The organism is Chitinasiproducens palmae (assembly GCF_900095735.1).
Classification (GTDB): domain Bacteria; phylum Pseudomonadota; class Gammaproteobacteria; order Burkholderiales; family Burkholderiaceae; genus Chitinasiproducens; species Chitinasiproducens palmae.
This window is the reverse complement of the sequence record NZ_FNLO01000011.1, coordinates 112411-226907: the sequence shown is the minus strand read 5'-3', so window position 1 is coordinate 226907 and position 114497 is coordinate 112411. Positions and strand designations below refer to the sequence as shown.

Genomic DNA, 114497 nt, shown 5'->3' with positions numbered 1-114497 from the left:
CAAAACCCGCTCACTCACCGGAAGCTCGTCACTCACTCTCCCGTCCCTGCCGCTTGCACTCGTTGAAGTCCGTGCAGCAGAGGAACGAGATATTAGGACGAGAACCGCGTCTTGGCAAGTCCTTTCGACGAATTTATTTCAGGCGTGTGACGACGTCCGTTATTCCGTCCGTCATTCACCGAGCAAACGGCAGCCGCTTACGACTTTGCAACGCAGGCCGGGACCGAGCGTTCAGCGATGCTTGAACGCGGGTTTGCGCTTCTCCACGAAGGCCGCCATGCCCTCCTTCTGGTCCTCGGTGCCGAACAGCGAATGGAACAGGCGGCGCTCGAAGCGCACGCCCTCGGCCAGAGGCGTTTCATATGCGGCGTTGACGGACTCCTTGACCATCAGGACCGATGGCAGCGAGAAGTTGGCGATGGTCTCGGCGGCTTCGATGGCACGCGGCAACAATTCCGCCGCAGGCACCACCCGCGCGACCAGCCCCGAGCGCTCCGCTTCGTCGGCGTCCATCATGCGCCCCGTCAGACACAGGTCCATTGCCTTCGCCTTGCCGACCGCCCGCGTCAGGCGCTGCGTGCCGCCGGCGCCCGGCATCACGCCCAGCTTGATCTCGGGCTGGCCGAAGCGCGCGTTGTCCGCGGCAATGATCAAGTCGCACATCATCGCAAGCTCGCAACCGCCACCGAGCGCGAAACCGGCCACCGCCGCAATGACCGGCTTGCGGATCGTCGTGACGACCTCCCAGTTGCGGCCGATGTAATTGCCCAGATAGGCGTCCATATGCGAGAAGTTGGCCATCGCGCCGATGTCGGCTCCCGCGGCAAACGCCTTCTCGCTGCCCGTGATCACGATTGCACCGATCTCGCTGTCGGCGTCGAAGCCTCGCAGGGCGTCGCCCAATTCGTCGACCAATGCGTCGTTGAGCGCGTTGAGCGCCTTCGGCCGATGCAACGTGACGATCGCCACGCGCCCACGTGTTTCGGTGAGGATATTTTGATATTCCATTGCCCTTGTCTCCTGCCGCTGAAGGATCGAACGCCTAACCGCAAAACCTTACCCCAGCCACGCATTCAATGCTAGTATTAGCAGACCAACCGGTCGGTCAATTAATAACGAAAAGCCGCCCGCCCTGCTGCCCCTGGAGGACGACGCTGCCATGACGCATCCCCTTTTCGCGCAACATGCCGAGACGCTGAATCGAGCCCTTGCCGCCATCGAAGACCGCGGCTACTGGACACCTTTCAATGAATCGCCGAGTCCGCGCGTCTATGGCGAGACCGCGAACGCCGACGGCGAGTCGGCCTTCAAATCGTATCTGAATAAGCCGTTCGAACTCGACCAGCCAGGCACCGGCCAAGTCGGTCACGAGCGTTCGCCGTTCGGCTTCGACCTCGGCATCCGCTACCCGAGCGCCGATCCGGACACCCTGTTTCCCGCCGTCGCAGCCGCCCAGGAAGGCTGGCGCCGTGCCGGCCCGGAAGCCTGGGTCGGCGTCTCGCTCGAAATCCTTGCGCGACTGAACCGCGCCAGCTTCGAGATTGCCTACAGTGTGATGCATACCACTGGCCAGGCGTTCATGATGGCCTTCCAGGCGGGCGGTCCGCATGCGCAGGACCGCGGCCTCGAAGCGGTTGCCTATGCGTGGGATCAGATGCGCCGCGTGCCGGGTTCGGCCTATTGGGAAAAGCCGCAAGGCAAGCATCCGTCGCTGGCGATGGAGAAGCGTTTCACGGTCGTGCCGCGCGGCATCGGCCTAGTGCTCGGCTGCTGCACGTTCCCGACCTGGAACGGCTATCCCGGCCTGTTCGCCGATCTGGCCACCGGCAATGCCGTCGTGGTCAAGCCGCACCCGGGTGCGATCCTGCCGCTGGCCATCACCGTGCGCATCGCGCGCGAGGTGCTGCGCGAAGCAGGCTTCGATCCGAACGTGGTGACGCTGTTCGCCACCGACCCCAACGACGGTTCGATCGTGCAGTCGCTGGCGCAGCGCCCCGACGTCAAGCTGATCGACTTCACCGGCAGCACCGCGAATGGCGAATGGCTGGAAAGCCACGCGCTGCAGGCTCAGGTCTACACGGAAAAGGCCGGCGTCAACCAGATCGTCATCGATTCGGTCGACGACCTGAAGGGCGCGTCCCGCAACATCGCGTTCTCGCTCGGCCTCTATTCGGGCCAGATGTGTACCGCGCCGCAGAACATCTATGTGCCGCGCGACGGCATCGCCACGCCTGACGGGCGACTGAGTTTCGACGAGGTCGCGCAGGCAATCGCCGAGGGCGTGCGCAAACTGTGTGGCGATCCCGCGAAGGCAGTGGAACTGCTGGGCGCCATTCAGAACGATGGTGTCGCGGACCGCATCGACCGGGCGCGGGCGCTCGGCAAGGTATTGGTCGACAGCCAGTCGCTTACCCACCCGGCTTTCGAGAACGCGCGCGTGCTGACGCCGCTGCTCGTGCAACTCGACGCGCGCACCGATGCGTCGAAGTTTTCCGACGAATGGTTCGGCCCGATCGCTTTCGTGATTGCCACGGATTCGACCCAGCAGTCGCTCGATCTGGCCGGCCGGCTGGCGGCCACGCGCGGCGCCCTGACGATGTCCGTGTACAGCACCGACGAAGCCGTGCTGGCAGCGGCCGAGGAAGCGTCGCTGCGCGGTGGCGTGGCCCTGTCGATCAATCTGACCGGCGGTGTGTTCGTGAACCAGAGCGCCGCGTTCTCCGACTTCCACGGCACCGGCGCCAATCCCGCGGCCAATGCCGCGCTGGCCGATGCGGCATTCGTTGCCAACCGGTTTCGCGTCGTGCAAAGCCGGCGGCACGTGCCGCCGCGCGAGACCACGGCCGCCTGAGCTCGATCGCGCCGCGCGCCTCGGGGCGCGAAACCGCCGCCGCGGCACGCGCCGTGCCGGCGGTTTCGCGCGGTCGGGCCGGCGCAGCCCGGTCGCAACGATGACGACCGCACCGTCACGCTTTCAAAACGAAGATCCGATATGAACGAAGCTTTCATCTGCGATGCGATCCGCACGCCGTTTGGCCGCTACGGCGGCGGCCTGAAGGATGTTCGCGCCGACGACCTCGGCGCCGTGCCGATCGCCGCGCTCAAGGCGCGCAACGGCGCCGTGGACTGGCAGGCGGTGGACGACGTGCTTTATGGCTGCGCGAACCAGGCTGGCGAGGACAACCGCAACGTCGCGCGCATGTCCGCGCTGCTGGCCGGCCTGCCCGATGCCGTGCCCGGCACCACGCTGAACCGGCTGTGCGGCTCCGGCATGGATGCGATCGGCACGGCTGCACGGGCCATCAAGGCAGGCGAAGCGTCGCTGTTGATCGCCGGCGGCGTCGAAAGCATGACGCGCGCACCGTTCGTGATGGGCAAGGCCACCAGCGCGTTCGCGCGCAGCGCCGAGGTCTACGACACGACGATCGGCTGGCGTTTCGTCAATCCGCTGATGAAAAAGCAGTACGGCATCGACTCGATGCCGGAAACCGCCGAGAACGTCGCGACCGACTTCGGCATCAGCCGCGAAGACCAGGACGCATTCGCGCTGCGCAGCCAGCAAAAAGCGGCCCGCGCCATCCGTGAAGGCTGGTTCGCCCGCGAGATCGTGCCTGTCACCATCGCGCAAAGGAAAGGCGATCCGCTCGTCTTCTCGGTCGACGAGCATCCGCGCGAAACCAGCCTCGAAGCGCTGGCCAAGCTGCGCGGCGTGGTGCGCCCGGACGGCACGGTGACCGCCGGCAATGCATCGGGTGTCAATGACGGCGCCTGCGCGCTGCTGCTGGCGAGCGAGGCCGCTGCGCGCCAGCACGGCCTGACCCCGCGCGCCCGTGTGCTGGGCATGGCGACGGCCGGCGTGGCGCCGCGCATCATGGGCATCGGCCCAGCGCCTGCCACCCGGAAACTGCTCGCCCAACTGAACATGTCGCTCGATCAGTTCGACGTGATCGAACTGAACGAAGCGTTCGCGGCACAGGGTCTGGCCGTGCTGCGTCAGCTCGGCATCGCCGACGACGATGCGCGCGTCAACCCCTACGGCGGCGCGATCGCGCTCGGCCATCCGCTCGGGGCTTCCGGCGCTCGGCTGGTAACCACCGCGTTGAACCAGCTCGAAGCCGGCTCCGGCCGCTTCGCGCTGGCAACCATGTGCATCGGCGTCGGCCAGGGCATTGCGATCGCGATCGAACGCGTGTGAGCGGCCGCGTATGAGGTATCGAGCCACGGCGCGTTCGTCGACGCGCCGCGGCGTATTGCTTCGATGACGGGAAACCTGCGAGGAGACCATGACCGACAACACGATCCTTTATGGCATCGATGAAAACAAGGTCTGCACCATCACGCTGCATCGCCCCGACAAGCTGAACAGCTTCACGCGTGCCATGCATGCCGAGCTGGCCGATGCCGTCGAGCGCGCCACGCAGGACGGCGCGCGCGCGCTGCTGATCCGAGGCAGCGGCAGGGCCTTCTGCGCCGGCCAGGACCTGGCCGACCTCGACTTCACGCCGGGCCAGGCGACCGATCTGGGCGACGTGATCGAATGGGGTTTCAACCCGCTGGTACGTCGCCTGCACGCGGCGCCCTTCCCGGTGATCGCCGTCGTGCACGGCACGGCCGCGGGCGCCGGCGCGAATCTCGCCTTTGCCTGCGACATGGTGTTGGCCGGCAGGTCGGCAAGCTTCATCCAGGCTTTCGTGAAGATCGGCCTGTTGCCCGACACCGGCGGCACCTGGTTCCTGCCGCGCGCCGTCGGCCTGCAGCGCGCATTGGGACTGGCAATGACCGGCGACCGCCTGTCCGCCGCCGATGCGCATGCCTGGGGACTGGTCTGGCAGGTCTTCGAGGACGATGCACTCGATGAAGGCGTGGCGCGACTGGCCGCGCAACTCGCCAGCCAGCCGACGGGCGCCATCGTCGCGATCCGTCACGCGATGCGCGCGGCCGGCACGCAAGGGCTTGACGCACAGCTCGATCTCGAACGGGACGCGCAGCGCCGGCTGGGTAACAGCGCCGATTACGCCGAGGGCGTGAACGCATTTCTCGAAAAGCGCGCGCCACGCTTCACTGGCCGTTGATCGCCGCCAGGCGGTCCAGGCGCGGTGCCGCCGCTGTGCCGGTCAGCGCAAGCGCCTGGCCGCCGACCATGCGTCGACCAGCCGCCGGCTGCCGGACGGGCAGATTCGCAGTGCGGTGGCTCGACGGCTGCCGCGCTCCGCAATACAGGAGAGATATTTTGACGACGCCCCATACACATGGCGACCCGCAGGGCGATAAGCCGGCAGACCCGTCCGCGCAGGCGTTGGCCGAACTCACCGCGCACACGATGTTCGAGCGCGACGGCTGCACGCACGCGCTCGGTATCCAGCTCGACGAAATCGCGCCGGACTTCGCACGCATGTCGATGCGCGTGACAGCCGCCTTCCTCAACGGTCATAAAACCTGCCACGGCGGCATGATCTTCGCGCTGGCCGACTCGGCTTTCGCTTTTGCGTGCAATACCGCAAACCGCGTGACGGTCGCCGCTGGCTGCTCGATCGAATTCCTCAAACCCGCCTACGAGGGGGACGTGCTGCACGCCGAAGCACGGGGCCAGACCCGCGTTGGGCGGCACGGCATTTACGACGTGGCGGTGCGTAACGACCACGGCGAAGTCGTCGCCATGTTTCGCGGCAAATCGGCCGAGCTGAAGGGCGAAGTCGTCCCGACCGCCGAATGACGTGACGACTGTGTAACGCGACGGCGACCGGCGCCTGCCATCCAACGAAGGTTGCCCATCGCCAGCCCGCAGCAGCGCTTGGACCGCTCAAATCATACATAACCAAGGCATGACCCAGGAGATAACATGAACGCCGCCTTGCCTCTTGATCCGATCGAAACGGCGAGCCCGGAAGAACTGCGCGCGCTGCAACTTGAGCGCCTGCGCTGGAGCGTCAGGCACGCCTATGAGAATTCGCCGGTCTATCGCCGCAAGTTCGACGAAGCCGGCGTGCACCCGGACGACATCAAGACGCTGGCCGATCTGGGACGTTTTCCGTTCACCACCAAGAAGGACCTGCGCGACAATTACCCGTTCGGCATGTTCGCGGTGCCCGGCGACCAGATCTCGCGTATCCATGCGTCGTCGGGCACCACCGGCAAGCCGACGGTGGTCGGCTACACCGCGCGCGACATCAGCAACTGGGCCGATCTGGTGGCACGCTCGATCCGCGCGGCCGGCGCCCGGCGCGGCGACAAGATCCATATCAGCTACGGCTATGGCCTGTTCACCGGCGGTCTGGGCGCGCACTACGGCGCGGAGCGCGCCGGCCTGACCGTGATCCCGTTCGGTGGCGGGCAGACCGAGAAGCAGGTCCAGTTGATCCAGGACTTCAAGCCGGACATCATCATGGTGACGCCGAGCTACATGCTGTCGATCGCGGACGAATTCGAGAAACAGGGCCTCGACCCGGCTGCCTCGTCGCTGCGCATCGGCATCTTCGGCGCCGAGCCGTGGACCGACGACATGCGCGCGGCAATCGAGAAGCGCATGGGCATCACGGCGGTGGACATCTACGGCCTGTCCGAAGTGATGGGGCCGGGTGTCGCGAGCGAGTGCGCGGAAACCAAGGACGGTCCGACGATCTGGGAAGACCACTTCTACCCCGAAATCATCAACCCCGAGACCGGCGAAGTGCTGCCCGACGGCGAGTTCGGCGAGCTGGTGTTCACCTCGCTGAGCAAGGAAGCGCTGCCGATCATCCGCTATCGCACGCGCGACCTGACACGCCTGCTGCCGGGCACCGCGCGCCCGATGCGGCGCATGGAGAAGATCACCGGCCGCTCGGACGACATGATGATCGTCCGCGGCGTCAACGTCTTCCCGTCCCAGATCGAGGAGTTGCTGCTCAAGCAGCCGGCCCTCGCGCCGCACTATCAGATCCTGCTGAGCAAGGACGGTCCGCTGGACTGCCTGACCGTGCGCGTCGAACCGAACCCGACGGTGCGCGCCGATCCGGTCGCGCTGGAAGCGGCGCGCACCGCACTGGGCTACGACATCAAGGCGCTGATCGGTGTCACCGCGAAAATCGATCTGCTCGGCGTGAACGGCATCGAGCGCTCGGTCGGCAAGGCACGCCGGGTGATCGACGAACGCGCTCGCGGCTGATCCATCGCGCCGGGGCCGGCATCATGCCGGTCCCGACCCCAGTCGTCAGACCGCTCTTTTGGGCCCGGCAGCTCAGGACGCGATCCCGAATCGCCGGGCTTCATCCTGAATGTGGTTGCGCCGGACTTGCGGCGCGCGAAGCGCGGCGTTGCCGCCCCCGGCAGGCGACGCCGCGGCCAGCGCGCCGCCGCAGCCCATGCACTTATGCCCCACGCGTTTATGCCCCACGCGTTTATGCATTAGGCAGCAACACCCACATGCGGCCCGATTGTTTCATGCGGCCCGCCAGGTCGCCCGCCGTATCACCCAACCCCCAGAAGAAGTCCGCCCGTACCACGCCGCGGATCGCCGAGCCGGTATCCTGCGCAAACATCAGCCGGTTCAGCGGGGCCGACGTCAGCGGACGTGTCGTCGCCAGAAACACCGGCAGACCGAGCTGGATCGCGCTGGGGTCGACCGCGATCGAGCGTTCCGGCGTGAGCGGCACGCCGAGCGCGCCGACCGGTCCGTCGGCACCGGCATCGCCGGCACCCTCGCCGTTCGACGGCATTTCCTTGAAGAACACGAAGCGCGGATTCACGTCGAGCAGCGCGTCGACGCGCGATGGGTTCGCACGCGCCCAGGCCTTGATGCCCTGCATCGTCGCCTGCGACGGCGTCAGCTCGCCGCGGTCGATCAACCATTTGCCGATCGAACGATACGGCCGGTTGTTCGTGCCGCCGAAGCCGACCCGCATCACTTCACCGCTGTCGAGCACGATCCGACCCGACCCCTGCACCTGCAGGAAGAAGGCCTCGATCGGATCGTCGACGTAGACCAGTTCCTGGCCCCGCAGTTGGCCGGAGCGCACCAGCCGTTCGCGGTCGGGCAGCGCACCGGCGCGGCGCAGCGACGGCGGCATGCGATACAGCGGATAGAGGTACGGCGGATGGGGCGTGCGCGAACCATGCAGCAGCGGCTCGTAGTAGCCGGTCACCAGCCCATCCTGGCTGCCGTCCGCGTTGGCAAGCTGGAACGGCGTGAAATTCTCCTCGAAATAGCGCCGCACGGCCGCGGTATCGAGTTCGTCGAGTGTGCGCATCGCGTCGCAGGCGCGCCGCCAGTCGCGTCGCGACCCGAGTCGCACGCAGCTTTGCCGCAGCGCGGCCACCGCACCGATCAGCGAGTCGTCCTGCCAGCCGGCCACGTCGCTCCACGTCGCGGGTGCCAACCGCTCGGTGCGCAACACGCCTGGGCTGCCGGCGGTGGTCGGCGTCGGGCTGGGGCGATGGGACGCGCAAGACGCAAGGAAAACGGCGAGGAGAGCAACTGCCAGGAACTTCAGTGATCGCATGCGCGTGGCGTTCTTAGGGAAAATCGGGACGGACGCCCGGGAGCACGGGCAGCGGTGAATCGGCGTGCCGGACCAGGTCCGTTTCGCCGGATCCATCGCGTCAATGCAGGGTACGAGGCATCGACAGCGCGAATGGCGCGACCGGCGCCTCGAAGCGCGTGCCGTCTTCCGCGACGCAAAAGAAATCGCCGCGCATGCTGCCCACCGGTGTCGCGATGACGGCCCAGCTGGTGTATTCGAACCGTTCCCCAGGCGCGAGCAGCGGCTGGTTGCCGACCACCCCGAGCCCTTTCACTTCCTGCACGGTGTTCTCGCTGTCGGAGATGACCCAATGCCGCGCAATCAATTGGGTCGGCACGGAACCGGTGTTGCGGATGGTAATCGTGTAAGCGAACGCGAACTGCCGGCGCGCCGGGTCGGACTGCTCGGGCATGTAGCGGGGCGCTACCGTCACGCTCATCTCGTATTGGCTCATCGCGGTTTTGGAAACGGCATAGCGCTGCTCGCGCTGAAGTCGGGAACCCGCGCGGCGGATGCCGCGCGCACCAGTAAACTCAAGTGACAGATTCTCTGTCATGGCCGCGTCTGCCGCAACCGCAGGCCTCTCGCAACGCGCTCGCACGATGGTCCCACGCGACAACCCGCCAGGGCGGCGGCGCATGCGCGGGTCGGCGACTCACGTCCGGCCTGCTTTCCGCCTGCTTTCCGCCCTGCCGGCCGGCGGCCGGCTTGCGGGCCACGCCGCTCGGCAGGACGCCAGCGCGGCTAGAATGATGCTTTATTTCCTGCCCGCCCGCTCGGCGCCCCGTCATGACGCAATACCGCATCGCCCCCAGCATCCTTTCCGCCGACTTCTCCCGCCTGGGCGACGAGGTGCGGCAGGTCGTAGCGGCCGGCGCGGACTGGATTCATTTCGACGTGATGGACAACCATTACGTGCCGAACCTGACCATCGGCCCGATGGTCTGCGAGGCGCTGCGTCCCCATACCGAAGCGCCCATCGACGTTCACCTGATGGTCAAGCCGGTCGACGCGCTCGTACCCGCCTTCGCCAAGGCAGGCGCCAACATCATCAGCTTCCACCCGGAAGCCTCCGAGCACATCGACCGCACGCTGTCGCTGATTCGCGAGCACGGATGCAAGGCCGGCCTGGTCTTCAATCCGGCGACCTCGCTCAGCCACCTCGACTACGTGATGGACCGGCTCGACCTGATCCTGATCATGTCCGTCAACCCGGGGTTCGGCGGCCAGTCCTTCATCCCGGAAGCACTGGTCAAGGTGCGCGAGGCACGGCGCCGCATCGATGAATATCGCGAGCGCACCGGGCGCGAGATCCATCTGGAGGTCGACGGTGGCGTGAAGCCGGACAATATCGCCGCCATTGCCGAAGCCGGCGCGGACACCTTCGTGGCGGGCTCGGCGGTGTTCGGCAAGCCCGACTATCGCGCCGTTATCGAGCAGATGCGCGCGGCGCTCGCCGGCGTCTCGCAAACTGCTGGCCGCGAGCAGGCCTGATGGGCGCGCTCGATTCGTACACGATCCGGGCAGCCATCATCGATCTCGACGGCACGCTGTTCGATACGGCCGGCGACTTCACCGCGGCGCTGAACGGCATGCTGAGCGGCCTCGGGGCGCGTCCGATCGATCTCAGCGAGACCATCGAATACATCGGCAAGGGCACCGAGCACCTGATCGCGTCGGTGCTCGGCGCGCGCTATGACGCCGATGCGGCCAGCGCGCTGTTCGACCGGGCGTATGCCGATTACCAGACCGAATACCAGCGTATCAACGGTCATCACGCGACGCTCTATCCCGGCGCGGCCGAAGGCGTCGCGGCGCTGCGCGAGGGCGGCATCCGGCTCGCCTGCGTGACGAACAAGCCGCTGCGCTTTGCCGCCGGCCTGCTGGCGCAATTCGGTCTGGCAGGCGATTTCGACCATGTGTTCGGCGGCGACAGCTTCGCCCGCAAGAAGCCCGACCCGTTGCCGATGCGCGAGGCATGCCGCGCGCTGGGCGTGACGCCGGCCGAAACAGTCGCGCTCGGCGACTCGGAGAACGACGCACTGGCCGCGCGCGCGGCCGGCATCGCGTCGCTGATCGTCCCGTACGGCTACAATCATGGGCGTCCTGTACAGGATCTCGACTGCAATGCTATAGTCGGAACGCTGCTCGAAGCGGCAGCGCTCATCCTGAAACGGTAATCCACGATTTCCATGTTCTTCAATCGCAAGAAACGCGTTCGCGGCAGCGACCGGGGGGCTTGGCCCTGGCGGCGCTGATCGCGTCCCGGTAGCCAGCTGCTGCCCGCCGTCGAAGGCGCCGATCCGCTTGATCGCGCCCCGCAACGCCCGGCAAGCCAGCATGAGGCCGACGTTTCTTTTTGCGCGATGCACTCGCGCAGTTTCTTGCGATTCCGCCATGCGCCAAGACCCGACGGGTCTGGCCGTGAGGCGTCCGACACGCCCGCGGCGTCCACCAGAATGACGCCCAGCGGATGGAGAACACCATGACCGAACTCGAATTCAGTTCGCTGGCCAAGGCCGGCTACAACCGTATCCCGCTGATCGCCGAGGCGCTGGCCGACCTCGATACGCCGCTCTCGCTTTATCTGAAGCTCGCGCAGGTGGAACGCAACGGCGTCCATTCCTTCCTGCTCGAATCCGTCGTCGGCGGCGAACGTTTCGGGCGCTATTCGTTCATCGGCCTGCCCGCCAGCACGGTGCTGAGAGCGACCGGCGACAGCATCGAGGTGCTGCGCCACGGCGACGTCGTCGAGCGCGCGAACGGCGATCCGCTCGCCTTCATCGAATCCTTCCAGTCCCGCTTCAAGGTCGCCCCGCGCGCCGGCCTGCCACGTTTCGCTGGCGGCCTGGCTGGCTATTTCGGCTATGACGCGGTGCGCTACGTCGAACCCTCGCTGGCGCACAGCATGCCGGCGTCCGACCCGCTCGGCATGCCGGACATCCAGTTGCTGCTCGCCGACGAAGTGGCGGTGATCGACAACCTGGCCGGCAAGCTGTATCTGATCGTCTACGCGGATCCGACGCAGCCCGAGGCGTACGCGCGGGCCCGCCAGCGCCTGCGCGAACTGCGCCTGCGTCTGCGGCAGGCGGTGACACCGCCGGTCACCAGCGAATCGGTGCGCACCGAGGTATTCCGCGAGTTTCCGCAGGCCGACTACCTCAAGGCGGTGGCGCGCGCCAAGGAATACATTGCGGCGGGCGAGTTGATGCAGGTGCAGGTGGGCCAGCGCCTGGTCAAGCCATTCCGCGATTCGCCGCTATCGCTGTATCGCGCGCTGCGCTCGTTGAACCCGTCGCCGTACATGTACTACTACAACTTCGGCGACTGCCACGTGGTCGGCGCGTCGCCGGAAATCCTGGTGCGCCGCGAGCGCCGTGACGACGGCGAGACGGTGACGATCCGCCCGCTGGCCGGAACGCGCGCCCGGGGCGCCACGCCCGACGAAGACGACGCTCTCGCGCGCGACCTGCTGGCCGATCCGAAGGAAGTCGCCGAGCATGTGATGCTGATCGACCTGGCGCGCAACGACATTGGCCGCATCGCCGAGACCGGCTCGGTGCGCGTCGTCGACAAGCTTCAGATCGAGAAGTACTCGCATGTGCAGCACATCGTCAGCGCGGTCGAGGGGCGGTTGCGCGAAGGCGTCAGCAATCTCGACGTGCTGCGCGCCACCTTCCCGGCCGGGACATTGAGCGGTGCGCCGAAGGTTCGCGCGATGCAGTTGATCGACGAGCTGGAACCGGTCAAGCGCGGTCTGTACGGCGGCGCGGTCGGCTATCTGTCGTTCGCTGGCGAGATGGATCTCGCGATCGCGATCCGCACCGGCATCGTGAAGAACGGCAACCTGTACGTGCAGGCCGCTGCGGGCGTGGTTGCGGACTCGGTACCGCAAGCCGAATGGCAGGAAACCGAGAACAAGGCGCGCGCGCTGATCCGCGCGGCCGAGCATGTGCAGGAAGGCTTCGACGCCGCGGCGCTGTGAGGACAGCCGCGATGCGTGCCGAGCCGCACCTGCTCCTACCTGCCGCCGACGCCTGGGCATGGCGTCGGCCCCGCCGGCACTGACGTCGCCAGCGACGTCGTGCTGCGTCCGCCGCCCGGCTGGACGCGATCGGCGGGGCCGTCCCCAGGGCATCCGAGGCGTTGAGCACGTCGCACCACGCCATCCGCGAATGCACTGCCGACCAGGCAGGAGAGGTTTCCATGCTGTTGATGATCGACAACTACGATTCGTTTACCTACAACATCGTCCAATACTTCGGCGAACTGGGCGAAGACGTCCGCACTTTCCGCAACGACGAGATTACCCTGGCGGAGATCGCCGAGCTCGCGCCCGCGCGCATCTGCCTGTCGCCCGGTCCGAGCCATCCGGGCAATGCGGGCGTCACGCTCGACGTGCTGCGCGAATTCTCCGGCAAGCTGCCGATTCTCGGCGTCTGTCTCGGTCATCAGGCGATCGGCGAGGCATTCGGTGGCCGAGTCGTGCGTGCCCGCACGGTCATGCACGGCAAGGTCAGCGAAATCGAGACGGATCAGCGCGGCGTGTTCGCCGGTCTGCCGTCGCGTTTTTCCGTGACGCGCTATCACTCGCTGGCGATCGAACGCGCGTCGCTGCCCGACTGCCTTGAAGTCACGGCAAGCAGCGATGACGGCGAGATCATGGGTGTGCGCCACCGCAGCCTGCCGGTCGAGGGCGTGCAGTTCCATCCCGAATCGATTCTGAGCGAGCACGGCCACGCGCTGCTGCGCAACTTCCTGCAGCGTTGAACGGAGCACCACACATGGCCACGATTTCCCTGCGCGAAGCCCTCGAACGCGTGATCGATCACCGCGAGATCTTTCACGACGAAATGCTGCACCTGATGCGGCTGATCATGCGCGGCGAGATGCCGCCGGCGACCGCGGCCGCGTTGCTGCTGGGGCTGCGCGTGAAGAAGGAGACGATCGGCGAGATCGCCGCCGCCGCGACCGTGATGCGTGAATTCGCGTTGCCGGTCGAAGGCATCACCGACCCGCGTTTCGTCGATGTCGTCGGCACCGGCGGCGACGGCACCAACACGTTCAACATCTCGACCAGCGCGATCTTCGTGGTCGCGGCGGCCGGCGGCCGGGTTGCAAAGCATGGCAACCGCAGCGTGTCGAGTACGTCCGGCAGCGCCGACGTACTGGAAGCGCTCGGCGTGAACATCGATCTGACGCCGGCGCAGGTGGCGGAGTCGATCAACGAGACCGGCATCGGTTTCATGTACGCGCCGAACCACCATCCGGCGATGAAGCACATCGCAGCGGTGCGGCGGGAGCTCGGCGTACGAACCATGTTCAACATTCTGGGGCCGCTGACCAACCCGGCGTCGGCACCGAATCAATTGATGGGCGTGTTCCACGCCGATCTGGTCGGCATCCAGGTAAGGGTGATGCAGCGCCTCGGCGCGCAACACGTGTTGACGGTGCACAGCCGCGACGGCATGGACGAGCTGTCGCTGGGCGCGCCGACGATGGTCGGCGAGCTGCACAACGGCCAGATCCGCGAATATGAAGTCCATCCGGAGGACTTCGGCCTGACGATGTCGTCCAGCCGCGCGCTGCAGGTACAGAGCGCTGATCAGTCGCGCGGCATGCTGCTCGCGGCGCTGGAGAATTCGCCCGGTCCGGTGCGCGATATCGTGCTTCTCAACGCAGGCGCCGCCCTCTTCGCCGCCAACGTGGTCGACTCGATCGCGCTCGGCGTCGACCTCGCGCGCGAGACGATACGGTCGGGCGCGGCCCGGGCCAAGGTCGACGAACTGGTACGATTCACGCGCCGCTTCAGCCGCTGAGCGAACGCCGCCCGCTCTCACGATGCACGGTCGCGGCGCGTCCGCCGCAGGCCGCACCGATGCCATGGCCGCACTGGCGGCCACTTCTGGAGTTTCCACATGTCCGACATTCTCGACCGGATCGTCGCGGTCAAGCGCGAGGAAGTCGCGGCCGCCCGGGCGCACACGCCCCAGGCGACGCTCGAGCGCAACTGCGCGAGCGCCGCGGCGACGCGCGATTTCGTCGGCGCGCTGCGCGGCGCCCGGTCCGCCGATCGCGCGGCGGTGATCGCTGAAATCAAGAAGGCGAGTCCGTCCAAGGGCGTGATCCGGCCGGACTTCGATCCCCCGGCAATCGCGCGCAGCTATGAGGCGCACGGCGCGAGCTGCCTGTCCGTGCTGACCGACGTGTCGTTTTTCCAGGGCAGCCCCGACTATCTGCGTGCCGCGCGCGCGGCGACCGCCCTCCCCGTCCTGCGCAAGGACTTCATCATCGATCCGTACCAGGTGTTCGAGGCGCGCGCGATGGGGGCGGACTGCATCCTGCTGATCGCCGCGATCCTGGCGCCGACGCAGATGCGCGAGCTGGAACACATCGCCCACGACCTTGGCATGGCGGCACTCGTCGAAATCCACGGACGGGACGAACTCGACGCCGCGCTGACCCTCGACACGCCGCTGCTCGGCATCAACAACCGCAACCTTCGCACCTTCGAGGTGTCGCTCGACACCACGCTGGGACTGCTCGACACGCTGCCCGACGATCGCTTCGTCATCGCGGAATCCGGTATTCTGGCCGCACGCGATGTCGAGCGCCTGCGCGCCGCCGGGGTTCCCGGCTTCCTGGTGGGCGAGGCCTTCATGCGTGCGCCCGAACCGGGTGTCGAACTCGACGCGCTGTTCTTCCAACGTCGCCCGACGCGCGGCACACCGACCCACTGAGGCAAGCGCTTAACCGATGGCCATCGAAAAGGAAATCAAGCTGGCATTGCCAGGCGATCCCCGCGACGCCGTGGCCTTCTTCGAACGGACGTCCGGCCAGCCCGGTGTCGCGAAAACGGTGTCGAATGCCTATTTCGATACGCCGGACTGCCTGCTCGCCGCGCGCCGCATGGCGCTGCGGCTGCGGCAGATCGGCGGCGCCTGGCGCCAGACATTGAAGACCAGCGGCGACGCCCATGACGGTCTCCATGTGCGCCACGAATGGGAACTGCCGGTGCAGGGCCCGGCACTGGAGATCGAATCGCTTCTCGCCGAATGCGACGACGCCGCGGCCCGCGCCGCGCTGACCGAGGCCGCGCCGCGCCTGGAACGCTTGTTCAGCACCGACTTCGTGCGCACCGCCTGGCTGCTGGAAGCAGACGACAGTCGCTTCGAGGCAGTGGTCGACGTCGGCGAGATCCATGCAGCCCGCACCTCCGGCGGCGAAGCGCATCCGCAACGCGCACCCATCTGCGAGATCGAAGTCGAATTGCTGGAAGGCAACGACGACGCGCTACGCGCGTTCGCGGAGCGCGTCGTGGCTGCGCTGCCGGGCGCCAGTCGCGCCGACGTATCGAAGGCCGAACGCGGTTACCTGCTCGTGCGGGGCCACCGATGAGCGCGCGCGATCTGTTCCCCGAGGACACGGCTGCGTCGGCCGTCGGCGCAGGCCCGGCGAAGGCGCCACTGGCCGATGCCTTCGCCGGTCTGTCCGGCACCTGGCGCGACTGTCTTGCCGACTTCATCGGTGGGCCGCGCTATGCCGCGCTGTGTGCGTTCGTCGATGGCGAGCGCGCAGCCGGCCGCGTCGTCTATCCGGAGGATGTGTTCCGCGCGCTCGAACTGACCGAATGCGAGGCAGTCAAGGTCGTCATCCTGGGCCAGGACCCCTACCATGGCGACGATCGCGGCACGCCGCAAGCCCATGGCCTGGCGTTCTCCGTGCCGCCAGGCGTGCGCCCGCCGCCCTCGCTGCGCAACATCTTCAAGGAATTGCAGGCCGAATTCGGCATGACGCCGCCGAACTCAGGCTGTCTCGACGGCTGGGCCCGCCAGGGGGTGCTGCTGCTGAACACGGTGTTGACCGTCGAGCAGGGTCGCGCCGCCAGCCATGCGAAACACGGCTGGGAAGACTGCACCGACCGGCTGATCCGCCAGCTCGGGCAACGCGCCCAGCCGACGGTGTTCATGCTGTGGGGCGCACACGCGCAAGCCAAGCGCGCACTGCTTGCCGAGATGCCGCAACATCTCGTTCTGGAAGCGCCACACCCGTCGCCGCTCGCGGCGCACCGCGGGTTCTTCGGCTGCGGTCACTTCGCCGAAGCAAACCGCTTCCTGTCGGCAAACGGCGCGACGCCGATCGACTGGCGGATCGACGTCTGAGCGGGCCGACGGCCGTCGCCGAAACGGCGTCCGGCTTCGGTTCCCGCTTCGCCGCGATGACCGTTCAGAGCGCGGCGATCGCGGCGCGAGCGCCGTCCAGCGCGGCCTGGGCTGCCTCGGGGCCCATCGCGAAACCCTCCGCATGGATGAACGTCACGTCCGTCATCCCGAGGAAGCCGAGGAAAGTCTGCAGATACGGCGTCTGCGTATCGAGCGGCGTGCCGACATACTTGCCGCCACGCGCCACCACGATGTAAACCTTCTTGCCGACCACCAGGCCCTCTGGCTTGCCCTCGGGCGTGTACCGGAAGGTTCGGCCCGCGCGGGCGACCCAGTCGAAATAGCCTTTCAGTTGGGTCGAATCGCCGAAGTTGTACATCGGCGCCCCGATCACGACCACATCCGCCGCCTGCAATTCCTCGATCAGCGCATCGCTGCGCGCGACGATCGCGCGCTGGGCTTCGTCGCGTTGCGGTTCGGGCGTGAAGAAGGCGCCCAGCACGGTATCGCTGAGCGGCGGCAGCGCGGTCTGATGAAGATCGCGCACCACCACCTTCGCGTCGCCGAACTTGTCCTTCAGATGCGCAGTGGTTTCGTTGGCCAACAGGGTCGAGTTCGCGCCTTGTGAGCGCGCCGCGCCGTTGATTTGCAGAATCGTCGTCATGGTCCTGATCCGTTCTCTGGTCGATGTGCCGCGTTGCGCGGACAAGCGGTGAAACACACTATGCCGGCGCCAAAGCAGCGATGACCCGATTCTAGGCTCCGCAAGCCTTTGCGCGAAGCGCTTAAAATGAGATTCAGTATCTCGAATACGGGACAATCGCCGGAGCGGAGCCGATGCGCCAGGAATTGGACGACATGCTGTTGTTCGCGGAGGTGGCGCGCCTGCGCAGCGTCAGCCGCGCAGGCGAGGCGCTGGGCACGCCAAAGGCGACCGTCAGCCGTCGGCTCGCGGCGTTCGAGCAGTCGCTGGGCGTGCGCCTGTTCGACCGCTCGACGCGACGCATCGAACTGACCGAGGCCGGCCAGGCCTACTTCGAGCGTTGCCAGCCGCTGCTCGAAGAAGTCGAGGCGGTACGGGACTTCGGTGCGGAGTTGTCGGCGGAACCGCGCGGCCGTCTGCGCGTGACGGCGCCGGCGGACTTTGCGGAACATTACCTCGCCGTGCCGATCGCGCGCTACTGCGCGGATTTCCCGGACGTCACCGTGGAACTCGACCTCAGCGCGCGGCGCGTGGACCTGATCGCCGAGCGCGTGGACGTCGCGGTGCGGGCGGGCATGCTGACCGATTCGAATCTGGTCGCGCGCCGCTTTGGCGAAATCCGCCGCTCGCTCTATGCAAGCCCGGCCTATCTGGCCGAGGCCGGTCTGCCGACCAGCCCAAGCGGGTTGCATGCGCACCGCTTCGTGCTGCTGCGCGGGGCGCGCCGCCTGATGAATACCGAAACGCTGACGCAGCGTCGGCGTCAGGTGACCCTCGACCTCGAACGCCAGGCCGTGCAGGTCAACTCGGTCGTGATGCAGCGCGCGCTCGCGATCGAGGGCGCGGGAATCGCCGTATTGCCGGACGCACTGTGCGAAAGCAACGTACGCGCCGGCCAACTGCAGCGGGTGCTGGCCGACTGGAGCTTACGCACCGAGACGGTTCACCTGGTAATGCCGTCGCGACGCTTCACGCCGCGCAAGACGCGCGCGTTCGTCGATTACCTGCTCGCGCACGGCATGTAGCAACGTGGTTCAGCGCAGCCAGGCGTTGCGCAATGCACGGCCGGCGCGCGTGTCGCTGGCCAGCAGACGGAAATGCGAGACATCCGCCGGCGCCAGTGTCAGGCGGAAGCTGCGCAGGACATCGCGACGGAATGCATGGATTTCGATCTGTTGGCGCGGCGCGTAGCGCGTCAGCAGTTTTTCAAGATTGCCGCCGGTCACTCGCAGACCATCGACTGCCACCAGGGTATCGGAGGCCGACAGTCCGGCCGCCTGGGCCGGGCCGTTGTCGTACACGGCAGCCAGCACACCGTCCGGGCGTACCTTCGCGCCGAGCGAGACGCGGCTGCCTGCGACAGGCACCGCTTCCAGGCTCAGCCCGAACGGTGCGAACAAGGCCTCGAACGGCAGGTCGCGCGTCGAATCGACGGCCTGTGCGAACAGATCGCTCAGGTCGACGCCGGTCGACTCCTCGATCAGCGCCAGCACGTCGGCCGCGTCGACGCCGCGTTTCCTGCCCCGGTAGAAGTCGCGTCCGAAGCGCTGCCACAGCAGCCGCATGAAATCGTCGAGCGAGCGGCGCGACTCGCTTCGCGCGCGGATCGCGAGGTCGAATGCGAGCGCGACCAGCGATCCCTTCGTGTAGTAGCTGACAATTGCGTTGCTAGCGTTCTCGTCCTGCCGGTAATACTTGGTCCATGCATCGAACGAACTTTCGGCGACCGTTTGCTTGAGCCGACCGCTGCCGCGCTCGACATTGGCGATGGTCTTGCCGAGCAGGCCGAAATAAGCGTTTGCATCGATCAGGCCGCTGCGAACCAGCGTCAGATCGTCGTAATACGAGGTGAAGCCCTCGAACAGCCAGAGCAGCGTCGTGTAGTTCTCGCGGCTCAGATCGTAATCGACGAAGCTGTCCGGCTTGATCCGCTTGACGTTCCAGGTGTGGAAGTACTCGTGACTGCACAGTCCCAAATAGGTGCGATAGCCTTCCCCCACCTCCGCGACGCCGCGCAACGGCAGGTCGTCGCGGTTGGCAATCAGCGCGGTGGAGGCGCGATGCTCGAGACCGCCGTAGCCGTCGCCCACCGCCATCGTCATGAACACGTAGCGCGTCATCGGCGCGCGCCGCGTACGCGGCTCGAACATCGCGATCTGACGCTCACAGATGCGCTGCAGGTCGGCAGCCAAGCGCGGCAGGTCGAGGCCGGGCACCGCACCGCTGATCACGATGTCGTGCGGCACGCCATGCGCCTCGAAGGTCGTGGACTGAAACAGGCCCAGCGTGACCGGATGGTCGATCAGCTCGTCGTAGTCGTCGGCCAGATAGTCGCCGAAGCCATAGCGGCGCGTGCCGCGCGCCTCGCGCAGGCAGGTCGCCACGCGCCAGCCGGACACGCCGGCCGGGGCCTCGATCGTCACGCTGCACGGCGCCGTCTCCTGGCCCACCACCGCGAGGAACACGCTGGTGCCATTGAAGAAGCCGATGGTGTCGTCCAGATAGGCGGAACGGACCGACAGGTCCCAGGCGTACACCTCATAGCGCAGCGTCAGCGGTCCCTTGCAAGGCGCGGCCTGCCACGTGTGCTTGTCGAGCTTGGTCAGCGCCACGCGCCGACCGCTCGCGGCGCGCGCGCCGATCGTCACGATGTTGCGCGAGAACTCGCGCACCATGTAGCTGCCCGGAATCCAGACCGGCAGAAAGAAGCGCTGCCCGTCCGCCGCCGGTTCCGCGACCGTCAGCGTGACTTCAAATACGTGGGCTGCCGGACGGGACGGGCGGATCGTGTAGCGGATCGGATTCATCGTTGGCAAGGCCGGTAATCGCAAGGGGTACGGCGCGCGGCGCGTTTTCAGCGCTGGCGCGCCAGCGCTTTCTCCAGTTCCGCGGCGGGCACCGCGCCGGGGAGACGGCTGCCGTCGGCCAGCACGACGGTCGGCGTGCCGGTCACGCCATAGCTTTCGCCGAGCGCGCGATTACGCGTCAGTGCCGTGGTGTCGCACGTCGCGTTGCCCGGGTCCTTCTTGTCGAGCATCCAGTCGCGCCAAGCCTGCGTACGGTCCTTCGCGCACCAGATCGACTTGGCCTTGTCGACCGACTCGGGACCGAGCACCGGGTACAGGAAGGTGTAGATCGTCAGGTCCTTCATGTCCTTGAGCGTCTCCTCGAGCCGATGGCAGTACGGGCAGCGCGGGTCGGAGAACACATAGAGCTTGCGCCGGCCGTTGCCCTTCACCGTCTTGATCGCGTCGTTGAGCGGCAGCTTCGAGACATCGATCCGGTTGACCTGCGAGAAGCGGGTCTGCGTCAGGTTCTCGCCGCTGGCGGTGTCGATCATGTTGCCGATCAGCACGTGCTCACCCTTTGCATCGCTATAGATCAGTTGCGAACCGACATTGACCTCGTAGACGCCCGGCATCGCCGAGCGCTCGACGCCGCGGATCGTCGCCTCGGGCCCGAGGCGCTTCTGCAGCGCCGCCTTGAGGGCATCGGTGGTCGCATCGGCGCGGGCAGCAGGCGCGGCGAGAATGGCCAGCACAGATGCTATCGAGACAAGAACGCGTTTCATAAGGAACTCGGTGCAAGGAAAAGCAGGGAATGGAAAGGCGCGACGCCGGCGGGCACGGAGCAGCCGGTCCGCAAGAGAGGTCAGCCCAGCGCCTGAGCAACCAGCCACCGTTTCAGGAACGGCTGGGCCCCGACGATCGACATGCCGGCATTGCGCACCGCGCGCAGGAACGGCAGACGTTCCGAGAAAAGGCGATGCAGGCCGTCGGTGGCCAGCGTCATCGCGCCGATGTCCTCGCGTCGCGACCGCTCGTAGCGGCGCAGCAGGACTGGATCGCCGTGGTCGCGGAACGGCTCCTTGGCTGCCAGCGCATCGGCCAGCGCGGCCACGTCGCGCAAGCCGAGATTCACGCCCTGGCCCGCCAACGGATGAATCAGGTGCGCCGCATCGCCGACCAGCGCGACGCGCGGTGCGATCAGGCGGTCGACCTTTTGCAGCGCCAGCGGGAAGCCACGCGGCGGCGTCACGCAGCGCAAGGTCCCGGTGAAACCGCGCGCGACGCGCTCGATCTCGGCGCCGAGCCGCTCGCCACCGCCCTGGATCAGCTTCTCCGCGTGCTCGGTACGGGCGGACCACACCAGCGACAGGTAGTCACCGGCCATCGGCAGCAGCGCAAGGATCTCGCCGCCGTCGAGGAACCACTGACGGGCGGTTTCACGATGCGGCTCGGACGTATGGAAATTCGCCACCACGCCGGTCTGCTCGTACTCACGCCGCTTGACGGTGCCGCCGGTCTGCGCACGCACCCAGGAATGCGCGCCGTCCGCGCCGACGACCAGCTCGGCCGACAGCGTCGTACCGTCGTCCAGCGTCAGGCGAGCCGGACCGTCGGACAGATTGTCGAGCGCCACCGCCCGCTGCTCGCGCCAGAACAACTGCGGCAGGAAACCCAGGGCCATGTCGAGCGCGGCTTCGATCCGGGCCGACTCGGCGATCCAGGCAAGCTGCGCGACCGCCGACTGGAACGCCGAGAAGCGTAGTTCGCCGAATGCGTCGCCCCGCACCTGCATGTCCAGCACCGGGCCCAGCCGCTGTCCGTCGATGGCCGGCCAGACACGCAGGCGTTCGAGCAAGGCCTGTGCGCTCGGCGCGAGCGCATAGACCCGGGAGTCGAACTGTTCCGCGCCGGCGGGCGGCGGCGCGCCGCGCGGCGCCAGCAACGCGACACGCAGACCGGCTTGCGAAAGGGCGAGCGCGGTGGTCTTGCCGACGAGGCCACCGCCGACGACGACCGCGTGAAAGGAGGGAGGCGACGAAGTCATCCGGGCATTATAGCCGCGTCCTCCCCGCGCCCAGGGCGGCGCCCGGCTGCGGCGAAACGGCGCCGGGCCGGCAATGTCGGGAGGCCTTCGACCCGCATGGCGGGGCGGCCCCGAGCCCTCCCCGCCTGTCTCCTGGATCTCGCGGCCGGCTTCGATGGGCGGTGGCGTGCGCCGTGGCATGTGCCGTGGTCGACACCGCCACCTTGCCGGCTTGCATGCTTTTGCGCCGTGCGCGACGGTACTCGGCCGCGCCCGGCCTATACTTACGCGGTGCGCCGCACGCCGGGAAATCATGCGCCGGCGTCCGCTCGGATCGGAGGCGGCACCGGTGCACGCCGCAATCGGGGCCGTTGGTCGCCTGGACGCGATGCCCCGCCTGGTGGCTTGGGCGGGTCGCCCGGATCCGCCGCCTTCATCTGTCGCGGCCACCAGTCGCCTTTGCCCGTCGCCCTTGCCTGTCGCCTTCACTCATCGCCCTGATCCATCACCCTGATCCATCACCCTGATCCATCACCCTCACCCATCGCCTGCTACGCCTGATCGATCACCCGATGGCTGACCGCGCCCCCTCCCGACCCACCGACGGCCTGATGGACGGCCTGACCTTCAGCCGCCATTACACCCGCAAGGACTTCAGCGCCTTGCGGGCCTACGTCGAGCGCGTCGATCCGGCGATCATCGCGCGCACCTTCTACGATCCGGACGAGGACCCGCAGGCGGCGACCCCGGCCGCGATGGCGCGCTTTCTGCGCGAACGCCTCGACGAGCTGGTCGGACTGGCCATCGCGCACGGCGCCGCGCCGCTGGCCGCCCACCTGCGTGAATCGATCCGCCAGCATGGCTCGGCGCGGCTCAGCAGCGGCGTGTACCGGATGGTCGAGGAGGCCGCACAGCTGGCGCTGGCCGAGCCGCATGCGAGCCATGCATTGGGCATGTGGTTCCGGCCACTGGTCGCGCGGCGGCTGCGCGCCGAAGGCATCGAAACCATCGGCGCACTGGTCGCGTTCTGCAACCGACGCGGCGGCACTTGGTGGCGAAGCGTGCCGCGCATCGGCGCGGGCCGGGCGCAACGCATCGTGGCCTGGTTGCGCCGCCACGAAGCGACGATCGGTGCACGCGTCGACGCGGACGTCGACGCACCGCAGCCCGTCCATGCGATCGACCCGGTCGAACTTGCACCGGCCGCCGCCCATCCCGCCCCGGCAGCGCTGGCCCCGCTCGAACGCATCCGTTTGCCGCACGCGCTGTCGGGCGCCGCCGGCACCAACCGGTCCGCCTTGTTCTGCTACGTCGACGCCGCCGACGACCTGTCGGCCGTCCAGTTGTACCTGCATCGCCATCAGGCGGAAGCGGCCACCCTGCGCGCTTACACGCGCGAAATCGAGCGCTTCATGTTGTGGGCGGTCGTCCTGCGCGCCAAGCCGCTCAGTTCGCTGGACGTTGCCGACTGCCTCGCCTATCGAAGCTTCCTGCAGTCGCCCGACCTGCGCTTCACTGGGGAGCGCGCCACACGCCGCTCGCCACGCTGGCGGCCGTTCACGGCGCAGCCACTGTCGCCACCGTCGCAACGGCAGGCCATCACGATTCTGCACGGTTTGTTCGCGTGGCTCGTCGACGTTCGCTATCTCGCCGGCAATCCCTGGGCACTGGCCGGAAAACCGGCGCCGCCCCAGCGCGATCACGCATTGCAGGTCGAGCGCGCACTGCCGGCCGCGCTTTGGGCGCGTGTTCGCGCGGAGCTGGATCGGCGCTGCACGCGCGCCGATGCCGCGCCGTGGCGGACCGCGCGCGCCGCGCTGCTGTTGCTCGGCGATTCCGGCCTGCGCCGCGACGAAGCGGCGAAAGCGCGCCGCGACGACCTGCACCGCGCAACGCAGCAGGCCGACGGCCGAACACTGTGGGCACTGACGGTGACGGGCCGGCGCGCGCAACGACGCGTGGTGCCGGTCAGCCCCGCCACGATCGAGGCGCTGCGCGCCCATTGGCGCGACCGGAACGAGGATTTCGACATGGCACTCGGCGGCCCGCTGGTCGCCCCGCTGCGCATTCCGTCCACCCCGTCCGCCCAGGCCAAGCATCGCGACGGCGAGCGCCAGCCTTATTCGGCCGATCGCTACAACACATTGGTCACGCGCACGCTTCGCGAACTGGCGACGACCATGCGCGGCCTCGACCCGGCCAGCCGCGAACTGCTCGCCAATACCAGCGCCCACGCGCTGCGCCACACCTTCGGGGCCGGCTCCGTCGCGGCCGCCGTGCCGCTCGACGTCGTGCAGAAGGTGCTTGGCCACGTGTCGATGCAAACCACCGCCGCCTACGTACAGCGCGAGCAGGAGCGCACCTTCGACGAGGTCGCCCGCTTCTTCGCGGCGCGCGACGGCCAGGAGTAGGTGCAAGGGCGGCGCGCGCCCGACACCGCGGCGCGCGCCCGACACCGCGGCGCCCGCAGCGACGCCGCATGTCGTCCTTGCGTCCTTGCGTCCTTGCGTCCTTGCGTCCTTGCGTCCTTGCGTCCTTGCGTCCTGCCGTCCTGGTGCCCCGGCGAGCGTCGGATGGTCCGACGAAAGCGTTACAATCGCCCTTTTCCCTGCTTCCCGGTCCCGCTTCGCGTGCGATCGGGCCTTCGCGCAGCACCTTCGCGGCCCGGCCCCGCCGGCCCGTACGCTGCGCCTGCCGGACGGCGCGCTGCGCCACCGATTCTGACGATACAGCTATGAGCCTCAAATGCGGCATCGTCGGCCTGCCCAACGTCGGCAAGTCGACCCTCTTCAACGCGCTGACCAAGGCGGGCATCGCCGCGGAAAACTACCCGTTCTGCACGATCGAACCGAACGTCGGCATCGTCGAGGTGCCCGATGCCCGTCTCGACGCGCTGTCCGAGATCGTCAAGCCGGAGCGCGTCGTGCCGGCCGTGGTGGAGTTCGTCGACATCGCCGGACTGGTCGCTGGCGCGTCCAAGGGCGAGGGCCTGGGCAATCAGTTCCTCGCCAACATCCGCGAAACCGACGCCATCACGCACGTCGTGCGCTGCTTCGAGGACGAGAACGTCATCCACGTCGCCGGCAAGGTCGATCCGATCTCCGACATCGAGGTGATCAACACCGAGCTCGCACTGGCCGACCTGGGCACCATCGAGAAAGCGCACGCGCGCTACGCGAAGGCCGCCAAGTCCGGCAACGACAAGGAAGCCGCCAAGCTGCTCGCGGTGCTGGACAAGGTCCGCGCGCAACTCGACCAGGCCAAGCCGGTGCGCGGCCTCTCGCTCGACGACGAAGAACGCGCCTTGCTCAAGCCGTTCTGCCTGATCACCGCCAAGCCGGCGATGTACGTCGCCAACGTCCGTGACGACGGCTTCCAGGACAACCCCCTGCTCGACGCCGTCGTGCGCTACGCCGAAGGCGAGAACGCACCGGTCGTCGCAGTCTGCGCGGCCATCGAAGCCGAAATCGGCGACATGGAAGACGAGGACAAGCGCGTGTTCCTCGCCGACATGGGCATGGACGAGCCGGGCCTGAACCGCGTGATCCGCGCCGGCTTCAAGCTGCTCGGCCTGCAGACCTACTTCACCGCCGGCGTGAAGGAAGTGCGCGCCTGGACGATCCGCATCGGCGACACCGCACCGCAAGCGGCCGGCGTGATCCACACCGACTTCGAACGCGGCTTCATCCGCGCCCAGACCATCGCCTTCGACGACTTCATCACCTACAAGGGCGAATCGGGCGCGAAGGAAGCCGGCAAGATGCGCGCCGAAGGCAAGGAATATGTCGTGAAGGATGGCGACGTGTTGAACTTCTTGTTCAACGTCTGATCAACGTCTGACACTGCATCACCGGTCGCACGCGTGCCGCGCGGCACAAGCGGCCGCCGGTGGCAAACATCTCGGCGCGGGCGTCGTTCCGTGCCGCTCCCGGCGCTTCCGTTATATCGCCTCTACGCGGGCGCCGCGGTCGGACCGGCGGCCCGCACTCGGCGCTTCAGCGCGGCAGAGATGCATCCCCGCGTCCACGCCCCCCGCTTCAAAGGCCCATCAAAGTGCCTCGGCCAGCAACAGTTCGACTGTCGACGGTGGCATCGCGCGTTCCAGCCGCTGTCCGGGAGCAACGTCTATCGTTTCCACTCGTTCGAGGCGCCGTTGCTCGTCGATGCGGTGACGGCTCACGCGGGCGCCGCGCGGCCAGCGCAGGCCGTCGAGTGACAGGCGGTAGCCGGCGTTGTTGCGATAGGTGATGGTGCGGCGGTCCGGTACGGTCAGCACGACATCGGGCAGCACTTCGATGTCGTTGCCGTTGGGCAGCGGCCCCAGGTGGTCGGCATCGATCTCGTAATTGGCGATGAGCACCCGGGCGCGTCGCGCGTCGGGGCTGAGGCCGCCGAGCACGGCGAAGCCCTCGTCGTCGCCCCCGCTCATCGACAGCCGGTGCATGCCGTCGAAGCCGGCGAGCGCGACGAACACCTGCCCTGCGGCGGTGAGCTCGCCATCGTCATGGATCAGCGGCATGGTGCGGGCATACATTGCGGCGCGGTCGACCGGCGCGTCCTGCAACAGCATCAGCGAGACCGCGACAAAGGCGGCGTGGCGGGCCTCGGTGGTGTGCGAGCGCAGCGCGTAGTTCCATTCGTTCAGATGCAGTTCGGTCGCACCGAAGCCATGCTGATCGAGGAGCGTACGGAACTTCCTGGCGATCCGGACCAGATCGAACGGGTCGTCGAACACCGGATACCAGTGCATCGAATAGAAGTCGAGCGGCAGCCGTTCGCGGCGGACGAAGTCGAGGAAATCGCGCTCCAAGCCAAATGCGTTGCTGTTGACGACGCTCGACGGTCCACCGATGCGCAGCGTCGGGTCGACTCGCTGCAACGAGCGGGCGACTTTCGCATAGAGCTGGAAATACTGGTCGGTGTCGCCAGTCCAGAACCACGGGCGGATATCGGGTTCGTTCCAGATTTCCCAATAGCGCACGTCGTCGCGACGGCCATTCGCCCAGCCCTGGTTGTAGTGCCTGACGACGTACGCGGCGGCCTCGGCGAAACGGTCCATGTCCGCTGGCGGCCCGCCATTGCCGATCTGCGCGATCATCGAACGGTCGCTGCGTCCCAACCGGAAAAAAGGCGTTGCACCGCAATCGGCGACGCCGGCCATGACGCGATCCATCGCCTGGAAGCGATAGCTCGCCGGGTCCGTGGGATCGGCGCCGAGCTCGGGAAACATGCGGTTCGGCGCCGAGCCGTCGAGATCGCCCGTGCCGAACGCGTCGACATCGTGCGTGCGCACGAAGTCGATGCCCATTTTGCGATAGGCATCGCGCAGATCGAGGCAGCGCGGATTGAAGATAGGCTTGACCGCGGTGGTACCCGACGGGATGTGGCCGCTGGCCTGGACGCCGGGCAGCGGTGGCCCATTGACGCCCCGCAGCGAGCGGATCGGCGCGCCCGGCGCGCTGGCGTCGATGCTGACGTCGCGATAGCCGCGTGCGACACCGGTGTCCCCGCCGCATCCAGGCAGGCATGCGGGGAGCAACGGCAACGCCGCGAAGCCCGCGAGACGACGCAGCGTCCGACGTCGTGGCGCATCGATCGTATCGTCGACGAATGCTGAAAGGTCGCGGTCGCTCATCAGCGGTCTCCCTGTGAATCGGCCAGATGCGCCGCGCGATTGGCGCGTGCGGTCCATGCGGACAGACGCATGCGTATCGGTTCATCCCAGAATCGATGGAACAGCCAGGCGAGCAGCAGCAGTGCGGCGACCACCGCGGCATCGAGAACATGCAGGACGGGCCCGTCGATGCCGAGCGACCGCACGTACGCGCCATAGACGTAGACGAACGGCATGTGCGTCGCGTACAGCGGGAACGACAGCGCGCCGACGAAGCGGCAGCACGCGTTGGTCGCGGCATTCGATGGCGAGGCAATGCCGGCGAACACCATCAGCGGAAAGAGCACCGCAATGCACAACGCATCGAACAGACCGTTCAACGAGATGCCGTCGATCGACGGCAGCACCGGCGCGGCAATCACGCCGGTCAACAGCAGCGCGAGCCAGGTGAAACCGATCCGGCACGCCGGCAGCCGGCGCCACACGCGCGCGACCAACAGCCCCATCAGAAATGGCGGCAGCAGTCGGAACGGCGCGACCCAAAGGGTCTGCCAGCCGAAGCCTCCGACGAATTTTCCGGTGGTGCTCGCCATCCAGATCAATGCAAGGTTGGCCAACAACGCGCTCACTGCAAGCATTCGTGTGGTCCAACGGTGCAATAGCAACGCGTAGAGCGCGTTGCCGATGTATTCGAGCCAAAGCGACCAGAGCGGCGAGTTCAGCGAGAACAGCCAGTCCTCACGTCCGGGAAGCGCTGGCGATGGTACGAGAAGCAGGCCAAGCAAAAACGTCACGATGAGCATCGCCAGCGGCCAGCCCACCGCCGTGGGTGCCGAAGGATCGAGCAGATAACCGATCAGGCCTAGCAGGCCGGCCAACACGACCAGCGGATGCAGCCTGACCAAACGCCGCTCGAAGAACTGTACGACGCTCATCCGTGACCATCGGCCGTCGTAGGTGTAGGCAATGACGAAGCCGGACAAGAGAAAGAAGAAGTCGACGGCGAGATAGGCATGGCCGACGAACAGGCGGTTGAAATCAAAGCCGCGGCTGATGCCGGTCACGTGGAACACGACAATCAGAACCGCTGCCACGCCCCGCATTCCATTCAGTACTTCGAATTGTATTTTTTGCATAGAGATTCCGGTTATGCGGTCGCATTGGCGTCTGTGCGCGCGCACCCGTTGGAATCGCTTCGTTCCACGACAATCTGGACGGACGCCGCACCCACACGCACCCGGACAAACTTATTGAAAGCGTTTCACTCGGTCAACGTCGAAACCGGCCATTTCATCCCATTAAATTCGCCGGGAGCGCGTGCTTAAGTGCCATTTGGAAAGGAATCGATCGCCGCCGTGACAGGCGATGTCGCGCGGTTGACGCCCTTGGCGCAGCGACGCTGCCGGCTTGGCGCTCGACGGCGGCGAGGTGCGGCGGCGGGAAAACAGGATGAGGATGCGGGAGACGGGCGGAACGTGTGAATTTCGGCATTGACGACATCTGCGGCGCACCCTCGATGCACGCTGCGAGATACACGGGGCAAGATGTGCGATGTGCGATGTGCGATGTGCGCGCAAGCAACGGTGAGACAGCCGATGCAGCGCTAGATGGCGCCCAGACATGCGCTGGCGTCTTGGCGCCCCGCCCTGGCATCGCCGACCAAGATGCGACCGGCCGGCTCGGCAGCCTACGAGCGCGCCAACTTGCGGCGGGCTTGGGCTGTCAGCGCACGCGTCGGAACGCGCGGCCGTTCCACTGTGCCAATGCCACGCCGGCGATCGCGACGCCGCCGCCGGTCAGGTGGTACAGGTGCAACTGTTCGCCAAGCAGTGCGGCCGCGATCAGCGCAGTGCCGATCGGCACCAGATTGAGGAACAGACTGGTCCGGTCGGCGCCCAGGCGACGCAGGCTCTCCATCCACATATACGGCGCGAGCAGTGACGGCAGCAGCGCGGCGTACAGCACCAGCGGCACATTGCGCGCCGTCAGCGGCGACGGCTCCGTCGCCAGGAAGGTGGGCAGTTGCAGCAGCACGCCGATCAGAATCTGCACGTACAGCGAATGCCAGGGATCGATCGGCATCGCCCACTTCCGGATCAAGACGGTATAGAGCGCGTAGGCCAGCGATGCGATCATCATCAGTCCATCGCCCGTGCCGATGCCGATCTCCAGCAGGTTGCGCGGGTCGCCATGGCCCAGCAGCACGGCAAGCCCGAACAGGGACAGCAGCCCGCCGACCACTGCCGTTGCGCGCGGCAACGTGCGCGTGAGGACGACATTGACGCCGATCGTCATTGCGGGAACCAGCGAGGTGATGATGCCGAGGTTCGTCGCCGTGGTGCTGCGCGCCGCGACGTAGGCCATTCCCTGGTACAGCGCCATGCCCAGGCCGCCGAGCACGGCCAGCCGCCAGAACTGCGCGGCGATCGCGCGGCGGGCGCGCCAGACGCCTCGCGCGACGAACGGCGTCAACAGCACGGCGGCAAGCACCCAACGGTAGAACGCGATCGACGAAGGCGAGATGACCGAGACGGACATCTTCGTCACCACCATATTGACCGCCCAGATCATCGCTGCGGCCAGCGGCAGGCAGAAAGCCGTCCATGTCGTTGTACGGCGGGGGTCAGTCATCGACGGAGACCTGAAACGCAAAGTGCGGATGATACCGTGCCCTGGCGGGTCGGCTGCGCCGAAACGGCCCCGGCACGGGCGAGGATGGGCGCTAAACAGGCGCTAAACAGGCGCGAAACGGACACAAGACGGGCGCGAGACGGACGCAGTTCCAGTGAAACGCGGCAGATACGCCGGGCGCCGGTCCCGAATGTGCCGCGTCCGCTCGCCGGCTCGCGAGTCGATGCCGTAGAATCGTCGTTTGAACCTCTCCAGCGCTTTGCACGATGGCACAGTACGTTTTCACGATGAACCGGGTCGGCAAGGTCGTGCCGCCCAAGCGGCAGATCCTCAAGGACATCTCGCTGTCCTTCTTCCCGGGCGCGAAGATCGGCGTACTCGGCCTGAACGGCTCGGGCAAGTCGACCCTGCTGAAGATCATGGCGGGCATCGACCGGGACATCGAGGGTGAAGCGACGCCGATGCCGAATCTGTCGATCGGTTACCTGTCGCAGGAGCCGGCGCTGGATCCGGAGCAGACCGTGCGCCAGGCAGTCGAGTCCGGCCTGGGCGAGATCTTCCAGGCGCAAGCCAAGCTCGATGCAATCTACGCCGCGTATGCGGAGCCGGACGCCGATTTCGATGCGCTGGCAGCCGAGCAGGCGAAATACGAAGCGATCATCTCCGCCGCCGACGGCGCGAATCCCGAACAGCAGCTCGAAGTGGCGGCCGATGCGCTGCGGCTGCCGGCTTGGGACGCCAAGATCGGACACCTGTCCGGCGGCGAGAAGCGCCGCGTGGCGCTATGCCGCCTGCTGCTGTCCAAGCCCGACATGCTGCTGCTCGACGAACCGACCAACCACCTGGACGCGGAATCCGTCGATTGGCTCGAACAGTTCCTGCTGCGCTTCCCGGGCACCGTGGTGGCCGTCACCCACGACCGCTATTTTCTTGATAACGCGGCCGAGTGGATTCTGGAACTCGACCGGGGCCACGGCATCCCGTGGAAGGGCAACTACAGCAGTTGGCTCGATCAGAAAGAGAACCGGCTCAAGCAGGAAGAGTCGACCGAGTCGGCCCGTCAGCGCGCGATCAAGCAGGAACTCGAGTGGGTCCGCCAGAATCCGAAGGGACGGCAGGCGAAGTCGAAGGCCCGTCTGGCCCGCTTCGACGAACTGAACAGCCAGGAATACCAGAAGCGCAACGAGACGCAGGAGATCTACATCCCGATCGCCGAGCGTCTCGGCAACGAAGTGATCACCTTCGACAACGTCAGCAAGGCGTTCGGCGACCGGCTGCTCGTCGACAAACTCAGTTTCACGATTCCGCCGGGCGCGATCGTCGGCGTGATCGGGCCGAACGGCGCCGGCAAATCGACGCTGTTCAAGATGATCACCGGTGCGGAACAGCCGGACAGCGGCAGCGTGAGTGTCGGCTCGACGGTGCGGCTGGCGCACGTCGACCAGAGCCGCGCTTCGCTGCCCGACGACAAGACGGTGTTCGAGGCGATTGCAGACGGCGCCGACATGTTGACCGTCGGCCGTTACGAGACGCCTGCGCGAGCCTATCTCGGCCGTTTCAACTTCAAGGGTGGCGACCAGCAGAAGCAGGTCGGCCAACTGTCCGGCGGCGAACGCGGCCGCCTGCACCTGGCGAAGACGCTGTCGTCGGGCGGCAATGTGCTGCTGCTCGACGAACCGTCGAACGACCTCGACGTGGAAACGCTGCGCGCGCTGGAAGATGCGTTGCTGGAATTCGCCGGCTGCGTGCTGGTGATTTCGCACGATCGCTGGTTCCTCGACCGGATCGCCACTCATATCCTGGCGTTCGAAGGCGACTCGCAGGCGGTCTTCTTCAACGGCAACTACCAGGAATACGAGGCCGACAAACGCAAGCGTCTCGGCGAGGAAGCCGCCCGTCCCAAGCGCATCCGTTATCGTCCGATCACGCGCTAATGCCACCGGCGCGCCACCCGCGGGCGCCCACATCGCTAGGAGGCCGGTGATGGATCGAGGTACCCGCAAGTGGCTCCGCGTCGGCGCGATCGCCATTGTGCTGTTGGCGCTCGCCGCGGCGCTGGCGGCACATCTGGCCACGCGTGCGGTCGAGAAGCGCATCGTCACGCTGCTCGGCCCGCTTGGACATGCCGGGGCGATCCATGTCGGGCTCCATCAGGTGGTGCTGGAAGACGTGGTGATCGGCGCGCCCGCCGGCTGGCCAGCGCGCGAAACGCTGCGTGCCCGTCGCCTCGTGTTCGAACCGTCCTGGCGCGAATTGCTGGCTCATCGCACGGTGATTCGACGTGTCGTCGGCACCGACGTCTATCTGTCGGTGCGTCGCAACCGCAATGGTCGTCTCGAAGTGCTGCCGACGCTGCGGCGCACGGCGGCCGCAGCAGGCGCGCAGGGCGCCGACGCCACCGCCGTTGCCACGCGTGCCAACGGCGCCAGCGCAGCCAGTGCCGCCATTGATTCAGAGCGGCGCGACGCGTCGGCCGTCTCCGGCGCCAGCGGCGAGGCCGCGGCGCGGCCGCGACGGCCCACCGACATCGGGCAGATCATCGTCGAAAGTGGCCAGCTTGATTATTACGACGCGGTGGTCGCCACGCCGCCCTACCGGTTGCGCATCGACGACTTCAAGCTGCGCATCGACGACCTGCACTTTCCGCCGACGAACGCCCACACGGCATTCGACCTGCAAGGCCGTCTGCACCAGCGCGGCAGCGGCGGCACCCTTCACACCCATGGCTGGATTGCGCTGGCGAGCAGCGACGTCGATATCGAGACGCGCTTGCGTCAAGCCGACGTGACGCTGCTTGCGCCCTATCTGATGCGCCGCTCACCCGGGTTGCTCGCGGGCGGCACCGCCGATCTGACGATGCGGACCCGCGTCAGGCATCCTCGCCTGGATGCGAACGGACGCCTGGACCTGCACGATCTTCGCCTGGGCGAGCAAGGCACGCTGGCCGCCCTGCCGCGCGAGGTAGTGCTGGCGGCACTCGAAGATCACAAGGGTGTCATTTCGCTGGACTTCACCTTGAGCGGCGACTTGAAAGACCCGAAGTTCTCGCTCGACGAGGGCATCGCGACGCGTTTCGCCGCTGGCTTCGCGCGTGCGCTCGGCGTCAGTTCCGAAGGCGTCGCAAAAGGACTTGGCGAAACCGCCAAGGGACTGGGCGGCGCGTTGCTGAACCTGATCGGCCAGTGATGTGCCGTAGCGGGGCGGACGCCAGCCGCCACGCCTGACGCCCCGCTCGGTCCGCTCCTTCTCTCGCGTCGCGCGTCGCTGACACGGGCCCGGTTCCGTCGCGCCGACCGGCGCGCTCAGACCGGCTCGGTGCGTGCGATCAGCCAGTCGTGCGCGGCACCGTGCACCGCATCGCCGAGACGGCTGCGCACCGTCGCATGGTAGTCGTTCAACCAGCGCCGTTCGCCATCGTCGAGCAGCGTGAGGTCGATGCAACGCGTGTCGATCGGACACAGGGTGAGCGTCTCGAACGCGAGAAACTCGCCGAATTCGGTAGCCGGGCCCCGCACCGCGGCCACGAGATTCTCGATGCGCACGCCCCAGCCGCCCTCTCGATAAAGCCCCGGCTCGACCGAAGTGATCATGCCTTCGCGCATTGCCGTGTGCGGCTCGGCGGGCGAGTAGCACGAGATTGATTGCGGGCCTTCGTGGACGTTCAGGAAGAAACCCACGCCGTGGCCGGTGCCATGACCGTAGTTCAAGCCTTCGGCCCACAGCGGCGCGCGAGCCAGCGCATCGAGCATCGCGGCGCGCAGGCCGTCGGGAAAGACCGCGCGCGACAGCCCGATCATGCCTTTCAGGACAAGCGCGCAGTCGCGTTTCTGCGCCGCGCTGGGCGTGCCGATCGGCACCATCCGGGTGATGTCCGTCGTGCCATCACGATATTGACCGCCCGAGTCGATCAGCAGCAGGCCGTCTCCCGCAATGGACGCGTGCGCTTCCGTGGTTGCACGGTAATGCGGCATCGCGCCATTGGCGTTGAAGCCGGCGATCGTCGCGAAACTCGCGCAGACGTAACCCGGCTTTGCGGCACGGCATGCGCCGAGCCGTTCGTCCACGGTCAGTTCGGTGAGCGGCTCGCCGGCGGCCAGCGCCGCGTCGAACCACGCGAAGAACTCGCACAGCGCCGCGCCGTCGGCAACCATCGTGCGCCGCACGCGCGCCAGCTCATCGGAGGTCTTGCGAGACTTCAGGAGCGTCGACGGATTGATCGCGTCGACGATGCCCAGTCGCGGCGCGGCAAGGTTGCCGACCGCCGCCTCGATCATCGCGACGACGACGCGGCGCGCATCGAACAGCAGACGGCTGCCGTCGGGCAGCGCCGCCAGGCGGGCACGCACCTGCTCGTAGTCCGCCAGCGCAATGCCATCGTCGGCCAATGCCTGGCGCAGCGTGTCGGATACCGTGCCCGGCGCGACGAACAGCGTCCCGCGTCCCGCGTCGTCGAGCAACGCGTGCGCCAGGAACACCGGGTTGTAGTCCACGTCCTGCCCGCGCAGATCGAAGATCCAGGCGATATCGTCCAGGCTGGACAGGAAGTGCCACTGCGCCCCGGTCGCTCGCGTGCGCGCCGCCACTTCGGCAAGGCGTGCGCCGCGCACCGACGTATCGGCGGTGAGGTCGGCCGGGCCGATCGGACGGGCAGGCAGACCCGCGCGGTCCGGCCAGATCGCCGCCAGCGGGTCGATGTCGGTGCGCAGCGCCACGCCCCGCGCCGCGAGGCTGCGCTGCATCTGGTCGGCAGCCACCAGGCTGCAGGTCTCGCCATCGACGGCCAGCACGTCGCCCTCGCGCAAGCGGGTCGCCAACCAATCGACCAGATTCTCGCCGCCCGGTTCGAGCCGCATCAATGCGATGCCGCTGCCGGCCAGTTGCGCTTCGGCCTGCACCCAATACCGGCTGTCGACCCACACACCCGCTTCGTCGTGCGTGGCCGCGAACGTCCCCACCGAGCCGGTGAAACCGGACAGCCAGGCCCTGCCCTGCCAGCGCTCCGGCAAATATTCGGACAGATGGGGGTCGGCCGACGGGATGACCACCGCTGCCAACCCCTGCGCTTGCATCGTTGCGCGTAGTGCGGCGAGCCGTGCCGCCGCGGTCGTGCCGCGTACCTCTTGCATGGTCATACCCGCTCCGAAGTGGACTGCCGTGCGCGCTTGCCTTCCAGCCCCACCGCCATGCGAACGGCGAAGGCCGCCACGCCAGCCGCCAGGACCACGGTCAGCCACTCGGCAATCTGCCCATCCGAGAAGAGCCCGAGCAGGTTGCCGCCGAACTTCACCGCCAGCGCGAGCACGACGCTGGCCAACAGCGTAAGCGCAACACCCCGCGCATCGCTGCGCGCGGACACGGCGCCGCAGACGCCGACGAGTGCCGCGATGAAACAAGTGCCCAACCAGTCCATACCAAAACCTTCCTCAATCTAAGACGTTTCCTATTCGCTCTGCTGCGCAGCTGTCCTAGCATAACGACTTGTTCAGAGTCGCAAAGGTATCTCAAAAGCAGCGGAAGCGTCGTATTTCTTCCACTGCGTAGAAGACGTCAGGTCGGTCGACGAGACAGGCAAGCCGCGACACCCGCCGGCCATCGGCGGGGTCGTCACAGAAAGCACGCCAAGCCTGCGCGCTCGCCCGACGGTTCGGGCTCCCGCCCAGCGCCGACCTGTTCACCCGCCATGCGTGACGGCAACGCCGTGGTCTCACTATCGGAATTTGCTATGAGGATCGCTCTCCTAGAAGCAGATGTACATTTGAGTCAGACAGTCCGACAAATCTTCTGTAATGCAGAGCATCACTGTCATATTTTTCGTCGCAGCGACGCATTGCTGCTGAAACTGCAGCGCGACACCTTCGACCTGGTCGTGATCGCGGCGGCCAGTTCGCAGGCAGCGCTGCCCGCGCTCAGCCGGCTCAAGCGAAAGCACTCCGCGATGCCGATGATGGTCGTCTCGCATGCGCAGACGGAAAGCGCGCTGCTCACGGCGCTCGACGGCGCGGCCGACGACTACATCGCGATCGGCAGCGACCGCGTGCTGCTGGCACGTGCCCAGGCACTGACCCGTCTCGCGCAGAGCGCGGGCAACGAGACTGCGCTGTCGACCGAGTTCGACGACTATTCGTTCGAACCCGCCGGATTCCTGGTGCGCATGCCGAGCGGCACGGTCACGTTGACGCCGAAGGAATTCGCGCTCGCGCTGCTGATGTTCCGCAACATGTCACGCGAACTGTCGCGCGACTACCTGATCGAGACGGTATGGGGCCGACGCGCCGAAGTCGCCTCCAGGACGCTCGACACCCATGCCTCGCGGCTCCGCAGCAAATTGCGCCTGTCGCCGGAGCATGGCTATCTGTTGTCGGCCGTCTACAGTCAGGGGTATCGGCTCGATCGTCTGCCCGAGGATCACGCGCTCGCGATCCAGGCACCGCCCGTCGCGCTGACATTGCCGGGTTGCAGCGGACCGGCTAACAAGTTCGCGGCCACCGCGGCGGGCTAACCGCGACGGGGATCGGCGTGGCGCAGCGCGGCCCGCCGTGGCCCGGCCTCAGCCGACCGAAGCGAAAGACGGCGCTTCGGTCCGCAGGCGGCGACGCCGCTGGCAATGGTCCCCGTGCGGGACCGTGTAGGCGCACCCACGCGCTGTTGCCGATCCCACGCAGCGGTCATCGCAGTCCGCTGCATCTTCACCGTCAAGCGCTTTTATCGCCAGAAGCCTCAAACATCTGGCGGCCGCGAGAGCGCGTGTCGCTGCGGACAAGCGCGCCGAGCCTCTGAATTTGCTCGGCGTCGTGGCATTCCCGATCTGGATACGCCGCTGAATCAGCGGCGTTGGCAGCCTACGCGCTGTCGTACCGCAGTCGCCCTCGGTAAAAACAACCGTTTTGCAAAGCCGAAGCTACGCCGAGACTCGTCGACGGCTGGCGCGCCTCATGCTTCTCGGTACGCGGTGGGTGTTGGAATGCCCGGACTTACGAAGACGAAAGATGGACGTCAAAGTCGGTGGTTTCCGGGAACGGTTTCCGAGATGCTTTTCACGATTCCAGCCACACGGTGTGCCCTCCGCGACCGTCTCAAATAAAACCCGTGGCTTGTCGAACCGGAGACGTTTCAGTCACTTAGCAGCACCGCGACCGGACGTCGCAGGGCATGCCGGAGAAAATTGTTCTTTGCGCTGCATCAAAACTGGGCAACGCAAAAAGTCTATAATACATAGTTCCCCACCCGATAAACCATGCAGCTGCTCGCTCTCGGAATCAATCATCACACCGCGCCGGTCGCTTTACGCGAACGCGTGGCGTTTCCGCTCGAGAAGATCAAGCCTGCACTGGCCACGCTCCGTTCGATCTGGACTTCCGGCTCGCCCGAAGCGGCAATTCTTTCCACATGCAACCGGACGGAATTGTATTGCGCGGTGGAAGGCAAGGCGAGCCATGAGACGGCATTGGAGTGGCTGTCGGATTTCCATGGCGTGGATGTATCTCATCTGGCGCCGCACGTCTATGCGCTGCCGCAGTCCGACGCAGTCCGGCACGCGTTCCGCGTCGCCAGCGGTCTCGACTCGATGGTTCTCGGCGAGACCCAGATTCTCGGGCAGTTGAAGGATGCGGTGCGCACGGCGTCGGAAGCCGGCGCACTCGGCACTTACCTCCATCAGTTGTTCCAGCGGACCTTTGCCGTCGCGAAGGAAGTCCGGGGCCAGACCGAGATCGGCGCCCATTCCGTGTCGATGGCGGCCGCCGCGGTCCGTCTCGCTGAACGCCTGTTCGAGGATATCGCCCGGCAGAAAGTGCTGTTCATCGGCGCCGGGGAGATGATCGAGCTGTGTGCGACCCACTTCGCCGCGCGTCGTCCCGCTGAACTGGTCGTCGCCAACCGGTCCGCCGAGCGCGGTACGCGGCTGGCAGAGCGGTTCGGAGGACGGGCGATCGCGCTCTCGGAGCTGCCGAATCGGCTGCACGAGTTCGATATCGTGGTGTCGTGTACCGCAAGCACGCTGCCGATCATCGGCCTGGGCGCGGTCGAGCGCGCGCTGCGCGCGCGCCGGCGCCGCCCGGTCTTCATGGTCGACCTGGCCGTACCGCGCGACATCGAACCCGAAGTCTCGGCGCTCGAGGACATCTACCTCTACACCGTCGACGATCTGGGCGCGGTGGTGCGCGAAGGCAATGCCGCGCGCCAGGCAGCGGTCACGCAGGCCGAAGCGATCATCGAGAACCGCGTCGATCACTTCATGCAATGGCTCGATGCGCGCAATGTCGTGCCGGTGATCCGTTCGCTGCATACCCAGGCCGATGAGATTCGCCGCACGGAACTGGATCGCGCCAGCAAGATGCTGGCGCGCGGCGACGATCCGCAGGTCGTGCTCGCGGCGCTGTCGCAGGCGTTGACCAACAAGTTCATGCACGGTCCGACGCATGCGCTGAATCACGCGCGCGGCGAGACCCGCGACCAGCTGCTCAGTCTGGTACCGACCCTGCTGCGCCAACCTGAGCGTTAGCGCCGCATGACCCGCGCGGCTGCGCGGGTTCAGCCTCCTTCCGAATCCGGGCCGAACGGCGCGCCGACGGCGAGCAACCGGCCCCGCAGATGAACGCCGCGACGCGGCGCGACCGACGATCCGATCTATGAAAGCAAGCATGCAGGGCAAGCTCGATCAATTGCGCGGGCGCCTCGACACGCTCAATGGCCTGCTGGCGAGCGAGTCGGCCACGCACGACATGGATCAGTTCCGTAAGCTGACCCGCGAACATGCCGAGCTCGCGCCGCTGATCGAACGCTATGAAGCCTGGCGCAGCGCCGCGCGCGATGAGGTCGAAGCGCAGGACATGTTGGCCGACGTCGGCATGAAGGCGTTCGCCGAAGAAGAGATCGGCGCCGCGCGCGAGCGCATGGCGGCACTCGAAAAGGAGCTGCAGACGATGCTGCTGCCCAAGGACGCCGACGACGAGCGCAACATTTTTCTCGAAATCCGGGCCGGTACGGGCGGCGACGAGAGCGCGCTGTTCGCGGGCGACCTGCTGCGCATGTACCTGCGCTATGCGGAACGCCAGCGCTGGCAGGTCGAGACCATCTCGGAAAGCCCGTCGGACCTGGGCGGCTACAAGGAAGTGATCGTCCGGATCGTCGGACAGGGTGCCTATTCCCAGCTGAAGTTCGAGTCCGGTGGCCATCGGGTGCAGCGTGTGCCTGCCACCGAAACGCAGGGGCGCATCCACACGTCCGCTTGCACCGTCGCGGTGATGCCCGAGGCCGACGAGATCGGCGAGGTGGAGCTCAATCCGGCCGACCTGCGCATCGACACGTTCCGCGCATCCGGCGCTGGCGGTCAGCACATCAACAAGACCGATTCCGCCGTCCGCGTCACCCACCTGCCGACCGGCATCGTGGTCGAGTGCCAGGACGACCGCTCCCAGCACAAGAACAAGGATCGCGCGCTGAAAGTGCTGGCTGCGCGAATCAAGGACAAGCAGGCGCACGAACAGCATTCGAAGGAAGCCGCCGAACGGCGCAGCCTGATCGGTTCCGGCGACCGGTCGGAGCGCATCCGGACCTACAATTTCCCGCAGGGGCGCATGACCGACCACCGGATCAACCTGACCCTGTATCGGCTCGAAGCGCTGCTCGAAGGCGACCTCGACGAACTGATCGCCACGCTGCGCAGCGAACATCAGGCCGATCAACTGCGCGCGCTGGGCGAGGACGCGTGACTCGACCGTCCGACGCCCTCCCCGCTGGCGCGCCGGCCGACGACGCAGCCATGCGTTCGGGGTCCGACCCGGCCGCCACGGTCGCAGGGGCCGGCGCCACCGTTGCCAGCGCCGGCAGCGGCACCGCGGGGCGCGCTTGTCACGGAACGTCGGCCATCACGGCTGCCGACCTGCTCGCCCGCGCGCGACCGCGGATTGGCGCGCGCGAGGCGGCATTGCTGTTGGCGGAAGTGCTGGGCTGGCGGCGCACGGAACTGCTGACGCGCGACCACGAAGTCTTGCCGCCCGCCAGCGTCGCGGAATTCGACGCATGGGTCGCACGCCGCGCGGCCGGCGAGCCGATCGCCCATCTGCTGGGTCATCGGGAATTCTTCGGCCTGCGCCTGCGCGTCAATGCGCATGTGCTGATCCCCCGTCCGGAGACGGAACTGCTGGTCGAGGCAGCGCTCGCCTGGCTGGCGGAGCCGCAGCAATCGGCGCGGCCCGAGGCGCCTGCCGTGCTCGACCTTGGCACCGGCAGCGGCGCGATCGCGATCGCCATCGCGGCGCAGGCGCCGACGGTCCGCGTCGTTGCCACCGACCACTCGGCGGAAGCCCTGGCCGTGGCTCGCGACAACGCACAGACGCACCTGCCGGCGCGGCCAGGCGGCCCGATCGAGTTCCGCCAGGGCGACTGGTATGCGGCACTGACCCGCGAACCGTCGGCCACCGTCGCGGGCGGCGCGCCGACGCCGCAGCGATTCGACATGATCGTCAGCAATCCGCCGTACATCGCCGATGGCGATCCGCATCTAGAGCAAGGCGATCTGCGCTACGAGCCGCAGGGCGCGCTGACCGACGGCGCCGACGGCCTGCGCGCGCTCGCCGCCATCATCGCGGGCGCGTCGGACTGGCTGCGCGACGGCGGCGTCCTGTGGCTGGAGCACGGCTACGACCAGGCGGCGGCCGTGCGAGCCCTGCTGGATGCGCAGGGATTCCAGGCGGTGGCGAGCCACCGCGACCTGGCCGGCATCGAACGGATCAGCGGCGGGCGGTGGCACCGCGCGGCCGCGTCATCAAGCACATCCGGGGCGCCCCCTGTGACGCGCTAGCGTTTCAGTTATGATGGCGGCGCGTGTCTATGGACCAACAGGCTTTTGCGATGAACACTCAGGAAAGGATCAAGCAAATCGTCGACGACCATCCGGTCGTCCTCTTCATGAAGGGCACGGCGCAGTTTCCGATGTGCGGCTTCTCGGGTCGCGCGATCCAGATTCTGCAGGCGTGCGGCGTCACCAAGCCGTTCACGGTGAATGTGCTCGAAGAACCGGAAATCCGCCAGGGCATCAAGGAATTCTCGAACTGGCCGACGATCCCGCAGCTGTACGTCAACGGTGAGTTCATCGGTGGCTCGGACATCATGATGGAGATGTATCAGTCCGGCGAACTGCAAGGCGTGTTTGCCGACTGAGCACCGAACGAGCGCCGGTTGAGCGCAAACCGAGCGCTGACCGAGCAACGTCTCGGCTCGTCTGCGCTGCATGACCGCGAACGGACGTTCGCTAGCAGCACCGCAATGCAAAGGGGCCCGTCATTGACGGGCCCCTTTGCATTCATGCCCCAGCGTTCGCATGCCCGCCGGGGCGAAGACGTTTCAGTGATGCGGCACCGGCGCCAGGCCGGCGTCGTCGCTATCCTCGCCCCGCGTGTGCTCGTCGAGGTACTCGGTGTGACGGCCGGTGCCGACGCCCCAGTAATAAAAGCCGAGGGCCAATACTGCGACGACGACCATGTCCCAGCCGAACGGAAGGTAACCGCGGCCACCGAAGCTGGTGCTGCCGCTCCACGAAACCACGGCCATGGCCGGCAGGTAGCAGATCAGCCACCAGGCGCTGCGCAGGTCGGCACCCCAGTGCTGCCAGCCGCTGCGCGCGAGGTAGTAGAAGTAGATCGGCAGCGCGATCACCATCAGCAGGATGATCTGCCCGGTCAGCGGCCAGCGCGCCCAATACAGCACCAGCGACGCGCAGACGAACGCGAACGGCGCGAACAGCTTCATGCCCGGCAGCGTCAGCGGCCGGGACAGGGTCGGCGCGTGGCGGCGCAGCGCCATCACGCTGACCGGTCCGGTCAGGTACGAGATGACCGTGGCGACCGAGATCACGGCCGCCAGCGAGTCCCATCCCCGGAAGAAGAACATGAACACGAAGGCGACCCCCAGGTTCAGCCACATCGCCGGGCGCGGCACCCCATAGAGCGGATGCACGTTGCCGAAGATGCCCGGCAAGGTCTTGTTGCGCTCCATCGCGTAGATCATCCGCGAGGTGGTGGCCATGTAGGTGATGCCGGTGCCGCTCGGGCTGACGAACGCATCCAGGTAGAGCAGCAGCGCCAGCCAGTTAAGGTTCAGTGCGACGGCCAGATTGGCGAATGGCGAGCTGAATTGCAGCATATTCCAGCCGCGCGCCGCATCGGCAGGCGAGACCGCGCCGAGATAGGCGATCTGTAGCATCACATAGATGACCAACGCGAGCAGAATCGACCCAACGATTGCGATCGGCACGCTGCGTGCCGGATTGCGCGCCTCGCCGGCGAGGTTGACCGGGCTCTGGAAGCCGTTGAAGCTGAACACGATGCCGCTGGTCGCCACTGCGGTGAGTACCGCGGACCAACCGAACGGTGCAAAGTGCGCGGTGCTTTCAAGGCCGAGGTTTTCGCTGTGGAAACTCGTCGTGATGAGAGCCAGCACCGTCGCGCCGGGAATCAGGAACTTGAAAACCGTGATCAACGAATTAGCGCGGGCGAACAGCTTGACGCCCCAATAGTTGAGCAGGAAATACAGGACAACCAGCAGGGCCGACAGGACCAGTCCCATCGTCGAGAGCGAGCCGTTGACGAACAGCGCATGTGCCCACGGCCATGGCCACGAACTCATGTATTGGATCGACGCCTCGGCCTCGATCGGAATCACCGAAACGATAGCGATCCAGTTCGCCCAAGCACTGACAAAGCCGACCAGTGAGCCGTGCGAATAACGCGCATAGCGCACCATGCCGCCCGACTCCGGAAACATGGCGCCCAGTTCCGCGTACGACAGCGCGATAGCGAGAATCACGACAGCGCCCAATACCCAGGCCAGGATGGCCGCCGGCCCGGCAATGTGCGCGGCCTTCCATGCCCCGAACAGCCAGCCGGATCCAATGATCGAGCCCAGGCCGGTCAGCATCAGCGCCAGCGGGCCGATGCTTCGCTTGATACCGTTTTGCATTGAAACTCCTAAGCTTACGAACGGCAAGGTGTGCCGTCGCGCGCCGCCGCTCCGCCTGCCGGAAACAGCGAGCGCGCTAGTTTAACTGCATCAATCGGTGTCCTGTATGCGGCGCCGCCGCAATTCCCGGCACCCCAGGGCAGCGGCAAATGTCTCTTAAAAAGAAGTTGACCACTCTCAAAAATCGCCGTATAACGCTGTGAGCAGGCTTTTCAAGCGAGAGTCATTACGCTTGCGAGTCGTCCGGTAACGGTGTTTCGCTTGTCAGATTCATTTCCTTGATTGTCGTGCGTTCGGGACACTGTCCCTTTTTGTTTCTATTTTGGATATAGCAATGGCAGCGACTGGCACCGTCAAATGGTTCAACGATGCAAAGGGCTTCGGCTTCATCACCCCGGACGCGGGCGGTGACGACCTTTTCGCCCACTTCTCGGAAATCCGCGTGGACGGCTTCAAGAGCCTCCAGGAAAACCAGAAGGTGTCGTACGAAGAGAAGACCGGCCCGAAGGGCAAGCAAGCCGCGAACATCAAGCCGATCTAAGGCGCTTGATGCAGGAGTGCCGGCATCGGCCTCCTTCGCAGCAGCAAAAACCCGCGCGGATGCGCGGGTTTTTTTTCGTCCCTGCGTTTCACGCCAGCACGCGGACCGGTTTCGTCGCAGCCGCGCAGCGGCACGCCGGTCCGGTCGCCGGTCCGGTCGCCGAGAGCGGCGTAGATGGATGGCGCTCGCGTCGTCGCTGCGATGCGGCTGGATGCGGCTGGATGCGGCTGGATGCGGCTCGTCTGCCGCAGCGATGTGCGCCGGCAAGCGGCCTTCGGTCGACAGCGATGCGCGAAGGCTACCGACGGCAACCGCGCGGCGGATCGACACCGGCTTGGCCCGCCGCGACGCCGGATCCGCTTGAGGGATCGGGCCGGCGAGCGGCGATGCACCACGCGCAGCGGACGGCAATCAGTCCCGCCGTCGCGCAGCGCAAGGCTGCGCGGGGCACGCGAATGCCCGCGGCGTTCGATACCGCGATGCCGACGGCTGCGACGCCGCGCCGGCCGTCGAGCGCGTCGCCCTAGCCGAACAGACGCCGCGCATAGACGCCCAGACCGGTGGCAACGCTGCCCAGCCGGTCGCCGCTGACCCGCTCGGCACCAGGGAACGCGGCGCTCAACGCATCGCTGAGAAACGCCAGGCCGGTCGATCCCCCAGTCAGATACAGTGCGTCGATTCGCTCGCCGCCGAGCTGCGCGTCACGCACGGTCGCCTGCGCGGCTGCGACGATACGCCCGACCTCCTGCCGGCAGGCTTCGATCAATGCGGCGTCGTCCAGCGGCGCCGCGAGCCCGGATTCGACCATCGAAAGGTCGATCTGCGTCGCGCCACCGCCCGCCACGTCGATCTTCGCCTGCTCGACCCGGCCGATGATTTCATGCCCGAGGTGGTGGCTCAGGATGCGCTGCAGGCGTTCGGGATGGCGCGCATCGGTGTACAGCGTGCGCATGTCGCGCAACCCGGCGAGCCGTTTCGCGCCGTACACGGTGTTGATCAGATGCCAGGTCGCCAGATCGAAATAAAGCCGGTTCGGCACCTCCCGCCCGTCGGTGCCGATCGTGCGATAACCGAACTCGCGCATCGCACCGTCCAGCGCGGCGCGCCGGTCGAAGTCGGTTCCGGCCACGTGCACCCCGCCGTGGGCCAGCAGGTCGTCGCGTCGATCCATGCGAGCCATGCGTGCCGGGCCGACGCGGATCACCGAGAAGTCGGACGTGCCGCCCCCGATATCCGCCACCAGCACGATGCGCTCGCCGCTGACGCGGCGTTCATAGTCGAACGCCGCCGCAATCGGCTCGTACTGGAAGTGGATCTCCCGCAAGCCGGCCGCGCGCGCGGCACGTTCGAGTTCCGCCTGTGCGCGCGCATCGGCGGCGGGGTCGTCGTCGACGAAGAACGCGGGCCGGCCGAGTACCGCGCGCGTCGGCATAGCGCCGGTCTCGCTTGCCGCCCGTTCCAGCAGATGCCGGAGAAACAGCGTGATCACGTCCAGGTAGGCGATCGCCTCGCCTTCGCCCAATTCGGTCGTGCCTTCCGCCAGCGACGAGCCCAGGATGCTCTTCAGGCCGCGCATCAGGCGGCCGTCGTAGCCGGCGACATAGTCGGCCACCGCGGCGCGGCCAAAGCGCACACCGCCTTCGTCCCGGTTGAAGAAGATCGCGCTGGGCATCGTGACCTGCCCTGCCTCCAGGTCGACGAGGCGCACGCCGTCGCCGTGCGCGACAGCGACGGCCGAATTCGAGGTACCAAAATCGATGGCGCAGTCAGTCATGGCAACATTGATGGAAACGGGCGCGCTTTTTAACACGCCGGCCCGGCAATCGCAAGTCGCATCGTCCGCCGCCGAGCACCGGGACGGACGGTGCCCCTATAAGAAACGACACCATGCCGCACCGTGCGGCGAGGAGACACATGAGCGCAAGTGCCCCGAACCCGACCATCGCTGCCGGCCAGGCAATCATCGAGACCAATCTGCCAGCGCGGCTGGACCGCCTGCCCTGGAGCCGTTTCCATACGCTGTTCGCGTTCGGTCTGGGCGTCACGTGGCTGCTCGACGGGCTGGAAGTCACGCTGGCCGGCGCGGTGGCCGGCGCGCTGCAGCATGATGGCACGCTGCACTTCAGCAGCGCGGAAATCGGGCTCGCCAGCAGCGCCTATCTGATCGGGGCGGTCCTTGGCGCACTAGGCTTCGGCTGGCTGACCGACCGGCTCGGCCGCCGCAAACTGTTCTTCATCACGCTCTTTCTCTACGTCGGCGCCACCGCGCTCACCGCGGTCTCGTGGAACCTGGCCAGCTTCGCACTGTTCCGCTTCCTGACCGGGGCAGGCATCGGCGGCGAGTACACCGCCGTGAACTCCGCGGTGCAGGAATTGACGCCGGCCCGCTACCGGGGCTGGACCGACCTGACGATCAACGGCAGCTTCTGGCTCGGCGCCGGCCTCGGCGCGGCGGGCTCGGTGGTGCTGCTCGATCCGGCGACGATCGACCCCGACTGGGGCTGGCGGCTGTGCTTCCTGATCGGCGCGGCGCTCGGCCTGCTGGTGCTCCTGTTGCGCCGCCATCTGCCGGAAAGTCCGCGCTGGCTGCTGCTGCACGGCCGCGTCGACGAGGCCGAGCGCGTGGTCGCCGAAATCGAGGCCCGCGCTGCCCATGGCGCGCCGTTGCCGCCAGTGCCGCCGGGCACCCTGCGCCTGCACGCCCGCGCCCACACGCCGTTACCGCTGGTGTTCGACGCGCTGTTCCGCCGCCATCGTCAGCGCGCGCTGGTCGGCCTCGCGCTGATGATCGGCCAGGCCTTCTTCTACAACGCGATCTTCTTCACTTACGCGCTGGTCCTGACGCGCTTCTACGGCGTGGCGGCCGACCGTGTCGGCTGGTATCTGCTGCCGTTCGCCATCGGCAATTTCCTCGGCCCGGTGCTGCTCGGCCGGCTGTTCGATCAGATCGGCCGCCGTGTGATGATCGCGTCGACCTATGCGCTCTCCGGCATCCTGCTGACCGCCAGCGGCTATCTCTTTTACATCGGCGTGCTCGACGCGCGCACCCAGACGATCGCCTGGATGGTGATCTTCTTCTTCGCGTCGGCTGCCGCCAGCTCCGCCTATCTGACGGTGAGCGAGACCTTTCCGCTGGAAATGCGCGCACTGGCGATTGCCGTGTTCTACGCGCTGGGGACCGGACTCGGCGGTGTCGCCGGCCCCGCGCTGTTCGGCTGGCTGATCGACAGTGCGTCGCGCGGTTATGTGTACGCCGGCTATCTGCTCGGCTCGGCGTTGATGCTGGTGGCGGCCGCGGTGCAGGCGCGCTGGGGTGTCGCGGCGGAACGGCAAGCGCTGGAATCGGTGGCGCGGCCGCTGTCCGCCGTCGACGACTCCGCGGAGCGGCCCTGAACCGCAGCGCGCCGCGCGCTCAGCCGCGCGCGCCTCGGCCGGCGGCGGTGCGTCGCCGGCGGCTCGAGACGGGCGCCGACGCCCGCCAAGGCAACGTCATTCGCCGAAGCCCTTGCCCCACTCGCCGGCGAACGCAATCTGCGATAGCGGCAGGCGGCTGCGCGGGCCGGTTTCGCGCTCGCGCAGCGCATCGTCGAGCTTGGTCGGGTCGCCATACGGCGCGATCGCAATCAGCGCGAGCGCTTCGACATCGTCGGGAATCGCGAATTCGCTGCGCAGCTTCTGCTGGTCGTAGCCGGTCATCTGGTGGGCGACCAGGCCCAGCGCGTGGGCTTGCAACGTCAATGCGAAGGCGGCCGCACCCGCATCGTAGGCGGCGGTCCGGTTCGGCTCGCCCTTGCCGTTCAACTTGTTCGCGAACACACCCACCAGCAACGACGCCGGCTTGACCCAACCTTGGTTGAACGGCACGAGCGCACTGAACGCCCGTTCGTAACTCGCCGCATCGCTCTGCTTGTCCCACACGACGAAACGCCAGGGCTGCACGTTGTATGCAGACGGGGCCCAGCGCGCCGCTTCAAGCAACGCATGAATCTGTTCGGGCGTGACCGGCTTGTCGGCCAGCGCGCGAGCGCTCCAACGGCCGGAGAGAAGATCGTGAATCGCGGTCTCGGTGAGTGCGGGATTGTGCATGGTGTCCTGGTCTCGGCAATCAAGGGCAACAGGCACGTATCGGTCGATTCGCAGCGACGCGATCGCATGCCTGCGGAATAAGCATTCAAGAACGGCGGAGCGTCTGCCGTGCACGGCCATGCCAACGCGACGGATGCGTGCGGCAAGGACCGACGGAAGCGGCCAACGAAAGCGGCGGCGGTCCGCTGCCCGGCGCTCGCCGGTGCCTGGCGATTATAGAAGAAGCATTGCGACCCTGCCGGACGCCCGCCGACCCGTCAGCCGGTCACCCCTTCACTCCGTCAGCCGGTCAGACCAGGCGGCGCGCCTCGACAAAGGGGCACGGACAGCGGCCATGGACAGCGCCCGCCTGCCCGGCTGGCGGCAGCACGACGCTGGAGCATTCGCTCGGCATCGGACAAGGGGCGACGGACGACCACGCACGAAGCCGTGTCAACGCGATGGCCACGTTTCATGCCGTAATCATTCCCCCGACGCCACCGGCACTAGGCAGCGGCATCGCCGCCTCATCGACGCCTCATCGCCGTTGCCACGCGCCATCTCGGCACCCGCGAGTGAGTTCCCTCGGGCCGCGAGTCGGCCGCCGTCGCTTGCTTCATCACCTGGCGAGGCCGACGGCACGGCAATACTAGGCGCTACGGCCATCGGATCATGACGGTAGCAGCGACCGCGCGCATTGCTTCGCGATCCGAAGCATCTTGCGGGATCACCACGCAAAACCCCTGCAAAACAAGGGTTCCTCGCACAATACACGTTACATGCCGCAACAGGGCTGGACTTTTCGCAACAAGCTGCGTAAAATGTCCTGCTTTAGCGGGCCTTGCTGCTCGCGAAACACGACGTCTGAAGCCTTCGTGGACTGTGTATCTCGTGCCAGTGTCTGATGCGAGACATCTCATTTGAGACATCTCATCTGAGAAAACACGGGTTCAGCGATGAATTCATGACTCGGCCGAAGCGCGTGGGCTCAACGTTGCACCGCGCAGATTCGGACTCTTACGCAACGTTTGCAGACCCTTCGCGTTTCTCCATCGGAACGCATCGAGAACGCGTGGCAATCGCCGCGTCTCTCTGGCTGGTTCATCCGGCCGTAGGCTCGTCATCCCTCCATCACGGCAGAGCGGGGCGAGCGAAGACCAATTGCAAGGCAGCTTAGGTTGTCATGCCTGACGAGCGATCGTCGGCTCTCGCGCCGCTCCGGGCGAGGACTGTCGACGTTCGTCTATCCGAGAGGAGCATGAACTTGACACGAGCACTACTCACCCTGCTCGTCGGCGCGTTGCTTTTCGCGCTGGCAGCAGCAGGCCTCTATGAGCTGGTCGGCGCCGACGCGTTCGCCGATTATCAGGACGACCTCGCGTACTACGCGCAGGCACACATGCTGTTGGTGCTCAAATCGATGGGACTGGCGTTGCTGGTCGGCATTCCATCGGGGATCCTGTTGAGCCGGCCCGCGATGCGCGGCTCGGCGGAACGGTTGATGCAGGTCTTCAACCTCGGCAATACCCTGCCCTCGCTGGCGGTGCTCGCCCTGGCGATGGCTTTCCTCGGCATTGGCGAACGCCCCGCCATCCTGGCGCTGTGGCTCGCCTCGCTGCTGCCGATCGTGCGCAACACCTACGCCGGTCTGCGCGCGCTCAATCCGGCCTTGCTGGAAGCCTCGCGCGCGATGGGCATGACGCCGCGCCAAGCGCTGTTCGGCGTCGAACTGCCGAATGCACTGCCGGTCCTGATGGCCGGCGTGCGCACCGCCCTGACGATCAATGTCGGCACGGCGCCCCTCGCTTTCCTGATCGGCGCCGACAGCTTCGGCTCGCTGATCTTCCCGGGCATCTACCTGAACGATTTCGATCAGTTGCTGATCGGCGCATCCTGCACGGCGCTGCTCGCGATCGCGCTGGACGCGTTGATCGCCTGGTCGACCTCTGTCTGGCTCGCTCGGCGCGGACTGGCCCGCTGAGCCGACGGCCGGTGCTCGAAGCCGCGGGCGCTGCCTTCGTACGCGTTCCTGCCTTCCTACGCGTTCCTGCATTCCTACGCGTTCCTGCATTCAAAGGCGTTCATGACGCTCGCTGCCCGATAGTCCGGCCGCTGCACGCCTCCCCTCAATCGCAATCAAGGAGATTCAGTTGAACCAAGCAATCGCATTCCTACACCGGTCCCGCGTTCGCGCCACGCTGCGCACGGCCGCACGATACTGTGCCGGCGCCTTCGCCGCGCTGACGTTGTGCGCCACCGCGCAAGCCGAACCGCTGAAGGTCGGTGGCAAGAACTTCACCGAACAGTTGCTGTTGTCGAACATGACCGCGCAATATCTCCGCGCGAAAGGCTATGAGGTCGACCTCAAGAACGGACTCGGCACGGTCGTCATGCGGCAGGCCCTCGAAGGCAAACAGCTCGACGTGGTCTGGGATTACACCGGCACCGCCTTGATCGTCTACAACCGCATCAAGCAGAAGATGGAGCCGAAGCAGGCATACGAGAAGGTCAAGGCGCTCGACGCCCCGCGTGGCCTGACCTGGCTCGACGCTTCGCCGCTCAACAACACCTATGCGATCGCGATGAAGGCGGACCGGGCCAAGGCGGATGACGTGCATACGCTCTCGCAACTCGCTGCCAAGCTGGGCTCCGATGCAAAGGTGAAGGACTATACGCTGGCCGTCGACATGGAATTCGCCGGGCGCCCGGACGGCCTGCGCGGCATGCAGAAGACCTACGGTTTCCGTCTGTCGCGCGCCAAGGTGCGTCAGATGGACCCGGGCCTGGTCTACAACGCAGTGCGCGACGGCCAGGCCGAACTGGGCCTGGTCTACGCGTCGGATGGCCGCATCAAGGGTTTCGATCTCGTCACGCTGACCGACGACAAGGGCTTCTTCCCGGCCTATAACGCGACGCCGGTGGTGCGTGCCGAAGTGCTGGCCGCTCATCCGCAACTCGCCGCGCAACTCAATCAACTGGCGGCGAAGCTGTCCACCGAAGCGATGCGCGACATGAATGCGAAGGTCGACATCGAGCATCAACCGGTCGACAAGGTAGCGCACGCGTTCCTCAGCGCGCAAGGCCTGCTCTAAGCCCCGACGGCTAGCGTGCCCTGGCGCCGAGGCGCCGGGCGCGCCCTATCCCCTATGGAAATCCTACTTTATCTGCAAGGCAACGCCGCCCGCATCGTCCACCTGAGCCTGCAGCACGCGATGCTCGTGCTGGCCTCGGTCGGCGGTGCGACGCTGGTCGGCGTGCCGCTCGGCGTGGTCGTGGTGCGCTACAAATGGCTCACGCAGATTGCGCTGACGGTGGCGACCGTGTGCCTGACGATTCCGTCGATCGCGCTGTTCGGGCTGATGATGCCGATCCTGTCGCGCTTCGGACTGGGCATCGGCTACGCGCCCGCGATCGCCGCGGTGTTTCTCTATTCGCTACTGCCGATCCTGCGCAACACCTGCATCGCACTGCAGGCGCTCGACCCCGCCGTGCAGGAAGCCGCGCGTGGCATCGGCATGACGTCGTGGCAGCGCCTGCGACTGGTCAACCTGCCATTGGCGGTGCCGGTCATATTGTCCGGCGTGCGCACCGCCGTCGTGATGAACATCGGCGTGATGGCGATTGCGGCCGTGGTGGGCGCGGGTGGCCTCGGCGTGCTGATCCTGCGCGGCATCAGCCAGAGCGACGTCCGCCAGTTGGTGGTCGGCTCGCTGATGGTGTGCCTGCTGGCACTGATCGCCGACTGGCTGCTCGGCCGCCTGCAGCGCCTGTTGACGCCTACCGGAATTCGAACCTGATGATCCAACTCGAGAAACTCAGCAAGACCTTCACCCAGAAGAACGGGACGCAGAGCCGCGCCGTCGACTCGGTCAGCCTGACCGTGCCTGCCGGCAAGGTCTGCGTCTTTCTCGGCCCGTCCGGTTGCGGCAAGACGACCACGCTGAAGATGATCAATCGCTTGATCGCGCCGACCTCGGGCCGCGTGTTGCTCGACGGCGTCGACACGACGACGCTCGACCCGGTCGAGTTGCGCCGCCGCATCGGCTACGTGATTCAGCAGATCGGCCTGTTCCCGAACATGACGATCGAACAGAACATCACCGTGGTGCCGCGCCTGCTGGGCTGGGACAAGCAACGCTGCCATGCGCGGGCAAGCGAGCTGATGGAGATGGTCGCGCTCGATCCGAAGCGCTATTTGCACCGCTATCCGCGCGAGCTGTCGGGCGGCCAGCAGCAGCGCATCGGCGTGATCCGCGCGTTCGCCGCCGATCCGCCGGTGCTGCTGATGGACGAGCCGTTCGGCGCGGTGGACCCGATCAACCGCGAGTCGATCCAGAACGAATTCCTGCAGATGCAGCGCTCGCTCGGCAAGACCGTGCTGATGGTCAGTCACGACATTGACGAGGCGATCAAGCTGGCCGACTACATTGCCGTCTTCCAGAATGGCCGGCTGGTGCAGTTCGCGGAACCGGACGAACTGCTCGCACAGCCGGCCAACGACTTCGTCGCCGATTTCGTCGGACACGACCGAACCCTCAAGCGTTTGCTGCTGGTCAACGCGGCGGACGCCGCGGCCGCAATGCCGAGTGCCGGCGTCGACACGCCGCTTGCGACCGCGCGCACGATGATGGATGACGGCGACAGCCGGCATCTCGTCGTGACCGATGCCGACGGCCGACCGCTCGGCTATGTCGCGCGACGCGACACGGTGGTTGCCGACGCCGATGTGCAACGGTGCGGCGCTCGCCTGCGCGAGATCGCCGCGCATGCCGCCGCTACCGACAACCTCCGCGTGCTGTTGTCGCGGATGTACGAACGCAATCTCAGCTGGTTGCCGGTGCTCGACGCGGACGGCGGCTACTGCGGCGAAGTCACGCAGGAATCGATTGCCGCCTATCTCAGCTCGGGGCGCGCCCACCATGCCTTCAGCGCGGCCCCGCTCACCGCGGCCGCGCCGCTTGGCTGAGCGTTCGGCTGAGCGTTCGGCTGAATGTGCGGCTGAATGTCAGGTCGCCACCGGACGGGCCGGCGCCGAGGTCCCGCCGGTGCATGATCAACCCGCGGCCGAACCCTCTACTCGGCGAACAACTGCCCGATCAGGTCGCGCAACCAGCGATTGCCCGCGTCGCGGTGGTAACGGCGATGCCAGAACACATGTGTCTGCAAGGTCGGCAGCGCCAGTGGCACCTCGACGGTGCGCAGCCCGAACGGCGGCGCCGCGCGCTCGGCGAGCTTGCGCGGCACCGTCACGACGAGGTCGCTCTGGCTGACAATGAACGGCACCGCCACGAAGTGCGGCACCGCGAAAGTCGAGTCGCTGGTGACACCGGCCTGCCGCAGCAGCACGGCGATCTCGTCGTAGGGACTGGCCGGGTTCGCGACGATCAGATGACGCGCCGCGCGAAACGCATCGAGCGTGACCGGACCGTCGCCGAGCGGATGGCCGGCGCGAAACATCGCCAGATGGTCCTGCTCGAACAGACGCCGTTGCATGCAACTCTGCGGCATGTCGTCGAACGCGCCGATCGCCAGGTCGATGCGCCCCGCCGCCAGTTCATCGGGCAGGTCCACTGCGCCGGCACGCACGGTGGCCACCGACACCCGCGGTGCCAGCGCGCTGCACCGCTCGGCGAGCACCGGCATGAAGTACACCTCGCCGACATCGGTCATCGCGATCGTGAAGCGGCGCTCGCTGTGCGCCGGGTCGAAGCCGTCGCGCTCGTCGAACGCGTCGCGCAGCAGGCCGAGCGCCGCCGCCACCGGTTCGGCGAGCCGCTCGGCCAGCGGCGTTGGCTGCATGCCCTCCGGCGTACGTACGAACAGCGGGTCGCCGAACGAACGCCGCAGGCGGGCCAACGCATTGCTGACCGCCGGTTGCGACAGTTCCAGCTGGCGCGCCACCGCCGCGACGCGTCGCTCGCGCAGCAAGGCGTGCAGCACCAGCAGCAGATTGAGATCGAGGTCGCGTAGCGTGCGCATCGGAACATTCATGATGTGAATGTTCGATATTCTCTCATTGACGTCGCCATCGTTGCGACACCGGCGCATACTGCCGGTTCAAACAAGATATGCCGTCCGGTCGCATTGCGTCTGCCGGGCGGGACGGAGACAGGGACGCCTACCGTGGCGCACGCTTCAGGCGGCGACCACGGGTCCCAAGCGATGACGACGCGGCGCGTTCCCGATGGAACGCCTGCCCCTTGTCGCCGACACCCTCCGCTCGCCCACGCCCCGCCCCCGCGTCCGCCGGCTTCCGCCGTGAGGACCGCCATGACCGCCACGCTGCTCGACACCGCGCCCGCCGGCGCGACCACCGCCCAGACCCGCAACACCACCGGCTACCAGTCCGGCTTCGGCAACGAGTTCGCCACCGAGGCACTGCCCGGCGCGCTGCCGGTCGGCATGAACTCGCCGCAACGTGCGCCGTACGGGCTGTATGCGGAGCAACTGTCCGGCACCGCTTTTACCGCGCCGCGCGCCCACAACCGGCGCTCGTGGCTGTATCGGATCCGTCCGGCCGCGATGCATCAACCGTTCACGCTGCTCGGCGACGGCCAGAGCAACGGCCGCCTGGGTGCATTCGACGAAGTCCCGGTGCCGCCGAACCAGTTGCGCTGGGATCCGCTGCCGATGCCGCAGGCGCCGACCGATTTCGTCGACAGCCTGCTGACGATGGCCGGCAACGGCGATTGCCACGCGCAGAACGGCTGCGCGATCCATCTGTATGCGGCCAATCGCTCGATGGCGGGCCGCTTCTTCTATTCGGCCGACGGCGAATTGCTGATCGTGCCGCAACATGGCCGACTGGTACTGGCCACCGAGTTCGGCGTGCTCGAGGTCGAGCCGCAGGAAATCGCGCTGGTGCCGCGCGGTTGCCGGTTCCGCGTCGAACTGCCGGACGGCGAGGCACGCGGCTACGTCTGCGAGAACTTCGGCGCCGCGTTCCAGTTGCCGGACCTCGGCCCGATCGGTTCGAACGGTCTGGCCAACCCGCGCGACTTCCTCACGCCCCATGCGCAATATGAAGACGTCGAGGGCGACTTCGAACTGGTCGCGAAACTGGGCGGCCGCCTGTGGCGCGCCTCGATCGGCCATTCGCCGCTCGACGTGGTCGCGTGGCACGGCAACTTCGCGCCAAGCAAGTACGACCTGCGCCGGTTCAACACGATCGGTTCGATCAGCTACGACCATCCGGATCCCTCGATCTTCCTGGTGCTGCAATCGCCCAGCGACACGGCGGGGGTCGACAACATCGACTTCGTGATTTTCCCGCCGCGCTGGCTGGCCGCCGAAAACACCTTCCGTCCGCCCTGGTTCCATCGCAACATCGCGAGCGAATTCATGGGCCTGATCCACGGTGCCTACGACGCCAAGGCGGAAGGCTTCGTGCCGGGCGGCTCCAGCCTGCACAACTGCATGTCGGGCCACGGCCCGGACGCGGAGACGTTCGAGAAGGCGTCGCAGGCGGACACCTCGCGCCCGCACAAGGTCGATGCGACAATGGCCTTCATGTTCGAGACGCGCCTGATGATTCGTCCGACGCGCTTCGCGCTCGAAACTGCCCAACTGCAGAGCGATTACTTCGAATGCTGGCAGGGCATCCGCAAGCATTTCGACCCGAAGGCCACGCCTGAGCAGGGCTGAGCGCCGCCTCACCGCCACCTCGCCGGCCCGCCGCCTCTTTCGATCTCCCATACGACACGATGACGAAACTCAACGCCACGCACGACCCGAAACAACGCAGCTGGCTGGAATCGGCCAACGCGCCGGACTGCGATTTCCCGATCCAGAATCTGCCCTTCGGCGTGTTCTCGACGCCCACCGACCCGGTGCGACGCGTCGGCGTGGCCATCGGCGATCAGATTCTCGACCTGTCGGTTCTCGAAGCGAGCGGACTGCTCTCGCTCGGTCATGCACAGGTGTTCGCGCAGCCGCGTCTGAATACGTTCATGGCGCTCGGCAAGAACAGCTGGCATCAGGCACGCGCGCAACTCTTCGCGCTGCTGTCGGCCGAAACCGCCACCCTGCGCGACGACCTGGCGCTGCGCCAGCGCGTGCTGGTCGCGCAGGCCGATGCGATCCTCCATCTGCCGGTCGAGGTGCCGGGCTACACCGACTTCTACTCGTCGCGTGAGCACGCGACCAACGTCGGCTCGATGTTCCGCGACCCGAAGAACGCGCTGATGCCGAACTGGCTGGAATTGCCGGTCGGTTACAACGGCCGCGCGTCGTCGGTGGTGGTGAGCGGCACGCCGGTGCGGCGCCCCAGCGGTCAGCTCAAGGCGCCGGATCAAGCGCGTCCGACCTTTGGCGCCTGCCGCAAGCTCGACATCGAATTGGAAACCGGCTTCCTGATTGGCGAGGGCAATGCGCTCGGCGAACCGATCGCCGTCGATCGCGCCGAGGATCATATTTTTGGCATGGTCCTGCTCAACGACTGGAGCGCGCGCGACATCCAACAGTGGGAATACGTGCCGCTCGGGCCGTTCAACGCGAAAACCTTCGCGACGTCGATCTCGCCGTGGGTCGTGACGATGGAAGCGCTCGAACCGTTCCGCGTCCAGCAGCCCGCGCAGGAGCCGGAACCGCTGCCCTACCTGCGGCAGACCGGCGCCGCCGGCTTCGACATCTCGCTCGAAGTGCGCATGCAGGCGCCCGGCGCGCAACCCAGCGTCATTTCGCGCACCAGCTTCAAGCACATGTACTGGAGCATGGCGCAGCAGCTGGCCCATCACACGGTGTCCGGCTGCAACACGCGCGTCGGCGATCTGATGGGCTCGGGCACGATCAGCGGTCCGACGCCCGACAGCTGCGGCTCGCTGCTCGAAATCACCTGGAACGGCCAGAACCCGTTGTCGATCGACGGCGGCAAGCGGACCTTCATCGAGGACGGCGACACGCTCACGCTGGCCGGCTGGTGCCAGGGCGACGGCTACCGCGTCGGCTTCGGCACGGTCACCGGCACGATCGAACCGGCGCTCGACGCAACCCGGTTCGGCGCGGCCCTCTGAGCGTGGCGATGCGGCTCTACACCTACTTCCGCAGCTCGGCCGCCTATCGGGTCCGGATCGCGCTGAACCTGAAGGGCCTGGACTACGAAGCCGTGCCGGTGCATCTGGTGCGCGGCGGCGGCGAGCAGCTGCAGGACGCCTACCGCGCGTTGAACCCGGACTGTCTGCTGCCGACGCTGGTCGACGGCGACACGTTGATCACCCAGTCGCTAGCGATCATCGAGTACCTGGAAGAACGTCATCCGAGCCCGGCGCTGCTGCCGGGCGACGCCGCGCAGCGCGCGCTGATCCGCTCGCTGTCCCAGGCAATCGCAAGCGAAATCCATGCAGTCGACAATCTGCGCGTGCTGAAGTACTTGCAGACGACGTTGGGCGTGGACGACGCCGGCAAGAGTGCGTGGTACCGGCACTGGATCGAATTGGGGTTCGCTGCGTTCGAGAAGCGGCTGGCGGAGCGGGACAGCAGGTTCTGCGTCGGCGATACACCGACGTTGGCCGACTGCTGTCTGATACCGCAGGTCTTCAACGCGCGGCGCTTCAAGATCGATCTGACTCCCTACCCGCGGATCGTTGCGGTCGATGCGCAATGCGCGACGCTCGACGCGTTCCAGCGCGCCGCGCCCGGCGCCCAGCCCGACGCGGAATGACGGTCGGGCGCCGCGGCGCCCGCGCAGTGCGTTGCGGCGGCACGGCGCGCGCCGACCACGCTCCCGCCCTGCGCCGACGCGACGGCTGTCGGACCAGGCACCGCGCGCGATGGCGTGGCGCATGCCCGCTTCAAACGCGGTCCAACGCGTCGCGTACAAATTCGAGATGTGCCCGCATTGCCTGTTCGGCGCGCTCCGGCGTGCGCGCCGCGATCGCCTCGGCGATCGCGCGGTGCTGCGCGCACCAGGCCGACGTGTCGACCGCACGCAGTTGAGCACCGTTGCGCACCAGGTGCGAACCCAGCAGCAGACGCGTGGTCCCCTGCCAACGAACGAACATTGCATTGTGCGACGCGACGGCCAGTGCTTCGTGGAAAGCGGCGTCGAGGGCCGCACGCGCTTGCGCGGACAGGTCCGGCTCGCTCATGCGGGCCACCACTGCTTCAAGTGCATCCAGGTCATGCGGCTCGGCGCGCACGGCGGCCGCGCGCGCCGCCGCGCATTCGATCGCGACGCGGAATTCGAGCAGGTCGTCGCTGAAGGTCTCGCTTTCCCCATTCAGTTCCGACCAGGGCGAACGCGTGCCCGCGTGCAGACGGTCGCTGACGAACACGCCGCTGCCGGCACGCTTCACGAGCAGGCCGCGGCCACACAGTTGGCGCAGCGCCTCGCGCACTGTTGAGCGCGCGACGTCGAGCGACGCCGCCAATTGTCGCTCGGATGGTATGCGGCCGCCTGCCTGCCAACTGCCGTCGCGCAGGCGTGTCTCGAAAAAGTCGACCAGCCTTTCCACACGCCTCGAAGTTGCACGCTCCATGGCCATCCTTGATATCGGTCCGGCGGAACCGATCGCTCGGCCCCGCTGCCGGCAACTGGTCCGACCAGTTTGCGCCGTGCCGGGCACATCGAGAATCATCGCTGTCGGTGCGCGTCGCTAGCCGAGCGCCCACCTCAGTCATGAAGCGGATCATCCCATGAAAAGACGTCTCTACCAGGGCAGCGACCTGTCGCGCGTGTTGTCCATCGAAGAACTGGCCGGCTTCGCGCGCCGACGCGTGCCGCACGTCGTGTTCGAATACATCGAGGCGGGCGCGGAGGACGAGCGCACCCTCGCGGCGAACCGCGGCGCGTTCGACCGCTGGCGCTTCTGCCCGGACACGCTGGTCGATACGTCGTCGCGCAGCATCGCCACCACGCTGTTCGGCAAGCCGTCGGCGTCGCCGCTGATCGTCGCACCGACCGGCTTCAACGGCCTGGCGTGGCCGCGTGGCGATGTTGCGCTGGCGCGCGCGGCCGCGGCGGCGGGCATTCCGTTTACGCTCAGTTCGTTCTCGAATACCGCGCTGGAGGAAGTCGCCAACGAGGCCGGCGGCCGCCTCTGGCTGCAGCTCTATGTGTTGCGCGAGCGCGAACTGAGCCGGCGCCTGCTCGAACGCGCGGCCCAGGCCGGCTATGAGGCCCTGGTCGTGACTACCGACGCGAACGTGATGAGCGGGCGCGAATGGGACAAGCGCAACTTCATCGCGCCGGGCAAACCGACGCTGCGCTGCCGGCTCGACATGCTCGCCCACCCGGGCTGGCTGCGCACCCACTTGAAACACGGCATGCCGGCGCTGGAGAACGTAAAGGACTTCATTCCCCCGCATCAGCAAAGCGTTGCGCAGCGGATGGCCTTCGTGGTCGACCAGTTGCAGCCGAACCTGAGCTGGGACGACATTCGCTGGCTGCGCGGGCTGTGGCACGGCAGACTCGTCGTGAAGGGCATACTCAATGCGGGAGACGCGCGACGCGCGTTCGACTGCGGCGCGGACGGCATCGTCGTCACGAACCATGGCGGACGCCAACTGGAGTCCTGCGTGTCGTCGCTCGACGTGCTGAGCGAGATCGTCGACACGCTCGCCGGACGCCTCACCGTGCTGGTCGACGGCGGCTTCCGGCGCGGCGGCGACATCCTGAAGGCCGTCGCGCTTGGCGCCGACGGCGTGATGACGGGGCGCGCGACACTCTACGGCTTGACTGCCGCGGGCGAAGCGGGTGTCTCGCATGCGATCGGGCTGCTGCATGGCGAGATGAACCGTACGCTCGGCATGCTTGGCCGCAACAGCATCGCGGCCTTGGGTCCGGACGTGTTGCGCAAAGTGTCCTGACCCTGCGGCGCGCCCGCGCGGCAGTCGGGCCGGACTGCCGGCCGGCCCAGCTCGCCAGCGTACCCCGCGTCAGTCCACCTTGACCTTCGGCTGCACGCGACGATTGATCCAGTCCGCGAACCAGGTCAGCATGCCGCGCCGCCATCCGTGCAGTTCGAGTTGGTGCGTGCGATACAGCATCGTGTGACTCAGTTGCGCCATCCGGCCGCGCAGAAATGCGCCCTTGAACAGGCCGTACTTCGCCAGCATGCCGTAGGCATCGTAATGACCGAGCGATACGACGGAGCCGTATTCGCGGTAGTCGAACGGCGGAATCGCCTTGCCCTCCAGCCAGCCGGGCAGATGGCGCGCGAGGTGCCGCGCCTGCTGGCGGGCGACCTGCGCCGTCGGCGCCAACGGGCGCTCGTGGCCCGGCAACAGCTGGCTCGCGCAATCGCCCATCGCGAAGATATGCGGATCGCTGGTGAGCAAGGTCGGATCGACCAGCAACTGCCCGCCCCGCGTCTTGTCCAGCCCGGTCACCGCGTTCAGGAAGTCCGGCGCGCGCACGCCGGCGGCCCAGACCGTGATGGTCGCGGGCAGCCGGGCGCCGTCGGCCAGTTCGACCGAATCCGCATTGACCCGCGCCACGCGCGCGTCGGTCATGACCGTCACGCCGAGCCGGCCCAGTTGAACGGTGGCGGGTTGCGACACGTCCTCCGGGAACGCGGGCAGGATGCGCGGGCCCGATTCGATCAACGTCGTGCGCAGATGGCTGCGCATGTCGCCGCCGTCGGTCGCGTACGCATTGGCCAGCTCCAGCCCCATGCTGACCTCGGCCGCCAATTGCACCCCGGTGGCGCCGGCGCCGACGATCGCCAGGTCGACCACGCCATGCTGGCTCACCGAGCGCAGCACCTCGGCCCGCAACGCATCGTTGAACAGGCGGGCCTGGTTCAGGTCGTCGACGAAGCGGGCATGCTCGACCGCGCCGGGCGTCTGGAAGTCGTTGGCGCGGCTGCCCACCGCCAGCACCAGTACGTCGTAGTCCAGTTCGCGCGCATCGACGACCATGCGGCTCGGGCCCATCACCAGCGGCGCCAGCCGGATGCGGCGCGCCGTCGTGTCCAGTCCGCTCATCTCGCCCGGCCAGTAGTGGAAGCCGTGCTCGTGCGCGTGCTGCACGAACGACACGCGCTGCTGGTAGATACTGGCGGTACCGGCCGCGAAGGTATGCAGCATCGGCTTCCAGACGTGCTGCGCGCTCTTGTCGACGAGCGTGACCTCCGCCTGTCCGGTACGGCCGAGCGCATGTCCGAGGCGTGTGGCGAGCATCAGGCCGGCGATGCCGCCTCCGACGATGACGATCTTCTTCTTGCTGTGCATGGCGACGCCGGCGCGTGAGCAGAAATGTTACGGAAAGCGCATTGTGGCAAGGAATGCGCGATGCCCTCGCCGATGAACCGCATGTTCCACCGCGCGCGGTCGTGCCGCGAGCGGGCGCTTTCCTTACAGAACCCGCGGCGCCGGTCGGCCACAAGGATCCCGTTGCGTGGCGCGCCGGGGCCGATCGCGCCGCCGGCGCGCGCCGGATCGCACACGAACCTTACAGGCGCCCGACGCCGGAACGCGCCATCATCCGGCTCGCTGCGACAGTCGGCCGCGAGCGCAGCGGCACTGAAGCCATGCTGAAGCGGCACCGACGCGGCACCACGCGGCCCGCCCGCCCCCTGGCGGCGCCCGGCCGGCCGCCTGTCCGAGGCGCGGCAGCGGCGCGCCTCCCGGCGAAACGCGTGCCTCGCGTCGCCGCCACGGTCTGCAGGCGCCAGCTTGCGGGAGTACCATCGTCCCGATCCGCCGCACCGCCCACCAGGCTGCGGCTCAACCTCGTCTTCCGGAGGCGCGAGACAATGGGCTACCCGAACACCCAGCTGTACATCAATGGCGAATGGCAGGACGGCGAGCGCGACATCGCGGTGGTCGATCCCGCGAACGAAGCCGAAATCGGTCGCCTGGCGCTTGCCGGCCGCAGTCATCTCGAAGAAGCCGTGCAGGCGGCGGCACGCGGCTTTGCCACCTGGCGCCGCACCTCGGCGTTCGAGCGCAGCAAGGTGATGCGTCGCGCCGCCGATCTGTTGCGCGAGCGCGCCGAGACCGTTGCCGCCAACATGACGCGCGAGCAAGGCAAGCCGCTCGCCGAGGCGCGCATCGAAACACTGGGCGCGGCCGACACGATCGACTGGTTCGCCGAAGAAGCGCGCCGGACCTACGGACGAGTCGTGCCGTCGCGCAACGAGCAGGTGCGCCAGTTGGTCGTGCGCGAGCCGATCGGTCCGGTCGCCGCGTTCACGCCATGGAACTTCCCGATCAACCAGGCGGTGCGCAAGGTGTCGGCGGCGCTGGCCGCGGGTTGCTCGGTGGTACTGAAGGGACCGGAGGAAACGCCGGCGAGCTGCGCGGCATTGGTGCAGGTCTTCGCCGACGCCGGCCTGCCGGCCGGCGTGCTGAACCTGGTGTTCGGGGTGCCTGCGGACGTCTCCGGCTTCCTGATTGCGCATCCGCTGATCCGCAAGATCTCGTTCACCGGATCGACGCAGGTCGGCAAGCAACTCGCCGCGCTCGCGGGTCAGCACATGAAGCGCGTGACGATGGAACTGGGTGGTCACGCGCCAGCGATCGTGTTCGCCGACGCGGACATCGGCCTCGCCGCCAAGCTGCTGGCGGCAGCGAAGTTCCGCAATGCCGGGCAGGTCTGCGTGTCGCCGACCCGCTTCCTGGTCGAGGCACCGGCGCTGGCCGAATTCACCGAACGCTTCGCCGAGGCCGCGCGCGCGGTCAAGGTCGGCAATGGGTTGCAGGACGGCGTGAAGATGGGACCGCTGGCCAATGTGCGTCGGGTGGAAGCGATGGAGCGGCTGGTGGCGGACGCGAAGGAAGCCGGCGCGAGGGTCGTGACCGGCGGTGAACGCATCGGCGGCGGCGGCTATTTCTTCGCCCCGACGGTGCTGACCGACGTACCGCAAAGCGCCCGCGTGATGAACGAAGAACCGTTCGGCCCACTGGCGCCGATCAGCGGCTTCTCGTCGTACGACGAGGTGGTGGCCGAGGCCAATCGCCTGCCCTATGGTCTGGCCGCGTACGCATACACGACTTCGACCCGTACCGCCGCGGCGATCGGCGCCGACGTCGAGAGTGGCATGATCTCGATCAACCAGCAGGGCCTGGGCATGCCGGAGACCCCGTTCGGCGGTATCAAGGACTCCGGCTACGGCTCCGAGGGCGGCAGCGAGGCGATGGAAGGCTACTTGGTCAGCAAGTTCATCTCAGAAGGCCGCTGAACCGCGCGAGCCCGACGGATCGACTGCGGGCCCGGCAGCGGACACTTCCGTCCGGCGCCTGAGGCGCTGCAAGAATGCGCGCCTGGCGCCGGCGGCAACGCGTACTGGCGACAATGCATCGCCGACAATGCGCTGGCGGCCGTGGTCCCGGCAGCTGGCCGGCAACCCCGCTGGGCAGCGACAAAGCCGGCGCAAGGCCGGCTTTGTCGCATCAGGCTTGTCTGCGCTGCGTTGCCGCTGCCAGGGCGCCTGCTTGTCGCATATTTGCGGCCCGCTTGCCGCTCATTTGCCGCTCAGCCGTCCCTTACTTGCCGGCCGTGACCAAGTGGAAGCGCAACTGCACATCGGCCGCAACGACCGACGTGTCCGCCCAGTCGCCCTGACCGACGCCATAAGTCAGGCGGTTGATCGGCAACGTGCCGTCGAACACCTGCTGCTTGCCGTTCTGCTGGAATTTCACGGTCGTGGTCGTATCCACCGTCTTGCCGCGGATCGTCAATTTGCCCGCCACCGTGAACGTACCCGGGCCGGCCGACTTGATCGAGGTCGAGACGAAGGTCGCCTTCGGATGCGCGGCGGTGTCCAGCCAGTCCTTGCCGCGGGCGTTCGTGTTGAAGCTGGCCTCGCCGAGATCGAAACTGTTCGTATCGACATCGATGCGTGCCTGGCTCTTCTCCGGATGGGCCGGATCGAACTGCAACGTCGCGCTGAAAGTCTTGAAATGCCCGGTGACGGGCACGCCCATCTGCTTGAACACGGCATCGACGGTACTGCCCGGCGCCAATGTATCGGCGAACGACGCGACCGGTGCGGCGGCGAGCAGGGCCGCGCCCGCGACCGCACGTGCAAACGTTGTGAAGCGGAAAAGCGTCATCTGACTATTCTCTCGAAATGACCGACGTATCGGTCGGCAGTGGAAAGGGACTGACGGGCGAGCCGGCTTGCCTCCGTGCATGCATGCTCGCATGGGCGAAGGCGAACCGCGCGACGGCCATTTCAGCCGCCGTGGCGGGCGCCGTTGCGCGCTGGTGGCGAAGAGCGGCCCGGCAGCATGCGGTACAGGATCGGCATCCTGTCGATCAGCTCATGCTTCACCACCGCGAGCAGGTGTCCGACGACAACCGCCGCCAGCGTGTAATCGCACACGATGTGGACGGTCTTCAGCATCGCGGACAGCGTCGGATTCGGGGCGATCAGCGTCGGCAGCGGGAGGACGCCCAGGTAGACCACCTGCACACCCGCCGCTGAACTGTACAGATAACCGCTGATCGGCACCGCGAACATCAGCAGGTACAGCAGCCCGTGACCGGCCTCGGCCGCCAGGCGCTCCCACTTCGGCAGCGCTGCGGGAAACGGCGGCGCCGGATGCGTGGCGCGCCACAGCACGCGCAGCACGGCCAGCGCGAGCACCGTGACGCCGAGCCACTTGTGCCAGGCGAAGTAGCGCAGCTTCATCGGCGTGAAGCCCGGGATGTCCGTCATGATCCAGCCGATGGCCCAGGCAGCGATGATCAGTGCCGCGATCACCCAGTGCAGGGCGATCGCGGGGCCGCGGTAGCGTGTGTCTTGGCTGGCTCGCATGAAAAGGTCCGAGTTGGCAATGCCAGCAATATAGCGCTGGCGGCAACACGAATAAACCGTTGCGAAGCAATCGATACGATCGATTTTCTAGATGACGCGGCGGACCCTCCGTGCCGTCGTCAGAACACCATCAGGCCGACCACGAACACCACGCCCGAGAACAGCATGGCCGTCACGCAATAGCCCATGATGTCGCGCACGCCAAGTCCCGCGATCGCCAAGGCCGGCAGGGCCCAGAACGGCTGCGCCATGTTGGTCCACGCTTCGCCGTAAGCAATGGCCATCGCCGCCCGGCCCAGGTCGGTACCCAGCGTCTGGGCCGCCGGCATCACGAACGGCCCCTGCACCACCCAGTGACCACCGCCCGACGGCACGGCGAAGTTGATCAGCGCCGAGCTGAGGAAAGTCAGCAGATCGAAGGTCTGCGGCGTGGCGATATCGACGAACCACTTGGTGATGATGCCGGCCAGCCCGGAGTGATCCATCAAGGCCTGGATGCCCGCGTAGAACGGGAACTGGATCAGGATGCCGGCGGCGCCCTTGGCCGCTCCGCCCACCGCGCGCGCATAGGCCATCGGCGTCTTGTGCAACAGCATGCCGACCGCCAGGAAAACGAGATTGACGGTGTTGATATCGAGATTGAAGCCGGTGCGACTGGTCCGCACCGCCAGGTAGGCGACCGTGAACGCCGCGACCACGATGCTCAAGAGCCGGCTCTCTTCAAGGCGCTCGGCGAACGTCGCGTCCGGCCCGAGCTTGCGTTCGACCACCGGCGCCTCTTCGAGCAACCGAGGATCGATCGCAACCACTTCGCCCGGCTTCGGCATCATCAGCCGCGCCAGCACCGGCAGCAGCACGATCAAGCCGATCGTGATGAACGCGTTGTAGCCGGTGAAGATGGTGGCCGACACCGGGATCAGGCCGACGGTCGCCTCCATCGGATTGCCCTTGGTCGCCGCGACCAGCGGCACCGAGCCGGAAAAGCCACCGTGCCAGGTCAGGAAACCCATGTAGGCGCTGGCGACCAGCAGGCGGTAATCGCAGCCGGCCACACGGCGCGCCACCTCGCGCGCGAACATCGCGCCGAGCACCAGTCCGAAGCCCCAATTGATCGCGCACGCGCAGGCGGACAGGAACGCGACCAGCATGATGCCCTGGCCGGGCGTGCGCGCCAGCGATGCCAGCGCGGTCAAGCCGCGCTTGATCGGTGCCGAACTGGCCAGTGCGTGACCGGTGACCAGGATCAGTGCCATCTGCATCGCGAACGCAAGCAGATTCCAGAAACCACCGCCCCACATCAGCGCTAGGTCGGCCGGGCTGTTCGGTGTCAGGCCGAGCGCCATGCCGAACGTGATGATCGTCAGCAGGATGGCGAAGATCAATGGATCGGGCAGGAAGCGGTGAATGACCTGCGTGCAGAATCTTGCGATGCCTTGTACCACGATGGACTCCTCTCGTTGTTATATCCGGCGGTCGGTTCGACGGCCCGGGTCGCCGACGCGCGGAGGATTCTTGATCCGCGCCGCGCCGGGGATTGGCGGAGATTGTCGAGGCGAATGGCTGCCCAGTCAAACAGACCGGTGGGCGCGAAAACGACGCTTGCGCCGGCTGCCGGCGCGCGCAGGCCAACGCGGTGGGAAGAGACGCGTGGCGGCAAACACAGGCCCATGGAGGCGCGCGTGGCAACGCTCGGGCGCGACGGATCGCGCGTACCCGCAGCAGTCGGTGCCGCTTCGGCAGGCGCGCCGCGCGCGCCGCGTGGCGTGGCGCATCGGTCGGCGAGGAGGATCCGGGTTCAGGCGCGGCGCACGGACCCGGCAGCCGGCAGCCGGCATCGACATCGACATCGACTTCGACAGCCGCACTCGGCCGGAGCGGTGTCCGCGTCGGGCTCGCCTATTCGCCGTGCGCGACACCACTCGCCGCGGTACCGGCGCCCTCGCCGGGCGCGGCATGCCGCAGGTCGCGCTGCATCGGTGCAAGCCCGGGCGCATCGATCGGCTTGGCAAGCTTGCGCAGCTTCGCGACCTGCTCGGCGCTGGCCTTGCCGCCTTGATTGCCCCAACTGGTCTGGATGAACGTCACGACCTCGGCGATCTGCTGATCGTTGAGCAGGTGCGCCAGCGACGGCATCGACAGCGAGGATGGCGCGCCGAAGGTTGCCGGCTGCGAGCCGCCTGACAGGATGATGTGAATCGCCGAGGTCGGATCGTCGGTCTGCAGGACCGGGTTGCCGGCGAGCGACGGGAAGGCGCGGCCGTAGCCGAGCCCGTTCGAGCGGTGGCAGGCGGCGCAGCGGTCGACATAGATACGCGCACCCGCGTCGCGCACCTGCCCGGCATACAGTTCCTTGGCGATCGTCGCGTCGTAACGGTATGGCGTGGTCTTGCCGTCACGCGGCGGCAGCGATTTCAGATACGCCGCGATGCTGTTCAGGTCGGCGTCGCTCATGTACTGCGTGGAGTCGACGATCACATCGTTCATTGCACCGAACGACGCGGCATGCGCGGTTCGGCCGGTTTTCAGGAATTCGACGATGTCGGTTTTGCTCCAGTCGGCCAGGCCACCGCCATGCTCGTTGCGCAGCGATGGCGCGATCCAGCCGTCGATCGCGCCGCCGCCCGACAGGAAAACCGTGCCGTCGGCGTCGGTCAGCGCCTTCTCGTTGAGCGTGACGCTGCGCGGCGTATGGCAACTGCCGCAATGGCCGAGGCCCTGGACCAGGTAAGCGCCGCGCGCGACTTCCGCATCGGTGCCCGGGCGCGGCTGGAACGGCGCCGGCTTCGGCGCAAACAGCCTGGCCCAGAGCGACAGCGGCCAGCGCATCGACAGGGGCCAGGGAATGCCGTTCTTGCGGTTCGCCTGATGCACGGCTGGCACACCGTGCATGAAATAGGCATAGAGCGCCTTCATGTCCTCGTCGCTGAGGCGCGAGTATGACGGGTACGGCATGGCCGGATAGACGGTGTAACCGTCCTTTGTACGACCGTGCCGCATCAGTCGCGCGAAGTCGTCGTACTGCCATGTGCCGATACCGGTATCGCGGTCCGGCGTGATGTTGGTCGAGTAGATGGTCCCGAGCGGCGATGCGATGGCCAATCCGCCGGCGAACGGCTGACCGCCCTTGGCAGTATGGCAGGCGACACAGTCGCCGGCCCGCGCCAGATATGCACCGCGCGCTACCGCCTGGGCGTCCGCGCCGTTGGGCAGGTTGGCCGCGGCTGGCGGCGTCGATGCGGGCGGCGCCAGCGACGGCGACGCCGGCGAGCGCGCGACGGCCGGAAACGACGCGCCGCTGTCGCGAGATGTCCAGGTACGCGACGCATAGGGCGCGTCGGCAGCGCTGGCCGGGACGCGCGGCGCCGACGCGGCCACCGAGCCCGGCGGCGCGCTGCCCGGCTGCGCGGAGGCGCCGCCCGAGGCCTGCGTCGGCAGTGAATCGGTGGCTGGCATCGAAGCCGGATCGGCCCATGCGACGGATGAAGCGAACAGACAGGTTGTCGCAAGTGCCGAGCCGAGCGCGCGGAAGCAGTGAGCGAAGTTCATCGTCGGGCCCTCACGCGTCGACAAGCGGCCGCGGATCCTTCAGGTATTGCTCCCGGATCGCCTTTGCGGACCAGTAGGCCAGCGCGACGGCGAGCCCGGTGGGGTTGTAGCCGATACCGGTCGGGAAGACGCCCGACCCAACGGCAAACACATTGTGTACGTCCCAACTCTGCAGGTAGCGATTGAGCACGCTGCTGTCGCGCCCGGTGCCCATCGGCACCCCGCCGGCCCAGTGCGTCGTCTGGTAGGGCCGCAGGTCGAAATGCTCGCCGAAATTCTTCACGCTGACGTTGATCGACTTCGGATTCATCGCCTGGGCGACCTTGACCATCTGCTCGGTCACATGGCGCGACATGCGAATGTCGTTGTCCTTCCAATCGAATGTGAAACGCAGCAGCGGCTGGTCGTAGGCGTCGCGATAAGCCGGATCGAGGTCCACGTAGCAGTCGCGATACACCATGTTGGAGCCGTGGCAGTCGAACGACACGAAATTCAGATAGCTGTCACGGACCGCGCGCTTCCACGCCGCGCCCCACTTCGGCGTGTCCTTCGGCACCGGTATGCCACTGATCGGCTTGACGCCCGCCGGATTGCACCACACCGGCGAGCCGCCCACGAAGCCGAGCGGGCCGTGATCGTAGTGGTCGCCGTTGAAGTCGTCCAGCGCCACGCCCACGCCACCCGCGCCGATGAACGGGTTGGTGTTCGTGTTCGGCTCGAAGAACGCCTGGATCGTCGACATCGTCTGGTAGGCGATGTTCTTGCCGACCACGCCCCGGCCGGTAGCCGGGTCATACGGCTGGCCAATGCCCGAGAGCAGGAACAACCGCGCGTTGTTGTACGCGAAGGTGCTGGCGATCACCAGCGCGGCGGGTTGCTCGACGAGCTTGCCGTCGCGATCGACGTAGGTGACGCCGGTCGCCTTCTTTTTCGTGTCGTCGAGGTCGATGCGCAACACGTTGCAGTCGGGACGCAACTCGAAATGACCGACCTGCCGCAAGGCGGGCAGGATGTTCACATTGGGCGAGGCTTTCGAGTAGTTGTAGCAGGCATAGCCCGAGCAAAAACCGCAGAACGTGCACGGTCCCATCTGGCAGCCATATGGGTTCGTGTACGGCGCCGAGGTATTCGCCGACGGCTCGATGAACGGATGCAGTCCCTGCTGCTGCGCGGCCGCCATGAACAGGTGCGACGCATAGTGGACCTTCTGCGGCGGCAACGGGTATTGATCGGAGCGATCGGCCTCGAACGGATTGCCATCGCCGACTACCTGCCCATGCACGCGGTAGGCCTGTCCCGACGTACCGAACACTTTTTCGGCGAAGTCGAAGTGCGGCTCCAGTTCGTCGTAGCTGACGCCGAAATCCTGGATCGTCATGTCGGCCGGAATGAAATTCTTGCCGTACTTCTCCTCGTAGTTGCTGCGCAGTCGCAACTCTTCGGGCAGCACGCGCCAATGCTGACCCGACCAATGCAGACCGGCGCCGCCGACACCCTCGCCCGGCTTGAACGCGCCGATCTGCCGGTACGGCAGTGCGGTGTCGCCCACCGCATGTCGGAACGTGAACGACGAGCGGCTCATGTCCTGAAACAGCTTGAAGCGTTGCAGGTAGGTCAACTCGTCCAGCGTCTTCGGATAGGCGCCATCCGGATAGGTATCGCGGTAGCGACCGCGTTCCAGCGCCACGACGTGCAGGCCGGCTTCCGTCAATTCCTTGGCCATCACCGCGCCCGTCCAGCCGAAGCCGACGATGACGACGTCGACCGGATTCATTTTCTTGTCCGCCATTGCGCTTCCTAGCAGAGAACGTATCGAGAGGTATGTGGTGCCGAGGTCGACGTCGGCCCGTCAGCCCAGCGAAACCGGACCGAGCGGATAGTTGCGGCCGTATTGTTCGACCCAATCGAGGTAGTCGCCGCGCGCACCGGGGAAGCCGATCATCTTCCACGCAGCCATCGCCTTGTTGCCGCCATGCACCGGATCGCAGAAATAGCCTTCCCGCGTGTTCTGCAACAACTGGCCGAAGAAGGCCCCTGCGGGGACGCGGCCGATCGCGAACTTGCCCTGCTCCAACTGGTGCAGCACTTCGTCCTTCTGTGCGGCATCCAGATCGTGATACGCCTTGTTGTACTGCTTGCGCACCGCGTCGGCCAGGCCCGGCAAGGCGTTGCGGTAAAGATCGCGCGGGCTCAGCGAGAGCTGATAGCCGAACAGGTCGGACGCCGACTCGTCGAATGGGCCATGCATGTACCAGAGCGCGCCATGTCCGTAAGGCGTGTCCATCTGTCTGTCGATGAACTCCGGCACGCCTGCTTCGACCGCGCCAGGGCCGACGTCGTCCGGCGGAATCAGCCGGTCGACCAAGGCATTCAGCAACGTCCATTCGTCGCCGGTGAAGTAGCGTGGCGTGTAGGTCTTGCCAGCGTCAGCGGCCGCCGCGGCCTGCAAGCCGATCGCGCCACTGCCGGCCACCACCGCGGCCGGCGCGGCGCCCAGCGCCTGCCGCAGAAATAGCCGCCGCGACGGCGAGATGCCGATCTTCTTCATGGGGACCCTCTAGTCGTTCTTGATACACGTGCGACAGCACGGCCGGCATCGACGCCCCGTCGATCCGCGAACTGCCACCGTGCATGAATGACAACAATGCCGTACATCGTGCAGCACGAACCGTCGATGCGGGGTGTCGGCCTGGCATGCCGCACCGGTCGACGTACCGCGCAAATACGTCAATCGCGCCGTCGACCGGCAGGCCGGCAGGCAGGCACCGGCGGATTGCCGATCCGATCCGGTCGAGCGATCCGTACACCCGTAAAAATTGCTTACAACTAAAGCAACGAACGTTCCGACCTCGCGTCAATGCAGTTTTGTGCGCTGGCGCACAAAACCGTGCAAGACGGACCGCTGACCATTGTTCCCCGACAACATGACAAGGCGCGAGCGCGGATCGACAGAGTCAAGCGGCGTATCGGCACGTCGCAGCGCCCGAGCGAAGGGCCGAAGCAAGGGCCGAAGCAAGGGCCGAAGCGGTTCGACGCACTTCGAAAGAAGCGCAACAATCGAGAGATATCGGATGCACTGCACTGCAACGGATTGGCGGTCCATGACGGCTGCGTCACGCTCGACGAGGCGACGCCCACCGCATCAGGCGGTCGGCATACACGCTTTGCCCGTACGCAGGCCGTGTCGAGGTCAATGCATTTCGGGATGGAGAAATTGCATGATTACCGCATCGAAGTCGCGGTCCCCGACGAACCCCAGTCGTCTGGCGCGCGCATCGTCCCACGCCGCGGGCCAGCTGCCGACGATCGCCTCGATTTGCGGATCGCGTTCGAAACGCACTCGCCCGGCCGCCTCGTCGCCGGCTACGCGCCGCAGCGCCTCGACCATCGCCGCAGCCGTTGTCGACAGACCCGGCAGATTCAGGACTGGCCAATCCTCAAGCGCGTGCTGCGCCAACGCGCAACCGCGCAGCAGGTTGCGCGTGGCCGCGTCTGGCGACGACAGCCAGAGCGGCAGATCCGGCGCAACCGGACAGACCGCCGGCAAGCCTGCCAAAGGTTCACGGATGATGCCACTGGCAAATGAGGAAGCGGCGGCGTTCGGCCGGCCTGGCCGGATGCTGATGGTCGGCAGCCGCAGCACGCGTCCGTCGATGAAACCGCGCCGGGTGTAATCCGCAAGCAGCAGCTCGGCAATCGCCTTCTGCGTGCCGTATGACGAGCGCGGCGACACCGCGGTGTCGTCGCCAACGACCGGCGGCAGCGCGCCGCCGAACACGGCGACCGAACTCGTGAAGAGCACCGTCGGCCGATGGCCGACTGCATGGCAACGGTCGAGCAAGGCCCGCGTCGCATCCAGATTGATGCGCATGCCAAGCGGGAAATCCGCCTCCGCCTGACCGCTGACGACGGCGGCGAGATGGCACACGAGCGTCGTGTCAGCGTCGATCGCCCGTGCCAGCAGCGCGGCCTCGGACAGGTCGCCAGTCAGATGTACGATGCGTGGCTGGTCCGTGGCGGGTTGGACGGGCAGGACAGCTGGTGCGGCGACGTCGAGCAGCACGATCTGCTCGACCGGCTCGGCCGGCCTGCCATTGACGGACAAACGGCCGCAATCCAGCAAGGCGCGCGCGAGACGCGCGCCCAGGAACCCTGCCCCGCCGGTGATCAGAATCTTCATCGACGTCCCTTGCCGCTGGTACGGATGCGCCGCGGTGCGCGGCGCCGCGCGTCAGGCCGACTGGCCGCCCTGACGTCCCAAACAGCTATGCAGCCAGCCGAGACCTTCGCTGGTGCCGGCGCGCGGACGATATTCACAGCCGATCCAACCGTCGTAGCCGAGCATGTCGATCAGGTCGAACAGATAAGGATAGTTCAGCTCGCCGACATCCGGCTCATGGCGTTCCGGCACGCCCGCGATCTGGATGTGACCGACGCCGGCGATGTCGCGGCGCAGCTTGCTCGCAACATCGCCCTCGACAATCTGACAGTGATAGCAGTCGAACTGCACTTTCAGGTTCGGCGCCCCGACTTCGGCGCACACGGCCTGTCCCTCGTCCTGCCGGCTGATGAAGAAGCCTGGCATGTCACGCTGGTTGATCGGCTCGATCACCAGCATGATGCCGTGTGCCGCCGCCTGCGCGGCTGCCCAGCGCAGATTGTCGAGATACACGGCACGATGCCGCGCGCGCCGTTCGGCGTCGTCGGACTGGCCGAACATGCCCGCCATCACGTGGATCTTCCGGTTGCCGAGCACCGACGCATAGTCGAGCGCCCGCGCGATGCCGTCGCGAAATTCTGCTTCCCGGCCCGGCAGCGAGGCGAGGCCGCGCTCGCCGCCCGCCCAGTCGCCGGGCGGCGCATTGAACAGCGCCTGCGTCAGGCCGTTGTCGTCCAGGCGGCGTTTCAGTTCCTTCGCCTCGAAGTCGTAGGGGAACAGGAATTCCACCCCCTTGAAGCCGTCGCGCGCGGCAGCGGCGAAGCGATCGAGGAAGGGATGCTCGTTGTACATCATCGAGAGGTTGGCGGCGAAACGCGGCATGCTCTGTCTCCTTTATGAGTGTGTGGGCGGCGACGCCGCACCGTGCAAAGCGAATCCGGTCAAAAGTGGCGGCGCGCGCGGCACGGCTCGGAGGCAGGCGCACCGCGTGGCCTTGCAACAGTGAACGACGGCCGCCAGGCTAGCGGCGCCGGTGTCACCACCGCGCGTTGAAGGTCTCGCGCAACTCGTCCAGTTGCGTTTCGTCCAGCGGCGCGGGTTTCGGCTGGCTCGACAGCCAGAGCTTTGCCGTTTCTTCCAGCTCCTCCAACGCCCAGGCCGCGCGCGACACCGAGCTTTCCCAGACGATCGGGCCGAGCCGTTCGACGAGCACGCCGCGCACCTGCGCGGCGAGCGCCTCGACGCGCTCGGCGACCCGGTCGTCGCCCGGACGGTGGTACGGGATCAGCGGAATGTGACCGACCTTCATCACGTAGTACGGCGTGATCGGCGGCAGCACGTCGTCCGGCCGCCACACACCGGCCAGCGTCAGCGCAACCAGGTGGGTCGAATGCGTGTGCACCACGCCATTCACTTCCGGATTGCGCGCATATACGCGCCGATGCACCGACAGCGTCTTCGACGGCTTGGCGCCCGCCACCCAGTTGCCGCCGCTGTCCACCTTCGAGATGTCGGCGGGGTCCAGGCGGCCCAGGCACGCGTCGGTGGGTGTGATCAGCCAGCCGTCATCGAGACGCGCGCTGATGTTGCCCGCCGAACCGACCGTGTAGCCGCGCGCATAGAGGCTTGCGCCGACCGTGCAGATTTCCTCGCGGGCCTTGCTTTCGACGCTGCCGCTCATCGTGCCGCTCCGCCGATCTGGGCCAGCGCCTTTTCGAAGAAATCGACGCCGCCGAAGTTGCCCGATTTGAGCGCGAGCGCGACCGGCTCGTCGGCGACGGTCACCGTGGCCGGCACGCCCGGATCGATCTGCGCGCCGATCCGCAGCGCCGTCACGCCGAGCGCCTGCACCACCGCGCCGGAGGTCTCGCCGCCGGCCACCACGAAGCGGCGCACGCCCTTCGCGTGCAGCGTGCGCGCGATCTCGCCCAGCGCCTTCTCGACCAGATGACCTGCTTCGTTCGCGCCGAGCGATTGCTGCACCGCCTTGACTTCGTCGGGCGCGGCGGTCGCATAGATCAGCACCGGTTCGCCGGCCGACAATGCAAAGTCGATCGCCTGCTGCACGACCGGTTCGCCGCGCGCCAGCGCGAGCGGATCGATGCGCAGCGCCGGGTGACGTTCGCGCCAGTGCGCGACCTGTCCGTTGGTGGCCTTCGACACGCTGCCGGCCAACACCACGCCGGGGCCTTCGACGCGCGGCAACACCGCCGCCTCGCTGGCTGCGCCGAGCAGGCCGGCCTTGCGGAAGTTTTCCGGCAGGCCGAGCGCGACGCCGGAGCCGCCGGTGATCAGCACGGCGTCGGCGTTGGCTTCGCCAAGCACGCGCAGATCGGTGTCCGACAGCGCGTCCGCGATCGCGAGACGCACGCCGTCGGCGCGCAGCGCCGCGATGGCCGTGCGCACGCCGTCGGCGCCCTTCGCCACCGCGTCATAGCGCACCAGGCCGACCTTGCTCTTGCTCTGGCTTTGCAGCACGCGCACCAGGTTGGGGTCGCGCATCGGCGTGAGCGGATGGTTCTCCATGCCCGATTCGTTGAGCAGGACGTCGCCGACAAATAGATACCCGCGGCACAGGGTCCGGCCGTTTTCCGGGAAGGCAGGACAGGCGATCGCGAAATCGCTGCCGAGTTCGTCGAGCAGGGCCTCGGCTACCGGGCCGATGTTGCCGTCGGCGGTTGAATCGAACGTCGAGCAGTATTTGAAAAAGAACTGCCGGCAACCCTGCGCCTTCAGCCAGCGCAACGCCTGCAGCGACTGCTCGATTGCTTCGCCGGCCGGATTGGTGCGCGACTTCAGCGCAACGACGATCGCGTCCGCTTCGGCCGCGGCCGCGCCGGTCGGCACGCCGATCATCTGCACGGTACGCATGCCGCCGCGCACGAGCGTGTTGGCAAGGTCGGTGGCGCCGGTGGAATCGTCGGCAATCACGCCGAGCAAGGGGGTCGAGGAAGAGGTCATGTCTAACGAGCGGGAAGGATCAGGAGGCGCTGCCGGGCAAGGTCACGCCAGGAAAAATCTTGATGACGGCGGCGTCGTCCTCGCCGCCGTGCCCGGCGGTCGAGGCCATCATGAACATCTGGTGCGCGGCCGCGGAAAGCGGCAACGGGAAGCGGCTGCCGCGCGCGGTATCGAGCACCAGTCCAAGGTCCTTGACGAAGATGTCGACAGCGGACAGCGGCGTGTAGTCGCCTTTCAGGATGTGCGGCACCCGGTTCTCGAACATCCACGAATTGCCCGCGCTGTGCGTGATCACTTCGTAGAGCGCGGCCGGATCGACGCCTTCGCGCAGGCCGAGCGCCATCGCCTCGGCCGAGGCGGCAATGTGCACGCCGGCCAGCAACTGGTTGATGATCTTCACCTTGGAGCCGGCACCGTGTTCGGCACCCAGGCGGTAGACCTTGCCAGCCATCGCGGCCAGAACGTCCTCGGCCAGCGCATAGGCTGCGGCGGGTCCCGAGGTCATCATCGTCATCTCGCCCGATGCGGCGCGGGCCGCGCCACCGGAGACCGGCGCGTCGAGCAGGTGGATGCCCCGCTCCGCCAAGCGCGCGCCGAGCGAACTCGCATAGGCTGGCGCGACCGTCGCGCAGGCGATGACCAGGCTGTCCGGCGCGAGCGCCGGCACCGCGCCGCGATCGCCGAACAGCACGGCGTCGGTCTGGTCCGCGTTGACCACCAGCGTGATCACCACCTTGCACACGGCGGCCAGCGCGGCCGGATCCGGCGCGGGACGACCGCCTTCTTTCGCGAAACGCTCGAGCACGTCGGCGCGCAGGTCGCAGGCGTGCACGTCGAAACCGGCGCGCAGCAGCGACTGCGCCACGCCGTAGCCCATCGCGCCCAGGCCGATCACACCAACGGTTGCGGACATGGCTGTCTCCTGGGCGTGCGCCGGCGTGACAACGCGGCCGGCGTTCATTGGCTGACGGAAGTCGCAGCGCCCGCGCTCAACCGGCGCGCCGCATTGACCATGTGATTGCGCGCCGCGTCGTGCGCGGCCTGCGGATCGCGCGCGCGGATCGCCGCGGCAATGGCCGCATGTTCTTCCCGCACCTGACGCGCGAACTCGGCATGGCGCGACTCGTTGCTGCGCGTCACGTGCATGCCGGTCTCCAGGTACTGTCCCAGAAACGCAAGCGTGCTGAGAAAGAACGGGTTGCCGGTGGCCTCGGCGATCGTGCGATGGAATGCGATGTCCGCCTTCACCCCGTTGTGACCGCTGTCACCGTTCGCGACGTCCGCGTCGATCTGTGCCAGCGCCGCATCGATGCGGGCCATCGCCTCGTCGCTGCGCCGTTCGGCCGCCTGCGCGGCCACCTCCGATTCCAGCGCGCGCCGTACGTCGACGATATGAAGCACGGATTGCAGGTCGCTGAGCGAGGCCACGTCCAGCCGCAGCGGCTTGAGCCCGTTCGGCAAGCGCACGAACACGCCACTGCCCTGCCGTGGTTCGACGACGCCATCGTGTTTGAGGCGCGCGATGGCCTCGCGCACGACCGTCCGGCTGACGCCGAACTGCTGGGACAGCGAGGCTTCGGTTGGCAGCTTGGTGTCGCGGGCGAAAGTGCCGGCTTCGATTTGTTTGAGGAGCTGCTCGGCGACCGTGTCGCTGAGCGCCCGGGTAGGTACGCGTTCGAACATTAACTTGTCATACAAGTCGTTGTCCGCTCATCATACAACTTTGGGCGCACCACGTCCGCCGAGGGTTTACCCTCGCCTACGCGTCAGGTGGCATGACGCTCAAGCCGAAACACCGACACTGCCTGTTGCAGCGCACGCGTACGTTCGGCGAGGGCGTCGGAGGCGGCATGGGCCGCCAGCACGCGCGCGGCGTTGTCTCGGGTGATCGCGTCGATGTCGCCGACTGCCTGGTCGATGCGCGCAATGCCGACGCGTTGCGACTCGCTGGCCTGTTCGATTTCGGCCAGCAGGGCGGCGACCCGTTCGCTGGCCGCGCGCGCGTCCGCCATCGTGGTGCCGGCGGCTTCCGCGGCGCGCTCGCTGGTCTGCACGCCGGCAAGCGACCCGTCGATGCGCGCCTTCACGTCGCGCGCCGCTTCCGCGCTGCGGCGCGCCAGCTCGCGCACCTCGCCGGCAACGACGGCGAAACCCCGACCCTGCGTACCGGCCCGAGCCGCCTCGACCGCCGCGTTCAACGCCAGTAGGTTGGTCTGGAACGCAATGCCGTCGATCACCGCAACGATTTCGCCCATCCGGCGCGACTCGTTCGCCAGCCGGCGCATCGTCGCAACCACTGCCTCGGTCTGTCGTGCGCCGCTATCGCAGACGGCCGCCGCCTCCCGCGCCAGTTCGCTGGCCTGCCGTGCGTGCGCCGCGTTGTGTTCGACAGCGCCGCTCAGACGCGAGGCATTGGCAGCGGTCTCGGCGATCGACGCGGCCTGGGCGCGCGTGCGGGTGGCAAGCGCCTCGTTGTCGTCGGCAATCTGCCGCGACGCCAGCGCGATGCTGTCCGCGCCGGTGCGCACGTCGGCCACGAGGTGGACGAGCGACTCGCGCATCCGGGCGATCGCGCCGAACACGCTGGCCGAATCGGCGCGCGAGCCGGTGCTGGCGGCCAGGTCGCCGCCGGCGATACGCGCGGCCAGCTGCGCCGCCTCGCGGGGCTCGCCGCCGAGTTCCCGCCGCAGGGTACGGCCAACGTAGAACCAGACGAGCAGCGACGCGCAGAGCGTCGCGGCAAACAGCAGCGCCAGCGCGCCGAGGGTCCGGGCGCGCACCGTTGCCGCCCGCGCCGCCCGTGCTTCGGTCGCGGCGTCCTGGCTGCGACGCAGCGCGGCGATCGCCTCGCCAAGGCCGTCCAGAGCGGTATCGACGAAATGACCGTTCACCGATACGGCGCTGTCGAACATCACCGGATCGAACGACTGCTTCACCATCAGCGCAACGAACTCGTCGACCTGGCGACGTGCCTGCGTCAGGCTCTGCTGCGCCCGGCGCGCCACGGCCGGGTCGCCGTTCGCCTTGGCCAGGGCATGCGCGATGCTGTCGACGCTGGCCGCGATCAGTTGCCGCGCCGCATCGCGTTCCGGTCCACTGCTCGCGACGAACAGCGCCAGCTTGCCGTTGCGCAGACGCGCCACGTCGCCACCGGCCCGTTCCGCCGCGGCAGCCTGCTGGAGATCTTCCCGATACAGGCGCTGATTGTCCGCTTCCAGCGCGCGCATGTGCGACAGCGCCGCGAGGCCGAAGCCCAGTTGGCACAGGCAGACGAACAGCATGCCGATGCCGACCCGCACGCCCAGACGGCGGCTGCGGCCAAGCACCGCGCGCGGACGCGGCGCGGTCTTGTCGTCGGAGCGCGTACCGTTGCGGTCCGCCGGGTGCGACGCAGGCGAGCGGAGCGTGGTCGAGGCCTGCCAGGGCATGAAACGCCGCAGCAACGACTGCGGCTTGACGGGGGAGAGATGGGCAGACATCGGAGGCGGGGTGGTCGCGATGGGCGCGAGTCTGCCAACCGATTGCGACGTGGCCATGACAGGGACACCAGAGGACGAGCCGGCGCGACTGCGGCTCGGATTGATACCGCCATTACCGCCATCGCCGCACCGCCTGAGCATGACCCTCATGCCTGCGGCCGTGTGTCCGGCGCATGCCGATACCTGTCGACGCGCCCGCCGCCACCGCCCGCCACGCCAGAATCGGCCGCACGGCGGCATCGGACTCAAACGTCCGTCCTACGTCCGTCCACCGGCCCTGACGCGGCTTGTCAGCGGTGCGGGCAGTCTGCTAAAAGAATGGTCCCACCGCCTTGCTCCAGCGCATGCCCGCCTCCCCGCTCCACCTCGCCGCCGCCATCGTGTTCGCCTGCGCGCTGCTCCACACCTTCCTGGCCAAGCCGATCGGACGCCTGGCCGACCGTTGGCCGCGGCACGCGGGGCTGTTTCATTTCCTCGGCGAAGTCGAAGTCGTGTTCGGGCTGTGGGCGCTGGTGCTGGCCGTCACGATGTGCGCGCTGGCGGGCGTGAGCGCCGCGCTGTCCTATCTCGAAACGCGCCACTACACCGAACCGATGTTCGTTTTCGTGGTGATGACCATCGCGGCGAGCCGCCCGATCGGGCAAGTGACGGCCAGTGTCATCGATGGCATCGCGCGGCTGCTGCCGGGCGATCGCGCCGTCTGGACCGTCTGGCTCGGCCTGTCCGCGGTGCCGTTGCTCGGCTCCGCGATCACCGAGCCAGCCGCGATGACGCTGGCCGCCCTGATGCTGCGGGAGCGACTGTTCGTGCCGACGCTGCCGGAACGCCTGAAATACCTGGCGCTCGGCGTACTGTTCGTCAACGTGTCGATCGGCGGCACACTGACCGCCTTCGCCGCGCCGCCGATCCTGATGGTGGCCCGCGCCTGGCAGTGGGACAGTACGCTGGTCGCCGGCATGCTCGGCTGGAAGGCGGCGTTGGCGGTCGTGTGCAACGCCAGCATGGCCACCGCGCTGCTTGCGCCGCGACTGCGCGCCCGGCCAACCCCCATGCAGGCATCCGGCGGCACCGTGGCGGCCGCTCCGCCTGCCCCGGTCTCGACGACAGGCGACGCAATGCGTCGCCCCGCACCCGCGGCGGTGGTTGTCGTGCACGTGTTGTTTCTGGTGCTGGTCGTGGCCAGCGCGCATCACCCGGCGATATTCATCGGCCTGTTTCTGTTTTTCCTCGGCTATACCGAGGCGTACGCGCGCCATCAGTCGCCGCTGTTGCTTCGCGAAAGCCTTCTGGTGGCCTTCTTCTTGGCGGGCTTGGTGGTGCTCGGTGGACAGCAGCAATGGTGGTTGCAACCGCTGGTGGCGCGGCTCGACGCGGCGGCCCTGTTCTTCGGCGCGCTCGGCCTGACGGCGATCACCGACAACGCGGCGATCACCTACCTGGGTTCGCTGATCCCGAACCTGTCGGCCCACTCGCGCTACATGCTGGTGGCCGGCGCGGTGGCGGGCGGCGGTCTCACCGTGATCGCGAATGCGCCGAATCCCGCCGGCGTGGCACTGTTGCGCGGCGGCTTCCGCAACGCCTCGATCGGTTTTGGCGGACTGCTGCTCGGCGCGCTGCCGCCGACGCTCGTCGCAACCGCGGCGTTCCTGCTGCTCTGAGTGCCGTCGAACCGCTTGCCAGCGCTGCGCTGACGATCACAGCGTGGCCAGCGGCGCGACTCAGTCGCGCATGAAGCCGCCGTCGACGTCCATGATCTCGCCGGTGATGAAGGCGGCCGCGTCCGATGCCAGGAAGCACGCGGCGGCCGCGATGTCGGCCGGCGTGCCGGCGCGGCCCACCGGCATGTCCGCCAGCACGCGCGCCCGGCCCGCCGGCGGCAGGATCGACGTCATCTCAGTATCGATCAGTGCCGGGGTGATCGCGTTGACCGTCACGCCGAACGGTCCGGCCTCGCGGGCCACGCCCTTCGTCAGCGCGATCACCCCGCCTTTTGACGCCGCATAGCAACTGCCTCCCAGCAGGCCACCGCCCCGCTTGCCCGCCACCGATGAAATGTTCACGATCCGTCCATAGCCGCGCGCGACCATGCCGGGCAGCGCCGCCCGGATGCAATAGAACACGCCGTCCAGGTTGACCGCCATCACCCGGCGCCAATCGGCCGATGTGGTGTCGGTCACCTGCGTGGTGGACACCATGCCGGCGTTGTTGACCAGGATGTCGACCGCGCCGTAGCTGCGCTCCGCGCAACCGACCATCTCGGCGACATCCCGCTCGTCGGACACGTCGGCGCCCAGCGCCATCGCCTCGATACCGGCCGCGACCAGACGGTCGCGCGCCGCTTCGGCCTGGGCCGCGTTCAGGTCGGCCACCACCACGCGGGCACCATTCGCGCCCAGCCGCTCGGCGATCGCGAAGCCGATGCCACGCGCGGCGCCTGTCACCAATGCCACGCGGCCGCGCAGATCGACGCGCAAGCCCTCTCCAGCTGCAATAGTCATGTTTGTCCCGCGCCGGCGCAGCGCCGGCCGCGCCAGTCGTCAGATGTCGAGCAGGCCAGCGGCGAGATAGCCGCCGTCGACAGGCAAGGTATGGCCGGTGATGTACGACGCATCGTCGGAGGCAAGAAAGGCGACCGCTGCGGCGATCTCCTCGGGCCGACCGTAACGCCGCATCGGCACCGCGCGCAGATAGCCGTCACGCGTCTGCGTCGAATGCAACGCCGACGTCATCGGCGTCTCGATCGGACCCGGCGCGACCGCGTTGGCGGTGATGCCCTCGCCGGCCAGTTCGATCGCCATCTGCCGGGTCAGCCCCATCACGGCCGCCTTTGACGTGCCGTACGCGGTGCGCCCCGCACTGGCGCGAATGCCGCTGATCGACGCGACGTTGACGATGCGTCCCCAGCGTTGCTTGCGCATCAGCGGCACCAGCGTCTGCGCCAGCAGCAACGGGCCCGTCAGGTTCACGTCGAGCACCGCCTGCCAGTGATCGGTCGGATAGTCGGTGAACGGGTAGGTCTTGGCGATCCCCGCGTTGTTGACGAGAATGTCGCAGCGGCCCCACTCGGCGGCAATGCGCGCACACACCGCGGCGATCGAATCGGCGTCACCGGCGTCCATCGCCAGTGCCGCAACGTTGCGGCGCCGGCCGTTGAGCCGCGCCGCGCAACGCTGCGCCGCCTCCTCGTCCCGGTCCGCAATGATCACGTCGCAGTCGGTGGCAAGGCGCGCGGCGATCGCCGCGCCGATGCCCGCCGCACCGCCGGTCACCAACGCAACGCGACGCTCGGCGCTGCGGGCCGCCGTCGTCCGGCGCGGCTGCGCGGTCGCGCCACCCTCGCGGCGTGCCGTCTCGCCCGCGGCCGCGCGTCCACGCGTGCGTGCCGCCGGCCCGGCCGGTTGCTGCGCGCCGCTGGCCGCTGCCCGGCTCCGCTCCGCGGTCGGGCTGCCTTCATTCAGCGCATCCGGCGCCCGATCCCGAAATATGACTGCCATCGCTTCCTCCTTCAAAAACCTGCCGGCAGAAAGCCGGTAGACAGCCACGGCACGAACGCCACGCATAGCAGTGCGATCAGCAGCGCCAGCATGTAGCCGACCATGCGGCGCCCGACACCGTCGGGCGAGACCTTGCCGATCGCACAGGCCGCGTAGTAACCGACGCCGACCGGCGGCGCGAACAGTCCGATGCCCATTGCCAGAATCACCACCATCGAGTACTGCACGTCGTTGATGTGCAGCGCACGCGCGACCGGGAACAGCAGCGGGCCAAACAGGACGATCGCCGGAATGCCTTCCAGCACGCTGCCCAGCACGACGAAGCAGACGATCGTGACGAGCATGAAGCCGGGCACGCCGCCTGGCGTGTGCGCCATCGCCTCGACCAGGGCTGCCGAGAAACCCGAGCGCGTCAGCGCCCACGCCATCGACGTTGCCAGCCCGATGATCAGCAGGATCGCGCCGGACAGCGCCGCCGCATCGACCAGCATCCGATACAACTGCCCGAATGCGATGCGCTTGCCCAATGCACGCGCGATCAGCGCCGCCACGAGCGTGTACACCACGCCCACCGTCGACACCTCGGTGGCGGTCGCCACGCCCTCGACCACGCACGCACGGATCAGCACGGGCAACGCCAGTGCGGGCAACGCGACCAGCAGGGTACGCAGGATCACGCGGGTGCTGGCCCGCTCGACCTGCGGCAGCGGATCGCGGCGGGCGCGACGCCAGCAAACGAAGGCGATTGCAATGGTCGCCACCAACGCCGGTACTAGGCCGCCGACGAACAACGCGCTGATCGACACGCTGCACACCGCGCCGATGGTGATCAGCACCAGGCTCGGCGGAATCGTCTCGGTCATCGCGCCGGACGCGCTGAGCAGCGCGACCAGTTCCTCGGGCTTCGCGCCGCGCGCCTTCATTTCGGGAAACAGCGCCGGGGCGACCGCGGCCATGTCGGCGGCCTTCGCGCCCGAGATGCCGGAAACCAGGAACATCGCGCCGAGCAGCACGTATTGCAGACCGCCGCGGACGTGGCCGAGCAACGCTGCCATGAAATCGATCAGCGAACGCGCCAGCCCGCTCATCTCGATCAAGCCGCCGAGCAGCACGAAGATCGGCACCGCCACCAGGATCACGTGTGCCATGCCCTCGTCCATGCGGCTCACGACGATGCCGAGCGGCGCGTGCGTGATCAGCGACAGATAGGCCAGCGTGGCAACGCCGAACGCGAACGCGATCGGCACGCCCAGCACCACGCTGGCGCCGACCAGCACGACGAAGAACAGCAGCAGGTTCCAGTTTCCGATCGACAGCAGCCAGCTCTGCGCCAGCCACAGCGCGCCGGCGACCAGCGCCACCACGACGAGCGCGCTGGCACATTGCTTCCAGTTGTTGAGGACTGCCACGCGTGACAGCGCGGCAACCAGCATCAGGACCGAGCCGACCGGCAGCGCATAGGCGCGCAAGCCGTCAGGCAGATCGAGCGACGGCGTGGTAATCGCCATCTGCTCGTGGGCATGCTGTGCCGCGGGCGAGACGATCATTGCGACGAACACGCATACCAGTATCGCGGCCAGCGCCTCGGTCCACGTTTGCCAGCGCGGCGGCAGCTTCTTCACCACCGCGGTCAGGCGCATGTGCTCGCCGCGATAGAGCGCCAGCACCGCGCCCAGTATGGCCAGCCAGCTGAACAGGATCGAGACCAGTTCGTCGGACCAACCCAGCGGGTCGTCCAGCACGTAGCGGTAGATCACCGACGCAAACAGGATGACGGTTTCCGCGACCAGCAACAGGGCCGCGGCGAACTCGACGAGGTGCATCACGCCGCGCGTGAAGACCAGCGGCAGCGAGGCGGGCGCCGCCGCGCGCGCCGGGTTCAACGAGCGGACGAGAGCCATGTTTAGCCGAGCCTCCCACTGTACTTTTCGAGAATGGCCCATTCCTCGGGACCGAACTTCTTCTTCCACTCGTCATAGAACTTGCCGGCCGCAAGCTTGGCGCGGAACGGCTGCGCGTCGACGGTGTTGAACTGCATCTTCGCCGCTTCCAGACGCTGGCGCACCTCGCCCTCCAGCGAACGAACGTCGGCGCGCTGCTTGACGGCCGCCTCGTTGGCCGCGCGTCGCACGATGTCCTGCAGGTCCTTCGGCAGCCGCGCGAACGATTGCTTGTTGCCCAGCAGCCAGAAACCGTCCCACATGTGATTGGTCAGCGAGCAGAACTTCTGCACTTCGTACAGCTTCGCGGTGAAGATGATCGAGAGCGGATTCTCCTGCCCCTCGACCACGCGCGTCTGCAAGGCCGAATAGGTTTCGGAGAAGTTGATGCTGGTCGGGGAAGCGCCGAAGGCCCGGAACATCGAGGTCCACAGCGGACTCGGCGGCACGCGCAGCTTCATGCCCTGGAAATCCTCCGGCTTGACGATCGCCTTGGTGCTGGTCGTCACCTGGCGGAAGCCGCCATCCCAGATCTTCTCGAAGGCGAACAGCGGCGTCGCCTCGATCTTGTTGCGCACGTAGGCGCCCAGGTCGCCGTCGAGCGCCGGCCACACCTGGTCGTACGACTTGAACGCAAAGCCCACGCCGGTGATCTGCGCGGCCGGCACGAAGGTGCCGAGGATCAGCGGCGACAGCGTGAAGAAGTCGACCGCGCCCGAGCGAATCTGCGAGAGCGTGTCGGTATCGCTGCCCAGTTGGCTGCTCGGGAAGATCTGGACCTCGACGCGGCCCTTCGATTCCGTCTTGATCCGGTCGGCCATTTCCTTGAGCCGGATGTTGAGCGGATGCGAGGTCGGCAGGTTGTTGGCCAGTCGCAGTGTGAATTCGGCGGCACGCGCGATCAGTGGGGTAAAGCCTCCGGCCGACACGACGGCGGCGGCCGAAATCGTTTTGAGAAAATCGCGGCGCTTCGCTGTACTCATGCCTGTCTCCCGACTGTTGTGATTGTGCGTCGCTCTAGAGCAAGTTGAAGACCATTCGGGCGCCGCAAGTCCCGTTTCTCAGGGTATTCACCGTCGTGCGCGCGCATTCGCGTCGCATGCTGCCACCATCGCCCGTGCGCCGTTGACGTCGCGCAAAGCCTTGTGCCGCCTGACGATTCCGGGGCTCGGCACGATTGCGTGAACCCTTCGCGCGGCCCGACCGCGCCTGGCACTGCCGCCAGGTGCAACGGACACATTGGCCGCACAGGTGTCGACACGATGCGACAGGTGTCGCACCGGCCTGGACAGGCAGCGGACGGCTTGCGTAGCGACGGGAAACCGGCATGCGCGCCAGTTTGGGCGGGCCGCAGTCGCGGCAACAGCCGCCCTTGCCTGCGCCTCCGCACTATCCCGCATTCACCGCCGCCTATGGCGCAGTGCACAATCACGACGTTTGGCGCCATGCCGGCCGCACGCTCGCGCGTCTGCCCGAGCAACAGCGCTGTTCATCCACGGGCGTCGTACCGATCGACGCGCCGTGGCCCTGCGAACGGCTCGCCGGGATGGCTGGCCGCCTTGCGCCGCGTCATTGACCACGCGGCGATCTTCGGAGCCTGTCATGAATCCACTGATCGTAGGCTGGAGTCACCTCCCGTTCGGCAAGCTCGATGCGCTTGAACCCGAGGCGATGATCGCCAAGGTGGCGACCGAGGCACTGGCGCACGCGGGCGTCGCCGCCGACGACATCGATTCGGTTCACGTCGGCCAGTTCAATGGCGGCTTCGTCTACCAGGACTTTCCATCGACGCTCGTCTTCAATGCGTTGCCGGCGCTGCGTTTTGCCTCGACCGTACGCTGCGAGAATGCGTGCGCAACCGGGTCCGCCGCGGTTTACTCGGCACTCGACGCGATCCGCGCCGGCCGCACCCGTCTCGCACTGGTGATCGGCGTGGAGAAAATGACCGCGCTGCCGACCGCCGAGGTGGGCGCTATCCTGCAGAAATGCAGCTACGCGAAGGAAGAGGCCGGCGTGCCCGGTGGCTTCGCCGGCATTTTCGGCACCATCGCGCAGACCTACTTCGAGCGCTACGGCGACCAGTCGGACGCGCTTGCGGCGATCGCGGCGAAGAACCACGCGAACGGGGTCTCGAATCCATTCGCGCACATGCGCCGGGATTTCGGCTACGACTTTTGCAGAACGCCGTCCGAGAAGAACCCGTTCGTGGCGGGTCCGCTGAAGCGGACCGATTGCTCGCTGATTTCCGACGGCGCCGCCGCGCTGGTGCTGGCCGCGCCGGACGCGCGTCAGGCCGGCGCACCGGCTGTCGCGTTTCGCGCCTCGGTGCAGGTCAGCGACTACCTGCCGCTGTCGCGACGCGACCCGATTGCGTTCGAAGGCGCGCAACGGGCTTGGCAACGCGGCCTCGATGAAGCCGGCATGACGCTGAACGATCTGTCCTTGGTCGAGACGCACGACTGCTTCACGATCGCCGAACTGATCGAGTACGAAGCGATGGGACTGGCGCCGCGCGGCGAAGGCGCGCGCGCAATTCTCGATGGCGTGACGCGCAAGGACGGCCGGCTACCGGTCAACCCGTCGGGGGGACTGAAGGCAAAGGGACATCCAATCGGCGCGACCGGTGTCTCGATGCATGTGATGGCCGCGATGCAGTTGTCCGGCCAGGCGGGCGACATGCAGATCCCGAACGCCCGCACGGCCGGCGTCTTCAACATGGGCGGCGCCGCCGTCGCAAACTATCTCAGCATTCTGTCGGCGCAGGATTGATCGGGCAGTCGGGGCCGCGCCGTCCGTGACGGCATGCGCGCCGCGCGTCGAACCGACCGCGCGACGGCATGCGTGACCGTCGCGTGACTGTCGCATGGCAGTCGCGCGAGTGTTGCCGGTCAGACGCGAACCAGCGTCACGTCGATATTGCCACGCGTCGCGTTCGAGTACGGGCAGACGATGTGCGCCGCATCGATCAACGCCTGCGCTTCCTCCGCCGCAAGGCCCGGCAACGCGATGCGAAGTTCGACTTCGATACCGAAGCCATTCGGGATCGCGCCGATGCCAACCTGCCCAGTCACCGAGACATCGGCTGGCAGCGCACGCTTATCGCGCGCGGCAACGAACTTGAGCGCGCCCAAAAAACACGCGGAGTAGCCGGCAGCGAACAGCTGTTCGGGATTCGTCGCTGCGCCACCGGCGCCGCCAAGCTCGCGCGGGGTGCTGAGCTTGACATCCAGCACGCCATCCGACGAAACGGCGCGACCGTCGCGGCCACCGGTGGCCTTGGCTTCGGCGCGATACAGCACTTTTTCGATCTTGCTCATGGCTTTTCTCTCCAAATTGCTGGACCCCTTCGGTCCAGCGGGTTGATTTTGATACTTCATTCGCTTCCTGGACCGCGCCGTATGCCTTCCCGCTTAAGCGGGAAGGCGCCACCCGCTGCGCTGGCATCGACAGGCGGGCGGATGGCCAGCCGGTGGTCCGTCAAAGCGAAGGCAAAACGGAAACTATCTACCTATAGATAGTTTTCTCTACAAAATTTTTCGGTGCAGTGTCTCGTTCGTGGACTGCTGTCATCGGTGTGCGGCCCTTGCGCCAGCTTCGGCGGCGCCCCCATCTCCTTGTCGGCAGACTGCCATTACTGCGCTTGACGCCAAGCTCGCACGACATCATCGATGCGTGCGCTACTCCGAAACAGTCGACTGGCCAGCACGCATCCCTGGAATGCCCCGAACAGCGCGCGCGCATCGGCCTCGGCGTCGCCGCTGCCCCGCAACGTTCCGTCTCGCGCGCCTCGCTCCACCACCGCCGCCAGCCATTGCTCGTTCATTTTGAAGAAGCTCTGCACGGCTACCCGCACTGATTCGGGCAACGATTCAATATCCGACGCGAGCATGCCGCAAAGGCAGATCCGATCGCCTGCGGCGCCCCGCATCAACCCAAAGTGGTGCGCATAACGCTGCAGTTGCATATCCGCGGCCAGCGTGGTGTCGATCATCCGCAGATTTCGCGCAACCTCTGCGCTGTATTCCTCGACCGCAGCCATTACCAGGTCCTCCTTGGTGGGGAAGTGATAATGGATGCTCGAGGTCTTGACCCCGACCTCGGCCGCGATGTCGCGGTAACTGAAGCCGTGGTAGCCGCGCGTCATCAATAACGACGCCGCCTGTTCGAGGATCTGATCGCGTACTGGGTTGGCCATGACCGAATACTATCTACTTATAGATAGATAAGCAAGCGTCGTTTTGCGATTATTTTGAGAGCACGCCTGCGCTTCGTCGGCGGACCGGTCGCGCGTTCCGGCCGGCGGTTCTCGGGGTAGCGGACGCCGCGCGACAGGGGTTGCGTCGCGGAGAGCCGTGCAAGACAGCTGCGCCGCGCTGCGCACTCACCGGGGCGGGGCGCATCGCTCCCGCGGCGGTGCAACCGCCGCACGGCGCGGCACATTCCCGCTAGTGCACGGCGGCCAAGGCGCCGCGCTCGCCAAGCGCTGGCGTGGCAGCCAGCCAGTCCTCGCCGCCGCCCAACAATTCACTGCCGACATCGCGAACATGCGGAATCGCGAGTGTTTTCAGGCGGCGATAGAGCGACGCGCGGCACATGCCCAGGGTACGCGCCGCCGCCGAGATGTTCCAGCGACTAGCGGCGAGCGCGTGCAGGATCTGCCCACGTTCGTCCGTGCGCGGGCTGCCCGCTGGGGAGTGCATCGCAAATGTGCTGTCGCTGCGCGATACCGCAGCCGGTTCGCTGTGGCGCACCACGGCGCGCGCGCGCATCAACTCGACCGGCAGATCCTCAATGCCGATGCAATCCTCGCTGGCCACCGCGCAGGCGTAGCGAATCGCCGCGCGCAATTGCCTGAGATTGCCCGGCCAGGCATGCGCGAGCAGTTCGGCATGGGCGGCAGGCGTCAGCACATCGAGGCTTGCGCCCGGCCATTCGTCGTCGATCATGCGCGCAATCAACGCACCGCGGTCGCTTCGCTCGCGCAACGAAGGCAGACGCAGCACGCCGACCGCGATGCGGTAATACAGGTCTTCCCGGAAGCTGCCGTCCTCGACCTTCGTGAACAGGTCCTGATGAGTGGCGCAAATCAATTGCACATCCACCGGCGTCGGCCGTGACGCCCCGAGCGGCAGCACTTCGCCTTCGGACAGCACGCGCAGCAGACGGGTTTGCTGTGCGAATGGCATGTCGCCGATCTCGTCGAGAAAGAGCGTACCGCCATCGGCTTGCACCACCTTGCCACGCATGCCTTGCGACAGCGCGCCCGAGAATGCGCCACGGCAATAGCCGAAGAGTTCGCTTTCGATGAGATTTTCGGGAATCGACGCGCAGTTCAGCGCCACCATCGCGCCGCGCCGTCGTTCGCTGTACGCATGCAGGGCACGCGCGAGGAATTCCTTGCCGGTACCGGTCTCGCCGAGGATCAAGATAGGCAGGCCGCGATCGATGAAGCGCTTGCCGCGGGCGATCAATGCCAGCATCGCAGGGTCGCCGTCGGTCAACGCATCGAGCGGCAGATAAGGCAGTCCGTCGCTGCGCGGCGCGCGCGACGACACATCCGGGTTGAGGGCGTTTTGGGCCGTCATGCCAGTCTCCAATGTTATGGTCCAGCCGCGGTTTCCGTGGACCGCCCGGCTTGTGGCCAGACGCTCGGCAAACCCGCCGCCTTGTGTGACGAGCATAGCGATGCGCGGCGCGCGACTCCAATTCCTTGTACACGTGTCTGTGATACCTGGCAGGTATCAATCGCGCACCATAGAGACAATCCCGGCTTGTTTGACGGCTCGGCCATCTCTTTAATAGCGGTGGGCCGCCAACGCATCGCCGCGATCAGTCACTGCGCCGATCGTTCTGTCGTTCGCACAGTGGCCCGCACCCGCGTGCCGCTGCCGGCCTCGCTGTTTCCCGCCGGGCGCGGTGCCGCCGGTGCGCTCAAGGGAATGCGGCGCCACCAGCTTCGTCGCATCGAGGAGTCGAGCAATGGAACTGCGTCATCTGCATTACTTCGTCGCCGTGGCCGACACGCTGCACTTCGGTCAGGCCGCCGAGACCCTGCACATCTCGCAGCCGCCGTTGTCACGTCAGATAGCCCTGCTTGAGGAAGAACTCGGCGTCACGCTTTTCGAACGCAGCCGCCGCCACGTCCGCCTGACGGCAGCTGGCGAGCGCCTGCGCCGAGACGCGCTCGACATCCTGTCGTCGGTCGAGCGCGCGAAGCGCAACGCACTGGCCGCCGGCCTCGGCGAGAGCGGCACACTGTCGGTCGGCTTCATGTTCGCCGCGGCCTACAGCGTCGTACCGCAGCTGACCCGCGCCTACACGTCCGCCTATCCGCAGGTCGAGGTACGGCTGCGCGAATCGATTCCCACGCTGCTGGCGGACGACCTGCGCGCCGGCGATGCGGATGTCGGCATCATGTATCCGCCCGCGCAACGCGACGGTCTGGCGCTGCGCACCGTATATCGCGAACCCCTGGTCGTGGCGCTGCCTTCGTGGCACCCACTGGCCGCCACTGGTACATGCGAGATTGCCCAACTGCGCGACGAGTCGTTCATCATTTCGCCGCGCAAGGCGTCCGCCTATATCTACGATCTGATCGTCGGCCACTGTGAAGACGCCGGGTTTACCCCGCGCATCCGGCTCGAAACGAATTTCCAACAAACCATCGTCAACCTGGTCGGGCAGGGTCTGGGCATTGCGCTCGTGCATCGCTCGATCGCCAGCACCCGACCGGCGCACGTCACGTTCTGCGAGCTGGCCGACGCGCCCAACGTGGACGTCGTGCTGACCTGGAGCAACAACAATCACAATCCTTGTATCGACACCTTCGCGCAGATTGCCGAGGAAGTCTGGCGCGTGCACCTCAGCGAAGCCTGTCCGCCGGCGCCGGCGTGATCATCTCATTGCGACAACTGTCGCAGGCGGGACGCAGCTGTCGCGCCGTACCGTGGTCCAAGGCCGTCGCTACGGCATCCTGAATCAATTCCGAGCACGGGTTTTCCCGCGGTTTCTGCGCGTTTTCAGCACGTCTCCCGCCGTTTATTGGTGTCGGATCGCGGCTTTGGCACTCGCGTCCCGCTGCGCTTTCGATGGCATCGTCCTTGCACAAGGCATGCACCTTGTCATCGGAGAATGCGATGTCCCCCTCCCTATCCGAACCCGCGCTAGCGCGGCCCGACGCGTCGCGTCAGGTGCCGCGCTCGCAAGCCTTCGTCCACCCCGGTCCGCCGAGCGAGCCGCGCATCGTCGAGGTCGTCGGCAAAGTTGCTCACGACTATCGCCTGGTCCTGCCGCCCGGCGCGTCCATCGGCGCTAGCCTGCGCGCCTGGCTCGACACCAATCGCGTCGACGCGGGGTGCGGGCAAGTGATCGCCGGCGGCACCCGCTCGCTCGACTATCACGTGATCGTTCGGGCCGACGGTGGCACGAAGCCGTATGTCTACGGCCCCGCGATCCACCATGAGGGAGAAACCGCACTGATCGGCGCGATGCTGACACTGGGCCGCGATTCCAGCGGCGACGCGCTGGTGCATTGCCATGCGGGCTTCCTGGCCGCCGACGGCTCGCTGCACGGCGGACATCTCGCGCTCGACAGCGCCATCGCCGGCGCGGCCGGCATGGTCGTGGCGCTCAGCACTTTCAGCGGCGTTGCGTTGCGCGTTGCGCCGGATGCCGAGACACACTATTCGATCCTGAATCCGTTCGCCGTACAGCAGGCGGAGGGAAGCGCATGGCAACACTGAGCCCGCAATCGCCGGTCGCGGCCCCCGCCACCGACATGTCCGTCGAAAGCGGGCGTTACGGTCGCCTGCTTACCGTGCGCATCAAGCCGAACGAAGACCTCTGTACCGCGCTCGAAACCGCCTGCACCGGACATGACATCGGCCGCGCGCTGCTGCGTGGTCTGATCGGCAGTCTGGTAGGCGCGACACTGCAGCGGCCAGACGGCCAATACGAAACCGTCAGTGGCCCCGGTGTCGAAATCCTGACCGCCAGCGGAGAGGTGGTCCGCGAAGCCGACGGTCAAATGCACGCGCGCCTGCAGGGCATGGTAGGGGCGACCGATGGCTCACTTCACGCTGGGCGCTTTGCGCCGGGCGGCAACCTCGCGTTCATCACCATCGAGGCGGCGCTGCACGAATGGCTGCCTGATTGATCGCGCGTCGCGGCGTTGCGGCGTTGCCCCCTCGCTGCTAGCACAGCGGGCGGCGGTGGCAACGCAATTCGCGACAGCCTCCCAGCGCTTTGCAGCATCTGGCAAAAAAGCCCGAATCGGCTCGCGCAGACGGTAAGGGCGACCTTAAGAGTCGAGTTTTCGCGGATTGCCCGTGCTTTGCGCTATGATTTTCGGGATAAAAGACCGACGAAGACCGACCGTTGATGCCGCGACACCTTACCGTCCCTTCCATCCGGCTGGCCGTTTGCCTGTGCGCTGCCGGCCTGACCAGTGTCCTGACGGGCTGCGGCTCGCTCCTCAACGAGGGTACGGCGGCCGGCGCCGGCGTGGCCGGCACGGCAGTCGCCGCCAAGGTTACGCGTAATCCGACTGTGGCAGCCGGCATCGGCCTCGGCGTGCTTGCCGCGGCCAACGCCGGCGTGCAACGACTGGAACGCAGCTGGCATGCCGATCAGCAGGACCAGATCGCCGAAGTGGCGGGACCACTCGATGTGGGCCAGGTCGCGAAATGGGAAAGCCGGCATGCGATCCAGATTGAACCGGACGCGCAAGGTCGCGTGACAGTCAGCCGTGTGATCAGCGCGAACGCGTTGGTCTGCAAGGAAATCGTATTCTCCGTTGATGAAGTGCGCCAGCAGAAGCTGACCAGCGACTTCTACGTCGCGTCGATCTGCCAGGATGGCAAACACTGGAAGTGGGCGTCCGCCGAGCCGGCTACCGAGCGCTGGGGAGCCCTGCAATGATCGCGCTGCCGAACCGCGTGCCGGTGCGGGCCGGCGGGGCGGCGCCTCCGCGTGCGGCGGCGAAGCTTGTCGTTTGCCTGGTCGCGGTGGCCGCGCTGGCCGGTTGCAAATCGCTCAGCGGCTTCACAGGCGCAGCGGCCGGCATCGCGGCCGGTACCTTCTCGTCGAATCCAGCTGTCGGCATCGGCGTCGGCGTGACCGTCCAGGCCGCCACCGACGAACTGATCAACCGAATCTTCCGGAACATGCAGCGCGACGAACAGAATCGCATCGCCCTGCTCGCATCGGATCTGCCGATCGGCGAGAAGCGGCCATGGTCGATCCATCACCGCATCCCATTCCACGACGAGCGTGGCACGCTGCAGGTGGTGCGTGACATCAGCACGCCGCTCGCGCAGTGTCGCGAGGTCCTCTTCTCCGTGGACGACGACGCGCACAGCCAGTGGTTCCTCACCCCGCTCTGCCAGCGCAGCGACGGCGTCTGGAAATGGGCCGCTGCCGAACCCGCCACCGACCGCTGGGGCAGCCTGCAATGACGTAACGGTCCGCGCGGACCGTTATGCCGAGGCGCAGCGCCAAGGCACCGCGCGAGGCGGAACGGCGGGGGCTCGCCATCAGGGCAGATTCTCCCGCAGGACGATGTTGAACGGGATCGGCTTGACCGGATCGGCTGCACCGTCGCGCGCGTTGCGAAATACCCTGACGCAGGTACCGACGATGGCCTGCGGTGTCTGCGTGATCAACGCGTCGAGCGTGCCGTCGATCAACAACGCACGCGTGTCCGGCGTCAGACCATGCCCGATGAACAGCGGCTTGTGCTCGCGCCGCGTCTCGTTGATCGCCCGCGCGACCCCGTCGGATGCGCCACCACTGTTGTAGATGCCGGCCAGGTCGGGGTGCTGCTCGAACAAATGCCGTGTCTGCTCGTAATTGCGCTGGCTGTCGTCCTGCCCTTCGCGCATGCCGATCACCCGGATACCCGGGAACGTCGACTCCATCAAATGCAGGAAGCCGATCTCCCGCTCCTCGTGACTGCGGTAATCGAGACTGCCTGCCAGCATTGCCACCTTGCCGCTCGGACGCGGTCCCATGAAGCGGCCGAGCAGCAGGCCGGCAGTACGGCCGGCCGCTCGGTTGTCGATGCCGACGTAGGCCAGCCGGCGTGAATTCGAGACATCGGAGATGAGCGTGACCGCGGGTACGCCGCGTTCTGCGAGTGCGTCAACCGCGTCGCGCACCACCGGATGCTCGAGTGCCATGAACGCGATGCCATCCGCCCGCGCGCCGCACTGCAGCAGGCGTCGCGCCAGTTCGGCTGGATTGAAACTCTCGACGTAATGCGTGCGGCAGCGCACTTGGAACGGCGCCCACTGCTGATGCGACAGTTCGACGTAGTCGCCCAGCATGCGCAGATAGGGATTTTCGCCGGCCGGCAGAAGAAACAGCAGTTCCAGCGGCCGTCCCGCGCGCAACGTCAACGCGCGCATGTCCGGTTGCGCGCCGTGCAACATCGCATCATGGCGCGCCGGACGCTGCGCGTCGAACTCCGGCCCGAGCGCAAAGCCCAGTTCGGCGGCCGCCGCGAGCACGCGCTGCACCGTCTGCAGGCGCACGCCGTCGCGCCGGTTCACGACCCGGTCCACTGTCGCGGTGGACACGCCGGCGTGTCGGGCCACGTCGACGATACGTGGCAAGGACGGCAGCGCGTCGGCGGCGCGAACGGTTTGATTCGGCATGGCGTTGGTGCATCCAGGTCGATGGCAGGTTTGCGGGACACGGCGTGCAGCGCGCGTCGGAACATCGGCGCGCATCGCGCCAACGTTCCTGAAAACCATCAAAAACCATCAAGGCATCGTTTGACAGCGAGAGACGGCGAAGCCTACGCTTCGCCATGAAATCCGTAGCAACGCGCGGCCTGTTGGGGAAAACAACGAGTTCGCGCGGTCAATAACGATGATTGATGGACCATCAGACGGCCATCATTATAAGCATGGAGACAAGCGAATGACCAACCTGTCCCGGCGCACGCTGCTGCAAGCCGCCGCCCTCGCCCCTGCCTGCGCACTCGGCTTCCCGTCGATCGCCCGCGCCGCCCGTCCCGAATTCGTTTTCAAATACGGCAACAACCTGCCGTTGACGCATCCGCTCAACGTGCGCTCGCAGGAAGCTGCCAACCACATCCGCGAAGCGTCCGGCGGCCGGGTGGAAATCAAGATTTTCCCGAACAACCAGTTGGGCGGCGATACGGACATGCTGGCGCAGGTGCGCAGCGGTGGTATCGAGATCTTCACGCCCTCCGCGCTCGTGGTGTCGACGCTCGCCCCGGTCGCGGCGATCAACGCAGTCGGCTTCGCGTTCTCCGATTACCAGCAGGTGTGGGCGGCGATGGACGGCAAGCTCGGCGCCTTCGTGCGTGCGGCGATGCTCAAGGCCGGACTGGCCTCGTTCGAGAAAATGTGGGACAACGGCTTCCGCCAGACAACCACCAGCAACCGGCCGATCACCGACGCGCAAAGCATGAAGGGGCTGAAGATCCGCGTGCCGGTCAGCCCGCTCAGCATCGACATGTTCAAGGGACTCGGCGCCGCGCCGACCAGCCTGCAGTTCAGCGAAGTGTATTCCGCGCTGCAGACGAAGATCGTCGACGCGCAGGAGAATCCGCTGCCGATCGTCCAGGTTGCGAAGCTCTATGAAGTGCAGAAGTTCTGTTCGCTGACCAACCATATCTGGGATGGCTACTGGTTCGTGCTCAACCCGCGCGCCTGGAATCGCCTGCCGCCGGATCTGCAGAAACTGGTCTCGGGCGCATTCAACGACGCCGCGGTCAAGCAGCGTGCCGACGTGCTCAAGCTCAACGACACGGCGGTCGCGGACCTGCAGTCGAAGGGCCTGGCGGTGAACCGGCCGCAGCCGGACACGTTCCGTGCCGCGCTGCGCAGCTCCGGCTTCTACACGCAGTGGAAGCAGCGCTTCGGCAACGAAGCGTGGGGCCTGCTCGAACAATCCGTAGGCAAGCTCGCTTAAGCTATCAGTCGCCCGAGCGATCGGGCGCCGCCGCCAACATCGCTCCGCGCCGGACGATGACGGCGGCGGCGGCGTTGCGGCACGCCCGCACACGCTTTCCGTCATCCCACGCGACCGAGTGAAGCGATCATGGTGCAACCTGTCCATTCCTCCGTGCCGCCCGCCGGCGTCACCGACCCGTTTCCAAGCAGCGGCCCGCGCCGCCTGGTTCATCTGTTCAGCAACGGACTTGTCACGCTGATCGAGGGCATCGCCGCTGTCCTGCTGTTCGGTGAGATCTGCCTGCTGCTTGCCAGCGTCATCGCCCGCTACGTGCTGCATGCCCCCATCGTCTGGTCCGACGAACTGGCCGGCATGCTGTTTCTCTGGCTGTCGATGTTCGGCGCGGTCCTGGCCCTGCGGCGCGGCGAACACATGCGCATGACCGCGCTGGTCAGCCGCCTGACGCCGTCGACCAGGGTATTCGTCGACACCGTCGCGCTCACGTTTTCGATCGCGCTGCTCGCCATGATCCTGATTCCCGCCTACCACTATGCGGACGGCGAAGCGGTGATCGTTACGCCCGCGCTCGAGATCAGCAACGCCTGGCGGGCCGCCGCCCTGCCGGTCGGCATCGTGCTGATGCTGGTGGTCGGTTTCGCGCGCTTGCTGGTGTTGGGCAAGCCGACACACATCGTCGCCGCGCTCGCCATCGCCGCGGTGCTGGTCGGCGCGTTCTACCTGCTGGGTCCGACGCTGGAGCCGCTCGGCAAGGCCAATCTGCTGATTTTCTTCGTCGGCATCGTGGCCTTCTGCGTGTTCTCGGGCGTGCCGATCGCGTTCTCGTTCGCGCTCGCCACCTTCGGCTATCTTGCACTGACGACGTACACACCACTCGAAGTATTCGTCGGCCGCATGGACGAAGGCATGTCGCACCTGGTGCTGCTCGCCGTGCCGCTGTTCATCTTCCTCGGCCTGCTGATCGAGATGACGGGCATGGCGCGGGCGATGATCCAGTTTCTGGCGAGCCTGGTCGGACACCTGCACGGCGGCCTGTCCTACGTGCTGATCGGCGCGATGTATCTGGTCTCGGGCATCTCCGGCTCGAAGGTCGCCGACATGGCGGCGATCGCGCCGGTACTGTTTCCCGAAATGAAGAAACGCGGGGCGAAGGAAGGCGACCTCGTCGCATTGCTCTCGACCACCGGTGCGCAGACCGAGACGATCCCGCCGAGCATCGTGCTGATCACGATCGGCTCGGTCACCGGCGTATCGATCTCCGCGCTGTTCACTGGTGGCCTGTTGCCGGCCGTCGTGCTGGCCGCGGCGCTGTGTTTCGTCGTCTGGCTGCGCTACCGCAAGGAAGACCTGAGTCAGGCGCAACGCTTCTCGCGCCGCGAGATCGGCCGGTTGTTCGTCGTCTCGCTGCCTGCGCTGGCACTGCCGTTCGTGATCCGCGCGGCGGTGGTCGAAGGCGTCGCGACGGCCACCGAGGTCTCGACGATCGGCATTGTCTATTCGATCGTCATCGGCCTGTTGGTGTATCGCCGTTTCGATCCGCGCCGCTTCGGCGCCATGCTGGTCGAGGCGGCCACCCTGTCCGGCGCGATCGTGTTCATCATCGGCTGCGCCACCGCGATGGCCTGGGCGCTGACGCAGTCCGGCTTCTCGCAGGATCTTGCCGCGCTGATGAGCAAGGTGCCGGGCGGCGCGTGGGGCTTCCTGCTGATCTCGATCGTGGCGTTCGTGATGCTGGGCAGCGTGCTCGAAGGCATCCCCGCCATCGTGCTGTTCGGCCCCCTGCTGTTCCCGATCGCCCATCAGGCCGGCGTGCACGAAGTGCATTACGCGATGGTCGTGATCCTGTCGATGGGCATCGGCCTGTTCTCGCCGCCGTTCGGCGTCGGCTACTACTCGGCGTGCGCGATCAGCAAGGTCAGTCCCGATGCCGGCATCCGTCACATCGGCGGCTACATGGCCGCGCTGGCGCTCGGCCTGCTGATCGTTGCCGCCGTGCCCTGGCTGTCGGTCGGCTTCCTGTAAGACCCGGGCCGCGCCCGGCGGCCCGCCCCTTTCCCGCAACCCTCGACGACGCCCCGCTGCCGGGCGCGTCGCCGGTCGCCCTGCTTGTCCGTTCGGAGCTTTTTCATGAGTCGATTCTTTGGCGAGATCCGCCAGGCCGGTTACGTCGTGCGCGACATCGAGGCCGCAATGGATTACTGGAGCCGCGTGCTCGGCGTCGGTCCCTGGTTCTACAACGAACGTGTCCCCATCGAAAACTACGTGTATCGCGGCAAGTCGTACGAAGTGCACAACTCCGTCGCGCTCGCCAACTCCGGACCGCTGCAGGTCGAACTGATCCAGACGCGCAACGACGCGCCGTCGATGTATCGCGATTTCCTGCAGGCTGGCAACACGGGACTGCAACACAACGCCTACTGGACCACCAATTTCGACGCCGATCTGGCCCGGCTGACCGCGGCGGGTTTCAAGGTGGCGATGAGCGGCGAAGTCGGCAAGAACGGCCGCTTCGTTTATTTCGATACCGAGGACCATCCCGGCACCGTCGTCGAGCTTTCCGAGATCGCCGGCCCGAAAGGCAAGATGTTCGACATGATCCGCGACGCTTCGATCGGCTGGGACGGCAGCGATCCGGTGCGTCCGTTCCCGCAACTGAGCACGCTATGAACGTACGCGACAGACGGCTGCCCGCAGACAGCGACGTGCTGCTTGCGGATTATCTGATTGAAACGCCGCTCGACCCAGCCAAGGTGGCCGAAGTGATGGCCGGCGAACAGTCGAGCGGTACCTTCGTGCGCGTCGCCGGCGAGACCGACGCCCTGCGGGCACGCACCCGCGCGCGCGTCGAACACATCGAGGCACTGGGCGAAAGCGCCTCGCCGAGCCTGTCGAACGCATGGCTGACACGGCAGGGCATCGGCGGCCCGTACCGCCGCGCCCGCGTGACGCTGGCCTACCCGATCGCCAACGTTGGCGCGAACCTCGCGACGCTGGCTGCCACGGTGGCGGGCAATCTGTACGATCTTGGCGAGGTGACCGGCCTGCGTCTGCTGTCGCTGACCCTGCCCGCGCATTACCGTGCGTCGTTCGATTTGCCGCGGCATGGCGTCGACGGCACGCGCCGGCTCACCGGCGTGAGCGGACGCGCACTCGTCGGCACCATCATCAAGCCGAACGTCGGCCTCAGCGCGGAAGAGACCGGCGAGCTGGTCGCGCGTCTTTGCGAGGCTGGCGTCGACTTCATCAAGGACGATGAGATCTGCGCCGACCCACGACATGCGCCGCTCGCGCAGCGGGTGCCGGCGGTGATGGCACGCGTGCGCGAGTATCGCGAACGTACCGGCCGCGACGTGATGATCGCCTTCAACGTCACCGACGAAACCGATGCGATGCGCCGCCACGCCGACCTGGTGGAACGCGAAGGAGGCAGTTGCGTGATGGCGAGCGTGAACTGGTGCGGCTTTTCCGCGATCCAGTCGCTGCGGCGCTCGACGCCGCTCGTGCTGCACGCGCATCGCAACGGGTTCGGGATGATGTCGCGCGATCCGGCACTCGGCATCGGCTACCAGGCGTACCAGACGCTGTGGCGGCTGGCGGGCGTCGATCACATGCACGTGCATGGCCTGGAGGGCAAGTTCGCGCAAGCCGACGACGACGTGATCGAGGGTGCGCGCGACAGCCTCGCGTCGCTCGACGGGGTGAGCGACGACCGTGTGATGCCCGCATTCTCGTCCGGTCAATGGGCTGGTACCGTGCCGGCGACATTCGCTGCGGTGGCCTCGACCGATCTGCTGTTCATGTCGGGCGGCGGCATCCTCGCCCATCCGGACGGACCGGCAGCCGGGGTCGAGAGCGTGCGTCAGGCGTGGGATGCGGTCAGCCACGGCGAAACGCTCGACGAGCGCGCACGGCAGGCGCCCGCCCTGGCCCGTGCCCTGGCGTTCTTCGGCTCGAAACGATGAACGGCGCCCGGCCCCTGCACGCGTTCTACGGCGACGACTTCACCGGCGCCACCGATACGCTGGCCACGCTGGCCCAACACGGCTGGCGCACGGTGCTGTTCCTCGATGCGCCGAGTGCCGAACATCTCGCCCGGGCCGGCGAACTCGACGCGATCGGGGTCGCCGGCACGGCCAGGGCCTTGCCGCCCGACGCGATCACCCGTGAAGTCGACCGCGTCGGCCAGCGCCTGGCGGAAATCGGTGCCCGCACCTTGCACTACAAGGTCTGCTCCACCTTCGACAGTGCGCCGGCGACCGGCAGCATCGGCGCGGCAGTGGCGGCCCTGCGCCGGCATTTTCCGAATCCGGTCGTGCCGATCGTCGGCGGGCAGCCGAATCTGCGCCGGTTCTGCGTATTCGGCAACCTGTTCGCGGCGGCCGGCACGCCGCCCGGCATCCATCGGATCGATCGCCACCCGACGATGTCGCGCCACCCGGTCACGCCGATGCACGAAGCCGATCTGCGACGCCACCTGGCAGCGCAGGGTCTGGCACCGATCGCGTTGATCGACTGGCTCGCCCAGCAACAGGGCAAGCTGCAGGCGCAAGTCGAGGCGGCGCTGGCCGACGGTGCCCAGGCGGTGCTGTTCGACGTACTGGACGATACCGTGTTGCCGCACATCGGCACGCTGATCGACACATTGGCGGAACGCACGCCACTGCTGGCCGTGGGCGCGAGCAGCGTCGCGCAGGCGCTCGTCCAGGCGCGGGGCGCGCTGCCGGCAACGGCCCAGCCCGACGCACCGCCGCCCGGCGCAATCCGGCCGCGAAGCACGCTGCCCGTGTTCGCACTGGCCGGCAGCCTGTCGCCGCTCACCGAGCAGCAGATCGCTGCGGCCCGGCATTACGAGAAGATCGAATTGTCGCCAGCCGCGATGACCCGCGATCGCGCCTATCTCGAAACGAGCGCGGCGCATATCGGACGCGCACTCGACGCGGGCCGTTCCGTGCTGGCCTACACGGAACGGCCAGGCAGCGGCGGCGCGACAGTCTCCGAAAGCCTCGCACCGGCATGTGCCGACCTGCTCGCGCAGGTGCTGGAGCTGGCGCCGGTCCGGCGGGTGGTGGTGGCCGGCGGCGACACGTCGAGCTATGCGGTGAAGCGCCTGGACGTGTGGGGCTTGTCCTACGTCGCACGCGTCGGCGCAGGCGTCGCGATGTGCCGGCTGCACGCCGATCGGCCGCATCTGGACGGTCTCGAAATCGTTCTGAAAGGTGGGCAGATGGGCGAACCCGGCTTCTTCGACCAGGCCGCGGCAGCGTCTTGAGGCGGCGCGACAGCCGTCTGCCGTCGCCGGTCGCGGACCGGCACGACGTTTGCAGGGGTAGACCACATCGCCGTGCGCGCGATGCCGTCGCATGGCCCTGCGTCAAGTTCACCGGCGTCGCGACGGCTTCCGGAGGAACCATATGAGCAGGCGGAAACGCACCATTCTCTTGAGCCATGACGAGCTCGACGGCGTTCCCGATACGTCGAGCCCCTCGTTCGCCGCCGAGCATCCTTTGATGCGGGCGTTCGATGATTTCGCCAGCGCCGTCACCCGTTTTGCCGGCTCCCCGATCGCGTTCTGCGTCGCGGTCGTAGCCATCGTCGTGTGGATCGCCACCGGACCGATCTTCCATTACTCGGACGCCTGGCAGTTGGTGGTCAACACCGGCACCACAATCATCACCTTCCTGATGGTTTTCCTGATCCAGCAAAGTCAGAACAAGGACAGCGTGGCACTGCATCTGAAGCTGAATGAATTGCTGGCTTCGCACCGCAGTGCCGATAATGAGATGATCGGCATCGAAGAGTCGACTGAGGAAGAGTTGCGCCAGCTCGCCGAACGCTACCTGCGTCTGGCCGACCAGGCACGGCAACGCCGGCACGGTGCGCCGCGCGGCAGCGGCAGTGCGATCGTCCTCCCTGACGAGGTCCGTTAGCCGAGCGCACGCGCGTCCCGTCTCTCCCGTTGGATAGTGGTATGCCGGTCGCCGCTGCGCTCGGCCTTTCCGGACCCTTCGTCGCATGGCTGCCACTTCGACCGCTCAGACGACCGCGCATCTGCCCCGCACGCCTGACGGTCTGTCGGCTTTCGAACGCGGCATCGTGTTCGCGGCCGGTGCCTTCATCGTGGCGGTGCTGACCAGTTCGGTGCTCCTGAGCATGGATCTGCGCGATCGGGCGGTAGTCAGCGCGACCCAGCAATTGCGCAATCTCTCGCTGGTCCTGTCGCAGGAGACGGATCGCGCGCTCCAAGCGGTCGAGACGGTCCAGCAAGGCGTGATCGACAAGATGCGGGACAGCGGCATCACCACTGTCGAGGCCTTTCGCAAACAGATGAGCGACCGGGATGCGCACGAGTTGCTGCGCGACCGCGTCACCGGCCTGTCGTACGCCGACGCCATCATGCTCGTCACCCACGACGGCCGCGTGGTGAATTCGTCGCGAGCCTGGCCCGCCGACGATGCCGCGAGCATCGCCGAAACCAGTTACTACACCGCGCTCGCGGCCGATCCGCGGCTCGATCATTTTCTCACCGCGCCGATCGCGGACCGACGCGCCAACAGTGCGATGGTATTTCTCGCGCGCCGGTTCACCGCGCCCGACGGCAAGCTCATCGGCTTCGTGCTGGGCGCCGTGCGTCTGCAGAGCATCGAGGATTTCCTCGCGCGAGTCGATATCGGCGCCGGCGGCAGCATCGCATTGCTGTGCGACGACGGCACACTGCTCGCGCGATCCCCGCGTGCCGGCGCGCGGGTCGGCACCAAGTTCGCGTGGGCCAAAAGCGCCGCGATCCATTTCCGTCGTGAGGGACAGCCGCCAGTCGAGAAGCGCAGTGTCATCGACGGACAGGAGCGCTTGTTCTGGGGCGCCCCGCTGCCGCATTTTCCAGCGTTCATCGCAGTCAGCTATCGCATCGAGCGTGTCGACGCGGCATGGTGGCCCGAAGTCGCCGTCATCTGCGGCGGCGGGCTGCTGATGTCGATGGCGGCCGCGGTGTGCGCGTGGCTCAGTCTGCGGCAACTGCGCACCCAGCATCGTTTCGCGCGTCAGGCGAGTCACGCGGCGCGTCACGACATCCTGACCGGCTTGCCCAACCGCCTGATGTTCCACGAGGAGGCCGCCCAGGCATTGAACGCCAGTGCGGCCCAGCCCGTCGCCGTCATCCTTTTCGATCTCGATGCATTCAAGCTGATCAACGACGTCTACGGCCACTCTGCCGGTGACAGTCTGCTGCGCATCGTCGCCGAACGGTTGCAGTACGTGCTGCCCGACAAACGACTGGCGAGCCGGCTGGGTGGCGACGAATTCGCGATTCTCCATCCGGTGAGCGCCTGGCCGTCGCAAGCCGAAGCGCTGGCCGAAACCTTGCAGGCCGCAATGCAGCGCCCGATCGAACTGGGCAACGTGCCGATCTCCGTCAGCGCGAGTATCGGCATCGCCTGCGCGCCGTACGACGGCAAGGACATCGACACCGTTCTGCGCGGTGCGGACCTCGCGCTGTATGCGGCCAAGGATCAAGGCGCCGGCAATTTCCGCATCTTCGACAGGATGATGGCCGACCACGTCGCAGCGCGCCGTCAGTTGGACCTCGGCCTGCGCGCGGCGTTGCGCGAGCGACGCTTCGTGCTGTATTTCCAGCCGGTCATCAGTGGACTGGACGGCTCGACGATCGGGTTCGAAGCGCTGTTGCGCTGGTTCGATCCGGAACGCGGCATGATCTCGCCGGCCGATTTCATCCCGGTGGCCGAGGAAACGGGGCTGATCGTCGAGCTGGGCGGCTGGGTGCTCGAGCAGGCGTGTCGCGAAGCAATGGGCTGGCCGCTACCGCTGCGCGTGTCGGTCAACGTGTCGGCCCGTCAGTTCCATGCCGGCGACCTGTACGCACGCGTCGAGGACGCGTTGCGACAGTCCGGCCTGCCGCCGCAGCGCCTGGAACTCGAAATCACCGAAAGCGTGCTGCTGCAGGAAACGCCAGCACTGCGGCAGACTTTTGAAGCGTTGCAGGCGCTGGGTGTCGCCGTGGCGCTCGACGATTTCGGCATCGGCTACTCGTCGCTGGCCTACCTGAGGCGTTTCCCGGTCGACCGCGTGAAGATCGACCGCTCGTTCGTCAAGGACATGCACGCGGACAACGATGACGCGCGCATCGTCAGTTCTCTGATCGTGCTGAGCCACATTCTCGGCATGGAAGTCACTGCGGAAGGTGTCGAGACCGAGGAACAGCAACAGTTGCTGCAACGCGCCGGCTGCGATGCGCTGCAGGGCTATCTGATCAGCCGGCCGCTGGCGGCCGCGGTCGTGCCGATCTGGCTGCGCCGCCAGCCGCGCGGCGCACCGCACGCGTGACGCGTGGGCGGCGCTCAGCAGGTCGTCGGCGCGGCAATCCACAGCACCGTCAGCGATCGCACGCCCTGCGCGCCGTGGATCATCACCCCCTCGATGTCGGCCGTGGCCGAGGGACCGGTGACCAATGCCGCGTAACGCGCGGTGTGGAACTCGGCACGTTGATACACCTGTTGCAGGCCATCGAGCAACGCGGCAGGATCGAGCAGCACCACCAGATGCTGCGCGAGATAACCCAGGGCATTCACGACATACTCGGCCTCGCTGAACCATACCGAGCCGGTCTCGGCGACACCGAAGCGCGCGCGCACCACACCGATGTCGACATCGTGCAGCGAAGCCGGCGCCGTCTGCGGCGCGAGTGCGCGCGTCCCCGGCACGCCCGGTACGGCCGAGCAGACGACCCGCGCCGCGCCGAATCGTTCTTCAAGCCATCCCTGTACCGCCGCTTCGTTCGCGAGCGTCACGCACTGCCCGCCCATCGGGGCCAGCGCCGCTTCGAAGCGCTCGACCAACGGGCGGTCGGACAGCGGCTCGAACATCGGCAACCTTGGCCGCGGACGGGCCGGCGGCTGCGCGGCGCGGACCCGTGCGAGAAACGCGGCGCGCCCCGCCCTGGCTTCTTTCATTGCTTGCTCCCCCGGTTGCGCTTGTACCATTCGTGAAAAGTCTCTTCAGCGGCAGGCGGCAGCGTGCGCTGACGTCCCCAGATGTTCAGCGGGTTGTAGAGCACGAAGTTCGGCAGGCCGCGCAAGGCGCCCCGCATCGACGCCACGCTCGCGCGGTAGAGCGTCGGACTCGCGAGCAACCGCCCGGCCATCTTCACCACTTCGCGCTTCACGAACGGCACCTCGTGGCGCGCGGTAATCACCTGGCGCCACTTGTAGATCTGCTCGTGGATGTTGATGCGGACCGGACACACGTTGGTGCAGCTGCCGTTGAGCGTGGACGCGAAAGGCAGCGCGCTGTAACGCTTCAGGTCGTAGGTCGGATTGATGATGGCGCCGATCGGCCCGGAATAGGTGCCTCCATAGGACAGACCGCCGCTGCGTCGGTACACCGGGCAGGTGTTCATGCACGCACCACAACGGATGCATTTCAGCGAATACCAGAAGTCCTGCATCGCGAGCCGCTCCGCGCGCCCGTTGTCGACCAGGATGTAGTGCATTTCGGTGCCGGGCCGGGGCGCGCGAAAGTGGGACGTGTACTGGGTAATCGGCGAACCCAGTGCGCTGCGCGACAGCATGCGGACAAATACGCCAAGATCGGCAACCGACGGGATCAGCTTTTCGATGCCGATCGAAGCGATGTGCAGCGGCGGCACGTTCGCCGAAAGGTCCGCATTGCCCTCGTTCGTGCAGACCACCACACTGCCCGTCTCGGCTATCGCGAAATTACAGCCGGTCATCCCGGCGGTCTTCTCCCGTACGAAATAGGGCCGCGTATCCATGCGCTGGCTCTCGGCCAGGTAATGGATATCGTTGTTGGTCGGGTCGGTCCCGATCGTGCGCCCGAAGAGTGTGGCCACGTCGTCGCGCAGCTTGTGCACCGCCGGCACCACCATATGGCTTGGATCCTGGTTGTCGAGCTGCTGGATCCGCTCGCCCAGATCCGTCTCCATGACCGTGATGCCGCGTGGTTCGAGATAGGCGCGCATCGCGCACTCGTCGGTGAGCATCGACTTGCTCTTGACCAACGTCGTCATGCCTCGCTCGCTCAGCAGCCGATGCACGATCGCGTTGTGCTCCTCGGCATCGGCGGCCCAATGCACGACGATGCCGTTGGCCTCCGCGCGCTCGGCGAACTGTTCGAGATAATCGGCCAGATGCGACAGCGTATGTTCCTTGATCTCCGAAGCCAGCGTACGCAGCGTCTCCCATTCCGGCACCGCAGCGGTCTGCCGGTCGCGCTTGCTGCGCAGGTCCCAAAGCCGCTTGTCGTGAAACGTCAGATGATCCGTCTTGGCGATGAAGGCGCGCGCCGCCTTCGCATGATCGACCCGTGTGCTCATGCGCGGACTCCATTGAGGACCTGCGCGATATGAAGGAAGCGGGTATCGAGCTTCATGCGCTGCGCGCAACCCTGCTGGTGCATCAGGCACGACATGTCGCCCGAAACGATGTATTCCGCCCCCGCGGCCGCATGACGCGCGACCTTGTCCTGCCCCATCCGCACGGACACCGCCTCCTCGCTGACCGAGAAGGTGCCGCCGAAGCCGCAGCATTCGTCGACGCGCTCGGTCTGGGCAAAACTGATGCCTTTCACCCCTTCCAGCAGCGTCCTGGGTTTCGAGAACGACGGCCCCGCGATCTCCGAAGCCGACGCCATTTTCAGATGCCGCAGCGCGCTGCAACTGACGTGCAGACCGACCGTATGCGGAAATTCCGCCCACGGGAATGAGCGTGCGCCCAGCACATCGTGGAGGAATTCGGTCAGCTCCCATGCACGTTCGCGGATGTGCTGGACTTCCGCCGTCTGCTCGACCGCGGTGAGATGACTGCGGATGTGATGGATGCAGCTCGCCGAGGGTCCGACGATGTAGTCGTAGCCGGCAAAGTTCCGCACGAAGACCTGCTCGGCGCCGGCCGCTTCCTGCTCCGCGCCGCTGTTGGCCATCGGCTGGCCGCAACAGGTCTGCTGCATCGGGTAGTCGACATCGAGACCGAAGCGCTCGAGCAATTCGAGCGTCGCGACCGCGACCTCGGGATAGAACGCGTCGATGAAACAGGGGACGAACAAGGCGACTTTCATCTGATTATCCCGTTGGCGGGGCCGTCCAATACGCACTTGGCGTCCGAGCAAAACGCTTTACCGGCGTGGCGACGTGGGTTATTTTGGCACACTTGGTCAGCTTGGTCTGACCAGACTGACCGCAAGACTAGCCATTTCTGGACAGGGCTGTCAATCGAGACGACTCCGTCAGGCCTGCGCCGACGTGCGATCATCGAGCGCCGCGACGGTGATGCATCGTGCGATGCCGCCCCACTCGTTTCCCGACCCATGACGTTTGAACCCATTGCCGCCTTTTCACGTGTCCGACTCTCCGACGTCGTCGCCGACCAGTTGAAGACGATGATCTGCGATGGCCGCCTGCTACCGGGCGCGCGTCTGCCGGCGGAACGGGAGCTCGCCGCGCAGTTGCAGGTGTCTCGGCCGTCGTTGCGTGAAGCGCTGATTCGCCTGCAGGCCGATGGTTACGTCGCATCGACCGGTCGCGGCGGACTGCGCGTCGCGGACGTTACTGCGTCGCTGGTCTCGTCGCCACTCGCGGAATTGATCGCGACACAGCCGCGGGCAAGCGCGGACATCCTTGAACTGCGCCACGGCCTGGAGACGACGGTGACCGGCTATGCGGCGGCACGCGCCGACGCCGGCGATCTCGCACGCATCGACACTGCGTTCGCGACGCTGCAAGACTGTTTCGAACGGCGGGACAAGGTGCAGCTCGCGGCCGCCGACGCAGCCTTCCATCTGACCATCGCGGATGCGACCCACAATGTCGCACTGATACACGTGATGCACGGCCTGCATGGCTTGATCCGGGAGACCACGCTGAACTCGCACCGCATGGTCGGCTACGACGACGGCATCGAGACCGCACTCTTCACGCAGCACGGCGAAATCCACGCCGCGATCCTGTCGCGCAACGTGGACCGCGCACGCTCCGCCTCGGAAGCGCATCTGGATTATGTGAGGGAGCTGCACCGGCAACGCGGTGCGCTGACACGCAACTGAGACCAAACCGCGTTAGATTCGACCGGGTCTCTCCTGTCCAACGCCGCACCATTGCCCGGAACCGCCGATGAACACGCCATATCGTCCAGCAGGGAAGCCCTGGCCGGAACAATCGGGGCAAGCGGCCGCAGCGTCCGACAAGACGCGCGCACCAGCGAGCGAGGAAACGGAAAACGTCGACCACGACGGTCACGCCCACCGGCACGACGGCGACAGCCGCCTCGATCAAGGCCATAGTCACGGCAAAGGCGGCGGACACGGTCCCGGCGGACACGGTCCCGGCGAACACGGTCACGGCGGGCACAGCCATGCCATGCACGCGCACGGCGGATCCGACTCGCGCCGCATCGGCTGGGCCTTCCTGATCATCGCGGTGTTCATGGCGGTGGAAATCGCCGGCGGCGTCATCTCGGGCTCGCTCGCCCTGCTCGCCGATGCTGGGCACATGGTCAGCGACAGCGTCGCGCTGGGCCTCAGCTGGCTGGCGATTCGGCTCGGTCGCCGGCCAGCCAGCGCAACGCTGTCCTTCGGCTACCAGCGATTCGAGATACTGGCCGCGTTCGTCAACGGCTGCGCTCTGTTCGTGATCGCGGCGTGGATCGTCTTTGAAGCGGTGCGACGCTTCTTCGAGCCGGTAGCCGTCGTCGGCACTGCGATGCTGGCGGTAGCCGCCGTCGGCCTGCTGGCGAATATCGTCGCGTTCCTGGTGCTGAACGGCGGCAACCGGGCCAATCTCAATATGCGCAGCGCCTGGCTGCATGTGCTGGGCGACCTGCTCGGTTCGGCAGTCGCCATCGTCGCCGCGGTGATCATCCTGCTCACCGGCTGGACCGCTGCGGACCCGATTCTGTCGATCGTGGTCGCGGTGATCGTCCTGAAAAGCGCCTGGGGCATCGTGCGGGAATCGGCGCACATTCTGCTCGAAGGAACACCTACCGGCTTCGATGCAGTCGCGCTGAAGGACGATCTCGAGCGAGCGCTGCCGGAGGTGGCGGACGTGCATCACGTCCATGCATGGTCGATCAGCGGCGAACGCCGGATGGTGACGCTGCACGTGCGGCCTCGTCCCGGGCATACCGGCAGCGCCGTCCTCGCCTCGGTCCGGCACCGGCTGACCGAACGGCATGGCTTCGATCACGTCACGATCCAGGTCGAAGACGAAGCATGCGAGTCACCGACCACCGCGGCCTGCGCCGGTCCTGCAACGGCGCGTCCGGCCGACGAAGGCTAATAACGGTAGCGGGCGATAGCAGGTGACGGCGCGTGACAAGCGCTCAGGCGTCAACCCAGACCGGCTCGCAACGTACCTCGCTCTTGACGGAATTCGCGATGAAACAGGCGTGGTGCGCAGCGTCGTGCATCGCATTGTTTTCGGCCACGTCTGGCAAGCGCGCGCCCGAGAAACGCACCTCGGGATGCAACACCACCGACGCCATCCAGACGCGGCCGTCGGTGTCGCGCGACATCGTGCCTACCGCGTTGTCGACGTAGCGTTCGACGCACCAGCCGCGCTGCGCCGCGATCGACAGATACCACAGCATGTGGCAGCTCGACAGGGAAGCGACAAAAGCCTCTTCCGGATCGACAGCGGCCGCATCCGAATAAGGCAACGGCACGACGTGAGGCGAAGACGAGGCGACGATCTCGGTGCCACCATCGAAGCGCCACAGATGCCGGCGGCTATAGCGATTGCTCAGAAAATCCTGGTCGCCGCGTAGCCAGCTGACTTCCGCGCAGTGCCGGTCGGATTGCGAGTGGTGTGCCATATGATCCGTTGTGCCGTTGCATCGTTGGAGGATGGAATGGTGCGCTGCGTGCGATCGGAGCAGTCAACCGCGCGTCAACTTGGCGAAGCGGGCCAGCACACGCTCACGCTTCAGACGCGACAGCCGCTCGATCCAGAAAATGCCGTCGAGCTGGTCGATCTCGTGCTGATGACAGACGGAACGAAAGCCTTCCGCTTCTTCGGTGCGTTCCTGTCCATCGAGATCCCGATAGCGCACGCGCACCGCGGCCGCACGCGTGATGCGTTCGGCGACGCCCGGCATCGAGACACTACCTTCGTCATGCACGATGGACTGCGGCGCACGCCACACGATTTCGGGATTTACATAGACAGCTGGCCCTGCATCGTCTTGCAGATGCAGGACGACGATGCGGCTGGCAACGCCGATATGCGGGCCAGTGATGCCGACCGCGGGTGCGTCCCGCATCGTGTCGACCAGATCATCGGCCAACGCGCGCAATGCGGCGTCGAACCCGGTCACAGGCGCCGCCGGCGCCGCGAGACGCGGATCGGGATAGCGTACGATCGAACGAATCGGCATGGCTGGCAACAGATGGTGGGACGTTTATCGGCACACGGTAGCACTGTCACGGCCTACCGCGTCGGTGATTCCTGCCGCGGCGTGGTCGGACCGTCTCCGCCAACCCTACCCTGCATTTTCGTGACGTTCTCGCCCGCTGCGCCACGCCGGCGGCAGGAATCCGTGCGTCGGGAATGAAACGGATGCCGCATTACCGCGCGCAAACCGGCATCGGTGATACCGCCGCCGCGAATGACGCGTCTGCCGTGCCGCTTCACGGCCGACAGCGGTCGTGCAGTGCCAAGCGTACCTTGCGGCACCCCAGGATCACTCCACCGTCACCGACTTCGCCAGGTTCCGCGGCTTGTCGACGTCGGTGCCGCGCGCACAGGCCGTGTGATAGGCGAGCAGTTGCAGCGGCACGACGTGCAGGATCGGCGACAATGCGCCGTAATGTTCCGGCATGCGGATCACGTGCAGGCCCGGCTCGCTTTCGATATGCGTATCCGCGTCGGCGAACACGTACAACTGGCCGCCGCGCGCCCGCACTTCCTGCATGTTCGACTTCAGCTTTTCGAGCAGCGCGTCGTTCGGCGCGACCGTCACTACCGGCATCGCTTCGGTCACGAGCGCCAGCGGACCGTGCTTCAGCTCACCGGCCGGATAGGCCTCGGCGTGGATATACGAGATTTCCTTGAGCTTGAGCGCACCCTCGAGCGCGATCGGATAATGCAGCCCGCGACCGAGGAACAACGCGTTCTCCTTCCTCGCGAATTCCTCGCTCCACGCGATGATCTGCGGCTCCAGCGCGAGTGCCGCGTTGATCGCGGCGGGCAGATGACGCAGCTGATGCACGTACTGCGCTTCGGCGTCGGCGTCGACCCGGCCGCGCAGCTTGCCGAGCGTCGCTGCGAGTACAAACAGCGCGACCAATTGCGTCGTGAACGCCTTGGTCGACGCGACCCCGATCTCGGTGCCGGCGCGCGTCAGGAACGACATGCCAGCCGTGCGTACCATCGCACTGGTCGCGACGTTGCAGACCGCCAGCGTGTGCGTATGGCCGAGTGCCTGGGCATGCTTGAGCGCGGACATCGTGTCGGCTGTTTCACCCGACTGCGAGATGACCACCACCAGATCATTCGGGCGCGGCACCGACTCGCGATAGCGGTACTCACTTGCGACTTCGACTTGCGTCGGCAAACCGGCAATCGCCTCCAGCCAGTACTTGGCGCACAAGCCGGAATAGTAGCTAGTGCCACACGCGAGAATCAGCACGCCTTCGATCTTCGGGAACACGTCGCGAGCCGCATCGCCGAACAACGAAGGGTCGAACGTGTTGATGGCGGGGATCGTATCGCCGATTGCGCGCGGCTGCTCGAAGATCTCCTTCTGCATGAAATGACGGAACGGTCCCAGTTCCACCGCGCCACCGTAGGCAGCGACCTGTTTCACCGCACGTTGTACCGCTTGTCCGGCGACGTCGGTGATGTGCACGCCGTCCAGCGTCAGATCCGCGACATCGCCCTCTTCCAAGAACGCGAAGCGATCGGTACTGCCGGCCAGGGCGAGGGCGTCGGAGGCGAGGAAGTTCTCGCCTTGACCGAGACCGACGACCAGCGGCGAACCGGCGCGGGCACCGACGACGCGGTGCGGTTCATCCTTCGAGATCACTGCAATCGCGTAGGCGCCGCGCAATTCGCTCACCGCGGCGCGCACCGCGGTGCCAAGGTCGCCGTGATAGCGGCTGTGGATCAGGTGCGCGATCACCTCGGTATCGGTCTGCGATTCAAATTCGTAGCCCTCGCCACGCAGCCGTTCCCGCAGCCCTTCGTAGTTCTCGATGATGCCGTTGTGCACGACACCGATCGTGCCTCGCGAAAAGATCGGGTGTGCATTGTGCGTCACCGGCGCACCGTGCGTCGCCCAGCGCGTATGCGCGATGCCGGTTTCGCTGTGCAGGCCGTTTTGCGCAACCTGGTCAGCCAGGTCCGCCACGCGTGCCACGCTGCGCGCACGAGCCAGCGCGCCATCGACCACGGCTGCAACGCCGCAGGAGTCGTAGCCGCGATATTCGAGACGGCGCAGTCCCTCGACGAGAATCGGAAGGATATCGCGTTGCGCCACTGCGCCGACAATGCCACACATATTCGTCTATTCCTCGGAGTCGCGAACGGCCTGCCAGGCCGCCGCAGGTGTAGCGGTGTTGCTACGACTTTTTCTTCGACGGCCGCGCGTAACCGGCACGAGCGGTCTGGGTCTTGCCATTGAGCGCCAGCGCGCCCGCCTCGACATCCCGCCACACCGTCGTACCGGCGGCGATGGTGGCGCCGCGGCCGACCGAGACGGGCGCGACCAGTTGCGTGTCGGAGCCGACGAAAGCGTCGTCCTCGATGATGGTCAGGTGCTTGTTCGCGCCGTCGTAATTGCAGGTGATCGTTCCAGCGCCGATGTTCACACCGCTGCCGATCCGAGCATCGCCGATATAGCTGAGGTGGTTTGCCTTGCTGCCGTGACCGATGCTGGCCTGCTTCACCTCGACGAAGTTGCCGATGTGCACCTCGTCGGCAAGCTGTGCGCCGGGCCGCAAGCGGGCGTATGGTCCGATGACGGCCCGCGCACCGATCCTCGCTCTTTCGAGATGTGAGAATGCGTCGATACGCGTGTCGAGACCGACAACGACGTCGCGCAACACGCAGTTCGGTCCGATCGACACGCCATCCGCCAGTTCGACGCGCCCTTCGAAGACGACGTTCACGTCGATTGCCACGTCGCGGCCGCAGATCAATTCGCCGCGCACATCGACCCGCGCCGGATCGCGCAGCGACACGCCGGCCTCGAGCAAGCGATTCGCCTGACGCATTTGGTAGGCACGTTCGAGTTGCGCCAGTTGCATGCGACTGTTCACGCCAAGCGTTTCCTCGACGCCCGCCGCCGAGGCAGTGACCACCGGCACGCCGTCGGCCAGCGCACGCCCGACCACGTCGGTCAGGTAGAACTCGCCCTGTGCATTGCGGTTGTCGAGACTGGCGAGCCATGCCGCGAGCGGAACAGTCGGCATCGCCACGATGCCGGTGTTCACTTCGCGGATCGCCCGCTGTTCGGCATCGGCATCCTTCTGTTCGACGATCGCGCGCACCGCGCCGCTCGCGTCGCGCACGATGCGGCCATAGCCAGTCGGATCGTCGAGTTCAACCGTGAGGATCGCGTAGCCGTAATCGTGCGGACCGCCGGCCGCGGCCGCGCGTTCGTTAAGGTCCGCAAGCGTGGCGGCTTCGGTCAATGGCACGTCGCCGTAAAGAACCAGGGTCGGTTGCGCCGGATCAAGCAAGGGCACGGCTTGCAGCAGCGCGTGGCCAGTGCCAAGTTGCTCGCGCTGCTCGACGAAGCGGATGTCGTCAGCCGCCACCGCCGCCCTGACCTGCTCGCCGCCATGGCCGACGACCACCACGATGCGGCCCGGCGAAAGGGCGCGGGCAGTGTCGATGACGTGGGAAAGAAGCGGCTGCCCGGCGAGCGGGTGGAGGACTTTGGGGAGACTCGAGCGCATGCGCTTGCCCGAACCAGCCGCGAGGATAACGATGTTCACGTCGCGAGACTTCCTGGACCGCTGAGGCCGCTGATTCTAGCATGTGCCCTCCCGGCAGCTATGCGCCCCGGTCCACCCTAATCACGATCAGAACGGGTTGTCGACGCTGCCCTGGCTGGGCGCAGGTTCGTCCGGCAAGACGGCTGGCAACCCATGGTCCGCTTCGAGCGCGGTGACGATCGCGTCGATCGCCTGTTTCAATGCGCGTGCCGTCTTCAAGCCGGCCTTGTCGCGTGCGATTTCCAGTTCGCCGTGCAATGCGATGCGGAGCGGGTCGTTTTCGATCGTGAATGCATCGCCGTGGATCGACACCACTTCGCTGTCGTTGTCG

General features: G+C 66.9%; 97 protein-coding genes (1 of these 97 running past the window's edge). 50 read left to right on the top strand and 47 right to left on the bottom strand.

The window, feature by feature from the left end; all coding sequences use genetic code 11:
• Positions 1-231 precede the first annotated feature (231 nt).
• Complete coding sequence (locus tag BLU54_RS17875) at positions 232-1008, bottom strand: enoyl-CoA hydratase (RefSeq protein WP_091911396.1); 777 nt, start codon at positions 1006-1008, stop codon at positions 232-234.
• 151 nt (positions 1009-1159) lie between these two features.
• Here BLU54_RS17875 and paaN point away from each other — a divergent pair, with 151 nt between their 5' ends.
• The 5 genes from paaN to paaK all read left to right on the top strand — a co-directional run bounded on the left by paaN (position 1160) and on the right by paaK (position 7141).
• Positions 1160-2851 carry a phenylacetic acid degradation protein PaaN gene (gene paaN / locus BLU54_RS17870; RefSeq protein WP_091911394.1) on the top strand — a complete coding sequence of 564 codons (1692 nt, stop codon included), beginning with the start codon at positions 1160-1162 and terminating at the stop codon, positions 2849-2851.
• 141 nt (positions 2852-2992) lie between these two features.
• The gene (pcaF, locus tag BLU54_RS17865) at positions 2993-4195 is read left to right on the top strand and encodes a 3-oxoadipyl-CoA thiolase (RefSeq protein ID WP_091911392.1); all 1203 of its coding nucleotides are present in this window, start codon (positions 2993-2995) and stop codon (positions 4193-4195) included.
• Positions 4196-4283: 88 nt separating this feature from the next.
• A complete protein-coding gene (gene paaG, locus BLU54_RS17860) occupies positions 4284-5072 on the top strand; it encodes a 2-(1,2-epoxy-1,2-dihydrophenyl)acetyl-CoA isomerase PaaG (RefSeq protein WP_091911390.1) in 789 nt (262 codons plus the stop codon).
• A 248-nt stretch (positions 5073-5320) separates the two neighbouring features.
• A complete protein-coding gene (gene paaI, locus BLU54_RS17855) occupies positions 5321-5713 on the top strand; it encodes a hydroxyphenylacetyl-CoA thioesterase PaaI (RefSeq protein ID WP_235838017.1) in 393 nt (130 codons plus the stop codon).
• Positions 5714-5839: 126 nt separating this feature from the next.
• The gene (gene paaK, locus BLU54_RS17850; protein WP_091911385.1) at positions 5840-7141 is read left to right on the top strand and encodes a phenylacetate--CoA ligase PaaK; all 1302 of its coding nucleotides are present in this window, start codon (positions 5840-5842) and stop codon (positions 7139-7141) included.
• Positions 7142-7373: 232 nt separating this feature from the next.
• Here paaK and mltA read toward each other — a convergent pair whose 3' ends face one another.
• A complete protein-coding gene (gene mltA, locus BLU54_RS17845) occupies positions 7374-8474 on the bottom strand; it encodes a murein transglycosylase A (RefSeq protein ID WP_091911383.1) in 1101 nt (366 codons plus the stop codon).
• Between the two features lie 100 nt (positions 8475-8574).
• On the bottom strand, positions 8575-8949 hold the full coding sequence (gene apaG / locus BLU54_RS17840; protein ID WP_091911446.1) for a Co2+/Mg2+ efflux protein ApaG: 375 nt from the start codon (positions 8947-8949) through the stop codon (positions 8575-8577).
• Between the two features lie 335 nt (positions 8950-9284).
• On the opposite strand from apaG, the gene rpe reads away from it, so the two are divergent.
• From rpe to BLU54_RS17800, 8 genes are all read left to right on the top strand, one after another.
• Positions 9285-9989, top strand: a complete 705-nt coding sequence (rpe, locus tag BLU54_RS17835) for a ribulose-phosphate 3-epimerase (RefSeq protein ID WP_091911381.1) — start codon at positions 9285-9287, stop codon at positions 9987-9989.
• Positions 9989-10675 carry a phosphoglycolate phosphatase gene (gph, locus tag BLU54_RS17830; RefSeq protein ID WP_091911379.1) on the top strand — a complete coding sequence of 229 codons (687 nt, stop codon included), beginning with the start codon at positions 9989-9991 and terminating at the stop codon, positions 10673-10675. The genes rpe and gph overlap by 1 nt, the downstream gene beginning before the upstream one ends.
• A gap of 305 nt (positions 10676-10980) precedes the next feature.
• Positions 10981-12480, top strand: coding sequence for an anthranilate synthase component I (gene trpE / locus BLU54_RS17825; RefSeq protein ID WP_091911443.1), 1500 nt, complete (start codon positions 10981-10983; stop codon positions 12478-12480).
• Between the two features lie 221 nt (positions 12481-12701).
• Positions 12702-13265: an anthranilate synthase component II gene (locus BLU54_RS17820; RefSeq protein ID WP_091911377.1), complete on the top strand. Its 564-nt coding sequence runs from the start codon at positions 12702-12704 to the stop codon at positions 13263-13265.
• A 14-nt stretch (positions 13266-13279) separates the two neighbouring features.
• Complete coding sequence (gene trpD, locus BLU54_RS17815) at positions 13280-14314, top strand: anthranilate phosphoribosyltransferase (RefSeq protein ID WP_091911375.1); 1035 nt, start codon at positions 13280-13282, stop codon at positions 14312-14314.
• A 99-nt stretch (positions 14315-14413) separates the two neighbouring features.
• Complete coding sequence (trpC, locus tag BLU54_RS17810; RefSeq protein WP_091911372.1) at positions 14414-15235, top strand: indole-3-glycerol phosphate synthase TrpC; 822 nt, start codon at positions 14414-14416, stop codon at positions 15233-15235.
• Positions 15236-15251: 16 nt separating this feature from the next.
• Entirely contained in the window at positions 15252-15893 is a 642-nt protein-coding gene (locus BLU54_RS17805) for a CYTH domain-containing protein (protein WP_091911369.1), read from the top strand.
• The gene (locus BLU54_RS17800) at positions 15890-16657 is read left to right on the top strand and encodes a uracil-DNA glycosylase (RefSeq protein ID WP_091911367.1); all 768 of its coding nucleotides are present in this window, start codon (positions 15890-15892) and stop codon (positions 16655-16657) included. The genes BLU54_RS17805 and BLU54_RS17800 overlap by 4 nt, the downstream gene beginning before the upstream one ends.
• Positions 16658-16721: 64 nt before the next feature.
• Here the strand turns inward: BLU54_RS17800 and BLU54_RS17795 are convergent, their stop codons facing one another.
• Positions 16722-17321: an FMN-dependent NADH-azoreductase gene (locus BLU54_RS17795; protein WP_091911365.1), complete on the bottom strand. Its 600-nt coding sequence runs from the start codon at positions 17319-17321 to the stop codon at positions 16722-16724.
• 173 nt (positions 17322-17494) lie between these two features.
• Here BLU54_RS17795 and BLU54_RS17790 point away from each other — a divergent pair, with 173 nt between their 5' ends.
• The gene (locus BLU54_RS17790) at positions 17495-18385 is read left to right on the top strand and encodes a LysR family transcriptional regulator (protein ID WP_091911362.1); all 891 of its coding nucleotides are present in this window, start codon (positions 17495-17497) and stop codon (positions 18383-18385) included.
• A gap of 9 nt (positions 18386-18394) precedes the next feature.
• On the opposite strand, the gene BLU54_RS17785 is transcribed toward BLU54_RS17790, so the two are convergent.
• The 3 genes from BLU54_RS17785 to BLU54_RS17775 form a co-directional block, all read right to left on the bottom strand.
• Complete coding sequence (locus tag BLU54_RS17785; protein ID WP_091911360.1) at positions 18395-20167, bottom strand: M61 family metallopeptidase; 1773 nt, start codon at positions 20165-20167, stop codon at positions 18395-18397.
• Positions 20168-20214: 47 nt separating this feature from the next.
• Positions 20215-20931 (bottom strand): DsbC family protein, encoded by a 717-nt coding sequence (locus tag BLU54_RS17780; protein WP_091911358.1) that lies wholly within the window; start codon positions 20929-20931, stop codon positions 20215-20217.
• A gap of 80 nt (positions 20932-21011) precedes the next feature.
• On the bottom strand, positions 21012-22193 hold the full coding sequence (locus tag BLU54_RS17775; protein ID WP_091911356.1) for a UbiH/UbiF family hydroxylase: 1182 nt from the start codon (positions 22191-22193) through the stop codon (positions 21012-21014).
• Between the two features lie 551 nt (positions 22194-22744).
• Here BLU54_RS17775 and BLU54_RS17770 point away from each other — a divergent pair.
• Both BLU54_RS17770 and ychF read left to right on the top strand, forming a co-directional pair.
• Positions 22745-24583 (top strand): site-specific integrase, encoded by a 1839-nt coding sequence (locus tag BLU54_RS17770; protein WP_235838009.1) that lies wholly within the window; start codon positions 22745-22747, stop codon positions 24581-24583.
• Between the two features lie 323 nt (positions 24584-24906).
• The gene (gene ychF, locus BLU54_RS17765; RefSeq protein ID WP_091911352.1) at positions 24907-26001 is read left to right on the top strand and encodes a redox-regulated ATPase YchF; all 1095 of its coding nucleotides are present in this window, start codon (positions 24907-24909) and stop codon (positions 25999-26001) included.
• A gap of 219 nt (positions 26002-26220) precedes the next feature.
• Here the strand turns inward: ychF and BLU54_RS17760 are convergent, their stop codons facing one another.
• The 3 genes from BLU54_RS17760 to BLU54_RS17750 all read right to left on the bottom strand — a co-directional run bounded on the left by BLU54_RS17760 (position 26221) and on the right by BLU54_RS17750 (position 30417).
• Complete coding sequence (locus BLU54_RS17760) at positions 26221-27807, bottom strand: GH39 family glycosyl hydrolase (RefSeq protein ID WP_170845207.1); 1587 nt, start codon at positions 27805-27807, stop codon at positions 26221-26223.
• Positions 27807-28922 (bottom strand): acyltransferase family protein, encoded by a 1116-nt coding sequence (locus BLU54_RS17755; RefSeq protein WP_091911348.1) that lies wholly within the window; start codon positions 28920-28922, stop codon positions 27807-27809. The genes BLU54_RS17760 and BLU54_RS17755 overlap by 1 nt, the downstream gene beginning before the upstream one ends.
• Positions 28923-29508: 586 nt before the next feature.
• The gene (locus BLU54_RS17750; protein WP_091911346.1) at positions 29509-30417 is read right to left on the bottom strand and encodes a DMT family transporter; all 909 of its coding nucleotides are present in this window, start codon (positions 30415-30417) and stop codon (positions 29509-29511) included.
• A gap of 266 nt (positions 30418-30683) precedes the next feature.
• On the opposite strand from BLU54_RS17750, the gene ettA reads away from it, so the two are divergent.
• The gene (ettA, locus tag BLU54_RS17745) at positions 30684-32351 is read left to right on the top strand and encodes an energy-dependent translational throttle protein EttA (protein WP_091911344.1); all 1668 of its coding nucleotides are present in this window, start codon (positions 30684-30686) and stop codon (positions 32349-32351) included.
• Between the two features lie 49 nt (positions 32352-32400).
• Positions 32401-33603, top strand: a complete 1203-nt coding sequence (locus BLU54_RS17740; RefSeq protein WP_091911342.1) for a DUF748 domain-containing protein — start codon at positions 32401-32403, stop codon at positions 33601-33603.
• Positions 33604-33719: 116 nt separating this feature from the next.
• Here the strand turns inward: BLU54_RS17740 and BLU54_RS17735 are convergent, their stop codons facing one another.
• Both BLU54_RS17735 and BLU54_RS17730 read right to left on the bottom strand, forming a co-directional pair.
• The gene (locus BLU54_RS17735) at positions 33720-35543 is read right to left on the bottom strand and encodes an aminopeptidase P family protein (protein WP_235838008.1); all 1824 of its coding nucleotides are present in this window, start codon (positions 35541-35543) and stop codon (positions 33720-33722) included.
• Between the two features lie 2 nt (positions 35544-35545).
• A complete protein-coding gene (locus BLU54_RS17730) occupies positions 35546-35827 on the bottom strand; it encodes a hypothetical protein (protein ID WP_091911338.1) in 282 nt (93 codons plus the stop codon).
• Positions 35828-36172: 345 nt separating this feature from the next.
• Here BLU54_RS17730 and BLU54_RS17725 point away from each other — a divergent pair, with 345 nt between their 5' ends.
• From BLU54_RS17725 to grxD, 5 genes are all read left to right on the top strand, one after another.
• Positions 36173-36916: a response regulator transcription factor gene (locus tag BLU54_RS17725; RefSeq protein WP_170845206.1), complete on the top strand. Its 744-nt coding sequence runs from the start codon at positions 36173-36175 to the stop codon at positions 36914-36916.
• Between the two features lie 735 nt (positions 36917-37651).
• Positions 37652-38917 (top strand): glutamyl-tRNA reductase, encoded by a 1266-nt coding sequence (gene hemA, locus BLU54_RS17720; protein WP_091911333.1) that lies wholly within the window; start codon positions 37652-37654, stop codon positions 38915-38917.
• 127 nt (positions 38918-39044) lie between these two features.
• Positions 39045-40127: a peptide chain release factor 1 gene (gene prfA, locus BLU54_RS17715; RefSeq protein WP_091911330.1), complete on the top strand. Its 1083-nt coding sequence runs from the start codon at positions 39045-39047 to the stop codon at positions 40125-40127.
• Positions 40124-41218, top strand: a complete 1095-nt coding sequence (prmC, locus tag BLU54_RS17710) for a peptide chain release factor N(5)-glutamine methyltransferase (RefSeq protein WP_235838007.1) — start codon at positions 40124-40126, stop codon at positions 41216-41218. The genes prfA and prmC overlap by 4 nt, the downstream gene beginning before the upstream one ends.
• 50 nt (positions 41219-41268) lie before the next feature.
• The gene (gene grxD / locus BLU54_RS17705) at positions 41269-41577 is read left to right on the top strand and encodes a Grx4 family monothiol glutaredoxin (protein ID WP_091911440.1); all 309 of its coding nucleotides are present in this window, start codon (positions 41269-41271) and stop codon (positions 41575-41577) included.
• A gap of 183 nt (positions 41578-41760) precedes the next feature.
• Here the strand turns inward: grxD and BLU54_RS17700 are convergent, their stop codons facing one another.
• Entirely contained in the window at positions 41761-43374 is a 1614-nt protein-coding gene (locus BLU54_RS17700) for an APC family permease (RefSeq protein WP_091911326.1), read from the bottom strand.
• A gap of 334 nt (positions 43375-43708) precedes the next feature.
• Here BLU54_RS17700 and BLU54_RS17695 point away from each other — a divergent pair, with 334 nt between their 5' ends.
• Entirely contained in the window at positions 43709-43915 is a 207-nt protein-coding gene (locus tag BLU54_RS17695; protein WP_091911324.1) for a cold-shock protein, read from the top strand.
• 523 nt (positions 43916-44438) lie between these two features.
• On the opposite strand, the gene BLU54_RS17685 is transcribed toward BLU54_RS17695, so the two are convergent.
• Entirely contained in the window at positions 44439-45689 is a 1251-nt protein-coding gene (locus tag BLU54_RS17685; protein WP_091911320.1) for an Hsp70 family protein, read from the bottom strand.
• A 140-nt stretch (positions 45690-45829) separates the two neighbouring features.
• Here BLU54_RS17685 and BLU54_RS17680 point away from each other — a divergent pair, with 140 nt between their 5' ends.
• Positions 45830-47308, top strand: a complete 1479-nt coding sequence (locus tag BLU54_RS17680) for an MFS transporter (protein WP_091911317.1) — start codon at positions 45830-45832, stop codon at positions 47306-47308.
• A gap of 96 nt (positions 47309-47404) precedes the next feature.
• On the opposite strand, the gene BLU54_RS17675 is transcribed toward BLU54_RS17680, so the two are convergent.
• The gene (locus tag BLU54_RS17675; protein ID WP_091911438.1) at positions 47405-48001 is read right to left on the bottom strand and encodes a nitroreductase family protein; all 597 of its coding nucleotides are present in this window, start codon (positions 47999-48001) and stop codon (positions 47405-47407) included.
• A 1243-nt stretch (positions 48002-49244) separates the two neighbouring features.
• Between BLU54_RS17675 and BLU54_RS17670 the strand changes: the two genes are divergently transcribed.
• The 4 genes from BLU54_RS17670 (at position 49245) to BLU54_RS17655 (ending at position 52946) form a co-directional block, all read left to right on the top strand.
• Positions 49245-49961, top strand: a complete 717-nt coding sequence (locus tag BLU54_RS17670) for an ABC transporter permease (protein ID WP_328586144.1) — start codon at positions 49245-49247, stop codon at positions 49959-49961.
• 169 nt (positions 49962-50130) lie between these two features.
• A complete protein-coding gene (locus tag BLU54_RS17665; protein ID WP_407919440.1) occupies positions 50131-51072 on the top strand; it encodes a glycine betaine ABC transporter substrate-binding protein in 942 nt (313 codons plus the stop codon).
• A 54-nt stretch (positions 51073-51126) separates the two neighbouring features.
• Positions 51127-51777: an ABC transporter permease gene (locus BLU54_RS17660; RefSeq protein ID WP_091911313.1), complete on the top strand. Its 651-nt coding sequence runs from the start codon at positions 51127-51129 to the stop codon at positions 51775-51777.
• Positions 51777-52946 (top strand): ABC transporter ATP-binding protein, encoded by a 1170-nt coding sequence (locus BLU54_RS17655; RefSeq protein WP_091911311.1) that lies wholly within the window; start codon positions 51777-51779, stop codon positions 52944-52946. The genes BLU54_RS17660 and BLU54_RS17655 overlap by 1 nt, the downstream gene beginning before the upstream one ends.
• 107 nt (positions 52947-53053) lie before the next feature.
• Here BLU54_RS17655 and BLU54_RS17650 read toward each other — a convergent pair whose 3' ends face one another.
• The gene (locus tag BLU54_RS17650) at positions 53054-53959 is read right to left on the bottom strand and encodes a LysR family transcriptional regulator (protein WP_091911433.1); all 906 of its coding nucleotides are present in this window, start codon (positions 53957-53959) and stop codon (positions 53054-53056) included.
• Positions 53960-54250: 291 nt separating this feature from the next.
• Here BLU54_RS17650 and hmgA point away from each other — a divergent pair, with 291 nt between their 5' ends.
• Genes hmgA through maiA form a run of 3 tightly spaced genes read left to right on the top strand, consistent with a single transcriptional unit; the run spans position 54251 to position 57638 of the window.
• Positions 54251-55624: a homogentisate 1,2-dioxygenase gene (gene hmgA / locus BLU54_RS17645; protein WP_091911309.1), complete on the top strand. Its 1374-nt coding sequence runs from the start codon at positions 54251-54253 to the stop codon at positions 55622-55624.
• 59 nt (positions 55625-55683) lie between these two features.
• Positions 55684-56991 (top strand): fumarylacetoacetase, encoded by a 1308-nt coding sequence (gene fahA, locus BLU54_RS17640; RefSeq protein ID WP_091911307.1) that lies wholly within the window; start codon positions 55684-55686, stop codon positions 56989-56991.
• An 8-nt stretch (positions 56992-56999) separates the two neighbouring features.
• Entirely contained in the window at positions 57000-57638 is a 639-nt protein-coding gene (maiA, locus tag BLU54_RS17635) for a maleylacetoacetate isomerase (RefSeq protein ID WP_091911431.1), read from the top strand.
• Positions 57639-57768: 130 nt separating this feature from the next.
• Here maiA and BLU54_RS17630 read toward each other — a convergent pair whose 3' ends face one another.
• Positions 57769-58455, bottom strand: coding sequence for a FadR/GntR family transcriptional regulator (locus tag BLU54_RS17630; protein ID WP_170845205.1), 687 nt, complete (start codon positions 58453-58455; stop codon positions 57769-57771).
• 157 nt (positions 58456-58612) lie between these two features.
• Here BLU54_RS17630 and BLU54_RS17625 point away from each other — a divergent pair, with 157 nt between their 5' ends.
• Positions 58613-59785 carry an alpha-hydroxy acid oxidase gene (locus tag BLU54_RS17625; protein ID WP_091911303.1) on the top strand — a complete coding sequence of 391 codons (1173 nt, stop codon included), beginning with the start codon at positions 58613-58615 and terminating at the stop codon, positions 59783-59785.
• 69 nt (positions 59786-59854) lie between these two features.
• Here the strand turns inward: BLU54_RS17625 and BLU54_RS17620 are convergent, their stop codons facing one another.
• Entirely contained in the window at positions 59855-61150 is a 1296-nt protein-coding gene (locus tag BLU54_RS17620) for an NAD(P)/FAD-dependent oxidoreductase (RefSeq protein WP_091911301.1), read from the bottom strand.
• A 524-nt stretch (positions 61151-61674) separates the two neighbouring features.
• Between BLU54_RS17620 and BLU54_RS17615 the strand changes: the two genes are divergently transcribed.
• Complete coding sequence (locus BLU54_RS17615) at positions 61675-63102, top strand: NAD-dependent succinate-semialdehyde dehydrogenase (RefSeq protein ID WP_091911429.1); 1428 nt, start codon at positions 61675-61677, stop codon at positions 63100-63102.
• Positions 63103-63406: 304 nt separating this feature from the next.
• Here BLU54_RS17615 and BLU54_RS17610 read toward each other — a convergent pair whose 3' ends face one another.
• The 13 genes from BLU54_RS17610 to BLU54_RS17550 all read right to left on the bottom strand — a co-directional run bounded on the left by BLU54_RS17610 (position 63407) and on the right by BLU54_RS17550 (position 78828).
• A complete protein-coding gene (locus tag BLU54_RS17610; RefSeq protein ID WP_091911299.1) occupies positions 63407-63976 on the bottom strand; it encodes a YceI family protein in 570 nt (189 codons plus the stop codon).
• Positions 63977-64098: 122 nt separating this feature from the next.
• Complete coding sequence (locus BLU54_RS17605) at positions 64099-64683, bottom strand: cytochrome b (RefSeq protein ID WP_091911297.1); 585 nt, start codon at positions 64681-64683, stop codon at positions 64099-64101.
• 119 nt (positions 64684-64802) lie between these two features.
• Complete coding sequence (locus BLU54_RS17600) at positions 64803-66125, bottom strand: TIGR00366 family protein (protein ID WP_091911295.1); 1323 nt, start codon at positions 66123-66125, stop codon at positions 64803-64805.
• A gap of 454 nt (positions 66126-66579) precedes the next feature.
• Complete coding sequence (locus BLU54_RS17595) at positions 66580-68229, bottom strand: cytochrome c (RefSeq protein WP_235838006.1); 1650 nt, start codon at positions 68227-68229, stop codon at positions 66580-66582.
• A gap of 10 nt (positions 68230-68239) precedes the next feature.
• Complete coding sequence (locus BLU54_RS17590; RefSeq protein ID WP_091911293.1) at positions 68240-70018, bottom strand: GMC family oxidoreductase; 1779 nt, start codon at positions 70016-70018, stop codon at positions 68240-68242.
• Between the two features lie 60 nt (positions 70019-70078).
• Positions 70079-70777, bottom strand: coding sequence for a gluconate 2-dehydrogenase subunit 3 family protein (locus BLU54_RS17585; protein WP_091911291.1), 699 nt, complete (start codon positions 70775-70777; stop codon positions 70079-70081).
• A gap of 642 nt (positions 70778-71419) precedes the next feature.
• Positions 71420-72409, bottom strand: coding sequence for a D-erythronate dehydrogenase (denD, locus tag BLU54_RS17580; protein ID WP_091911289.1), 990 nt, complete (start codon positions 72407-72409; stop codon positions 71420-71422).
• A 51-nt stretch (positions 72410-72460) separates the two neighbouring features.
• Positions 72461-73270: a 2-oxo-tetronate isomerase gene (gene otnI / locus BLU54_RS17575; protein WP_091911287.1), complete on the bottom strand. Its 810-nt coding sequence runs from the start codon at positions 73268-73270 to the stop codon at positions 72461-72463.
• 154 nt (positions 73271-73424) lie between these two features.
• Positions 73425-74069 carry a 3-oxo-tetronate 4-phosphate decarboxylase gene (gene otnC, locus BLU54_RS17570; protein ID WP_091911285.1) on the bottom strand — a complete coding sequence of 215 codons (645 nt, stop codon included), beginning with the start codon at positions 74067-74069 and terminating at the stop codon, positions 73425-73427.
• Positions 74066-75349 carry a 3-oxo-tetronate kinase gene (gene otnK, locus BLU54_RS17565; RefSeq protein ID WP_091911283.1) on the bottom strand — a complete coding sequence of 428 codons (1284 nt, stop codon included), beginning with the start codon at positions 75347-75349 and terminating at the stop codon, positions 74066-74068. The genes otnC and otnK overlap by 4 nt, the downstream gene beginning before the upstream one ends.
• A 19-nt stretch (positions 75350-75368) precedes the next feature.
• Positions 75369-76262, bottom strand: coding sequence for an L-threonate dehydrogenase (gene ltnD, locus BLU54_RS17560; protein WP_091911424.1), 894 nt, complete (start codon positions 76260-76262; stop codon positions 75369-75371).
• A gap of 44 nt (positions 76263-76306) precedes the next feature.
• Positions 76307-77032 (bottom strand): FadR/GntR family transcriptional regulator, encoded by a 726-nt coding sequence (locus tag BLU54_RS17555; RefSeq protein WP_091911281.1) that lies wholly within the window; start codon positions 77030-77032, stop codon positions 76307-76309.
• An 83-nt stretch (positions 77033-77115) separates the two neighbouring features.
• Entirely contained in the window at positions 77116-78828 is a 1713-nt protein-coding gene (locus tag BLU54_RS17550; protein ID WP_139169744.1) for a methyl-accepting chemotaxis protein, read from the bottom strand.
• A gap of 344 nt (positions 78829-79172) precedes the next feature.
• Between BLU54_RS17550 and BLU54_RS17545 the strand changes: the two genes are divergently transcribed.
• On the top strand, positions 79173-80486 hold the full coding sequence (locus BLU54_RS17545; RefSeq protein WP_091911277.1) for a putative Na+/H+ antiporter: 1314 nt from the start codon (positions 79173-79175) through the stop codon (positions 80484-80486).
• Between the two features lie 60 nt (positions 80487-80546).
• Here the strand turns inward: BLU54_RS17545 and BLU54_RS17540 are convergent, their stop codons facing one another.
• The 4 genes from BLU54_RS17540 to BLU54_RS17525 are packed head-to-tail and all read right to left on the bottom strand — an operon-like array spanning position 80547 to position 85245.
• The gene (locus BLU54_RS17540; RefSeq protein WP_091911274.1) at positions 80547-81326 is read right to left on the bottom strand and encodes an SDR family NAD(P)-dependent oxidoreductase; all 780 of its coding nucleotides are present in this window, start codon (positions 81324-81326) and stop codon (positions 80547-80549) included.
• 39 nt (positions 81327-81365) lie between these two features.
• Positions 81366-82322 (bottom strand): SDR family NAD(P)-dependent oxidoreductase, encoded by a 957-nt coding sequence (locus BLU54_RS17535; RefSeq protein WP_091911272.1) that lies wholly within the window; start codon positions 82320-82322, stop codon positions 81366-81368.
• Between the two features lie 11 nt (positions 82323-82333).
• Positions 82334-84223: a TRAP transporter large permease gene (locus tag BLU54_RS17530; RefSeq protein ID WP_091911270.1), complete on the bottom strand. Its 1890-nt coding sequence runs from the start codon at positions 84221-84223 to the stop codon at positions 82334-82336.
• A 2-nt stretch (positions 84224-84225) separates the two neighbouring features.
• Positions 84226-85245 carry a TRAP transporter substrate-binding protein gene (locus tag BLU54_RS17525; RefSeq protein ID WP_091911268.1) on the bottom strand — a complete coding sequence of 340 codons (1020 nt, stop codon included), beginning with the start codon at positions 85243-85245 and terminating at the stop codon, positions 84226-84228.
• A 619-nt stretch (positions 85246-85864) separates the two neighbouring features.
• Between BLU54_RS17525 and BLU54_RS17515 the strand changes: the two genes are divergently transcribed.
• The gene (locus BLU54_RS17515; protein ID WP_091911264.1) at positions 85865-87031 is read left to right on the top strand and encodes an acetyl-CoA acetyltransferase; all 1167 of its coding nucleotides are present in this window, start codon (positions 85865-85867) and stop codon (positions 87029-87031) included.
• A 119-nt stretch (positions 87032-87150) separates the two neighbouring features.
• Here the strand turns inward: BLU54_RS17515 and BLU54_RS17510 are convergent, their stop codons facing one another.
• The 3 genes from BLU54_RS17510 to BLU54_RS17500 all read right to left on the bottom strand — a co-directional run bounded on the left by BLU54_RS17510 (position 87151) and on the right by BLU54_RS17500 (position 89847).
• A complete protein-coding gene (locus tag BLU54_RS17510; protein ID WP_091911262.1) occupies positions 87151-87579 on the bottom strand; it encodes an organic hydroperoxide resistance protein in 429 nt (142 codons plus the stop codon).
• A 314-nt stretch (positions 87580-87893) separates the two neighbouring features.
• Complete coding sequence (locus BLU54_RS17505; RefSeq protein ID WP_091911260.1) at positions 87894-88457, bottom strand: TetR/AcrR family transcriptional regulator; 564 nt, start codon at positions 88455-88457, stop codon at positions 87894-87896.
• Positions 88458-88707: 250 nt separating this feature from the next.
• The gene (locus BLU54_RS17500; RefSeq protein ID WP_170845204.1) at positions 88708-89847 is read right to left on the bottom strand and encodes a sigma-54-dependent Fis family transcriptional regulator; all 1140 of its coding nucleotides are present in this window, start codon (positions 89845-89847) and stop codon (positions 88708-88710) included.
• A gap of 394 nt (positions 89848-90241) precedes the next feature.
• Here BLU54_RS17500 and BLU54_RS17495 point away from each other — a divergent pair, with 394 nt between their 5' ends.
• The 5 genes from BLU54_RS17495 (at position 90242) to BLU54_RS17475 (ending at position 93717) form a co-directional block, all read left to right on the top strand.
• Positions 90242-91156, top strand: a complete 915-nt coding sequence (locus tag BLU54_RS17495; protein ID WP_091911256.1) for a LysR family transcriptional regulator — start codon at positions 90242-90244, stop codon at positions 91154-91156.
• A 242-nt stretch (positions 91157-91398) separates the two neighbouring features.
• The gene (locus tag BLU54_RS17490) at positions 91399-92004 is read left to right on the top strand and encodes a PPC domain-containing DNA-binding protein (RefSeq protein WP_139169743.1); all 606 of its coding nucleotides are present in this window, start codon (positions 91399-91401) and stop codon (positions 92002-92004) included.
• Complete coding sequence (locus tag BLU54_RS17485) at positions 91992-92417, top strand: PCC domain-containing protein (RefSeq protein ID WP_091911252.1); 426 nt, start codon at positions 91992-91994, stop codon at positions 92415-92417. Before BLU54_RS17490 ends, BLU54_RS17485 begins: the two co-directional genes overlap by 13 nt.
• A gap of 224 nt (positions 92418-92641) precedes the next feature.
• Positions 92642-93181, top strand: coding sequence for a hypothetical protein (locus BLU54_RS17480; RefSeq protein WP_091911251.1), 540 nt, complete (start codon positions 92642-92644; stop codon positions 93179-93181).
• On the top strand, positions 93178-93717 hold the full coding sequence (locus BLU54_RS17475; protein WP_235838004.1) for a hypothetical protein: 540 nt from the start codon (positions 93178-93180) through the stop codon (positions 93715-93717). Before BLU54_RS17480 ends, BLU54_RS17475 begins: the two co-directional genes overlap by 4 nt.
• A gap of 78 nt (positions 93718-93795) precedes the next feature.
• Here the strand turns inward: BLU54_RS17475 and BLU54_RS17470 are convergent, their stop codons facing one another.
• Positions 93796-94917, bottom strand: coding sequence for a LacI family DNA-binding transcriptional regulator (locus BLU54_RS17470; protein WP_091911246.1), 1122 nt, complete (start codon positions 94915-94917; stop codon positions 93796-93798).
• A 268-nt stretch (positions 94918-95185) separates the two neighbouring features.
• On the opposite strand from BLU54_RS17470, the gene BLU54_RS17465 reads away from it, so the two are divergent.
• From BLU54_RS17465 to BLU54_RS17435, 7 genes are all read left to right on the top strand, one after another.
• Positions 95186-96205 carry a TRAP transporter substrate-binding protein gene (locus tag BLU54_RS17465; RefSeq protein ID WP_091911244.1) on the top strand — a complete coding sequence of 340 codons (1020 nt, stop codon included), beginning with the start codon at positions 95186-95188 and terminating at the stop codon, positions 96203-96205.
• Between the two features lie 129 nt (positions 96206-96334).
• Positions 96335-98227, top strand: coding sequence for a TRAP transporter large permease (locus BLU54_RS17460; RefSeq protein WP_091911242.1), 1893 nt, complete (start codon positions 96335-96337; stop codon positions 98225-98227).
• Between the two features lie 105 nt (positions 98228-98332).
• Entirely contained in the window at positions 98333-98872 is a 540-nt protein-coding gene (locus BLU54_RS17455) for a VOC family protein (RefSeq protein ID WP_091911240.1), read from the top strand.
• Positions 98869-100167 carry a ribulose-bisphosphate carboxylase large subunit family protein gene (locus tag BLU54_RS17450; protein WP_091911238.1) on the top strand — a complete coding sequence of 433 codons (1299 nt, stop codon included), beginning with the start codon at positions 98869-98871 and terminating at the stop codon, positions 100165-100167. The genes BLU54_RS17455 and BLU54_RS17450 overlap by 4 nt, the downstream gene beginning before the upstream one ends.
• The gene (locus BLU54_RS17445) at positions 100164-101474 is read left to right on the top strand and encodes a four-carbon acid sugar kinase family protein (RefSeq protein ID WP_091911236.1); all 1311 of its coding nucleotides are present in this window, start codon (positions 100164-100166) and stop codon (positions 101472-101474) included. The genes BLU54_RS17450 and BLU54_RS17445 overlap by 4 nt, the downstream gene beginning before the upstream one ends.
• 142 nt (positions 101475-101616) lie before the next feature.
• Entirely contained in the window at positions 101617-102132 is a 516-nt protein-coding gene (locus BLU54_RS17440) for a low affinity iron permease family protein (protein WP_091911233.1), read from the top strand.
• A gap of 85 nt (positions 102133-102217) precedes the next feature.
• Complete coding sequence (locus BLU54_RS17435; RefSeq protein WP_091911231.1) at positions 102218-104542, top strand: putative bifunctional diguanylate cyclase/phosphodiesterase; 2325 nt, start codon at positions 102218-102220, stop codon at positions 104540-104542.
• 14 nt (positions 104543-104556) lie between these two features.
• Here the strand turns inward: BLU54_RS17435 and BLU54_RS17430 are convergent, their stop codons facing one another.
• Genes BLU54_RS17430 through BLU54_RS17420 form a run of 3 tightly spaced genes read right to left on the bottom strand, consistent with a single transcriptional unit; the run spans position 104557 to position 107290 of the window.
• Positions 104557-105168 (bottom strand): LutC/YkgG family protein, encoded by a 612-nt coding sequence (locus BLU54_RS17430; protein ID WP_091911229.1) that lies wholly within the window; start codon positions 105166-105168, stop codon positions 104557-104559.
• Positions 105165-106550 carry a lactate utilization protein B gene (locus BLU54_RS17425; protein WP_091911227.1) on the bottom strand — a complete coding sequence of 462 codons (1386 nt, stop codon included), beginning with the start codon at positions 106548-106550 and terminating at the stop codon, positions 105165-105167. The genes BLU54_RS17430 and BLU54_RS17425 overlap by 4 nt, the downstream gene beginning before the upstream one ends.
• Positions 106547-107290 carry a (Fe-S)-binding protein gene (locus BLU54_RS17420; RefSeq protein ID WP_091911225.1) on the bottom strand — a complete coding sequence of 248 codons (744 nt, stop codon included), beginning with the start codon at positions 107288-107290 and terminating at the stop codon, positions 106547-106549. Before BLU54_RS17420 ends, BLU54_RS17425 begins: the two co-directional genes overlap by 4 nt.
• Before the next feature lie 249 nt (positions 107291-107539).
• Between BLU54_RS17420 and BLU54_RS17415 the strand changes: the two genes are divergently transcribed.
• Positions 107540-108274, top strand: a complete 735-nt coding sequence (locus BLU54_RS17415) for a FadR/GntR family transcriptional regulator (RefSeq protein ID WP_091911223.1) — start codon at positions 107540-107542, stop codon at positions 108272-108274.
• A 67-nt stretch (positions 108275-108341) separates the two neighbouring features.
• Positions 108342-109505 (top strand): cation diffusion facilitator family transporter, encoded by a 1164-nt coding sequence (locus BLU54_RS17410; RefSeq protein WP_235838003.1) that lies wholly within the window; start codon positions 108342-108344, stop codon positions 109503-109505.
• A 43-nt stretch (positions 109506-109548) separates the two neighbouring features.
• Here BLU54_RS17410 and BLU54_RS17405 read toward each other — a convergent pair whose 3' ends face one another.
• The 5 genes from BLU54_RS17405 to BLU54_RS17385 form a co-directional block, all read right to left on the bottom strand.
• The gene (locus BLU54_RS17405) at positions 109549-110040 is read right to left on the bottom strand and encodes an OsmC family protein (RefSeq protein ID WP_091911221.1); all 492 of its coding nucleotides are present in this window, start codon (positions 110038-110040) and stop codon (positions 109549-109551) included.
• 63 nt (positions 110041-110103) lie between these two features.
• Positions 110104-110601: a peptide deformylase gene (locus BLU54_RS17400; protein WP_091911219.1), complete on the bottom strand. Its 498-nt coding sequence runs from the start codon at positions 110599-110601 to the stop codon at positions 110104-110106.
• Between the two features lie 306 nt (positions 110602-110907).
• Positions 110908-112725 (bottom strand): glutamine--fructose-6-phosphate transaminase (isomerizing), encoded by a 1818-nt coding sequence (gene glmS / locus BLU54_RS17395; protein ID WP_091911217.1) that lies wholly within the window; start codon positions 112723-112725, stop codon positions 110908-110910.
• A gap of 61 nt (positions 112726-112786) precedes the next feature.
• Positions 112787-114166, bottom strand: coding sequence for a bifunctional UDP-N-acetylglucosamine diphosphorylase/glucosamine-1-phosphate N-acetyltransferase GlmU (gene glmU, locus BLU54_RS17390; RefSeq protein ID WP_091911215.1), 1380 nt, complete (start codon positions 114164-114166; stop codon positions 112787-112789).
• Positions 114167-114253: 87 nt separating this feature from the next.
• On the bottom strand, positions 114254-114497 hold the 3' portion of the coding sequence (locus tag BLU54_RS17385) for a hypothetical protein (RefSeq protein WP_091911212.1). The gene runs 17 nt beyond the window's last position; the window shows 244 of its 261 coding nt (coding positions 18-261); the start codon falls outside the window, past its right edge; its stop codon occupies positions 114254-114256.

Excerpts from the sequence above, each read along its gene's own strand:
- BLU54_RS17875 (WP_091911396.1), bottom strand. The coding sequence starts at position 1,008 with ATGGAATATCAAAATATCCTCACCGAAACACGTGGGCGCGTGGCGATC.
- paaN (WP_091911394.1), top strand. The coding sequence starts at position 1,160 with ATGACGCATCCCCTTTTCGCGCAACATGCCGAGACGCTGAATCGAGCC.
- pcaF (WP_091911392.1), top strand. The coding sequence starts at position 2,993 with ATGAACGAAGCTTTCATCTGCGATGCGATCCGCACGCCGTTTGGCCGC.
- paaG (WP_091911390.1), top strand. The coding sequence starts at position 4,284 with ATGACCGACAACACGATCCTTTATGGCATCGATGAAAACAAGGTCTGC.
- paaI (WP_235838017.1), top strand. The coding sequence starts at position 5,321 with ATGTTCGAGCGCGACGGCTGCACGCACGCGCTCGGTATCCAGCTCGAC.
- paaK (WP_091911385.1), top strand. The coding sequence starts at position 5,840 with ATGAACGCCGCCTTGCCTCTTGATCCGATCGAAACGGCGAGCCCGGAA.
- mltA (WP_091911383.1), bottom strand. The coding sequence starts at position 8,474 with ATGCGATCACTGAAGTTCCTGGCAGTTGCTCTCCTCGCCGTTTTCCTT.
- apaG (WP_091911446.1), bottom strand. The coding sequence starts at position 8,949 with ATGAGCCAATACGAGATGAGCGTGACGGTAGCGCCCCGCTACATGCCC.
- rpe (WP_091911381.1), top strand. The coding sequence starts at position 9,285 with ATGACGCAATACCGCATCGCCCCCAGCATCCTTTCCGCCGACTTCTCC.
- gph (WP_091911379.1), top strand. The coding sequence starts at position 9,989 with ATGGGCGCGCTCGATTCGTACACGATCCGGGCAGCCATCATCGATCTC.
- trpE (WP_091911443.1), top strand. The coding sequence starts at position 10,981 with ATGACCGAACTCGAATTCAGTTCGCTGGCCAAGGCCGGCTACAACCGT.
- BLU54_RS17820 (WP_091911377.1), top strand. The coding sequence starts at position 12,702 with ATGCTGTTGATGATCGACAACTACGATTCGTTTACCTACAACATCGTC.
- trpD (WP_091911375.1), top strand. The coding sequence starts at position 13,280 with ATGGCCACGATTTCCCTGCGCGAAGCCCTCGAACGCGTGATCGATCAC.
- trpC (WP_091911372.1), top strand. The coding sequence starts at position 14,414 with ATGTCCGACATTCTCGACCGGATCGTCGCGGTCAAGCGCGAGGAAGTC.
- BLU54_RS17805 (WP_091911369.1), top strand. The coding sequence starts at position 15,252 with ATGGCCATCGAAAAGGAAATCAAGCTGGCATTGCCAGGCGATCCCCGC.
- BLU54_RS17800 (WP_091911367.1), top strand. The coding sequence starts at position 15,890 with ATGAGCGCGCGCGATCTGTTCCCCGAGGACACGGCTGCGTCGGCCGTC.
- BLU54_RS17795 (WP_091911365.1), bottom strand. The coding sequence starts at position 17,321 with ATGACGACGATTCTGCAAATCAACGGCGCGGCGCGCTCACAAGGCGCG.
- BLU54_RS17790 (WP_091911362.1), top strand. The coding sequence starts at position 17,495 with ATGCGCCAGGAATTGGACGACATGCTGTTGTTCGCGGAGGTGGCGCGC.
- BLU54_RS17785 (WP_091911360.1), bottom strand. The coding sequence starts at position 20,167 with ATGAATCCGATCCGCTACACGATCCGCCCGTCCCGTCCGGCAGCCCAC.
- BLU54_RS17780 (WP_091911358.1), bottom strand. The coding sequence starts at position 20,931 with ATGAAACGCGTTCTTGTCTCGATAGCATCTGTGCTGGCCATTCTCGCC.
- BLU54_RS17775 (WP_091911356.1), bottom strand. The coding sequence starts at position 22,193 with ATGACTTCGTCGCCTCCCTCCTTTCACGCGGTCGTCGTCGGCGGTGGC.
- BLU54_RS17770 (WP_235838009.1), top strand. The coding sequence starts at position 22,745 with ATGGCTGACCGCGCCCCCTCCCGACCCACCGACGGCCTGATGGACGGC.
- ychF (WP_091911352.1), top strand. The coding sequence starts at position 24,907 with ATGAGCCTCAAATGCGGCATCGTCGGCCTGCCCAACGTCGGCAAGTCG.
- BLU54_RS17760 (WP_170845207.1), bottom strand. The coding sequence starts at position 27,807 with ATGAGCGACCGCGACCTTTCAGCATTCGTCGACGATACGATCGATGCG.
- BLU54_RS17755 (WP_091911348.1), bottom strand. The coding sequence starts at position 28,922 with ATGCAAAAAATACAATTCGAAGTACTGAATGGAATGCGGGGCGTGGCA.
- BLU54_RS17750 (WP_091911346.1), bottom strand. The coding sequence starts at position 30,417 with ATGACTGACCCCCGCCGTACAACGACATGGACGGCTTTCTGCCTGCCG.
- ettA (WP_091911344.1), top strand. The coding sequence starts at position 30,684 with ATGGCACAGTACGTTTTCACGATGAACCGGGTCGGCAAGGTCGTGCCG.
- BLU54_RS17740 (WP_091911342.1), top strand. The coding sequence starts at position 32,401 with ATGGATCGAGGTACCCGCAAGTGGCTCCGCGTCGGCGCGATCGCCATT.
- BLU54_RS17735 (WP_235838008.1), bottom strand. The coding sequence starts at position 35,543 with ATGCAAGAGGTACGCGGCACGACCGCGGCGGCACGGCTCGCCGCACTA.
- BLU54_RS17730 (WP_091911338.1), bottom strand. The coding sequence starts at position 35,827 with ATGGACTGGTTGGGCACTTGTTTCATCGCGGCACTCGTCGGCGTCTGC.
- hemA (WP_091911333.1), top strand. The coding sequence starts at position 37,652 with ATGCAGCTGCTCGCTCTCGGAATCAATCATCACACCGCGCCGGTCGCT.
- prfA (WP_091911330.1), top strand. The coding sequence starts at position 39,045 with ATGAAAGCAAGCATGCAGGGCAAGCTCGATCAATTGCGCGGGCGCCTC.
- grxD (WP_091911440.1), top strand. The coding sequence starts at position 41,269 with ATGAACACTCAGGAAAGGATCAAGCAAATCGTCGACGACCATCCGGTC.
- BLU54_RS17700 (WP_091911326.1), bottom strand. The coding sequence starts at position 43,374 with ATGCAAAACGGTATCAAGCGAAGCATCGGCCCGCTGGCGCTGATGCTG.
- BLU54_RS17695 (WP_091911324.1), top strand. The coding sequence starts at position 43,709 with ATGGCAGCGACTGGCACCGTCAAATGGTTCAACGATGCAAAGGGCTTC.
- BLU54_RS17685 (WP_091911320.1), bottom strand. The coding sequence starts at position 45,689 with ATGACTGACTGCGCCATCGATTTTGGTACCTCGAATTCGGCCGTCGCT.
- BLU54_RS17680 (WP_091911317.1), top strand. The coding sequence starts at position 45,830 with ATGAGCGCAAGTGCCCCGAACCCGACCATCGCTGCCGGCCAGGCAATC.
- BLU54_RS17675 (WP_091911438.1), bottom strand. The coding sequence starts at position 48,001 with ATGCACAATCCCGCACTCACCGAGACCGCGATTCACGATCTTCTCTCC.
- BLU54_RS17660 (WP_091911313.1), top strand. The coding sequence starts at position 51,127 with ATGGAAATCCTACTTTATCTGCAAGGCAACGCCGCCCGCATCGTCCAC.
- BLU54_RS17655 (WP_091911311.1), top strand. The coding sequence starts at position 51,777 with ATGATCCAACTCGAGAAACTCAGCAAGACCTTCACCCAGAAGAACGGG.
- BLU54_RS17650 (WP_091911433.1), bottom strand. The coding sequence starts at position 53,959 with ATGCGCACGCTACGCGACCTCGATCTCAATCTGCTGCTGGTGCTGCAC.
- hmgA (WP_091911309.1), top strand. The coding sequence starts at position 54,251 with ATGACCGCCACGCTGCTCGACACCGCGCCCGCCGGCGCGACCACCGCC.
- fahA (WP_091911307.1), top strand. The coding sequence starts at position 55,684 with ATGACGAAACTCAACGCCACGCACGACCCGAAACAACGCAGCTGGCTG.
- maiA (WP_091911431.1), top strand. The coding sequence starts at position 57,000 with ATGCGGCTCTACACCTACTTCCGCAGCTCGGCCGCCTATCGGGTCCGG.
- BLU54_RS17630 (WP_170845205.1), bottom strand. The coding sequence starts at position 58,455 with ATGGAGCGTGCAACTTCGAGGCGTGTGGAAAGGCTGGTCGACTTTTTC.
- BLU54_RS17625 (WP_091911303.1), top strand. The coding sequence starts at position 58,613 with ATGAAAAGACGTCTCTACCAGGGCAGCGACCTGTCGCGCGTGTTGTCC.
- BLU54_RS17620 (WP_091911301.1), bottom strand. The coding sequence starts at position 61,150 with ATGCACAGCAAGAAGAAGATCGTCATCGTCGGAGGCGGCATCGCCGGC.
- BLU54_RS17615 (WP_091911429.1), top strand. The coding sequence starts at position 61,675 with ATGGGCTACCCGAACACCCAGCTGTACATCAATGGCGAATGGCAGGAC.
- BLU54_RS17610 (WP_091911299.1), bottom strand. The coding sequence starts at position 63,976 with ATGACGCTTTTCCGCTTCACAACGTTTGCACGTGCGGTCGCGGGCGCG.
- BLU54_RS17605 (WP_091911297.1), bottom strand. The coding sequence starts at position 64,683 with ATGCGAGCCAGCCAAGACACACGCTACCGCGGCCCCGCGATCGCCCTG.
- BLU54_RS17595 (WP_235838006.1), bottom strand. The coding sequence starts at position 68,229 with ATGAACTTCGCTCACTGCTTCCGCGCGCTCGGCTCGGCACTTGCGACA.
- BLU54_RS17590 (WP_091911293.1), bottom strand. The coding sequence starts at position 70,018 with ATGGCGGACAAGAAAATGAATCCGGTCGACGTCGTCATCGTCGGCTTC.
- BLU54_RS17585 (WP_091911291.1), bottom strand. The coding sequence starts at position 70,777 with ATGAAGAAGATCGGCATCTCGCCGTCGCGGCGGCTATTTCTGCGGCAG.
- denD (WP_091911289.1), bottom strand. The coding sequence starts at position 72,409 with ATGAAGATTCTGATCACCGGCGGGGCAGGGTTCCTGGGCGCGCGTCTC.
- otnI (WP_091911287.1), bottom strand. The coding sequence starts at position 73,270 with ATGCCGCGTTTCGCCGCCAACCTCTCGATGATGTACAACGAGCATCCC.
- otnC (WP_091911285.1), bottom strand. The coding sequence starts at position 74,069 with ATGAGCGGCAGCGTCGAAAGCAAGGCCCGCGAGGAAATCTGCACGGTC.
- otnK (WP_091911283.1), bottom strand. The coding sequence starts at position 75,349 with ATGACCTCTTCCTCGACCCCCTTGCTCGGCGTGATTGCCGACGATTCC.
- ltnD (WP_091911424.1), bottom strand. The coding sequence starts at position 76,262 with ATGTCCGCAACCGTTGGTGTGATCGGCCTGGGCGCGATGGGCTACGGC.
- BLU54_RS17555 (WP_091911281.1), bottom strand. The coding sequence starts at position 77,032 with ATGTTCGAACGCGTACCTACCCGGGCGCTCAGCGACACGGTCGCCGAG.
- BLU54_RS17550 (WP_139169744.1), bottom strand. The coding sequence starts at position 78,828 with ATGTCTGCCCATCTCTCCCCCGTCAAGCCGCAGTCGTTGCTGCGGCGT.
- BLU54_RS17545 (WP_091911277.1), top strand. The coding sequence starts at position 79,173 with ATGCCCGCCTCCCCGCTCCACCTCGCCGCCGCCATCGTGTTCGCCTGC.
- BLU54_RS17540 (WP_091911274.1), bottom strand. The coding sequence starts at position 81,326 with ATGACTATTGCAGCTGGAGAGGGCTTGCGCGTCGATCTGCGCGGCCGC.
- BLU54_RS17535 (WP_091911272.1), bottom strand. The coding sequence starts at position 82,322 with ATGGCAGTCATATTTCGGGATCGGGCGCCGGATGCGCTGAATGAAGGC.
- BLU54_RS17530 (WP_091911270.1), bottom strand. The coding sequence starts at position 84,223 with ATGGCTCTCGTCCGCTCGTTGAACCCGGCGCGCGCGGCGGCGCCCGCC.
- BLU54_RS17525 (WP_091911268.1), bottom strand. The coding sequence starts at position 85,245 with ATGAGTACAGCGAAGCGCCGCGATTTTCTCAAAACGATTTCGGCCGCC.
- BLU54_RS17515 (WP_091911264.1), top strand. The coding sequence starts at position 85,865 with ATGAATCCACTGATCGTAGGCTGGAGTCACCTCCCGTTCGGCAAGCTC.
- BLU54_RS17510 (WP_091911262.1), bottom strand. The coding sequence starts at position 87,579 with ATGAGCAAGATCGAAAAAGTGCTGTATCGCGCCGAAGCCAAGGCCACC.
- BLU54_RS17505 (WP_091911260.1), bottom strand. The coding sequence starts at position 88,457 with ATGGCCAACCCAGTACGCGATCAGATCCTCGAACAGGCGGCGTCGTTA.
- BLU54_RS17500 (WP_170845204.1), bottom strand. The coding sequence starts at position 89,847 with ATGACGGCCCAAAACGCCCTCAACCCGGATGTGTCGTCGCGCGCGCCG.
- BLU54_RS17495 (WP_091911256.1), top strand. The coding sequence starts at position 90,242 with ATGGAACTGCGTCATCTGCATTACTTCGTCGCCGTGGCCGACACGCTG.
- BLU54_RS17490 (WP_139169743.1), top strand. The coding sequence starts at position 91,399 with ATGTCCCCCTCCCTATCCGAACCCGCGCTAGCGCGGCCCGACGCGTCG.
- BLU54_RS17485 (WP_091911252.1), top strand. The coding sequence starts at position 91,992 with ATGGCAACACTGAGCCCGCAATCGCCGGTCGCGGCCCCCGCCACCGAC.
- BLU54_RS17480 (WP_091911251.1), top strand. The coding sequence starts at position 92,642 with ATGCCGCGACACCTTACCGTCCCTTCCATCCGGCTGGCCGTTTGCCTG.
- BLU54_RS17475 (WP_235838004.1), top strand. The coding sequence starts at position 93,178 with ATGATCGCGCTGCCGAACCGCGTGCCGGTGCGGGCCGGCGGGGCGGCG.
- BLU54_RS17470 (WP_091911246.1), bottom strand. The coding sequence starts at position 94,917 with ATGCCGAATCAAACCGTTCGCGCCGCCGACGCGCTGCCGTCCTTGCCA.
- BLU54_RS17465 (WP_091911244.1), top strand. The coding sequence starts at position 95,186 with ATGACCAACCTGTCCCGGCGCACGCTGCTGCAAGCCGCCGCCCTCGCC.
- BLU54_RS17460 (WP_091911242.1), top strand. The coding sequence starts at position 96,335 with ATGGTGCAACCTGTCCATTCCTCCGTGCCGCCCGCCGGCGTCACCGAC.
- BLU54_RS17455 (WP_091911240.1), top strand. The coding sequence starts at position 98,333 with ATGAGTCGATTCTTTGGCGAGATCCGCCAGGCCGGTTACGTCGTGCGC.
- BLU54_RS17450 (WP_091911238.1), top strand. The coding sequence starts at position 98,869 with ATGAACGTACGCGACAGACGGCTGCCCGCAGACAGCGACGTGCTGCTT.
- BLU54_RS17445 (WP_091911236.1), top strand. The coding sequence starts at position 100,164 with ATGAACGGCGCCCGGCCCCTGCACGCGTTCTACGGCGACGACTTCACC.
- BLU54_RS17440 (WP_091911233.1), top strand. The coding sequence starts at position 101,617 with ATGAGCAGGCGGAAACGCACCATTCTCTTGAGCCATGACGAGCTCGAC.
- BLU54_RS17435 (WP_091911231.1), top strand. The coding sequence starts at position 102,218 with ATGGCTGCCACTTCGACCGCTCAGACGACCGCGCATCTGCCCCGCACG.
- BLU54_RS17430 (WP_091911229.1), bottom strand. The coding sequence starts at position 105,168 with ATGAAAGAAGCCAGGGCGGGGCGCGCCGCGTTTCTCGCACGGGTCCGC.
- BLU54_RS17425 (WP_091911227.1), bottom strand. The coding sequence starts at position 106,550 with ATGAGCACACGGGTCGATCATGCGAAGGCGGCGCGCGCCTTCATCGCC.
- BLU54_RS17420 (WP_091911225.1), bottom strand. The coding sequence starts at position 107,290 with ATGAAAGTCGCCTTGTTCGTCCCCTGTTTCATCGACGCGTTCTATCCC.
- BLU54_RS17415 (WP_091911223.1), top strand. The coding sequence starts at position 107,540 with ATGACGTTTGAACCCATTGCCGCCTTTTCACGTGTCCGACTCTCCGAC.
- BLU54_RS17410 (WP_235838003.1), top strand. The coding sequence starts at position 108,342 with ATGAACACGCCATATCGTCCAGCAGGGAAGCCCTGGCCGGAACAATCG.
- BLU54_RS17405 (WP_091911221.1), bottom strand. The coding sequence starts at position 110,040 with ATGGCACACCACTCGCAATCCGACCGGCACTGCGCGGAAGTCAGCTGG.
- BLU54_RS17400 (WP_091911219.1), bottom strand. The coding sequence starts at position 110,601 with ATGCCGATTCGTTCGATCGTACGCTATCCCGATCCGCGTCTCGCGGCG.
- glmS (WP_091911217.1), bottom strand. The coding sequence starts at position 112,725 with ATGTGTGGCATTGTCGGCGCAGTGGCGCAACGCGATATCCTTCCGATT.